The organism is Asaia sp. SF2.1 (assembly GCF_000505765.1).
Classification (GTDB): domain Bacteria; phylum Pseudomonadota; class Alphaproteobacteria; order Acetobacterales; family Acetobacteraceae; genus Asaia; species Asaia bogorensis.
Map to the genome: position 1 here is coordinate 249,524 of NZ_AYXS01000001.1, position 113,907 is coordinate 363,430.

At 59.8% G+C, this 113,907-nt stretch carries 100 protein-coding genes, 5 tRNA genes and 2 pseudogenes; 36 read left to right on the forward strand and 71 right to left on the reverse strand.

Annotated features, from left to right (window positions below; genetic code table 11):
• From P792_RS38135 to P792_RS21830, 16 genes are all read right to left on the reverse strand, one after another.
• On the reverse strand, nucleotides 1–990 hold a 990-nt coding region (locus tag P792_RS38135; protein ID WP_023977363.1), incomplete at its 3' end, for an ATP-dependent DNA helicase RecQ.
• 17 nt (nucleotides 991–1,007) lie between these two features.
• Nucleotides 1,008–1,403: an OmpA family protein gene (locus tag P792_RS21760; RefSeq protein WP_023977364.1), complete on the reverse strand. Its 396-nt coding sequence runs from the start codon at nucleotides 1,401–1,403 to the stop codon at nucleotides 1,008–1,010.
• 99 nt (nucleotides 1,404–1,502) lie between these two features.
• Complete coding sequence (cydC, locus tag P792_RS21765) at nucleotides 1,503–3,188, reverse strand: thiol reductant ABC exporter subunit CydC (protein ID WP_023977365.1); 1,686 nt, start codon at nucleotides 3,186–3,188, stop codon at nucleotides 1,503–1,505.
• Nucleotides 3,185–4,936: a thiol reductant ABC exporter subunit CydD gene (gene cydD, locus P792_RS21770; protein ID WP_023977366.1), complete on the reverse strand. Its 1,752-nt coding sequence runs from the start codon at nucleotides 4,934–4,936 to the stop codon at nucleotides 3,185–3,187. Before cydD ends, cydC begins: the two co-directional genes overlap by 4 nt.
• A gap of 302 nt (nucleotides 4,937–5,238) precedes the next feature.
• Complete coding sequence (locus P792_RS21775; protein WP_023977367.1) at nucleotides 5,239–5,553, reverse strand: hypothetical protein; 315 nt, start codon at nucleotides 5,551–5,553, stop codon at nucleotides 5,239–5,241.
• A gap of 131 nt (nucleotides 5,554–5,684) precedes the next feature.
• Nucleotides 5,685–6,146, reverse strand: a complete 462-nt coding sequence (locus tag P792_RS21780; RefSeq protein ID WP_023977368.1) for a type II toxin-antitoxin system RatA family toxin — start codon at nucleotides 6,144–6,146, stop codon at nucleotides 5,685–5,687.
• Entirely contained in the window at nucleotides 6,146–7,129 is a 984-nt protein-coding gene (lipA, locus tag P792_RS21785) for a lipoyl synthase (RefSeq protein WP_369794189.1), read from the reverse strand. The genes P792_RS21780 and lipA overlap by 1 nt, the downstream gene beginning before the upstream one ends.
• Nucleotides 7,130–7,137: 8 nt before the next feature.
• Nucleotides 7,138–8,541, reverse strand: coding sequence for a dihydrolipoyl dehydrogenase (lpdA, locus tag P792_RS21790; protein WP_023977370.1), 1,404 nt, complete (start codon nucleotides 8,539–8,541; stop codon nucleotides 7,138–7,140).
• A gap of 3 nt (nucleotides 8,542–8,544) precedes the next feature.
• Nucleotides 8,545–9,810, reverse strand: a complete 1,266-nt coding sequence (locus P792_RS21795; RefSeq protein WP_023977371.1) for a pyruvate dehydrogenase complex dihydrolipoamide acetyltransferase — start codon at nucleotides 9,808–9,810, stop codon at nucleotides 8,545–8,547.
• Between the two features lie 12 nt (nucleotides 9,811–9,822).
• Nucleotides 9,823–11,169: a pyruvate dehydrogenase complex E1 component subunit beta gene (locus P792_RS21800; protein ID WP_023977372.1), complete on the reverse strand. Its 1,347-nt coding sequence runs from the start codon at nucleotides 11,167–11,169 to the stop codon at nucleotides 9,823–9,825.
• A 3-nt stretch (nucleotides 11,170–11,172) separates the two neighbouring features.
• On the reverse strand, nucleotides 11,173–12,195 hold the full coding sequence (gene pdhA, locus P792_RS21805; protein ID WP_023977373.1) for a pyruvate dehydrogenase (acetyl-transferring) E1 component subunit alpha: 1,023 nt from the start codon (nucleotides 12,193–12,195) through the stop codon (nucleotides 11,173–11,175).
• A gap of 104 nt (nucleotides 12,196–12,299) precedes the next feature.
• The gene (trpC, locus tag P792_RS21810; protein WP_031239899.1) at nucleotides 12,300–13,211 is read right to left on the reverse strand and encodes an indole-3-glycerol phosphate synthase TrpC; all 912 of its coding nucleotides are present in this window, start codon (nucleotides 13,209–13,211) and stop codon (nucleotides 12,300–12,302) included.
• Nucleotides 13,208–14,326, reverse strand: coding sequence for an anthranilate phosphoribosyltransferase (gene trpD / locus P792_RS21815; RefSeq protein ID WP_023977375.1), 1,119 nt, complete (start codon nucleotides 14,324–14,326; stop codon nucleotides 13,208–13,210). Before trpD ends, trpC begins: the two co-directional genes overlap by 4 nt.
• Nucleotides 14,327–14,923: an aminodeoxychorismate/anthranilate synthase component II gene (locus P792_RS21820; protein WP_023977376.1), complete on the reverse strand. Its 597-nt coding sequence runs from the start codon at nucleotides 14,921–14,923 to the stop codon at nucleotides 14,327–14,329.
• A 74-nt stretch (nucleotides 14,924–14,997) separates the two neighbouring features.
• Entirely contained in the window at nucleotides 14,998–16,476 is a 1,479-nt protein-coding gene (locus P792_RS21825; protein WP_023977377.1) for an anthranilate synthase component I family protein, read from the reverse strand.
• Complete coding sequence (locus P792_RS21830; RefSeq protein ID WP_023977378.1) at nucleotides 16,473–18,392, reverse strand: peptidylprolyl isomerase; 1,920 nt, start codon at nucleotides 18,390–18,392, stop codon at nucleotides 16,473–16,475. Before P792_RS21830 ends, P792_RS21825 begins: the two co-directional genes overlap by 4 nt.
• Before the next feature lie 254 nt (nucleotides 18,393–18,646).
• Between P792_RS21830 and tpiA the strand changes: the two genes are divergently transcribed.
• The 5 genes from tpiA (at nucleotide 18,647) to P792_RS21855 (ending at nucleotide 22,797) form a co-directional block, all read left to right on the forward strand.
• Nucleotides 18,647–19,396 carry a triose-phosphate isomerase gene (gene tpiA, locus P792_RS21835; RefSeq protein WP_023977379.1) on the forward strand — a complete coding sequence of 250 codons (750 nt, stop codon included), beginning with the start codon at nucleotides 18,647–18,649 and terminating at the stop codon, nucleotides 19,394–19,396.
• Between the two features lie 34 nt (nucleotides 19,397–19,430).
• Nucleotides 19,431–19,787, forward strand: coding sequence for a preprotein translocase subunit SecG (gene secG, locus P792_RS21840; protein ID WP_023977380.1), 357 nt, complete (start codon nucleotides 19,431–19,433; stop codon nucleotides 19,785–19,787).
• 91 nt (nucleotides 19,788–19,878) lie between these two features.
• A complete protein-coding gene (locus tag P792_RS21845) occupies nucleotides 19,879–21,510 on the forward strand; it encodes a CTP synthase (protein WP_023977381.1) in 1,632 nt (543 codons plus the stop codon).
• Nucleotides 21,507–22,334 carry a 3-deoxy-8-phosphooctulonate synthase gene (gene kdsA, locus P792_RS21850; RefSeq protein ID WP_031239902.1) on the forward strand — a complete coding sequence of 276 codons (828 nt, stop codon included), beginning with the start codon at nucleotides 21,507–21,509 and terminating at the stop codon, nucleotides 22,332–22,334. The genes P792_RS21845 and kdsA overlap by 4 nt, the downstream gene beginning before the upstream one ends.
• Nucleotides 22,324–22,797: an OsmC family protein gene (locus P792_RS21855; protein WP_023977383.1), complete on the forward strand. Its 474-nt coding sequence runs from the start codon at nucleotides 22,324–22,326 to the stop codon at nucleotides 22,795–22,797. The genes kdsA and P792_RS21855 overlap by 11 nt, the downstream gene beginning before the upstream one ends.
• On the opposite strand, the gene P792_RS21860 is transcribed toward P792_RS21855, so the two are convergent.
• A complete protein-coding gene (locus P792_RS21860; RefSeq protein WP_023977384.1) occupies nucleotides 22,785–23,273 on the reverse strand; it encodes a DUF3429 domain-containing protein in 489 nt (162 codons plus the stop codon). The two genes, P792_RS21855 and P792_RS21860, sit on opposite strands and share 13 nt — an antisense overlap.
• Before the next feature lie 100 nt (nucleotides 23,274–23,373).
• Here P792_RS21860 and eno point away from each other — a divergent pair, with 100 nt between their 5' ends.
• Both eno and P792_RS21870 read left to right on the forward strand, forming a co-directional pair.
• Complete coding sequence (eno, locus tag P792_RS21865; RefSeq protein WP_023977385.1) at nucleotides 23,374–24,654, forward strand: phosphopyruvate hydratase; 1,281 nt, start codon at nucleotides 23,374–23,376, stop codon at nucleotides 24,652–24,654.
• 130 nt (nucleotides 24,655–24,784) lie between these two features.
• Nucleotides 24,785–25,114, forward strand: a complete 330-nt coding sequence (locus P792_RS21870) for a septum formation initiator family protein (protein ID WP_023977386.1) — start codon at nucleotides 24,785–24,787, stop codon at nucleotides 25,112–25,114.
• A gap of 394 nt (nucleotides 25,115–25,508) precedes the next feature.
• Here the strand turns inward: P792_RS21870 and rpmG are convergent, their stop codons facing one another.
• A complete protein-coding gene (rpmG, locus tag P792_RS21875) occupies nucleotides 25,509–25,676 on the reverse strand; it encodes a 50S ribosomal protein L33 (RefSeq protein WP_023977387.1) in 168 nt (55 codons plus the stop codon).
• A 236-nt stretch (nucleotides 25,677–25,912) separates the two neighbouring features.
• On the opposite strand from rpmG, the gene lexA reads away from it, so the two are divergent.
• The gene (gene lexA / locus P792_RS0117635) at nucleotides 25,913–26,632 is read left to right on the forward strand and encodes a transcriptional repressor LexA (RefSeq protein WP_031239903.1); all 720 of its coding nucleotides are present in this window, start codon (nucleotides 25,913–25,915) and stop codon (nucleotides 26,630–26,632) included.
• A 959-nt stretch (nucleotides 26,633–27,591) separates the two neighbouring features.
• Here lexA and P792_RS21880 read toward each other — a convergent pair.
• The 4 genes from P792_RS21880 to P792_RS0117640 all read right to left on the reverse strand — a co-directional run bounded on the left by P792_RS21880 (nucleotide 27,592) and on the right by P792_RS0117640 (nucleotide 32,138).
• Nucleotides 27,592–28,116 carry a hypothetical protein gene (locus tag P792_RS21880; protein ID WP_235075364.1) on the reverse strand — a complete coding sequence of 175 codons (525 nt, stop codon included), beginning with the start codon at nucleotides 28,114–28,116 and terminating at the stop codon, nucleotides 27,592–27,594.
• Between the two features lie 120 nt (nucleotides 28,117–28,236).
• Nucleotides 28,237–28,842, reverse strand: coding sequence for a CDP-diacylglycerol--glycerol-3-phosphate 3-phosphatidyltransferase (gene pgsA / locus P792_RS21885; RefSeq protein ID WP_023977390.1), 606 nt, complete (start codon nucleotides 28,840–28,842; stop codon nucleotides 28,237–28,239).
• 100 nt (nucleotides 28,843–28,942) lie between these two features.
• Complete coding sequence (gene uvrC, locus P792_RS21890; protein WP_023977391.1) at nucleotides 28,943–30,850, reverse strand: excinuclease ABC subunit UvrC; 1,908 nt, start codon at nucleotides 30,848–30,850, stop codon at nucleotides 28,943–28,945.
• A gap of 298 nt (nucleotides 30,851–31,148) precedes the next feature.
• Nucleotides 31,149–32,138 carry a dipeptidase gene (locus P792_RS0117640; protein WP_031239906.1) on the reverse strand — a complete coding sequence of 330 codons (990 nt, stop codon included), beginning with the start codon at nucleotides 32,136–32,138 and terminating at the stop codon, nucleotides 31,149–31,151.
• A 78-nt stretch (nucleotides 32,139–32,216) separates the two neighbouring features.
• On the opposite strand from P792_RS0117640, the gene P792_RS21895 reads away from it, so the two are divergent.
• Nucleotides 32,217–33,020: an exodeoxyribonuclease III gene (locus P792_RS21895; protein ID WP_023977392.1), complete on the forward strand. Its 804-nt coding sequence runs from the start codon at nucleotides 32,217–32,219 to the stop codon at nucleotides 33,018–33,020.
• Nucleotides 33,021–33,161: 141 nt separating this feature from the next.
• On the opposite strand, the gene P792_RS21900 is transcribed toward P792_RS21895, so the two are convergent.
• Nucleotides 33,162–33,881: a response regulator transcription factor gene (locus P792_RS21900; protein WP_023977393.1), complete on the reverse strand. Its 720-nt coding sequence runs from the start codon at nucleotides 33,879–33,881 to the stop codon at nucleotides 33,162–33,164.
• Nucleotides 33,882–34,082: 201 nt separating this feature from the next.
• Between P792_RS21900 and P792_RS21905 the strand changes: the two genes are divergently transcribed.
• Complete coding sequence (locus P792_RS21905) at nucleotides 34,083–34,586, forward strand: L,D-transpeptidase (RefSeq protein WP_023977394.1); 504 nt, start codon at nucleotides 34,083–34,085, stop codon at nucleotides 34,584–34,586.
• Nucleotides 34,587–34,623: 37 nt separating this feature from the next.
• Here the strand turns inward: P792_RS21905 and P792_RS21910 are convergent, their stop codons facing one another.
• The 9 genes from P792_RS21910 to mutM all read right to left on the reverse strand — a co-directional run bounded on the left by P792_RS21910 (nucleotide 34,624) and on the right by mutM (nucleotide 46,469).
• Nucleotides 34,624–36,477, reverse strand: a complete 1,854-nt coding sequence (locus tag P792_RS21910; RefSeq protein ID WP_023977395.1) for a sodium:proton antiporter — start codon at nucleotides 36,475–36,477, stop codon at nucleotides 34,624–34,626.
• A 51-nt stretch (nucleotides 36,478–36,528) separates the two neighbouring features.
• Entirely contained in the window at nucleotides 36,529–37,821 is a 1,293-nt protein-coding gene (locus P792_RS21915; protein WP_023977396.1) for an RsmB/NOP family class I SAM-dependent RNA methyltransferase, read from the reverse strand.
• A gap of 23 nt (nucleotides 37,822–37,844) precedes the next feature.
• Entirely contained in the window at nucleotides 37,845–39,353 is a 1,509-nt protein-coding gene (gene guaB / locus P792_RS21920) for an IMP dehydrogenase (protein WP_051395765.1), read from the reverse strand.
• A 252-nt stretch (nucleotides 39,354–39,605) separates the two neighbouring features.
• A complete protein-coding gene (locus P792_RS21925; protein WP_023977398.1) occupies nucleotides 39,606–40,754 on the reverse strand; it encodes a hypothetical protein in 1,149 nt (382 codons plus the stop codon).
• A 423-nt stretch (nucleotides 40,755–41,177) separates the two neighbouring features.
• A complete protein-coding gene (recF, locus tag P792_RS21930; protein ID WP_023977399.1) occupies nucleotides 41,178–42,284 on the reverse strand; it encodes a DNA replication/repair protein RecF in 1,107 nt (368 codons plus the stop codon).
• 20 nt (nucleotides 42,285–42,304) lie between these two features.
• Nucleotides 42,305–43,429 (reverse strand): DNA polymerase III subunit beta, encoded by a 1,125-nt coding sequence (gene dnaN, locus P792_RS21935; RefSeq protein ID WP_023977400.1) that lies wholly within the window; start codon nucleotides 43,427–43,429, stop codon nucleotides 42,305–42,307.
• Nucleotides 43,430–43,499: 70 nt separating this feature from the next.
• Entirely contained in the window at nucleotides 43,500–44,945 is a 1,446-nt protein-coding gene (gene dnaA, locus P792_RS21940) for a chromosomal replication initiator protein DnaA (protein WP_081866777.1), read from the reverse strand.
• A gap of 249 nt (nucleotides 44,946–45,194) precedes the next feature.
• Complete coding sequence (gene rpsT / locus P792_RS21945; protein WP_023977402.1) at nucleotides 45,195–45,464, reverse strand: 30S ribosomal protein S20; 270 nt, start codon at nucleotides 45,462–45,464, stop codon at nucleotides 45,195–45,197.
• Nucleotides 45,465–45,599: 135 nt separating this feature from the next.
• A complete protein-coding gene (mutM, locus tag P792_RS21950; protein ID WP_023977403.1) occupies nucleotides 45,600–46,469 on the reverse strand; it encodes a bifunctional DNA-formamidopyrimidine glycosylase/DNA-(apurinic or apyrimidinic site) lyase in 870 nt (289 codons plus the stop codon).
• A gap of 30 nt (nucleotides 46,470–46,499) precedes the next feature.
• Here mutM and P792_RS21955 point away from each other — a divergent pair, with 30 nt between their 5' ends.
• From P792_RS21955 to P792_RS21975, 5 genes are read left to right on the forward strand one after another with little or no spacing between them, the layout of a single operon-like run.
• Entirely contained in the window at nucleotides 46,500–47,285 is a 786-nt protein-coding gene (locus tag P792_RS21955; protein ID WP_023977404.1) for a class I SAM-dependent methyltransferase, read from the forward strand.
• Between the two features lie 6 nt (nucleotides 47,286–47,291).
• The gene (gene coaBC / locus P792_RS21960; RefSeq protein WP_023977405.1) at nucleotides 47,292–48,494 is read left to right on the forward strand and encodes a bifunctional phosphopantothenoylcysteine decarboxylase/phosphopantothenate--cysteine ligase CoaBC; all 1,203 of its coding nucleotides are present in this window, start codon (nucleotides 47,292–47,294) and stop codon (nucleotides 48,492–48,494) included.
• Nucleotides 48,495–48,500: 6 nt separating this feature from the next.
• The gene (gene dut, locus P792_RS21965) at nucleotides 48,501–48,962 is read left to right on the forward strand and encodes a dUTP diphosphatase (protein ID WP_023977406.1); all 462 of its coding nucleotides are present in this window, start codon (nucleotides 48,501–48,503) and stop codon (nucleotides 48,960–48,962) included.
• A 36-nt stretch (nucleotides 48,963–48,998) separates the two neighbouring features.
• Nucleotides 48,999–50,714 (forward strand): ABC transporter permease subunit, encoded by a 1,716-nt coding sequence (locus P792_RS21970; protein WP_023977407.1) that lies wholly within the window; start codon nucleotides 48,999–49,001, stop codon nucleotides 50,712–50,714.
• Nucleotides 50,711–52,048, forward strand: a complete 1,338-nt coding sequence (locus P792_RS21975; protein WP_369794190.1) for a nitrate/sulfonate/bicarbonate ABC transporter ATP-binding protein — start codon at nucleotides 50,711–50,713, stop codon at nucleotides 52,046–52,048. The genes P792_RS21970 and P792_RS21975 overlap by 4 nt, the downstream gene beginning before the upstream one ends.
• 124 nt (nucleotides 52,049–52,172) lie before the next feature.
• On the opposite strand, the gene msrA is transcribed toward P792_RS21975, so the two are convergent.
• Nucleotides 52,173–52,718 (reverse strand): peptide-methionine (S)-S-oxide reductase MsrA, encoded by a 546-nt coding sequence (gene msrA / locus P792_RS21980; RefSeq protein WP_023977409.1) that lies wholly within the window; start codon nucleotides 52,716–52,718, stop codon nucleotides 52,173–52,175.
• 7 nt (nucleotides 52,719–52,725) lie between these two features.
• Complete coding sequence (locus P792_RS21985) at nucleotides 52,726–54,651, reverse strand: CocE/NonD family hydrolase (RefSeq protein ID WP_031239910.1); 1,926 nt, start codon at nucleotides 54,649–54,651, stop codon at nucleotides 52,726–52,728.
• Between the two features lie 203 nt (nucleotides 54,652–54,854).
• Between P792_RS21985 and ilvD the strand changes: the two genes are divergently transcribed.
• From ilvD to P792_RS22000, 4 genes are all read left to right on the forward strand, one after another.
• The gene (gene ilvD / locus P792_RS21990; protein WP_023977411.1) at nucleotides 54,855–56,705 is read left to right on the forward strand and encodes a dihydroxy-acid dehydratase; all 1,851 of its coding nucleotides are present in this window, start codon (nucleotides 54,855–54,857) and stop codon (nucleotides 56,703–56,705) included.
• Nucleotides 56,706–57,458: 753 nt separating this feature from the next.
• Complete coding sequence (locus P792_RS35730) at nucleotides 57,459–57,701, forward strand: hypothetical protein (protein WP_023977412.1); 243 nt, start codon at nucleotides 57,459–57,461, stop codon at nucleotides 57,699–57,701.
• A gap of 15 nt (nucleotides 57,702–57,716) precedes the next feature.
• Nucleotides 57,717–58,499 (forward strand): hypothetical protein, encoded by a 783-nt coding sequence (locus tag P792_RS35735; RefSeq protein WP_023977413.1) that lies wholly within the window; start codon nucleotides 57,717–57,719, stop codon nucleotides 58,497–58,499.
• Between the two features lie 169 nt (nucleotides 58,500–58,668).
• Nucleotides 58,669–59,484, forward strand: coding sequence for a DUF1868 domain-containing protein (locus tag P792_RS22000; RefSeq protein WP_161630797.1), 816 nt, complete (start codon nucleotides 58,669–58,671; stop codon nucleotides 59,482–59,484).
• An 81-nt stretch (nucleotides 59,485–59,565) separates the two neighbouring features.
• Here the strand turns inward: P792_RS22000 and P792_RS22005 are convergent, their stop codons facing one another.
• The 4 genes from P792_RS22005 to P792_RS22020 all read right to left on the reverse strand — a co-directional run bounded on the left by P792_RS22005 (nucleotide 59,566) and on the right by P792_RS22020 (nucleotide 67,555).
• Complete coding sequence (locus P792_RS22005; protein WP_081866803.1) at nucleotides 59,566–61,968, reverse strand: TonB-dependent receptor domain-containing protein; 2,403 nt, start codon at nucleotides 61,966–61,968, stop codon at nucleotides 59,566–59,568.
• A gap of 192 nt (nucleotides 61,969–62,160) precedes the next feature.
• Nucleotides 62,161–62,856, reverse strand: coding sequence for a tetratricopeptide repeat protein (locus P792_RS22010; protein WP_023977416.1), 696 nt, complete (start codon nucleotides 62,854–62,856; stop codon nucleotides 62,161–62,163).
• 335 nt (nucleotides 62,857–63,191) lie between these two features.
• Entirely contained in the window at nucleotides 63,192–65,879 is a 2,688-nt protein-coding gene (locus P792_RS22015) for a valine--tRNA ligase (RefSeq protein ID WP_023977417.1), read from the reverse strand.
• A 206-nt stretch (nucleotides 65,880–66,085) separates the two neighbouring features.
• Entirely contained in the window at nucleotides 66,086–67,555 is a 1,470-nt protein-coding gene (locus P792_RS22020; protein ID WP_023977418.1) for a TolC family outer membrane protein, read from the reverse strand.
• A 192-nt stretch (nucleotides 67,556–67,747) separates the two neighbouring features.
• Here P792_RS22020 and P792_RS22025 point away from each other — a divergent pair.
• Nucleotides 67,748–67,821 (forward strand) — tRNA-Cys (locus P792_RS22025).
• Between the two features lie 257 nt (nucleotides 67,822–68,078).
• Here P792_RS22025 and P792_RS22030 read toward each other — a convergent pair.
• The 6 genes and pseudogenes from P792_RS22030 to gatC form a co-directional block, all read right to left on the reverse strand.
• On the reverse strand, nucleotides 68,079–68,273 hold the full coding sequence (locus tag P792_RS22030; protein ID WP_023977419.1) for a hypothetical protein: 195 nt from the start codon (nucleotides 68,271–68,273) through the stop codon (nucleotides 68,079–68,081).
• A 298-nt stretch (nucleotides 68,274–68,571) separates the two neighbouring features.
• Nucleotides 68,572–69,321: pseudogene (locus tag P792_RS36350) on the reverse strand (IS5 family transposase); the annotation flags it as partial.
• Between the two features lie 583 nt (nucleotides 69,322–69,904).
• Nucleotides 69,905–69,997, reverse strand: a tRNA-Ser gene (locus P792_RS22045).
• A gap of 88 nt (nucleotides 69,998–70,085) precedes the next feature.
• Nucleotides 70,086–71,543, reverse strand: a complete 1,458-nt coding sequence (gene gatB, locus P792_RS22050; RefSeq protein ID WP_023977420.1) for an Asp-tRNA(Asn)/Glu-tRNA(Gln) amidotransferase subunit GatB — start codon at nucleotides 71,541–71,543, stop codon at nucleotides 70,086–70,088.
• Nucleotides 71,540–73,018, reverse strand: a complete 1,479-nt coding sequence (gene gatA / locus P792_RS22055) for an Asp-tRNA(Asn)/Glu-tRNA(Gln) amidotransferase subunit GatA (protein ID WP_031239913.1) — start codon at nucleotides 73,016–73,018, stop codon at nucleotides 71,540–71,542. The genes gatB and gatA overlap by 4 nt, the downstream gene beginning before the upstream one ends.
• Complete coding sequence (gene gatC / locus P792_RS22060; RefSeq protein ID WP_023977422.1) at nucleotides 73,018–73,305, reverse strand: Asp-tRNA(Asn)/Glu-tRNA(Gln) amidotransferase subunit GatC; 288 nt, start codon at nucleotides 73,303–73,305, stop codon at nucleotides 73,018–73,020. The genes gatA and gatC overlap by 1 nt, the downstream gene beginning before the upstream one ends.
• Before the next feature lie 74 nt (nucleotides 73,306–73,379).
• Between gatC and ruvX the strand changes: the two genes are divergently transcribed.
• The gene (gene ruvX, locus P792_RS22065) at nucleotides 73,380–73,859 is read left to right on the forward strand and encodes a Holliday junction resolvase RuvX (protein ID WP_023977423.1); all 480 of its coding nucleotides are present in this window, start codon (nucleotides 73,380–73,382) and stop codon (nucleotides 73,857–73,859) included.
• A gap of 53 nt (nucleotides 73,860–73,912) precedes the next feature.
• Here the strand turns inward: ruvX and mqo are convergent, their stop codons facing one another.
• Both mqo and P792_RS22070 read right to left on the reverse strand, forming a co-directional pair.
• A complete protein-coding gene (mqo, locus tag P792_RS0117655; RefSeq protein ID WP_031239914.1) occupies nucleotides 73,913–75,406 on the reverse strand; it encodes a malate dehydrogenase (quinone) in 1,494 nt (497 codons plus the stop codon).
• A gap of 140 nt (nucleotides 75,407–75,546) precedes the next feature.
• The gene (locus tag P792_RS22070; protein WP_023977424.1) at nucleotides 75,547–76,449 is read right to left on the reverse strand and encodes an N-formylglutamate amidohydrolase; all 903 of its coding nucleotides are present in this window, start codon (nucleotides 76,447–76,449) and stop codon (nucleotides 75,547–75,549) included.
• Nucleotides 76,450–76,534: 85 nt separating this feature from the next.
• Between P792_RS22070 and P792_RS22075 the strand changes: the two genes are divergently transcribed.
• From P792_RS22075 to P792_RS22085, 3 genes are all read left to right on the forward strand, one after another.
• Nucleotides 76,535–76,609: transfer RNA gene (locus P792_RS22075), tRNA-Val, on the forward strand.
• Between the two features lie 1,074 nt (nucleotides 76,610–77,683).
• Nucleotides 77,684–77,914 carry a hypothetical protein gene (locus P792_RS22080; protein WP_023977426.1) on the forward strand — a complete coding sequence of 77 codons (231 nt, stop codon included), beginning with the start codon at nucleotides 77,684–77,686 and terminating at the stop codon, nucleotides 77,912–77,914.
• A gap of 383 nt (nucleotides 77,915–78,297) precedes the next feature.
• Nucleotides 78,298–79,290, forward strand: a complete 993-nt coding sequence (locus P792_RS22085) for a bifunctional enoyl-CoA hydratase/phosphate acetyltransferase (protein ID WP_081866775.1) — start codon at nucleotides 78,298–78,300, stop codon at nucleotides 79,288–79,290.
• 52 nt (nucleotides 79,291–79,342) lie between these two features.
• On the opposite strand, the gene P792_RS22090 is transcribed toward P792_RS22085, so the two are convergent.
• The gene (locus P792_RS22090; protein ID WP_023977428.1) at nucleotides 79,343–79,630 is read right to left on the reverse strand and encodes a hypothetical protein; all 288 of its coding nucleotides are present in this window, start codon (nucleotides 79,628–79,630) and stop codon (nucleotides 79,343–79,345) included.
• Nucleotides 79,631–79,847: 217 nt separating this feature from the next.
• The gene (locus tag P792_RS22095) at nucleotides 79,848–81,059 is read right to left on the reverse strand and encodes a mechanosensitive ion channel family protein (protein WP_023977429.1); all 1,212 of its coding nucleotides are present in this window, start codon (nucleotides 81,057–81,059) and stop codon (nucleotides 79,848–79,850) included.
• A gap of 189 nt (nucleotides 81,060–81,248) precedes the next feature.
• Between P792_RS22095 and P792_RS22100 the strand changes: the two genes are divergently transcribed.
• Together P792_RS22100 and P792_RS22105 are read left to right on the forward strand one after the other, a co-directional pair.
• Nucleotides 81,249–81,323 (forward strand) — tRNA-Met (locus P792_RS22100).
• Nucleotides 81,324–81,406: 83 nt separating this feature from the next.
• The gene (locus tag P792_RS22105) at nucleotides 81,407–82,243 is read left to right on the forward strand and encodes a glycosyltransferase family 2 protein (RefSeq protein WP_023977430.1); all 837 of its coding nucleotides are present in this window, start codon (nucleotides 81,407–81,409) and stop codon (nucleotides 82,241–82,243) included.
• Nucleotides 82,244–82,259: 16 nt separating this feature from the next.
• Here P792_RS22105 and P792_RS22110 read toward each other — a convergent pair whose 3' ends face one another.
• Together P792_RS22110 and prmC are read right to left on the reverse strand one after the other, a co-directional pair.
• Nucleotides 82,260–82,661, reverse strand: coding sequence for a DUF4167 domain-containing protein (locus tag P792_RS22110; RefSeq protein ID WP_235075365.1), 402 nt, complete (start codon nucleotides 82,659–82,661; stop codon nucleotides 82,260–82,262).
• A 285-nt stretch (nucleotides 82,662–82,946) separates the two neighbouring features.
• The gene (gene prmC, locus P792_RS22115; RefSeq protein WP_023977432.1) at nucleotides 82,947–83,801 is read right to left on the reverse strand and encodes a peptide chain release factor N(5)-glutamine methyltransferase; all 855 of its coding nucleotides are present in this window, start codon (nucleotides 83,799–83,801) and stop codon (nucleotides 82,947–82,949) included.
• A gap of 32 nt (nucleotides 83,802–83,833) precedes the next feature.
• Here prmC and P792_RS22120 point away from each other — a divergent pair, with 32 nt between their 5' ends.
• Nucleotides 83,834–84,274, forward strand: coding sequence for a hypothetical protein (locus P792_RS22120; RefSeq protein WP_023977433.1), 441 nt, complete (start codon nucleotides 83,834–83,836; stop codon nucleotides 84,272–84,274).
• A gap of 25 nt (nucleotides 84,275–84,299) precedes the next feature.
• On the opposite strand, the gene prfA is transcribed toward P792_RS22120, so the two are convergent.
• The 6 genes from prfA to P792_RS22150 all read right to left on the reverse strand — a co-directional run bounded on the left by prfA (nucleotide 84,300) and on the right by P792_RS22150 (nucleotide 91,752).
• On the reverse strand, nucleotides 84,300–85,364 hold the full coding sequence (prfA, locus tag P792_RS22125; protein ID WP_023977434.1) for a peptide chain release factor 1: 1,065 nt from the start codon (nucleotides 85,362–85,364) through the stop codon (nucleotides 84,300–84,302).
• Nucleotides 85,365–85,366: 2 nt separating this feature from the next.
• Nucleotides 85,367–86,611, reverse strand: coding sequence for a histidine--tRNA ligase (gene hisS, locus P792_RS22130; RefSeq protein ID WP_023977435.1), 1,245 nt, complete (start codon nucleotides 86,609–86,611; stop codon nucleotides 85,367–85,369).
• 4 nt (nucleotides 86,612–86,615) lie between these two features.
• Nucleotides 86,616–87,770 (reverse strand): flavodoxin-dependent (E)-4-hydroxy-3-methylbut-2-enyl-diphosphate synthase, encoded by a 1,155-nt coding sequence (ispG, locus tag P792_RS22135; protein WP_023977436.1) that lies wholly within the window; start codon nucleotides 87,768–87,770, stop codon nucleotides 86,616–86,618.
• A gap of 264 nt (nucleotides 87,771–88,034) precedes the next feature.
• Nucleotides 88,035–89,417, reverse strand: a complete 1,383-nt coding sequence (locus tag P792_RS22140; RefSeq protein ID WP_023977437.1) for a helix-turn-helix domain-containing protein — start codon at nucleotides 89,415–89,417, stop codon at nucleotides 88,035–88,037.
• Between the two features lie 2 nt (nucleotides 89,418–89,419).
• Nucleotides 89,420–90,502, reverse strand: a complete 1,083-nt coding sequence (locus P792_RS22145; RefSeq protein ID WP_369794191.1) for an NAD(P)H-dependent flavin oxidoreductase — start codon at nucleotides 90,500–90,502, stop codon at nucleotides 89,420–89,422.
• Between the two features lie 2 nt (nucleotides 90,503–90,504).
• Nucleotides 90,505–91,752, reverse strand: a complete 1,248-nt coding sequence (locus tag P792_RS22150; protein ID WP_081866774.1) for an aspartate kinase — start codon at nucleotides 91,750–91,752, stop codon at nucleotides 90,505–90,507.
• 157 nt (nucleotides 91,753–91,909) lie between these two features.
• Between P792_RS22150 and ubiG the strand changes: the two genes are divergently transcribed.
• The gene (gene ubiG, locus P792_RS22155; RefSeq protein ID WP_023977440.1) at nucleotides 91,910–92,659 is read left to right on the forward strand and encodes a bifunctional 2-polyprenyl-6-hydroxyphenol methylase/3-demethylubiquinol 3-O-methyltransferase UbiG; all 750 of its coding nucleotides are present in this window, start codon (nucleotides 91,910–91,912) and stop codon (nucleotides 92,657–92,659) included.
• A gap of 212 nt (nucleotides 92,660–92,871) precedes the next feature.
• Here ubiG and P792_RS22160 read toward each other — a convergent pair whose 3' ends face one another.
• Genes P792_RS22160 through P792_RS38140 form a run of 5 tightly spaced genes read right to left on the reverse strand, consistent with a single transcriptional unit; the run spans nucleotide 92,872 to nucleotide 95,668 of the window.
• Complete coding sequence (locus P792_RS22160; RefSeq protein ID WP_023977441.1) at nucleotides 92,872–94,134, reverse strand: lactonase family protein; 1,263 nt, start codon at nucleotides 94,132–94,134, stop codon at nucleotides 92,872–92,874.
• Nucleotides 94,135–94,169: 35 nt separating this feature from the next.
• Nucleotides 94,170–94,730, reverse strand: coding sequence for a DUF2147 domain-containing protein (locus tag P792_RS22165; RefSeq protein ID WP_081866773.1), 561 nt, complete (start codon nucleotides 94,728–94,730; stop codon nucleotides 94,170–94,172).
• Nucleotides 94,678–95,133 (reverse strand): DUF1178 family protein, encoded by a 456-nt coding sequence (locus P792_RS22170; RefSeq protein WP_023977443.1) that lies wholly within the window; start codon nucleotides 95,131–95,133, stop codon nucleotides 94,678–94,680. Before P792_RS22170 ends, P792_RS22165 begins: the two co-directional genes overlap by 53 nt.
• On the reverse strand, nucleotides 95,130–95,390 hold the full coding sequence (gene grxC / locus P792_RS22175) for a glutaredoxin 3 (RefSeq protein WP_023977444.1): 261 nt from the start codon (nucleotides 95,388–95,390) through the stop codon (nucleotides 95,130–95,132). The genes P792_RS22170 and grxC overlap by 4 nt, the downstream gene beginning before the upstream one ends.
• 2 nt (nucleotides 95,391–95,392) lie before the next feature.
• On the reverse strand, nucleotides 95,393–95,668 hold the full coding sequence (locus tag P792_RS38140; RefSeq protein WP_235075366.1) for a ComF family protein: 276 nt from the start codon (nucleotides 95,666–95,668) through the stop codon (nucleotides 95,393–95,395).
• 45 nt (nucleotides 95,669–95,713) lie between these two features.
• On the opposite strand from P792_RS38140, the gene P792_RS38145 reads away from it, so the two are divergent.
• Entirely contained in the window at nucleotides 95,714–95,980 is a 267-nt protein-coding gene (locus P792_RS38145) for a hypothetical protein (RefSeq protein ID WP_235075367.1), read from the forward strand.
• Nucleotides 95,981–96,016: 36 nt separating this feature from the next.
• Here P792_RS38145 and P792_RS39565 read toward each other — a convergent pair.
• The 5 genes and pseudogenes from P792_RS39565 to P792_RS22195 all read right to left on the reverse strand — a co-directional run.
• A pseudogene (locus P792_RS39565) lies at nucleotides 96,017–96,085 on the reverse strand (hypothetical protein); the annotation flags it as partial.
• A gap of 118 nt (nucleotides 96,086–96,203) precedes the next feature.
• On the reverse strand, nucleotides 96,204–96,380 hold the full coding sequence (locus P792_RS36355) for a DUF3553 domain-containing protein (protein ID WP_023977446.1): 177 nt from the start codon (nucleotides 96,378–96,380) through the stop codon (nucleotides 96,204–96,206).
• Nucleotides 96,377–97,828, reverse strand: coding sequence for a phosphomannomutase/phosphoglucomutase (locus tag P792_RS22185; protein WP_023977447.1), 1,452 nt, complete (start codon nucleotides 97,826–97,828; stop codon nucleotides 96,377–96,379). Before P792_RS22185 ends, P792_RS36355 begins: the two co-directional genes overlap by 4 nt.
• Nucleotides 97,828–98,703 (reverse strand): UTP--glucose-1-phosphate uridylyltransferase GalU, encoded by an 876-nt coding sequence (gene galU / locus P792_RS22190; RefSeq protein WP_023977448.1) that lies wholly within the window; start codon nucleotides 98,701–98,703, stop codon nucleotides 97,828–97,830. The genes P792_RS22185 and galU overlap by 1 nt, the downstream gene beginning before the upstream one ends.
• Nucleotides 98,704–98,995: 292 nt before the next feature.
• Nucleotides 98,996–99,081 (reverse strand) — tRNA-Leu (locus P792_RS22195).
• Between the two features lie 57 nt (nucleotides 99,082–99,138).
• Between P792_RS22195 and lipB the strand changes: the two genes are divergently transcribed.
• Entirely contained in the window at nucleotides 99,139–99,843 is a 705-nt protein-coding gene (lipB, locus tag P792_RS22200; RefSeq protein ID WP_023977449.1) for a lipoyl(octanoyl) transferase LipB, read from the forward strand.
• Here lipB and P792_RS22205 read toward each other — a convergent pair.
• Nucleotides 99,807–100,424: an outer-membrane lipoprotein carrier protein LolA gene (locus P792_RS22205; RefSeq protein ID WP_146926591.1), complete on the reverse strand. Its 618-nt coding sequence runs from the start codon at nucleotides 100,422–100,424 to the stop codon at nucleotides 99,807–99,809. The two genes, lipB and P792_RS22205, sit on opposite strands and share 37 nt — an antisense overlap.
• Nucleotides 100,421–100,708 carry a BolA family transcriptional regulator gene (locus P792_RS22210; RefSeq protein ID WP_023977451.1) on the reverse strand — a complete coding sequence of 96 codons (288 nt, stop codon included), beginning with the start codon at nucleotides 100,706–100,708 and terminating at the stop codon, nucleotides 100,421–100,423. Before P792_RS22210 ends, P792_RS22205 begins: the two co-directional genes overlap by 4 nt.
• 51 nt (nucleotides 100,709–100,759) lie before the next feature.
• Here P792_RS22210 and P792_RS22215 point away from each other — a divergent pair, with 51 nt between their 5' ends.
• From P792_RS22215 to P792_RS22225, 3 genes are all read left to right on the forward strand, one after another.
• Nucleotides 100,760–101,347 (forward strand): DnaJ domain-containing protein, encoded by a 588-nt coding sequence (locus tag P792_RS22215; RefSeq protein WP_035439208.1) that lies wholly within the window; start codon nucleotides 100,760–100,762, stop codon nucleotides 101,345–101,347.
• A 97-nt stretch (nucleotides 101,348–101,444) separates the two neighbouring features.
• Entirely contained in the window at nucleotides 101,445–102,461 is a 1,017-nt protein-coding gene (locus P792_RS22220; RefSeq protein ID WP_023977453.1) for an AAA family ATPase, read from the forward strand.
• A 13-nt stretch (nucleotides 102,462–102,474) separates the two neighbouring features.
• Nucleotides 102,475–104,337, forward strand: a complete 1,863-nt coding sequence (locus P792_RS22225) for a cobaltochelatase CobT-related protein (protein WP_023977454.1) — start codon at nucleotides 102,475–102,477, stop codon at nucleotides 104,335–104,337.
• A gap of 81 nt (nucleotides 104,338–104,418) precedes the next feature.
• On the opposite strand, the gene P792_RS0117660 is transcribed toward P792_RS22225, so the two are convergent.
• On the reverse strand, nucleotides 104,419–105,822 hold the full coding sequence (locus P792_RS0117660) for a pyridoxal-dependent decarboxylase (protein WP_031239924.1): 1,404 nt from the start codon (nucleotides 105,820–105,822) through the stop codon (nucleotides 104,419–104,421).
• Between the two features lie 109 nt (nucleotides 105,823–105,931).
• Between P792_RS0117660 and P792_RS35740 the strand changes: the two genes are divergently transcribed.
• Nucleotides 105,932–106,843 carry a hypothetical protein gene (locus P792_RS35740; protein WP_152530109.1) on the forward strand — a complete coding sequence of 304 codons (912 nt, stop codon included), beginning with the start codon at nucleotides 105,932–105,934 and terminating at the stop codon, nucleotides 106,841–106,843.
• A gap of 466 nt (nucleotides 106,844–107,309) precedes the next feature.
• Nucleotides 107,310–107,861 carry a hypothetical protein gene (locus tag P792_RS22230; RefSeq protein WP_023977456.1) on the forward strand — a complete coding sequence of 184 codons (552 nt, stop codon included), beginning with the start codon at nucleotides 107,310–107,312 and terminating at the stop codon, nucleotides 107,859–107,861.
• An 85-nt stretch (nucleotides 107,862–107,946) separates the two neighbouring features.
• Here the strand turns inward: P792_RS22230 and P792_RS22235 are convergent, their stop codons facing one another.
• Nucleotides 107,947–108,744, reverse strand: a complete 798-nt coding sequence (locus P792_RS22235; RefSeq protein ID WP_023977457.1) for an SDR family NAD(P)-dependent oxidoreductase — start codon at nucleotides 108,742–108,744, stop codon at nucleotides 107,947–107,949.
• Nucleotides 108,745–108,907: 163 nt separating this feature from the next.
• Nucleotides 108,908–112,363, reverse strand: a complete 3,456-nt coding sequence (gene mfd, locus P792_RS22240) for a transcription-repair coupling factor (protein WP_023977458.1) — start codon at nucleotides 112,361–112,363, stop codon at nucleotides 108,908–108,910.
• Nucleotides 112,364–112,481: 118 nt separating this feature from the next.
• On the opposite strand from mfd, the gene P792_RS22245 reads away from it, so the two are divergent.
• The coding region (locus tag P792_RS22245) for an ATP-dependent DNA helicase RecG (RefSeq protein WP_035439209.1) at nucleotides 112,482–113,907 on the forward strand (1,426 nt) is incomplete at its 3' end.

Below are 113,907 nucleotides of genomic sequence, written 5' to 3' on the forward strand. Positions count from 1 at the left end.
CCGACCAATCTGCTGATAATAGGCCTCGGGCGACGCAGGCATGTCCAGATGGACCACACAGCGGACATCCGGGCGGTCGATGCCCATACCGAAGGCTACTGTCGCGACGATGACCATTGGCTCGCCACTGCGAAACCGCAGAAGCGTTGCGTGTTTTTCCTGTGGCGACAGGCCAGCGTGAAACGGCAAGGCGTTGAAGCCTCTCTCACGCAGGCTTTTCGCCATGCGCTCCGTGCGATTGCGGCTGCCACAATAGACAATCGAGGCATCGTCGCGATGCCGGGTGAGTGCGTCCTGCACCTGCTTCGTCTCGGAGCCCTTTGGAGAGGCTGCAAGGAACAGATTGGGACGATGGAAACTCGATGTGAGACGACGCGCCTGCGGCATGCCCAGCGCCAGCAGGATATCATCCTGCGTTCGTGAGTCGGCTGTGGCCGTCAGGGCGATACGGGGAACGCCGGGGAAGATCTCTGGCAGATCCGCCAGGGCCCGATATTCGGGACGAAATTCATGGCCCCATGCCGAGACGCAATGGGCCTCGTCGATCGCAAGGACCGATACCGGGTTACGTGCGAGCCAGCGCGCTGTACCGGGTGATACCAGCCTCTCGGGCGAGATATAGAGGATATCGAGCCGACCATCGCGCAGATCGCTGCGTATGCGCTCAAGCCGGTCCGGATCGAGCTCGGAGTGCAAAGCTGCTGCATTGACGCCGAGCTGCCGCAATGCCGCCACCTGATCGTCCATCAACGCAATCAGGGGTGAGATCACGATACCCATACCGGGTCGGCACAGGGCGGGAACCTGATAGCAAAGGCTCTTGCCCCCGCCTGTGGGCATGATGACGAGCACATCCTCGCCATTCATGACCGCTTCGATGACCTCTGCCTGCTGCCCCCGGAAACTCGAGAAGCCGAAAACGCGGTTCAGTACCGCGTCGGGCGTTTCGCGTTCGTCGGAGACGATTGATGAGAGGTCAGTTAAATCCAAGGTTCAGATGGAGCTTCTCAATGCGTGGAAGGATCGACTTCAATCGTCACCACGCGCGAGGCCACAGCGGCATCCTCGTTATTCTTGGGCGGACGCGCCATCTGGGTAATCTGGGCGGCGCCGACACCGGCCTTTGTCAGAGCTGCTGCGACAACCTTCGCACGCTCGACGGACAGCATTTCATCGGCGGAGAGGTTGCCGTGGGCACCGGCGTGACCGATCACTTCAATCGTCTTGGCCTGCGTGTCGCGCGCGTCGGCAGCAGCCTGATCGATGATGTTCTGGGCACTGGCCGAAACAGTGGTCGAGGCGGGTTCGAAGAAAACAGGGTAACGGTCGCGATCTGCACCGCCATTACAGGCAGAGAGACCCGTCAGGGCGAACACCGACAACATCACAGGCAGACGACGCATCTTTATTTCCTTCTCGAATCGCCGTGACATCCACGGGGCCGTGACGATGTCACTGCCTTGTGGCTTACCGCCCGTCAAGCAGACGCCCCAACTTGCTTCCTAGAGCGGCAATGGCGCGAGGGTCCCGGTCTCGATACGCCAGGCCCGGTCGAGGTTTTCAAGCCCCGTCAGACGATGCACAATGAGGATGACAGTGCGCCCCTGCATCGTGCGACCCAGCGTTCGCAGAAAGGCGCGCTCGGTCACGCTGTCGAGCCCCGTCGCAGGCTCATCAAGAATGACAATCGGTGTGTCGCGCAGGAGTGTTCGGGCCAGAGCGATGCGACGCCCCTGCCCGCCTGACAGCCGTGTTCCGCCCTCGCCCACCCAGGAATCAAGCCCATCGGGCAGGGCTTGCACAGTCTCGGCCATTTCGGCGCGCTCCAGGGCCGCCCAAAGGGCCTCATCGCTCACACCCTCACGACCGAGAAGCAGGTTGTTCCGTATGGTATCGGCAAACAGATGGGTCGATTGGGACAGCCATCCGATCTGTCCGCGCAGGCTCGTTGTATCGATCGTTGAAAGATCATGACCGCCAAACAGGATTTGTCCGGATTGCGGACGTGCCACCTTGAGCAGCAGCGCTGCAAGGCTGGATTTTCCTGCGCCTGACGGCCCGACCAGAGCGATATGCTCGCCTGCTCTTATGGTGAAATCGACGCCTTTTAAGACAGGCGCACGTGCCGGATCCCACCCGAAGGTCACATCGCGCAGCACAAGGTCGCCAGCCTCAGGCGCCGGGCAGTGAGTGCCTGCCGCGCTCGGTTTCGCCTCGGAAACCTCGACAACACGCTGGGCCGCCTGCCCAACCTGCGTCGCCAGCACACTGGTGCGCGCCAACGTGCCGATGCTCTCGAAAATCATTCCGGTAAGGAATATGAGCGCTATGCCGGAAACGTAATCGAGGGTCAGCTTTCCGAACCCGGCAAGACCTATAAGGATCAGTACAAGCGCTGCCTGACCGCATAGATAGGACACGGCCCCTGCACCAGCCATGGCGCGCGCCTGATCCAGCTGGGCATCATGAAGCCGCGCCTCCTCGGCCGTCAGGCGCTCCGCAAGACGGCTCTCACCGCCAAATGCCCGTGCCTCGCGCAGGCCAGTTGCCAGATCGACCGCAGCGACGCGCAAGGACGATTCTGCATGGAGAATGACTGCACTGCGTGATGCAGCGCGCCGAGCGGATACGACCGGTACGACACAGGCCGCGACAAGAAAAAGACCGGACAACGCCAGCCCGAAACGCCAGTTTGCATAGCCTGCAACAAGTGCAATGACCGGCAGGGACAGCGCGATACCCAGCATGGGCATGGCGATACGCAGATAAAGATTATCGAGCAGTTCGACATCGCCGACGAGACGATTCAGCAGATCACCCGCGCGCCGAAAGCCAAGACCTGCCGCAGCGCCGGAAGCGAGAGTGCGGAAGAACCACACCCGGAGCGCCGCAAGGGCGCGGAACATGGCATCATGGGCAAACAGGCGCTCGGCATAGCGCAGCACGATACGCGCACCACCGAACGCCCTCAGCAAACCGAGCCCAGCGCCCATTCCGAGCGCAAGCGAGGTCACTCTGGCCCCTGCATTCCACATCAGCGCCATGCCGCTCAGCAGGGCGAGTGCGGAGAGGATCAGGCCAAGTAGCAAACGGCCGCCGTAGGGCCGCCAAACCCGAAGAATGATCCCGAGAGCCTGCCCGACACTTGGCGTAGCAGAGGGCGAAGGATGAGACGCTCTCATGGTCATGCGGGAATCTCCGATCTCACACGGACCGTGGACGTACTCGGTTTCATGGCTGAAGGTGATGGACCGAGGCGCAGCTTGATGGTTGCGAAAGCCTGCATGGCAGCAGAATGACTGCTCAGAATAACCGTCCGGCCTTTTGCCAGATCATGAAGGGCCGCAATGATACTGCGCTCTGTATCCGGATCGAGATGCGCCGTTGGCTCGTCCAGCAACAGGAGCGGCGCATCCTTCAGATAGGCTCGCGCAATGGCCACACGCTGGGCCTGCCCTCCGGAAAGGCCGAAACCTCCCTCGCCAATCTCGGTATCCAGCCCCATCGGCAGGTCCTGCAGAAAAGTGTCGACCGCTGAAGCTTTGATGGCCACATCTAGGGCCGCCTGATTTGCGTCTGGTCGGGCGAAAAGCAGATTGTCGCGCAGGGTACCGGCGAAGATGACAGGCTTCTGCCCAATCCAGGCAAGATGGCGGGCGATATCTGCCCCCCGCATCGTCGCGATATCCTCCCCGTTGAAAAGGATCGCTCCATGATCGGGCCGGATGAAACCAAGGATCAGTTCGATAAGGGTCGATTTACCCGCGCCTGAAGGCCCGTCGAGCAGCAGTGTTTCTCCCGGCTGCACCGTGAAGGAAATATCGTCGAACACCGCGGGCCGATCGTCGGCCCAGCGGTAGCCCAGACGCTGCGCCTCTACCGTAAGAGGCCCCGGCACAACGGCGTTGGCAGCGCCCTGAGCCGCTTCAGAGCTTTCCCCATCCAGTCCATGCATCGCCTCAGCCGCGCCAGCAGCCTGGGCCCGATCCTGATAGGCCAGAGCCAATCCACGGAAAGGCGCAAAGAATTCCGGGACCAAAAAAAGCGCGAAAAGGGTCTGAGCGAAATGTGGTGAAGGTCGAACATGACCCGTCGAAGGCTGGTCCTGAACGCCGGTAACGAGATGGATGAAATGACCCTGTGTCAAAACGATCAGAATGATCGCCACGACCATCGCCACATCAATGGCTGCCGAGGAAAAGAACGCCACGCGCAGAATCCTGACGGTGCGTCGGCGCAACTCATCGGCTGAGTGTGCCAGAGATGCGGCTTCGGCGTCCGTTGCGTTTGAGAGAACTATGGTCGCGATACCGCGAACCCGATCGAGAAACCGTGCCTGAAGACGCACCATGGCCAGAAACTGGTTGCGTGACGCCAGTGCGGCACCGATGCCGAACACAGCCTGCGCTACCGGAACGAAGGCCCCGCATATTGCCAGAATCAGTGCTGCGCGGGCGTCGACCGCCAGCACTGCCACGAGAACAATGGCGGGAAAGACCATCCATGTCATCGAGGCGGGCAGCCAACGGGCAAAATAGCCATCCAGCGCTTCGATACGATCCACCAGCAGGGCTGCAATCTCGGCGGAGTGCTGACGGCGCAGCAGGGCTGGCCCGACATTGAAAACCGAACTCAGCGCCGTTCGGCGCAACCGTTCGCGCGACTTAACGCCTGCGCGGGCCGCATAATGCTCCTGCGCAAACAGGCAGATTGCCCGCAGCAGGGAAAGCACGGCGAAGGCCCCGATAAGACCGGGAACCGACGGGTCGTAACCGACCAATAGACGACCGATTGTCGATGCAAGGAACCAGGCCTGACCGATGCCGACCAATGTCGAGAAGCAACCGATCGCTACGACGGGCAGGGCCGCACGTTTGGCTGGCCCCGCATATTGCCGCACCCAGGCCCGCACCAGTTTTTTATCAACACCGCTCATGATGGGGGCATATAGGCAATGCAAACGACGAAACATAGGGTTTCGAGAGGCAGATTGCAGAACATTTAGGCTGCGGCCTTGGCTGCGACAGATGCCCCCCAATCGTCGGGGCTGATCGCAATGCGCGCAAACGCGGCAATAAAAAACCCTGCCTCATTCGAGACAGGGTTTGAGAGCCTCCGCACCAGAAAGGGCAGATGTATCAGCAGAGATGCATCACGCCGAGAAGGGTGGAAAGCCGCTGTTCCTTCCCATGACAATCAGACTTCACACCTGAACCACGGGAAGGAACGCTGGATCAATTACTGACCTGAAGACGCCGGCATCGTTGAAGCAGGCATCTTCATGTTGTTGTCCATCGGCATGGGGGCCGGAGACGGTGCAGTGGCATTGGCCATCGGCGCGGCTGCCGGAGCGGTTGCCGGGACGGGGGTCTGGGCCTGCTGTAGGCTGCGCGCATTCAGGTCTTCGGTCGATGCCGAACCCTTGTCAGCCTTCTGGTGGTGCATGGCAGTCTTGCTGGCATGAGCCTTGTGGCCCGTATGCTTGGCGAATGCCGGGGTTGCAACAGCAAAGGTAGCGGCCATCAGCGTGGCGCCCAGAGCAGAAATCTTCATCGTTCATCCTTCCTTGATACACAGATATCGGGGCCGGATTTGCGTATTGCGACGCAAACCACACCCGTCTCTAAGCAGGAAACGTAACGAAGGCGTTGCAGTTGCGGTGTAATCGAAAAACGTCCGCGTGATTACTGGCGGATCACAGCACCGGGCTGCGACGATACCCCGTAAGTATCACGCGCGCGTTTAATGAAGGCTGAGACCATCAACCGGACGCCCTCATTGAACACCACCCCGATCGCATTCTGCAGGAGGCGCGACCGGAACTCGAAATCGACGAAAAAATCGACAAGGCAGCCCCGTGGGTCAGGGGTGAATGTCCAGACATTATTGAGATATCTGAACGGGCCTTTCTCATACCGCACGCGTATGCGGTGTGGTCTTTCCAGCGAGACACGGCTCGTGAAAGTCTCGCGAAACGGGCCAAAGCCAACAGTGAGATCCGCGACCAGTTCGTGTTCGGTGCGTGATTTGATGACTGCCTTGACGCACCACGGCAGGAACTGGGGATAGGCACCCACATCGGCCACGAGATCGAAAAGCTGCTCAGGACTGTAAGCGATCAATCGTTGCTCGGCATGGGTGGGCATTACTGTCTCTCCGGCTGGAGCGCTTCCTGCTTCAGCCTGTTCTGTCGCGCCTCACGAAGCGCTGCGAAATCGGAATCGGCATGATAGGACGAGCGTGTCAGCGGACTTGAGCTGACCTGCAGGAAGCCCTTGGCGCGAGCCATGCGGGCAAATTCCTCGAACTCGTCAGGCGGCACGAATTTTGCCACGGCAGCGTGTTTGGGCGTTGGCTGCAGATACTGGCCCATCGTGATGAAATCGACATCGGCGATACGGAAATCGTCCATCACCTGTGCCACCTCCATCTTCTCCTCACCAAGACCCAGCATTAGCCCAGATTTGGTAAAGATCGAGGCATCGAGCCACTTCACGTCATCCAGCAGACGCACGGACTGGAAATAACGCGCGCCCGGGCGGATAGACGGGTAAAGCCGGGGGACGGTTTCGATATTATGATTAAAAACATCAGGCCGAGCCCGGACGACGACCTCAAGCGCGCCGGGCTTGCGCAGGAAGTCTGGCGTCAGGATCTCGATCGTCGTTTCCGGCGATGCTTCGCGTACCCTTGCAATCGTCTGGGCGAAATGCAGCGCGCCACCATCGGCCAGATCATCGCGATCTACAGAGGTGATGACCACATGACGCAGCCCGAGCTTGGCCACCGCTTCTGCCACGCGCTGTGGCTCGTCGGCATCCAGCACTTTAGGCATGCCTGTCGTGACGTTGCAGAACGAACAGGCGCGTGTGCAGATCTCCCCCATGATCATCATGGTGGCGTGGCGCTGTGACCAGCATTCACCGATATTCGGGCAGGCTGCTTCCTCACAGACTGTCACCAGCCTGTTATCGCGCATGAGCTTGCGCGTTTCCTGATAGACGGGGCTGTTGGGCGCCCTCACCCTTATCCAGTCCGGCTTGCGCTGGATCGGGTTGTCCGGCCGGTTGGCCTTTTCAGGATGGCGAAGCGAGCCTGGCTTGCGATGATCGATGGTAATGCGCTGCATGGTCATGACTAGAAGTGGAGTGCTCCACCCCAGGCTGCAAGGAGCGACTCATGCATCGTTTCCGAGATTGTCGGGTGCGGGAAAACCGTCTCCTTCAGCTCGGCCTCGGTGAGTTCGGACGTCCGTGCGATCACATAGCCCTGAATCATCTCCGTCACTTCAGCACCGATCATGTGAGCACCCAGCAATTCGCCGGTTTCAGCATCGAAGATGGTTTTGGTCAGGCCATCCGGCTCGCCCATGGCCAGCGCCTTGCCATTGGCGAGGAACGGGAACCGGCCGATCTTGAGCTTGCGTCCTGTTGCCTTGGCTTTTTCTTCGGTCAAACCCACCGACGCCACCTGGGGACGGCTATAGGTGCAACCCGGAATATTGAGCGGATGGAGCGGCTCGGGATCGTGGCCTGCTATCTTCTCGACGCAGATCACACCCTCATGGCTGGCCTTGTGTGCCAGCCATGGCGCACCCGCCACGTCGCCAATGGCCCACAGGCCCGGCTCGCCGGTGCGGCAGAACTCATCGACAATGATATGGGTCTTGTCGACCTTGACCGTGGTCTGCTCGAGGCCGAGGTCTTCCACATTCCCGACAATACCAACCGCCAGAATGACCTTGTCGACAACAAGATCGGTCGTGCCCGATGCTGTCGTGATCCGGGTCAAGACGGTGCCATCCTTCTTGTCGAGCGGGCCAACCTTGGCGCCGGTCAGTACCTTGATGCCCTGTTTCTCGAAGGCCTTCTGCGCCATGGCGCTGATTTCGGCATCTTCGGCAATCATGATGCGATCGGCCACTTCGGCAATGGTCACCTCCGCGCCCATATTGCGATAGAACGACGCGAACTCGACGCCAATCGCCCCGGATCCGATGACCAGAAGACGCTTTGGCAGTTCCTTGGGCACCATCGCCTCGCGATAGGTCCAGACCAGTTCCCCATCGGGCTCGAGCCCGGGGAAATGGCGGGCGCGGGCGCCTGTTGCCAAAATCACGTCGGGCGCAGCAATACGACCGGTTTCCTTGCCATCCTTGCTGATGGCCACGACATGCGCCTTGCCATCGCGACCGGCGAGCTTGGCGCGGCCATCGTAAACCTTGACCTTGGCCTTTTTCAGCAATCCGGCCACACCGCGCGACAGCTGACGCGACACGGCGCGCGAGCGCGCCACCACTTTCTCGATGTCGAAGCTCACCTTTTCGGCGCTAAAGCCGAACTCGGAAAGATTGTGCAACTGATGATTGAGCTCGGACGCCCGCAGCAATGCCTTGGTCGGGATGCAGCCCCAGTTAAGGCAGATGCCCCCCAGATGGGTGCTTTCGACCACAGCGACATTCTTGCCAAGCTGCGCGGCGCGCAGGGCAGCGACATAGCCGCCCGGCCCGCCGCCCACGACGATCAGATCGAATTTGTCCATGGGTCAGATCACCAGTCGATAGGGGTTTTGCACGACGTCACGCAGGGCATTGAGCCATTTCGCACCGAGTGCTCCATCGACCGCACGATGGTCAACAGAGAGGGTGGCTGTCATGACAGTGGCAACCGCAAGCTGATCGCCACGCACGACGGCGCGCTTCTCACCAGCGGCAATGGCCAGAATACCGGCCTGGGGCGGGTTGATGATGGCGGCGAATTCACGCACGCCAAACATGCCCATATTGGAAATCGAGAACGTGCCGCCCTGGAATTCTTCCGGCTTGAGCTTGCCGTCACGGGCACGCTTGGCCAGATCACGCGCCTGCTCACTAATTTCACGCAGGGTCTTGCGATCCGCCTGACGGATGATCGGTGTGATCAGGCCATCAGGAATCGAGACCGCCATCGAGATATCGATGTCGGGGAAATGCAGCGTCTCGGCTTCGGTGAACTGGACGTTCAGGCCGGGGCAATCGCGCAACGCCAGGGCCACAGCCTTGATCATCATGTCATTGACAGAGATCTTGAACTGCCCCTCACCCTCGCTGGGTGATGCTGCATTGAGCTGGCTACGCAGGGCAAGCAACGCATCAAGCTCGATATCGACCGAGACATAGAAATGCGGGACGTTCTGCTTGGACTCACTGAGACGACGCGCAATGACCTTGCGCATGGACGAGTTCGGCACGCGCCTGGCTTCAGCCGGAGCGGAACCCGCAGCCGTCACCGTTGCCAAAGCCTCAGCAGGCTTCGCGTTCTCGACGTCGCGGCGCAGGATACGGCCGTTAGGGCCTGTTCCCTTCAGCGCAGCGAGATCGATACCCTTCTGTGCGGCAATGCGACGTGCCAGCGGTGAGGCGAAAACGCGCTTGCCGTGGGATGCAGCCACCGGCGCGGCCTGAGACTGTGCGGGCGCAGCAGCCGGGGCTTGGGCGGGAGCCGATTGCACGGCGGTCTGTGAGGCCGTATCGGGGGCAGGTGCGGCTTTCTGCGCCGGCGCCGACTCAACGACGTCAGGCACAGCCTCGCCTTCCTCAACGAGAATAGCGATGGGCGAATTGACCTTCACCCCCTCGCTGCCTTCCGGCACGACAATACGGCCGAGGATTCCCTCATCGACCGCCTCGACTTCCATCGTGGCCTTGTCGGTCTCGATCTCGGCAATCAGATCGCCTGACTTGACTGTATCGCCTTCCTTCTTCAGCCAGCGCGAGAGCGTACCCTCGGTCATGGTCGGAGAAAGAGCGGGCATCAGGATATTGGTAGCCATGGTCGCAGCCCCTCAGAACAGTTTGCGAACCGCGTCCACCACCCAGTCAGGCTGCGGAAGCGCATGTTTTTCGAGATTGGCGGCGTATGGCAGCGGAATATCCAGACCACAGACGCGCGCAGGCGGGGCATCGAGATAATCAAACGCCTGCTCACAGGCCACCGTACAGATTTCGGCGCCAATGCCAGCGACCGGCCAGCCTTCCTCAACTGATACGATACGGCTTGTCTTCTTGACGCTGTTGATGATCGTCTCGGTATCGAGCGGACGGATGGTGCGCAGGTTGATCACCTCCGCCTCAATACCCTGCTCGGCCAGCTTGGCAGCGGCTTCGAGCGCCACACCGACCATGATCGAGAACGCCACAAGGGTCACGTCCTTGCCCTCGCGTTCGATCTTTGCCTTGCCGATGGGCAGGATGAACTCCTCATCCACCGGGCAGGGGAATTTCTGCCCGTACAGGATCTCGTTTTCGAGCACGATCACCGGGTTCGGGTCACGAATGGCCGCACGCAAAAGGCCCTTGGCATCCTCTGATGACCAGGGGGCAACGACCTTCAGACCGGGCACATGGGCGTACCAGCTGGCATAGCACTGCGAATGCTGCGCACCCACGCGCGCTGCTGCGCCGTTCGGGCCGCGGAACACGATGGGACAGCCCATCTGTCCGCCCGACATATAGAGCGTCTTGGCGGCGGAATTGATGATGTGGTCGATCGCCTGCATGGCGAAGTTCATGGTCATGAACTCCACGATCGGCTTAAGGCCTGTCAGAGCGGCACCGACGGCCATACCGGTGAAGCCATGCTCGGTGATCGGTGTATCGATGATGCGACGCTCACCGAATTCGTCGAGCAGACCCTGACTGATCTTGTAGGCGCCCTGATACTGGGCGACTTCCTCGCCGAGCAGGAACACATCGTCATCACGACGCAGCTCTGCGGCCATCGCATCACGCAGGGCTTCACGCACGGTGATAACCGAGGTCTCGCCCCATTCACGGTCCGGTGTCGCCACCAGTTCCTGCGGCTTCTGAGGAGCCTTTTCCTCAACCGCGGTCTGAACCGGGGTCGTCTGGGCAGGGGCCGGGCCGTTTTCCAGCGCCGAGATATCCTCGCCCTCTTCCGCGATGATCGCGATCTGCGTGTTCACGGCGACGTTCTCGGTGCCTTCCGGCACGAGGATCTTTGCCAGGATACCGCTATCGACCGCCTCGACTTCCATCGTAGCCTTATCGGTTTCGATCTCGGCGATGACGTCGCCGGAATTGATCTTGTCACCCGCCTTGCGGGTCCATTTCGAAATCGTGCCTTCGGTCATGGTAGGCGAAAGAGCCGGCATGAGAACAGGAGCGGCCATAACTTACGCCTCCACCAGAATATCGGTCCAAAGTTCAGAGAGATCAGGCTCGGGGCTGTTCTGCGCGAACTCGGCAGCGTCATTGACGATCTGCTTCACCTCGGCATCGATCTCTTTGAACGCCTCGTCTGTCGTACCCTTCTCGGATAGCAGCTTGTGGAGCGCCTCGATGGGATCACGCGTGCGGCGCATTTCCTCGACTTCCGAGCGGTCGCGATAACGCGCCGGGTCAGACATGGAGTGGCCGCGATAGCGATAGGTTTCCATCTCGAGTAGGAACGGCCCCTTGCCTGCACGGCAATGCGCTACAGCTTCCTGAGCCGCCTCATGCACGGCAAACAGATCCATGCCATCCACCTTGCGGCCCGGAATCTTCCAAGGCGCTCCGATTTCGGACAGGTTGTGAGCCGCAGCACTGGAGCGCTCGACGCTCGTGCCCATACCATAGCGGTTGTTTTCGATCACATAGATGCAAGGCAGCTTGTGCAGGGCGGCGAGATTGAAGCTCTCATAGACCTGCCCCTGCTGAGCGGCACCTTCGCCGAAATAGGCAACGCCCACTTCATCGGTCCCGCGATACTTGTTGGCAAAGGCCAGACCGGTGCCGATGGCCACCTGCGCGCCCACGATGCCATGACCGCCATAGAAATTCTTCTCGCGCGAGAACATGTGCATCGAGCCGCCCTTGCCATGCGAATAACCGTCCTTGCGTCCGGTCAGCTCGGCCATCACACCGCCGGGGCTCATGCCCATCATAAGCATATGCGCGTGATCACGGTAGGAGGTCACGATCTTGTCACCCGGCTTCATCGCCAGCGACATACCGACGATAACCGCTTCCTGACCGATATAGAGATGGCAGAAACCGCCAATCAGACCCATGCCGTAAAGCTGTCCGGCCTTTTCCTCGAAGCGGCGCAGCAGAAGCATATCGCGATATGCCGTGCGCACGGTCTCCAGTGGCAGGATCGGTCCGTTGTGATCGGCGAGCGGCTGAGCCGCTCCCTTATGGGCTTTGCCGGACATGCTGAGTATCTCCTGGGCCAGATCGTTGTGTCATGCACAACTCAGGGACCGGTATTTACCAGTCCCGTTGAGCAAGTCCACAACCCGGGCTGTTAATATGTGCGTTAGAGCGTGCCGAGCAGACGGCGGGCGGCGATGCCAGGATCCTGTTCGCGCAGGAGACTTTCGCCAACGAGCACGCCGCTGGCCCCTACCTCACCCACACGCGTCACATCTTCGAGTGTGCGGATACCACTCTCGGAAACGAGGATACGATCGGGCGGCACCAGCGGGGCAAGCTTGGCTGTGGTGTCCAGATCGGTCACGAGCGTACGCAGGTTACGGTTGTTGATCCCGATAAGCGAGGTGTCGAGCGCAAGGGCACGATTGAGTTCGGCTTCGTCATGCACCTCGCACAGCACGTCCATATCGAGACCACGGGCAAGAGCGATGAGTTCGGCAGCCTCGGCATCGGTCAGGGCCGAGAGAATGATCAGGATGCAATCCGCACCGATCAGGCGGCTTTCATGCACCTGCCAGGGCTCAAGGATGAAATCCTTGCGCAGGATCGGCAACGGGCAGATTTCCTTGACTGCCTTGAGATCCTCGATCGACCCATGAAAACACGAGCCTTCGGTCAGGATCGAAAGGCAGATCGCGCCCGCCGCCTCGTAAGCCTTCGCAATGCCGACCGGATCAAAATCCGGCCGTAGAATCCCGGCCGAAGGCGAGGCTTTCTTGATTTCAGCAATCAGCCCGACACGACGATCGGCCGCCATCTGCTTGAGCGCCTGGCCGAAACCGCGCGTAGGCACACTCACCTCGCGGGCGCGTGCCGTGATTTCCTTGAGCGGCATGATCTGTGAGCGCTGTTCGACATCGATGCGCGTCCGGGCACAGATACGCGCCAGCACATCCGGCATGTCCACGCCGGAAACGGGCAATGCGGTCTCTTCCTGCACAATGGTTCCAGGCACCTGGACATCAGGAAAGCCGGCGGGCGTGTCATGCGTGGGAGTGGACGAATGATCGGTCATTTCAAGCCTGACGTCTGGATCAAATGGGAGGGGTGCACCGCAACGGCAGAATCGGGCGCCTGCTTCTGCGCCTGAACGAGGGCCGACAGGGCCAACCCTGTATCGATGGCATGTGCGGCGACCTCGACATTCCTGCGAAGGAGAGTGGGGACGATCGACGCGTTTTCAAGAATGGGGAAACGGCCAGAGACATGCAGGGCGACAGCCGTGTTGAGGAGCACGGTGTCACGATACGCGCCCTCCTGGCCGGAGAGCATGTCGAGCAGTTTGCTGGCATTAAGGGCGGGGTCACCGCCTGCGATAGCTGCGATGGGGCGGTGCGGCAGTCCCGCCATATCCGGTGTCAGGACAAGATCGAGAAAGCGCCCATCATCCCAGGCATGGATATGCGACAGGCCCGCGAGGGTGATTTCGTCGCTTCCGCCAAGATCGGTCTCGCCATGTACGGCCCACACGCACTCCGCACCGAGCGATGCCAGTGTCTCGATCACGGGGCGCAGCCAACGCTGATCGTAGATACCGATCATCTGTCGGCGGACTTCAGCCGGATTGCAGAGCGGCCCGATCAAATTGAAGATCGTGCGAAAACCGAGTGCTCCTCGGACCGGCGCGGCATGGCGCATGGCCGGATGATGCAGAGGGGCCGCGAGAAAAGCCAGACAGCCCTCACGCAAGCGGCGCGCCTGCTCGTCCAGATCCTCGCACGGGGCGATCCCCAGTGCCATGAGCGTGTCTGTTGCTCCCGCCCGGGACGACAGGGCGCGGTTGCCGTGTTTGGCCACCGGCACACCGAGACCTGCAAGCACGAAAGCAACGGCGGTGGAAACATTGAGCGTGCCGAGCCCGTCCCCCCCTGTGCCGCAGACATCCATTGCCCCTTCCGGAGCATTGGGCAGGGCTGTCATGCAGGCCCGGACGGCACGCACCGCACCGCTCAGCTCGTCGACAGTCTCGCCACGCAAGCGAAGCGCCATGAGAATGGCTGCAAGCTGCTCGCCGGGCACTTCGCCCCGCATGATGAGGGTAAAGAGTGCTTCGGTCTCTTCCCCCGAGAGACGCCGCCCCTCGGCGAGCCGACCCATGACCTGTTTGAGACGACCAGACTGCATTGTCATTCAGGCTGCTTGGGACTTCTGGCGTGCAGCACGGGCAATGTTGAGAAAATTGGCCAGCATCATCTGGCCATCTTCTGAAGCGATGCTCTCGGGATGGAACTGCACGCCATGGACTGGCAGGGTCCTATGACGCACGCCCATGATCACACCATCCTGCGACCGGGCATTGACAACAAGGGTGTCGGGTATCGTCTCGGGCGCCAGGGTAAGACTGTGATAGCGTGTCGCCTGTGTCGGGCTGGCTAGACCATGAAACAGGCCGGTGCCGTCATGACGTATGCCGTCGACCTTTCCGTGCATCGGCACAGGCGCACGGACGACCGTCGCGCCAAAAACCTGCCCGATCGCCTGATGTCCAAGGCAGACTCCCAGCACGGGCACATGCGGCGCCGCCGCTGCGATCAGGTCACAACAGATACCGGCCTCGTTGGGCGAGCATGGGCCGGGAGAAATCACGATGACTTCCGGGCGGAGGGCAAGGGCCTCCTCAACACTCAGGGCATCGTTGCGACGGACGTCACAGGCCTCTCCCAGTGCCCCGAAATGGTGGACAAGGTTGAAGGTGAAACTGTCGTAGTTGTCGATCAGCAATATCATGGCACTAAGATGGCGATGTCTCGAGTGAAGGTCAAATTCCGTTACAATGCCTGACTTTCCGGCGGTTCTGCCCGTCAGCCACCACCCCCGCTGGCCTGGATCACGGCCAGCTCCGCCGCACGGAAAATGGCGCGTGACTTGTGTCGCGTCTCCATCTCCTCACTCGCGGGATCGCTGTCGGCCACGACACCACACCCGGCCTGCACATACATCCGCCCCTTGTGCAGGATCGCCATGCGAAGGCCGATACAGGTATCCATATCGCCGTCAACGCCGACATAGCCGATGCAGCCCGAATAGGGACCACGCCGGGTCACTTCCAGCTCGTCGATGATTTCCATGGCGCGGATCTTGGGAGCACCCGTCAATGTTCCCGCCGGGAAAGCGGCGGACAGCGCATCCAGCGCGTCACATTCGGGACGAATCGTGCCCTGCACCGTGGAAGAGATATGCATGACATGGCTATAGCGCTCGACCACGAAGGACGACGGCACCGTGACCGACCCCATGCGTGCCACACGACCCACGTCATTACGCCCCAAATCGATGAGCATCAGATGTTCGGCACGTTCCTTGGCATCGGCCAGCAACTCGGCTTCGAGGCGTTCATCCTCTTCGCGATCCGCACCCCGCGGACGGGTTCCGGCAAGGGGACGCACGGTCACGACCTGATCACGCAGCCGCACGAGAATTTCAGGAGATGAACCGACGAGCGAGAAGCCATCCATCTCGACAAGGAACAGGAACGGCGCAGGATTGACACGCCGCAGGGAACGATAGAGTGCCAGTGCAGGCAGAGGAAACGCCGCCTCGAAACGCTGGCTCGGCACGATCTGGAACGCATCGCCCGCTGCAATATAATCCTGAGCCTTGCGCACCTTGTCCATGAACGCATCTGCCGTCATGGTCGAAACCGGAGCGTCGAGAACGCTGCCTTCCGGCAGCTCAGGCGCCGTGTCGAGAGGGGCTGCAATGAGCGCCCTGCTTGCACGCTCAAGCAGGGCCTGACCTGCCTCGCGGCTCATCCCGCCCTCGCGCAGGGGCACGGCAAGGTGCAGCTCGTCCCGCACCGAATCGAACACGGCAAACAGTCCCGGGCGCATCATCACGCCATCGGGCAGATGCAGATCATCCTGCGGCGCATTCGGCAGGATTTCCATCTGCCGGACCATGTCATAGCCCAGATAGCCGAAAATGCCCCCGATCATGGTGGGCAGTGAATCCGGCAACTCGGCGCGGCTTTCATCGATGAGACGACGCAGGGAGACCAGCGGTGCCTCGTTAATTTCGGTAAATACCGACCCTGCGTCGTGCGGCGCCGTGTTGATTGAGGCAACGCCATGAGCACAACGCCAGACGAGATCCGGCAGCAGGGCAATGACCGAATATCGCCCACGCGCGGCGCCGCCTTCGACACTTTCGAACAGCAGACGATATGGACGCCCCTCACCGCCACCCGCCTGAGCGGGCACCAGCGAGGAAAGCTTCATGAAAGCCGCGACCGGCGTCAGAAGGTCGGCAGCCTCGATACGCGTGAGAAATTCGGTCGTCATTCCTGTCCGGTTCCCGCCTTGAGCGCCTGCTGGAGCACCGGCATGTTCGGCACTGGCTTGATCTGCCCTTCCAGCGAATGGACAAACACCACCGGCACATCAGCGCGCAATGTGTCCTGCAATTGGGACTGCATGGAGGCGCGAAGCGCCTTGGTGCTCTCAGGGCTTGCGGGCTTGGTCGCCTTGACCGTGAACACATACAGCGCGTCACCATCGGCCATCATGCCAGTCTTGCCAACCGGGGTCGAAAAAATCTGCGAAAGAAGAGCGGATGGCAGGTTACCATTCTGCATGCGCGAGATCATCAGATCCTTCTGCATCTGAGCTTCATCGGTCGTGCCCGCCACGGCCTTATCGAGACCACCCGATTTGCGGGCGGCCTGCATGAGCGTGGTGGCACGCTCGTCTGCCATATGCATCTGACGCTCGCGAAGCCAGTCATGCCCCACCTGCTCACGCACGGTGTCATAGGGCTTCACATGACCGGGCTCGATCTCGTCCACGAGCACAGCAAAGGCGCTACCGTCCGGGCCGTTGACCAGCGAGGGCTTCTCGCCCTCCTTCTGACTGAAGATGCGCGCGATGATGGCCTTGCGGATGGCATCGCTCCCCGGCAGAGGCGCAACCTCACCATCTTTCGTCAGGCCCTGGGCATCGAGCGACCCCTGAGCCGGCACGGCGCCGATATCGTTCGGTATCTGCTCGAGGTCCGCGCTGCCCGCTATGGCATCCTGCAACGAAGCCACGCGTCCACCGAGAATTTGCGGGGCCTGCGAGCGGGCCACTTCATCACGGATATCGGCTTTCGCATGGTCGAAATCGGTCTTGTGCGGTGTATTGATTGCCGTGACGCGGAAAACGATCCAGCCTGCGGGGCTCTCGATCGGCCCTTCGATCACGCCGGAAGGCGCTTCAAAGGCAGCCTTCGCCAGTTCAGGGCTCGGGATATCGGCCTTGCGCGCATTGGGGAAGGCGACAGCTGCTGCGGCCGGATTCTGCTTTTGAAGAGCGGCGTAATCGCCACTGGCTTTCCAGGCTGCCAGAACGGCCTCGGCAGCCGCCCGGCTCTGAAGAGTCAGCACCTCGAGACTACGCGTTTCCGGCACGTCGTATTTCTGGATCTCGAATTCGTAGAAACGCTTGAGATCGGCATCAGGAATGGTGAGCGTGCGGGCAATCGTCTCTGCCGAAAGCAGGACAAGCTTGGCATGACGATATTCTGCCGAACGATAAAGCCAAGGATGCAGATCATAGAAGCGGCGAAGGTGTGCCTCCTCGGGGGCGACCGGCACGGCGACAGAGGCGCTGTCGAGACGCAGAAGGTCCACCTGATGCGCAAACGTATTGTAGGATAGCAGCTGATCAAGCACCGAGCCCGGTACCTTCATGCCGTTGCCAAGACCTTCGAGCAGGTTACGCGCACCGATATCATCACGCACCTTCGCCAGAAGATCACGCTCCGTGATATGAATCTGGCTCAGCTTGCTATTGAAGAGCTTGCGGTCGAACTGCCCGTCCGTGCCATGAAACACGCTCATGCCGAAGATCTCGTTACGAACGAGAGCATCGGGCACTTTCATGCCGTTGCGGTCCGCCAGGGCCAGAACCTCGTTCTGGGCCAGCATGCGCTGAAGCACACCCTGGGCAACCTGCTCACGCACAGCCGGGGTCAGTTGGGACGGATTGCTCAGCCCCATCTGCTGCGCAACACGCGGCATTTCGTTCTGAATGGCATTGGCGAGATCCTGGGCCCCGATCTGTCGGGTCCCGATCTTCACGGCAATATTGGCCTGATCACCGTTATAGCTGCCGACCATATCGCCGACGCCCCAGCCAACGAAGGCCAGAAAAATGAGAAGCGCAATGATGCGCCCAAGCCAGGAATCGACAACAAGATGCCGCAAAGTCGAAATCATACGCGTCCAGGATCCGCAATTCGCCAGGGATTGATTGGCAGGACCATAGTCTGACACGCTTCACTTGACCAGACGGCGCCCTTGCCCGGGAGACATCAAGCGCCCATGCCCGATGCAACGCTTGTCACTCATCTGACGATAAGATGATGCAAAGATGGCGAACAATCGCCGTTCCCCTCTGTCTCCGGTCGGAAAACATCCGCTAAGCAGGAACATCGCTCGCCGGTTAATGCAGGATCGTTGAAGGATACATGATGCGCCAGATGATCATGGGTAACTGGAAGATGCATGGCCTTCGCGGTCGGGGTTCGGAACTTGCTACCGAAATTGCAGACTCAATCAGTCCCGTTGTGGCGCAGCGCGACGTCGTGCTTGCCCCTCCCTTTACCCTGACAGCTCTCATTGCCCCCATCCTGCAATCGACTGGCATCGGGCTTGGAGCGCAGGACTGCCATGCCGAAGCCGAAGGAGCCTTTACGGGCGATATCTCTGCCCCCATGCTGGCAGATCTTGGCGTCAGACACGTGCTGCTTGGTCATTCCGAGCGACGAGAACATCATCACGAAGACAACACCCTCATCCGACGCAAGGCCGTGACCGCACAGAGATTCGGTCTCTGCCCGGTCATCTGCGTGGGAGAGAGCGCAACCCAGAAACGCGATGGACGGGCCGAGGCCTGGCTGACACGTCAGATCGTGGAATGTCTGCCCAGAACGTTCCAGGGCATCGTGGCCTATGAGCCGATCTGGGCCATCGGCACGGGCAAGGCGGCAACCGAACAGGATATCAAATCCCGCATGACGCTGATTCATGAGGTGCTGCGTCGTCATCTGGAAACGGATGACAAAACACCACGGGTCCTGTATGGCGGCTCAGTTAAGCCCGAAGATGCCGCGTCCATCCTCGCTGTTTCCGGTGTGGGGGGCGTGCTCGTCGGCGGAGCCAGCCTGTCTGCCGAATCCTTTCTCGGCATCGCAAAGGCAGGTCTCTCGTCGGCGTCCTGACGGCATATATATTGCGTTTACATGAAAGCCGGACATGACCACGCTGCTGCTCGTTCTCAATTTCCTTGTGACTATCGCCCTGATCGGCGTGATCCTTATCCAGCGTAGCGAGGGCGGTGGTCTTGGCATTGGCAGCAGCCAGGGCATGGGATCGTTCATGACAGGGCGCGGCACGGCCAATCTGCTTACACGCACCACATCAGTGCTCGCAGGCGTTTTCATGGTGCTGTGCCTTCTGCTCGCGGTACTGAACCGCGGCGCCTCGACGAACGCAGGCAACGACATTCTGGCGCAGCCCCCTGCGCCGACGGCACCTGCCGCACCGGCCACAAGCGCGACCACTCAGACGCCCGCCACGACACCTGCTCCGGCGGCGCCTGCGAAGCAGTAACGCAACAGAACGAAAAATTTCTTCCGCCCGGGTCCTCGGGCGGCATTCTTCTCGTTCCCTCGGAACACGATCCGGTGTAGGAGAGCCTTCCATGACTCGGTTCGTATTCATCACCGGTGGCGTGGTTTCCTCTCTCGGCAAGGGCATCGCTTCTGCGGCTCTTGCGGCTCTCCTCCAGGCGCGCGGCTACAAGGTCCGCATGCGCAAGCTCGACCCCTATCTCAATGTGGATCCGGGGACCATGAGTCCCTATCAACATGGCGAAGTGTTCGTAACCGATGACGGGGCCGAGACCGATCTCGACCTCGGCCATTACGAACGTTTCACCGGGGTTCATGCCCGAAAGGCCGATAACGCCACGACGGGACGCATCTATTCTGAAGTGATTGCCCGCGAACGACGTGGCGATTATCTCGGCGCGACCGTGCAGGTCATTCCCCATATCACAGACGCCATCAAGGAAGCCGTCGTGGCTGGCACGGATGGCTATGATTTCGTGCTGGTCGAAATCGGCGGCACTGTGGGCGATATCGAGAGCCTGCCTTTCCTCGAATCGATCCGTCAGCTGCGCAACGATCTGGGCCCGGCGCACACCATGTGCGTGCATCTCACCCTCCTGCCCTACATCCCCGCAGCCGGTGAACTGAAAACGAAGCCGACCCAGCATTCGGTCAAGGAACTGCAGAATGTCGGTATCCAGCCGCAGATGCTCATCTGCCGCTCGGACCGAGCAATTCCAACCAATGAACGTCGCAAGATCGCCAGCTTCTGTAATGTGCGTCCCGAGGCCGTGATTGCCGCGCTGGACGTCGACACCATCTATGCCTGCCCGATTTCCTACCACAAGGAAGGCATGGACAATGAGGTGCTGCGCTATTTCGGCCTACCTGTGGATGGCGAGCCCGATCTGAGCCGCTGGACCAAAATTGTCGAAACGCTGCGTCATCCCGATGGCGAGGTCCGTATTGCCGTGGTTGGCAAGTACACTGCGCTTCTCGACAGCTACAAATCGCTCATCGAAGCACTCCTGCATGGTGGCATTGCCAACAGCGTCAAGGTCCGCCTCGAATGGGTCGAATCCGAGACGTTCGAAAAGAATCCCGAATCGATCGCAGCGCTCGGTCGGGTCGACGGCATTCTTGTGCCGGGCGGATTTGGCGAGCGTGGCTCCGAAGGCAAGATCGAGGCTGTGCGCTATGCCCGTGAAAACGGCGTGCCCTTCCTTGGTATCTGCTTCGGTATGCAGATGGCCGTTATCGAGTGCGCCCGCTCTCTGGCTGGTCTCGACAAGGCCTCCTCCACGGAATTCGGCCCGACCGATGAGCCGCTGGTGGGTCTCATGACCGAATGGGCACGTGGCAACGAGATGCTGCGCCGCCGTGAGCATGGTGAAATGGGTGGCACGATGCGCCTTGGCGCCTACCCGGCCAAGCTCAAGCCCGGTTCACGCGCTGCCGAAATCTATGGCACGACCGAAGTGCGTGAACGGCATCGTCACCGCTACGAGGTGAACGTGCACTATCGTCAGCAGCTCGAAGCCACTGGCCTCGTGTTCTCGGGTATGTCACCCGATGATGTTCTGCCGGAGGTGGTCGAATATCCGGATCACCCGTGGTTCGTGGGCGTGCAGTATCACCCGGAATACATGTCCAAGCCTTTCGCTCCGCATCCGCTCTTCGCCGGCTTCATCGAGGCTGCCGTCAAGAAGGCTCGCCTCGCATGAATGATATCACCCTTGGCTCGCTCACCATTGGCAACAAGCACCCCTTCACGCTGATTGCCGGTCCCTGCCAGATTGAATCCCGCGCTCATGCACGCGACATGGCGGCCGGTCTTGCCGAGATCTGTGGCGATCTTGGCATCGGCTGGATCTACAAGAGCTCGTTCGACAAGGCTAACCGGACGTCTCTCAAGGCGCAAAGAGGGATCGGCCTTGCCGAAGGGCTCGATATTCTGGCGGGTATCCGTGAGAAATTCGGCTGTCCGGTACTGACCGACGTGCATGGCGCGGAACAGTGCAAGCCTGCTGCCGAAGCTGTCGATGTGCTGCAGATCCCTGCCTTTCTGTGCCGTCAGACCGATCTGCTGCTTGCGGCTGGCGAGACGGGTCGGGCCATCAATGTCAAGAAGGGGCAGTTTCTCGCCCCTTGGGACATGGCCAACGTTGCTGCCAAGATCGCGTCGACTGGCAATGAGAAGATTATGCTATGCGATCGCGGCACGAGCTTTGGCTATAATACGCTGGTAAGCGATATGCGCGGCCTGCCGATCATGGCCTCCACCGGCTATCCGGTTGTTTTCGATGCCACCCACTCTGTTCAGCAGCCGGGCGGCCTTGGTGGTGCGTCAGGCGGGCAACGTGAATTCGTGCCTCCCCTCGCCCGTGCCGCTGTGGCTATCGGTGTTGCCGCCGTGTTTATTGAAACGCACGAAAACCCCGACCAGGCACCAAGTGACGGCCCGAACATGGTGCCGCTTTCAGAGATGCGCGAACTCCTGAAGACGCTTCAGGCTTTCGACAGACTTGCCAAGTCCAATGGGTTCTAAGCGACACGTCTATTCGGTTCAGACCGAATGGACCGGCAATCACGGACTCGGGACGCGCTCATGGCATGTCTATAGCCGCAACCATGACATTGCGGCGGAAGGCAAACCCGTGATTCACGGCTCGGCAGATCCCAGCTTTCATGGTGATCCGACGGGCTGGAATCCCGGTGAACTGCTCCTTGCCTCGCTAAGTGCCTGCCACAAGCTCTGGTATCTCGGTCTTGCTGCAGGTGCCGGCCTTGTCGTGACGGCCTATCGCGACGCCGCCGAAGCCGTGATGATGGAGAACGCGCAAGGGGATGGTGAATTCGAGAGCGCTGTTCTGCGCCCCGTCATCACTCTGGCGAGCGGAAGTTCGGTCGAGCAGGCACAAAGCCTGCACGATCAGGCTCATGCCCATTGCTTCATTGCCCGCTCGGTAAATTTCCCCGTGATCTGCGAGCCTGTCTTTCAGATCGTGTAAGGCTGGAGCGGTGCGCTGAGGCAGGCGGCCAGACAAAGCACCACGACAGCCGTCAGCAGGGCGCGGAACGGGAAGTATCCAGCAGGCAGGGCGCCCTTGCGATACGCAGCACGCTCGGCCATCAACACCAGAACAAAGCCGATCATTTCCATCAGGATACCGCCGCGCGGTGCCCAGACGACGCCTGCATAAATGGCGATCCAGCTCCAGAGCGACGGCATGACACCGAGGAACAGCCTGCGTCGGTTAATCGCTCCCATGCCCTGTGCTGGCATGATGGCAGGCTGCTCAAGCGCCAGCCCCCAGTGAACCGCCCCCAGAAACGACAGGATGCAGCCGCCATAGGCTAGCATCGCCACGCCAATATGGGTGACTGGTCCCAGACTACCCCAGAACAAAGCCGCCATGGCGAGGGTGATAAATGGCACCAGACCGGCGATACCAAGGAAAATGACAAGCGGTGACAGGGGTCTCACGGAATATCCATCCTCATTTCACATAACGCCAGTTGACAGCGCCGGTGTCTCGACGCCTTGTGATGCCCGAAGTTCGAACGTTCAAACAGGGAGCCCCCAAATGAGCGCCATTATTGATATCATTGCTCGCGAGATTCTGGATAGCCGTGGCAATCCGACTGTAGAAGTCGAGGTTGAACTGTCCTCGGGTGCCAAGGGCCGCGCTGCTGTTCCGTCCGGTGCCTCCACCGGTGCCCATGAGGCTGTCGAGCTGCGTGACGGCGACAAGTCGCGTTATGGTGGCAAGGGCGTTCTCAAAGCTGCTGCCTTCGCTGAAGGCGAGATCCTTGACGCCCTGCAGGGCGCCGAATCGTCGGATCAGATCGCCATCGACGAAGCCATGATCGAGCTGGACGGCACGCCGAACAAGGCGCGTCTGGGTGCCAACTCGATCCTCGCCGTCTCGCTAGCGACCGCCAAGGCGACCGCGCTTGAGCTGGATATCCCGCTCTATCGCTATGTCGGTGGCGTTTTCGCGCACACCCTGCCCGTGCCGATGATGAACATCGTCAATGGTGGTCAGCATGCCGATAACCCCATCGACATCCAGGAATTCATGATCCAGCCGGTCGGCGCACCGACGATCATGGACGCCGTGCGTATGGGATCGGAAATCTTCGCGCACCTGAAGAAGAACCTGCATGCAGCGGGCCACAACACCAATGTCGGTGATGAAGGCGGCTTTGCTCCGGGTCTGAAGTCGGCAGACGAAGCGCTTGGCTTCATCTCGAAGTCGGTCGAAGGTGCTGGTTACCGCCTCGGTGAAGACGTTACCTTCGCGCTTGATTGTGCTGCCACCGAATTCTATCGCGATGGCCGCTACAAGATGGACGGTGAAGGCCGCGATCTCGACTCTTCGGGCATGATCGACTACCTGGCCGATCTCGCAGCACGTTACCCGATCGTCTCGATCGAAGACGGCCTTGCAGAAGACGACTGGGAAGGCTGGGCAGAGCTGACCGCCAAGCTTGGCCACAAGCTGCAGCTCGTCGGGGACGACCTGTTCGTGACCAACACCGAGCGTCTGGTGCGTGGCATCGAGAGCAACACGGCCAATGCCCTGTTGGTTAAGGTCAACCAGATCGGCACGCTGACCGAAACGCTCCGCGCCATGGAAACCGCGCATCGCGCCGGCTACAAGTGCGTCATGAGCCATCGCTCGGGTGAGACTGAAGATTCGATCATCGCTGATCTCGCCGTGGCGACTAATTGCGGTCAGATCAAGACGGGCTCGCTGTCCCGCTCGGATCGCACGGCAAAGTACAATCAGCTGATCCGCATTGAAAACGAGCTGGCAACCGCCGCCCGTTACGCAGGCCGCTCGATCCTCCCACGCGCCTGAGCCTTTTTGCACTACGCAAGCATGGGGGAGAGAGTCATTCTCTCCCTCATTGCGTTTACACGATTGTCAGCGATCGCAAGCTGAGGCTAGTCTAGCTCAGGCTGGTTGTGACTGGATTGATGGAGTTCCCGTGCAGATCGTTCGTGCTATCCGTCGTTTTGTACGTGCCGTTGTCCCTCCGGCTCTGTTTCTCGGTCTCACAGCCTATTTCGGCTGGAACGCGCTTCAGGGCGACCACGGAATCAAGGCCTATCACCAGCAGCTCAATCTGATGGATCAGGCGCTTCAGGCCCAGAAAGATGCGGACGCTGAACAAGCCGTCTGGAAGCGTCGTATCGGCAGCCTGAACGAGCGCGCCCTGGACGCCGATATGCTGGATGAGCGCTCACGCGCCATGCTGAATCTGGCCCGCAATGGCGATACGGTCATTCCGTATGGCCCGCACGAAAAGCTTTACTGAAAGCCACCACATACGGGTTTCTTCTGCCGGGTCGTTCGTGACAACACGCCGAACAGCGCAGGTCCTGTCATGCTCTCGCCCTCGGGCTGGAATGACCGTGCATCTCGGCTCAACGAACGCCCACGTGCCCGTATCAAACACGGCGGCCTTACCCAACGACCTGCATGCACTTCTACCGTATCGTTGCCGAAATATGCATCGGCAACCTTGCTCGTAAAAGGGTGCTCCCCAACTTCCCTTTTTGGATACCGGTCATCAAGCCGGAACAGGCGTCGACTGGGTGAGTCACGGCCTCGCATGAAACCTGCACCGCCCCTCTCCCCGATCGACAGCGAGCAGGCACAAAAAAAGCGGCCCGAAGGCCGCTTTTCTTTTCCGTGAGCGTCAGCCGATCTTACTTGATCTTGGCTTCGCGGAACGCAACATGCTTGCGGACGACGGGGTCGTACTTGCGCACTTCCATCTTGCCGGTCGCCGAGCGGGCGTTCTTCTTGGTGACGTAGAAATATCCGGTATCCGCGGTCGAAACGAGACGGATCTGGATGACGTTGGTCTTGGCCATTGGGTCCTCGCAAACTGATCTGTCGCTGCGCGCGACATGAACGGCAGCGTTTTCAAGCTGGGCGCATAAATGCTTCTATTACGCCTGCGGGTCAAGTGTTTCCGCTCGAACGGTGGATAATTTTTGATGTTCCGGGGAAAAAATCTTGAAGTGATCGAACCAAGAACTTAATAAGAACATTGTGATTCCGGGCAGTTACGGTCGAGTGCCGCCCCCGCCACGGAGAGAGGGACCCCATGCTGACACGCAAGCAACACCAGCTCCTGCTTTATATCGACGGCTATCTGAAGCGGACAGGATTTTCGCCTTCTTTTGACGAAATGAAGGAGGCGCTCGAACTCCGATCCAAATCCGGCATTCACCGGCTGATTTCAGCACTTGAGGAGCGTGGATTCCTGCGGCGCCATCATCACCGGGCCCGTGCGCTTGAAATACTGCGTCTGCCTGTCACTGAGGCGCAGCCTGTGACGGCCGTGACGAGTGATACTCTCGTAGAATCTGGTCCTTTTCCCCGCCTTGCTCACAGTCAGGCGAAGCCGCTGGCCTCCAGCTTGGCTGACTCGCAGAGTTCTGTCGTGGGTGTGCCGCTCTATGGCCGTATCGCCGCCGGCTTGCCAATCGAGGCATTCCGCGATCAGGGAGAGCAGATTGATATCCCCGCGGCGCAACTCACTAACGGGCAGCATTACGCCCTGCATGTGTCAGGTGATTCGATGATCGAGGCTGGCATCCTCGACGGTGATATCGTCATCATTCGCCAGGCCGAGACGGCGGAGAACGGCAAGATCGTTGTGGCGCTGGTGGATAGTCAGGAGGTGACACTCAAACGCCTGCGCCAGAAGGGCCAGTCGATTGCTCTGGAGCCTGCCAATTCCGCCTATGAGACGCAGATATTCCCGCAAAGCCGTGTCCGCATCCAGGGCGTACTGATCGGGCTTTACCGTCAGTACAACTGACCGTTCTCATAACCGCCCGGCCCCTTAGCGATGTCTGCCTTCCGACCCTGACAAGAAAGGGCTTCGGTCCAGGATAAGTGTACATCGCTCCAGACTTCGAACAGAGATATGGCGGGTAATCATGAAGTCTTGCGGGCTCAGGAGGCGTGCATTTGCTGAAGGGCCAGGGTCGCGTCAGGCCTCGTGGGGCAACGCGGGGCGCGCACCGGTGTCGGGGTGGAGGAACTTCGATGCAGAGATCTCTGCCCTCCTGCTGAAGTAAAGCTTTGAGCGTGGCCAGGTGCGCGGAAACTAAGCAGGATATGGCGGCAAGGCCTCTCGCAATAACGTAGGTGCGGCAACTTAACGGGTTCGTCGCAATCTTTCGCTGCGCCATGGAGCGCTTTGTTAGCACCAAGCGCCAGCGCAGCCTTTCGCCACAGTGGATGAAGTTCAGTGTGTCACCGTCAGGCGGAGGCGTACTTCTTTTGATAGTCAGTAGCCTTAGCCCATCAGGGTCCGAGTATTTTACCAGACGTTACCCAGCAAAAAAACAACGTCTCACCCATCTATTCCGCCGAATTACTTCTGATCGCAGGAAGGGACTCTCGCGAGGAGCTTCCGAGCTTATTGGGCCGAACCATCCGTCTGGCACCCCTACCGCATGCCGCCGCGAAGACTCGGCCCTTCCCAGCATCATGGCCAACCCGAAGTAATACTGAATGGAGAGGCAATTTCTGATCTTTGCGAGTGGTCCGATGTCGCCGTATCGCCCTGTGATTGACGCAGCAGGTTTATGGCCCGCCCCAGTCGTTGAGTTGTCTGATCACTCTCTGAGCCGCGCTGAACTATGCCGGGAGTTCGCAATTGTTGCCGACCGGGGCGCACTCTACAGGCCATAAATCCAGCATGTGGCAACCCTCACTCGACCTGCCCTGTTTCTTACCTGGAGATCACCCAGGGTCAGGCCGATTGTCCGGTCAGTGAGCCGCCTTATCCTTAGTGACGCGCACAGAGCCATCCGGCGATATTAGCGTGCTTGTTCCGTCACCATTCGGGATCACGATGGTGCCGCTATGGCTCGGAGCAAGATATTTGTGAGCATTATCCTCAACCGAGGAAGAGAGCGACGGGCGAGACGCAGAGCGAACGCCATTCACGACGCCATCATGTTCACCCATCTCGATGGTGCCTCCGTCACCGAGCTGGATGCTGCTCCCATTACTCGCACCATGGCTTTTCGTCATGGAGCCGAAGTAGCTGTTGGTGTCTGCCAGAGCATCCCGCAGGCCGTTAGGCGAGGCCTCGACGTCGCGCAAGGTAGGCAAGGGTTGCGGAGCACCGGGCCAGACATTTCCGTTTTCGGGCAGTAGCGGCATCGCCATGTAGGCGTGCCCGCGCACCTTCTCCATATTCTCCGAAATGCCCTCCGGCATGTTTGGATTGGCACCCGGCAAGGTGGCCGTGTCATGGAGGGATTTCCCGAGACCGGAACAGCCACTCAACAAAACTGGGATCGCTAAAAGAGCGGCCTTTCTCATCATCTACTCCAGGGATGTCTTTGCGCCCCTTTTAAGACGCCCCTGACGACAATGCCAGATACAGAACATGTATAGCGCACAATACTAGTGCGTGAGTTTGGCTGAAGAACCGTTTGTGCCGGTTCCAAGCATTTTTGCGAGACCGGTTACCAGATAGCCCCACCCACTCATCACCGTCGGTACCACCGAAACCCAGAGCATCACTGCACCAAGATGAGTAAAGGAAATCGCACCGAGCCCGATCTGTCGAGGCATGACGTCCCCAGCCAGCAGGCAGCCGATCGCGACCATCTGGATGCCTGTTTTCCACTTCGCGAGGCGGGTCGAAGGGAGTGTTGCGCGCTGACTGGCCATGAATTCGCGCAGACCACTTACCATGATCTCCCGCACTAGAATGATAATCGCTGCAAACAAGGCACCGTCCACCAGCCTGCCATACCCCGCCAGAGCGAGCAGCAGGGCCCCCACGAGCAGCTTGTCCGCAATCGGGTCCATCATGCGACCCAGTTCCGACCCCTGTTTCCAGCGACGCGCCAGCATCCCGTCCAAGTAGTCGGTGATGCAAGCCGCGATATACAGCACGCAGGCAATCCCGTCCGTCCAAGCATTATTGAACGCAATCAGGGCGATCAGCACCGGGATCGACGCGATACGCAGCAGGGTCAGGATATTGGGCAGATCTGTCAGCATGAATCTTTCCCGGAGCTGCCTTCAAGTCAGAAAACACATGGAGATGAAATTACGCACCATGATAGGACGCTCATGGTGGTTCTTCATAGCTTCTCGCGCATCATTGCGGGTGAAAAAACTCGTAAATCGTGCGGGCAGTCTCTGAATTGATTCCCGATACCGACACGAGCTCTTCCAGACTGGCGCTACGGACGCCACGCACCGAGCCGAACCGCGTCAGAAGGGCGCGTTTGCGCACGGCACCAACACCCGGCACGCTATCGAGCTCCGACACCTTGATGGCCTTGCTACGCCCTGCCCTGTGCGTTGTGATGGCGAAGCGGTGCGCTTCATCCCGCAGGCGCTGAAGGTAGTAAAGAACCGGATCATTCGGCGGCAACTGGAATGGCGCGCGCCTCTCCTGAAAGAACCACTCACGCCCCGCATCGCGGTCCGGCCCTTTGGCAATGGCCACGATAGGAATATCGCGCACATTCAGATCTTCCAGAACGGCCCGGACAGCATTGAACTGCCCCAGCCCACCATCGATCAGCAGGAGATCAGGCCAGTCTTCCGGGCGGGCCTCCGGTGATTCGGGATCACGTCGGCCAAAGCGCCGCTCCATCACCTCACGCATCATGCCAAAATCGTCACCCGGCGTGACTGGCCCCTTGATGGCAAACTTGCGGTAGGCGCGCTTGACGAACCCTTCCGGCCCGCCCACGACCATAACACCATAAGCATGCTGCCCCATGATGTGTGAGTTATCATAGGTCTCGATCCGCTTCGGCGGCTCTGCCAGCCCGAAGACGCCCGCCACACCGTTGAGCAGCTTGCTGACACCAGCGCTCTCTGCCAGTCGCCGCTCGAGTGCTTCGCGGGCATTGGTTTCGGCGTGACGAACCACGTCGCGCCTCTCGCCACGCTGTGGCTGAAGCAATTCCACCTTGCGCCCGCGCTTGAGACTCAGTGCCTCTGAGACAAGGTCGAGCTCCGAAGGGTCGCTGTTGAGCAGGATCTGGGGTGGCGGGGGTTTGTCGTCATAGAACTGCAGCAGGAAGGCTGCGAGAATATCTGCCGCACTCTCCTCCTCCGCATGATCAGGGAAGAATGCCCGATTTCCATTGTTACGGGAATTACGGATGAAGAAAACTTGGATACAGGTCCGTCCCGCCTCCTGCCAGAGCGCGATGATATCAGCATCGCCAATCGAGGCCGGGTTGATAATCCCCGATTCCTGCATGCTGGAGAACCCACGGATACGATCGCGTATGGCCGCTGCACGCTCAAATTCGAGCGCTTCAGAGGCTCTCTCCATCTCCTCGACAAGCGTCCTGTGCACATCCGTGCTCTTGCCTGAGAGGAACTGTTTCGTCTCATCCACCAGCTCGGCATATTGCCCCGGTGTCACCCTGTCCACGCAGGGTGCGGAACACCGACGGATCTGGAACAGCAGGCAAGGTCGTGTGCGTGACGATAAGACGGCATCGCTGCAGGAACGCAGCAGAAAACTGCGCTGGATCAGGTTCAGCGTCTGGTTGACGGCCCAGGCTGAGGCAAACGGGCCCCAATAGGTGGCATTCTTGACCGGGCGGCCACGCTGCTTGGTAATCTGCGGAAATTCATGCCCCTCGGTCAGCATGATCCAGGGATAGGATTTGTCATCGCGCAGGAGGATGTTGAAGCGTGGCTTCATCTTCTTGATGTAGTTGGCCTCAAGAAGCAGCGCCTCGGCCTCGGTGCGCGTCGTCACGATCTCCATCGATCGTGTAAGGCTCACCATACGACGTAGCCGCTCCGGCAACTGATTGAGCCGGAGATAGGACGACACACGTTTCTTGAGGCTTAGCGCCTTGCCAACATACAGCACCTCGCCCTTCTCTCCCAGCATGCGATAGACGCCGGGCGTGAACGGAATGGTTTTCAGTGCTTCTCTTATAGCCTCTGCACCCTCCTTCCGCGCTGGCCGGTCAGCAGTACCGACAGCCTGATCGTCGTGGACAGAGGGGTCAGTTTGCGTGGTCTTCATGACAGGATACCATTGCCACGGCTGAGCACAAGTTCATCCACGGAACATGTGGATAAGTCTGTGGGGCATCGCGTGACAAATTGATGACGGGCGCAGTTTGGCGCGCTTTGCGACGCTTTGCCTAATTTTTGGGCATTTAATGCTAAGGTGTTGAAAATCAACAATTTTGCCTATCCGGATCGAAGAAACAGCGCCAAGACGTTGGAAATACAGGGAGTCAATCCCGGAACTGCCCTGAAAGTGGACAAATTTCCGGGCTGCTTCGGCTAGAACGATCCTGTTTTGTTCGAAGTTGCCTTCAGACCCGCTCAGCCTGCGCAAGAACGCGCAGGAAATTGCCGCCCCATATCTTCGCCAGTTCGGCGTCGCTGAACCCCTGTTCGACCAGCGCCTCGGTCACCGCCGGGGATTGTCCAGCATCGGCCCAGCCCTGAATGCGTCCGCCACCATCAAAATCGGAGGACACCCCCACATGCTCCACGCCAATCAGGTCCGCAACATAGCGCACGTGACGCGCCAGTTCGGCAACACCCGCCTTGCCGGTGGCAGCGGGAACGAGAAACGAGGACATGGCCGTGATCTGGATCACACCACCCGTGTCACGCAACCGCAGAAGCTGCTCGTCATCCAGGTTGCGTGGATGGTCGCAAAGGGCGCGGGCACAGGAATGGCTCGCCACGATCGGCACAGCCGAAATTTCAGTCGCCTGCATCATGGTCGTCTTTGCCGCATGGGAGACATCCACCACGATCCCATGTGCGTTCATCAAGGCAACCGCTTCGCGTCCCAGGGGGGAAAGTCCGTGATGAAGGCTTTTGTCGTTCCCCAGAGGAGGCAGGGGAATGGCAGCATCCGCCAGATCGTTATGTCCGTTATGGGTGAGCGTCATATACCGCACGCCCAGTGCCGCCAACGCACTGATGCGGGAGAGGTCACCACCCACCGCATGACCGTTCTCTACTGCGGGCACGATGGCGACATTGCCCCCTGAGACCGCTTCTTTGATCGCGGATGCCGTCCGGCAAACCACAACGCCGGGTCCTGAAAGGCCGTTGATCACAGTGAGCATGGCGTGGGCCCGCTCCCAGGCAGCCTGCCGCTCTGCCGGCTCGAGCACAGTCTGTGGGATATAGGCGGCCAGACAGACAGCCTTGAGACCGCCCTCACGCAGCTTTGGCAGATCGACCTGGCGATCAGGTGACCCGGTGGCGAAATCGCCCCGGTCGGGCCACGGAATATCAATGTGAGAGTCGAGCGTCAGGAGAGACTTGTGAATCGCAGGTGTCATGCCTGTTTAAATGGTTTATTGCAGCCGCACAGCAAGAGGCTTTGCTGCACTTCCTGCCAAATTGAAGGACACTGCGCCATGCGGCTGATGACGTGGAATATCAATTCGTTGCGCTTGAGGCTGCCCCTGCTTCAGCGCCTTGGCGAGGAACAGGCACCCGATATCATCTGCCTTCAGGAGACAAAGGTCCCAGACGCGTTGTTTCCGGCGGCCCCCTTGCGTGAGCTCGGCTACGCTCATCAGCATTTTCTGGGCATGAAGGGATATAACGGGGTCGCGATTCTCTCGCGCCATCCCATCAGGCCGGTCGAAGCGACGCCCGACTGGTGCGGCAAGAGCGATACACGACATATCGGTGTCGTCATCGACACCACAACCGGCCCTGTCATGCTCCATGATTTCTATGTCCCAGCGGGTGGCGACATTCCCGATCCGGCGGTCAACGACAAATTTGCCCATAAACTGGCTTTTCTCGATGAGGTGACAGCCTGGTTTCGTGAAAACCCGCCGATACGGTCCATCGTGGTTGGTGACCTGAATATTGCCCCGCTCGAACATGACGTATGGAGCCACAAACAGCTTTCGACCGTGGTGAGTCATACGCCACCCGAGATCGAACGGCTCAATGCCTGGGCGGCGACCGGGTTTGTTGACGCCATGAGGCTGGTCGTCCCGCCCCAGGAGAAACTCTATACGTGGTGGTCCTATCGCAATCGCGACTGGAAGCTTTCAAACCGGGGGCGGCGCCTCGACCATGTATGGATGACGCCAGATCTGCAGCCAGCACTCAAGAACCTCAACGTGTTGAGAGACGTCAGAGACTGGGACAGCCCATCGGATCATGTCCCGGTAGTGTTCGATCTCGATCTGTCTGCCGCATGACCCCAGGATAACCGGTCGGGCCTCCCTCGCGACGGGGAGGCCCCTCGCATGGCACAGCCCGCGCCCCACCAGAGCGTTAAACAAAAACCCCGGCCTTTGCAGGACCGGGGTTTTGAATCGCGTGTTATGCAGACAGGACTCTCAGCCCATCAGCACATCACTGCCTTCCGGGTTGAGGCGATAACCACCGCCCTCGGTCAGCAGCAGCGATGCGTTTGCCGGATCAGGCTCGATTTTCTGACGCAGACGATAGATATGCGTCTCAAGCGTATGGGTCGTGACAGCTGCGTTATAGCCCCAGACCTCGTTGAGGAGCACCTGACGGGCAATCGGACGATGCCCGGCACGATACAGATATTTCAGGATCGCGGCTTCCTTCTCCGTCAGGCGAATACGGCGGTTCTTGGCCGGTTCCTGAAGAATCTTGGAGGAAGGACGAAACAGATACGGCCCGATCGGGAAAACGGCATCCTCGCTGTTTTCAAACAGACGAAGCTGGGCACGCAGGCGAGCCAGCAACTCGGCAATACGGAACGGCTTGGCCACGTAGTCATTCGCGCCCGCATCCAGACCACGCACCACATCGGCTTCGTCGTCCGAGCCAGTCAGAATGATGATCGGCATGCGAATACCCTGACGGCGAAGCTCGGCGCAGAAATCGCGGCCATCGCCATCGGGAAGCGTCACATCGAGCAGGATCGCATCGACACGGACATCGGGAACGCCGAGTTTTTCCTTGGCATCGGCAACAGATACTGCCTGGATCGGTTCGAACTCGCCTTCGAGCTTGAGCTGTTCGACCAGGAGTTGGCGAAGCGTATCGTCATCGTCAACAATAAGGACAGGACGCGGACCAGGCATGTATAACCTTCTCTCTCCAGCTGGGGACGACACCCCTGAGCCAAGACCTGACTTCTCAAGGAAGAAAGACCCTTGTTTTGACTGTGAGCCTTACACGGATATCGTGATAACGCCAATCCGATCAGACGCCTCCCCTGGCGTGATACCGGCCTTTAGACGGTAATTACTCATAAATTAATGTTCAGACGTGAGGTTTGTGACATGACTGTCATCCTGCGACACGCAAACGGGTCTCGCGCGACCCTTTTCCTTGAAGGAGAGCCCCTCCCCGCCATGATCGGCGGGGCTGGCACAAGACAGGAGAAGAGCGAAGGCGACATGGCAACGCCAATCGGCTTCCTTCCATTCAGGCACGTCTTCTATCGGGCTGATCGCGTTGAGAGACCTGTCACCGCGTTACGCATCGAGGCACTCGCGCCGAATGATGGCTGGTGCGATGACCCAACTCACCCTGACTACAACCGGCAGATCACGCTGCCTCACCCGGCGCGACATGAGAAGCTGTGGCGCGAGGATCATTGCTACGATCTATGCGTCGTACTGGGATGGAATGACAGCCCGGCTGTTCCGGGCCGCGGCTCGGCCATCTTCCTGCACCTGCCCCCCACCAGCGGCGCGACGGAGGGCTGTATCGCCCTCGAGGAACGCCTGCTGCGCCGGATTATTGCCTCTGGTCATGCTGGCATCGAAGTCCGACCGGACTAGGGCGTGTTACGGCGCTGCTTATCACAGGGCCGAAACGTCATGCAGGTAGCGGCGTCCGTTCGACTGGTACGGCAACGGGCTCCGCCTCGGCTGGCGGCGCAGGGGGTGTCATGAAGACCAGCATGTCGCCAATGGCGGGACTGACGGGGAACTCATCTTCCGCCGAGCGTATCGTGATGGACTGGCCGCGACGTATCGACAGGAAATCGAGACGGTTCGACACGGCGCCGAAGCTTGCCGCGCTCGCCTCGTCGGCCATCGCCGTTGCGAACCGCCACCCCTTGTCAAACAGCATGTCGATCAGGGTGAAGTTCCATGAGGGATCACCCAGCAGTTTGCCTCGGGCATCGCGTGAGAGGCCGTGATAGAAATCGAGGCGCGCCACGCCGGGGCTGATCTGGAACACGCGCTGACGTCCCATATGGGGCGCCATATGGGCACAGACCAGCCCGTTATAAATGGCATCCGCCGTGGTGGAGATCAGATAATCCGCCGGACGCTCCTCTAGGGCTTCTTCGCCGTACTGTGACAGCAGTTCAGCCCTCAGGACCGGCACGCCCTGACGCATGGCGGAGATAAGCGTGTTGGAGCGGTTATCGACCAGAAGGGTCGGAATACCGTTCTTGCTCAGGCATTTCGCGAGATCGATCGACCAGGGTGAGGCCCCGACAATGGCAAGGGCCGGTTCGTTGGACAGGGTGAGCTTGAGATAGCGGGCGATCGGCCGGAGGGAGAAGCCGTGAAAGATCATGGTTCCGCCGATAATGGCGAACACGGCGGGCATGATCAGATCGGCGCTGTGATACCCGGCATCGGTCATACGATACCCCGCGGCGCCAGCCACAGCGGCGGCCACAATACCGCGCGGCGCGATCCAGGCGACGAACAGCCTCTCCTGCCATTTGAGCCCCGTCCCGATGGTGGAGAGGAAAATGGCAAGCGGCCGCACGCCGAACATGACAGCGGCGGTCAGCAGGCAGATTGGCAGGGATAGATGCGCCAGCACCTCGCGATGCAGATCGGCGGTCAGCATGATGAACAGCACGGCCACCACCAGAACCACCAGAGATTCCTTCATGCGTCGCAGTTCAGACAGGCCGGGAACATGCAGATTGGTGAGCGCCATCCCGAAGACGGTCGCACCCACAAGGCCTGCGCCTTCCATGCTCATGTTGCAGATGCTGAAAATCAGCAGCGCCAGCGTGAGCAGCAGAGGCGTCTTGAGCGGCTCTGGCATGAGGTCGCGCACAAACAGATACCGCACCAGATAAGCCGGCAGGATACCGACAGCGAGGGATTCCGCCGTCGAAGCCAGAAGATCGGGCAGAACCGTGGTGAGAAAGACATCCGTGCCAATCGGCACGCGTGTCGCCACCACCTGCAACACGACGGCCGCCAAAATGGCGCCAATCGGGTCATTGATGATGGCTTCCCAGCGCAGAAAGGCGGCGACACGGGGTTGCAGCTTGTTATGTCGCAGCAATGGCAGCACAACTGTCGGGCCGGTAACGGTAATGATGGCACCAAACAGCGCCGCCACTCCCCATTCCATATGCGCGATGTAATGCGCTGCCGACCAGCCCAGAACCCAGGAAATAGGCAGAGCCAGCATGGTCAGGCGCGTCACCCCCTCGCCTGCCTCGCGCAGCTGGCGGAAGTCGAGGAGCAAGCCGCCCTCGAACACGATGATGGCAACCAGAAGGGACACAAGCGGGCGGAAAATCCATCCGAGAGCCGCCGAGGGATGAAGTATCCCGAGCCCCGGCCCGAAAATGAGGCCAAGGGCAAAAAGGAGCACAATGGCGGGAAGGCGGAACTTCCACGCCACCCATTGCGCCCCGATCCCGGCCCCCAGTGTCAGAAGCAGCCCGACAAACATTGCTAGCGCCATGATAACCCGTTCACCCCTGCCCGGTCGTATGATGAGACGATCTGGAAAACCTTAGCCGGCCCTGCGCTGGAGCACGGCAGCAAAGAAGCCGTCCGTCTCATCGCGCAAGGGGGTCAGGGCAAAACCGGATTCACCGCGCAGCTTTTCGGGAAGCATGTCACCCCCCGCAGCGACACGCTCAAACTGGTCATTGCGCGCCAGGAACGCAGCAACCTGCGCTTCGTTTTCCTCGGCCAGCAGCGAGCAGGTTGCATAGACCAGACGCCCGCCGGGTTTGACCAGTGTCGAGGCGCGATCAAGAATATCGGCCTGCTTGGCCTGCAATTCGATGATATCCTGCTCCACGAGCCGGATACGGGCATCAGGGTTACGGCGCCAAGTCCCTGTGCCTGAACAGGGGGCATCCACCAGCACACGATCAAAGGCGCCGGCACGGCGCTTGACCCACTTATCGCCGCTGGTCAGCAGATGACGTTCAACATTATGGACGCCCGCACGACGCAGACGCTTGACCGCGCCCTCAAGCCGGGGTGCCGATACGTCACAGGCTACGATCTGGCCCTTGTTCTCCATGCCCATGGCGATAGCAAGCGTCTTGCCACCCGCGCCTGCACAGAAATCGACAACGCGCTCGCCCGGCTTCGCATCGAGCGTTCCGACGATGAGCTGGCTTCCCTCATCCTGTATCTCGATGATGCCTTCACGGAAGCTCTGCGTGGCAGTCACGTTCTGGCGCCCCGGCAGGCGGAGGCCCCAGGGAGAAAGCGGTGTGGGTGACGCTTGGATCTGCTCGTTTCTGAGCGCGCGGATGGCTTCGTCGCGATGTCCCTTGAGCAGGTTCACGCGCAAATCGAGCGGGGCCGCGTTGTCGAGCGCAGCCATCTCCGCCTCCAGCGTCTCGCCGAAAGCGCGCTTGAGATAGGGCTGAAGCCAGTCAGGATATTCCAGACGCACCGGCTGGGGCATGTCGGGGTGATTGAGCTCCCGCCCGCCGAGGGCAGCCAGGGCGGCATCCTCACGTGATGTCAGATGTGACTGGGCAAAGCGCTCGCCGTTGAACAGATTGCGCACAGTGCCGATTTCCTCACCGCCCAGAATGAGCGACGCCGCACAGAGCGTGCGGGGTGACGGGCCACCGGGGATGTCGCGTAGATGCCAGTGCAGGCGGCGCCACTGCCGCAGCACATCCCATATGCGAGCGGAGATGACCCGACGATCACCACCACCGATGTAGCGGCGCTCGCGGAAATAGTTATTGGCCGTTGCATCGGCGGGACGGCGGGGAGCAGCCTCGATGGCGCAAAGCAGATCGATGGCAGCAGAAAGTCTGGCGGCGGGAGTCATGCTCCCGCGCTTACAAGTTTTTGTCAGTCCTGGCGATAGTTAGGTGCTTCGCGCGTGATGGTCACGTCATGGACGTGGCTTTCGCGCAGACCAGCATTGGTGATGCGCCGGAACCGCGTACGCACCTGCAGATCGGCCACTGTGGCCGAGCCGGTATAGCCCATGCCCGCCTTCAGGCCACCCACGAGCTGATGCACCACGGCCGCCATGCTGCCCTTGTAAGGCACCTGACCCTCGATCCCTTCCGGCACGAGCTTGAGCGAGTCCTTGACCTCGGCCTGGAAATAGCGATCGGCCGACCCACGCGCCATGGCCCCCAGCGAGCCCATGCCACGATACGCCTTGTAGGAGCGTCCCTGATGCAGGAACACCTCGCCCGGGCTTTCCTCACAACCGGCCAGCAGCGAACCGATCATGACCACATCCGCCCCGGCACCAATGGCCTTGACGATATCGCCCGAGGTGCGGATGCCACCATCGGCAATAGCGAAGATACCGGCTTCGTGGCAGGCGGCTGACGTTTCCATGACGGCTGAGAACTGCGGCACACCTACACCAGCCACAACGCGCGTGGTGCAGATCGAGCCAGGACCGATACCGACCTTGACGCAATCGGCGCCAACATTGGCCAGAGCAAGGGCAGCCTCCGGAGTGGCGACATTGCCAGCAATAACCTGAATACCGGCATGGCGGGATTTCAGGGTGGCCACCGTGTCGAGCACACCGCGCGAATGACCATGCGCGGTATCAACAATCACGATATCCACGCCAGCCGAGACCAGTGCTTCGGCACGGGCCAGCCCGTCGGCACCAACACCGATAGCGGCGGCGCAACGCAGGCGGCCAAACTGATCCTTGATTGCGAGGGGATGAGCCTCGGCCTTGTCCATATCCTTGACCGTGATCAGACCGATGCAGCGGTTCTGGTCATCCACCACCAGCAGCTTCTCGATGCGATGGCGGTGCAGCAGATCCTGAGCCACAGCCGCATCAGCCCCGTGACGGACGGTCACGAGGTTTTCGCGCGTCATCATGTCGCGCACGGGCGTGTTCAGATCACTCGTGAAACGCATGTCGCGATTGGTGAGAATACCAACCAGTTCACCGCTGCCCGGCAGCACAACCGGCAGACCGCTGATGCCATGCTGGGCCATGATGGCATGCACATCGCGCAGGGTCTGCTCAGGCCCGACCGTGACAGGGTTTACAACCATGCCGGATTCGAAGCGCTTGACGCGGCGCACATGCTCCGCCTGTTCCTCGACGGACAGGTTCTTGTGGATCACGCCCATGCCGCCCTGCTGCGCCATGGCAATGGCCATCGCATCCTCGGTCACGGTATCCATGGCCGAGGACAAAAGCGGAATATTCAGTTCGATCGACCGCGTAAGGCGGGTGCGCGTGGAAGCCTGGGCAGGCAGCACGTCCGATGCGGCAGGCTCAACCAGCACGTCATCGAAAGCCAGGGCTTCGCGGATGCGGTCATGAGACACGCTGCGCGAGGCAAAGTCACCAACCCGTTCGCCAGCCATTCCGGTTGGTGTTTCATTGGTCGTGGTCATGTGCCGCAGCCTCCCCGCATATCAATCAGGAAAGCCCGCGGCTTTCCCACCGTTGGCGCGTCCTCTTAGACCAAAGCGGTCCGTGTTGAAAACAGGAGAATGCGCGAGCCTTTGCAAATTTAACCTGTTTGCCATCCACGACACAGCATGCCGACAGCACTATCGACGGCGCACCAGCCTCGATTCAACGTTGATGATTTATTGTCGTGAGCCGGGCCAGGTTCAGGCTGCTGCGATGGCACCGACCGGCGAAGCCTCGCCACGAAGAAAGTCCCGGATCGTCTGTGCGGCTCGGAATGAGGCGCCGCGTCGGGGCTGCGAGCCGAAAGTCTCCTGTATGACGCGTTCCTGACGCGCCCTGTAAAGCACGTGACGCGATTCCGCCTGCGCCAGTGCCTGATAGATGTCCTCCGGGCGCTCCACCACGTCCCCTAATGTCCAGTGACGAAAATGCGGATTGTTCCGCCACGCCACCCCATGGGGGTTGAGAAAAACACAGGGTCGCGGGGTGATCAGGAACTCGTAAACCTGGGAGCTGACATCACCGATATAGAGTGACGCCCGCGCGGTGTGGGTCATATCGAGCATTGAGGAAGAAGCTGTATCGAGCCGCACCCTTCCTCCCACAACTTTCTCAAACTGCCGGCGCCGCCGCCCAAAGTCCTTGTGAAAAATCTTCACATGGGGTGCAACAAGCAGGTCGTATCGGTCGAGACGATTAACGGCCTCCGCAAGCGGCGCGAGATAATCCCGATAGGACGAAAGTCCCTTTTTGTAATGGGGATTGTAGAGGGCCAGTGGTCTAGCGCTGCTTTCCGAGCCACGAACGATCCGATCACCATTGACCGCATCGAATTTCGGGTAGCCGATGATGCGGGTCTGTGCTGCCGTCGCAAGCTTTTTGGCGAGAAACGCCTCAGCGATTTTAGGTCCGGAAACAAGAGAGAGATCAAACTGGCGGATAAGGTGCTCGTCATTGACCTCACGATCGCCCGCACCATGCTGGATCAGGATCAGAGCGGGTCGTCTAAGCCCCATTTCACGCAGTAACCCGGCCGAGTATTCTGTCGCGACAACGGCATCGAAGGCCTCCAGCTGAGCGACGTTGGCGCGCATGACGACTTCACGCTCAGAGTCCAGACGGCGAAGACGGCGTAGCAGCGAGGCTCGTGCGGGCACCCTAAGGGTGCCGCGAACAATATGACCACCCAGCTGGTTCGTCTCACGTATACGATCGAGATGCTGCGCGGTCTCGGGGAAGCTGACGAATTCCGTCACCTCGACATTGGGAAGCTGCGACAGGGCAGAGGAAACAGCGGCTACGTGATAGCATTGATAGGGCTCAGCCACGTAAAGGAACGCTATTTTCATCCGGGGCCTCAACTCCTGCAGCTTGGACAATACAGGCCCGTCATACGCGAGAATTTCATAACAATGAGTAACAATGTAATTCTCGAATTGTCCAGATTGTGGCGCTTAAAGGCGAACTGAGGCAGGACGCCCAAGATCGAACGTGAATTCTCCGGATAAATCGCACGTTACGCTGCATTATATGAAAGTTATCGGCGCTTTATCTCACCCACATGAAGTATCATGTTCTATTTTACATAGTCGGCTCATATTGTGCTTCATAATGACATCAAAAACCGGCATCTGGATTATGTCATGAAGCGACGCGACAATGACATCCGCTTTTATTGTTACAATTGCCGGATTGCGCATTTGTCGGAAACGACAATTATGAAACGAAGCCTCACTCACCTGTTACAATTCAGTGACAAAATAACCACCTCATCAGGCGGAGAACCGACCGGCGGTCACGCAACGATAGTCCACCCCGTCCCCCAGCGCCGCGAACTGCTCGCGATCCGTCCCGGTAAGGAACACCTCAAAGGCCTGATCACGCAGATAACCGAGTAAGCCCTCCCGTCGCCGGGAATCGAGATGAACTAGAGGTTCATCAAGCAGAATAAATGGGGCTCGGCCTGTCCGAGATGCTGTCAAACCGGCATGGTTGAGAATGACATGAACCAGCATGGCCTTTTGCTGACCACTGCTGGACAGGGCTGCCGATCGACCACTGGCGGCGTCCTGAAGGCCAAAATCGGTCCTGTGCGCGCCGACACTCGTGGTACTGCGCTGCGCGTCTTCGCTGCGCGCTGCAGCCAGTTTCCCCCGCAGGCCATCCTCAACCAGAAGCGCTGGCCTGCGATGCAGTTCAGCCGCAATCTCGCACTCCAGCGCCACCCGTGCGATGGGAAACCCCGTGTCATCTGTAAGCGCAGTCGCGTTCATCGCATCGACAAGAGCCATGCGCGATGCGGTCAGCGCCACCGCATGGCGCGCGATACTGTCCTCGAGGGCATCGAGCCAGCTTTTCTGATCCGGACGAGTCGCGAGAAGCCGGTTGCGTTGGGTTACGGCACGCTCATGCGCTGCGCTCTCGCGCGCATGATTGGGATCGAGGGCCAGTACAAGGCGGTCGAAGAACCGTCGTCTCCCGGAAGCCGGGTCGCTGAACAGGCGGTCCATCTGTGGGGTCAACCATGTGACTGCGCAGTAGGGTGCAATCTGCCCCTGATTGCGGATCACCTCGTTATTAAGACGGAAAACACGTCTGACCGGATTAGCCGGGTCGGTACCGGTGGCGAGGTCCATGCCCTCACCCGCCACATCATTCAGGCGGGCCACAACGCCCCATGGGCCACCATCCTGGCGCTGGATCTGGGCGTTGGAAGCTGCCCTCAATCCACGCCCTGGGGCAAGAAGCGAGAGCGCCTCAAGCAGATTGGTCTTGCCCGCCCCGTTCTCACCCGTGAGCACAACGAGGCGGCTTTGCGGCGTCCAGACCAGACGCTCGTAATTGCGAAAATTCGTGAGAACGAGCCTGTTGATACGCAAGAAGGCGGCCCGCTCCCTGATCAGACGCGCATGGGCATCAGCACGTAAAGTGCTGTCGGCAGATTGGTATCACGCACAAGGGTCGGCGCCGCACTGTCAGCGAAGGCAAACTCGGCCTCGACGTCGATCTGGTCTGTGATGTCATTGAGATAACGCGCCTGAAAGCCGATTTCCAGCGTCGGGCCATCATAGGATACGCTTGTCTCGTCCAGTTCTTCCTTGGCCATGCCCTGATCCGGACTGATGGCGGAAAGGGTCAGCAGGTTTGTCTGCACCGCAAGCTTGACCGGGCGCGAGCGCTCCTGACTGATCGCCGCGACACGGGCTACAGCGTCTGCGAACGCCTGCTTGTTCACCTTCAGGAAACGGTCATTGTTTTTGGGAATGACGCGCTCATATTCCGGGAACGTTCCGTCAATCAGCTTCGAGGTCAGCATCACAGCGCCAACGCGAAACTGGATGCGGGTATCGGACAGGCTGACCTGCACCGTGCCAGCGCCCTCATCGAGAAGCTTGCGGAGTTCGGCCACGGTCTTGCGCGGAATAATGACGCCCGGCATATCGGCGGCCCCGGCGGGCAGATCAGTCTCGACGCGGGCCAGACGATGGCCATCCGTTGCGACGGCACGCAGCTTGCTCGTCTCGCCATCCTTCGCGACATGGAAATAGATGCCGTTGAGGTAGTAGCGCGTTTCTTCGGTCGAGATAGCGAAGCGGGTACGATCGACCAGCCCACGCAGCACCGCAGCCGGGATGGAGAATTCGCAGGGCAGATCACCGGCGACCATTGAGGGAAAATCTTCAACGGGAAGCACATTCAGGCTGGTAGCATAACGTCCGGCGCGCAGCGCCAGCGGGGCATCACCGCCACCGTGATCAAGCTCGACCACCGAGCCGTCCGGCAGCTTGCGCACGATCTCGTAAAGCACACTGGCCGGAGCCGTCACTGCACCGTCACGGGCGCCTTCGGCAGCTACTTCCTCGACGACCGCAATTTCCATGTCGGTAGCGGTCAGACGCAGAAGGTTGCCCTCGATGGAGAGCATGACATTGGCCAGGATGGGGATCGTGTTGCGCTTTTCCGCAACGCTCTGGATATGGGCAAGGGCACGGATCAGCGTTGTGCGGTCAGCCTGGAATTTCATATGATCGTAGACCCTCGAACACCCGAAAAACAAAAAAACAGTCTAGCAGAGCCGCTTGCCGCGGCAAAGATCAGCCCTCGAGCATACGACGCAGCAATTCCACGTCTTCTGCAAAGGCCACATCACGCTCCATCAGTTCCTGCACGCGCGAAACAGCATGCATGACCGTTGTATGGTCACGGTTGCCGAATTTACGGCCGATTTCCGGCAGGGAGCGGCTGGTAAGCTGCTTGGCAAGGAACATGGCGACCTGACGCGGTCTTGCCACAGCGCGTGCGCGACGCGCCGACGACATATCGGTCAGGCGGATATTCCAGTGCTCCGACACCTTGCGCTGGATCTCCTCAATGGTCACACGACGATCATGCGCCTTGAGAATGTCATGGAGCACGTCCTGCGTGCTTTCCAGCGTGACAGGGCGGCCAAAAAGATTGGCGTGGGCAATCAAGCGATTGAGGGCCCCCTCAAGCTCACGCACATTCGAGGTGATCTTGTGGGCCAGGAATTCGAGCACCTTGGCAGGGACCGCAACACCCGAGGCAAGCGCTTTTGCTTCCAGAATGGAGATACGCAGCTCGAACGTTGTCGCGTGGATATCGGCCACCATACCGCAACCCAGGCGGGTACGCAGGCGATCCTCCAGCCCCGAAAGGTCGGAGGGCGACTTGTCGGCGCTGACCACAATCTGACGTCCTGCATCGACCAGGGCATTGAACGTATGGAAGAACTCTTCCTGCGTATTGTCCTTGCCGATCAGGAACTGCAAATCGTCAATCATGAGCACATCGACCGAGCGTAGCTGCTCCTTGAATTCCATCGTCGATTGCGAGCGAATGGCCGCAATGAAGCGGTACATGAATTTCTCGGCCGACATATAGGCGACCGAGACACGCCCGCCACTTGTCAGTTCCGAACCAATGGCGTGCATCAGGTGCGTCTTGCCCAGACCGACACCGCCATAGAGAAAAAGCGGGTTGAACCCTGGGCTGGACGGCTTTTCAGCCACACGGCGGGCACAGGCATAGGCAAACTCGTTGGGCTTGCCCACAACGAAGCTGTCGAAGGTAAAGCGCGGATCGAGTGGCGCTGCCAGATCGTGTCGCGCGTCCTGCACAGCGACAGCCGGAGCCGCAGGGGCCTCGATCTCGACCACTGGAGCCGCAGCCTCGACGGCAACCGGCGTTGCAAGCCCATCGCCAACGCGCTGGACCTGAAGCTCAACGCGGTGAACGGCGCGGCTCTCGTTACGCCATAGCTCTTGCAGGCGGTCGCCATACTGGCCACGCACCCAGTCACGCAGAAAGCGCGTTGGCAGAAAGAGGGTTATTTCATCCTCTTCCAGCGGGCCAAGCACAATCTGCTGCAGCCAGGTGCGGTACTCAACGTCACCGACCTCGACACGCAGTCTTTCGCGTACCTTGACCCATTGGGAAGCAAGGACAGGATCGGTTCCACTGGTGCAGGAAACCGTTTCCGTCACTGTAGGAAGATCCGTATGAGACCCTTCGTCTGCCATCACTCCCCCGAGTTGTAACAAAAGACACGACAGGAGCCATCACGTGCAATGAGGCATGACCTTCCTGATCCCCGGCTAAAGGGCGGACAGAATAGGGCAAACAGCGCGCGACAGGCAAGCTTAACCGGATGTCATAAAGCGGGACGACCGGCGAAAAAAAAGAACGGATATGGTCGCGTGACCACACCCGTTCTTTCTGTAGGCTCAGACCGGGGAGTGCCTCGGAAGAGGTACCACCCTGTTATCTGATCAGGCCGAAGCCAGAGCCTTGATGCGAGCCGAGAGGCGCGACAGCTTGCGGCTGACGGTGTTGGCAGCGAGAACGCCCTTGCCAACAGCGCGCTGCATTTCCGGCTGGGCAGCACGCAGAGCGTCGTTTGCAGCAGCCTTGTCACCCGAAAGGATGGCGCTCTCGACCTTCTTCACGAAGGTACGGACGCGGGACATGCGGGAAACGTTACGCTCACGGCGACGCTCGTTCTGACGGATGCGCTTGCGCGCAGAGGCGGTGTTAGCCATTTCTACTCTTCAGCCCTGTTCTGTTCGGCTTGTTAGGTCGTCTTGCAACGACAATAAAGCATACCGGCCAATCATCTCTAAAAGAGACGCAGAGCCAGCGGAGGGCTCGCCTTTAGTCTAGTTTCACGCTGCCAGTCAAGCGTCCTCTAAAGAAAGTGGCAGCTGACGCCGCGGACAATAGAAGCTTGACCGCCCTGCCTGCACCAGACGACGGATTCCCCCGCACGCCGGAAAGCCCGGACATTCGGGACAGGGCTCCCCTTCGCGGCCATAAACCTGATGCAGATCCTGAAACGCCCCCTTTTTCCCTTCGGCATCCACATAGTCGCGCAAGGTGGATCCCCCCGCATCGATTGCCTCGCGCAGCACGGCGGGGATGATCTCTGCAATACGGGCAATCTGCGTTTCATCCAGAGACGAGGCCAGACGTTCGGGATGAATCCCGGCGCGATACAGGATCTCGCATACATATATATTGCCAAGCCCGGCGACGACATGCTGGTCGAGCAAGGCTGTCTTGATGGGCGCGCGCTTGCGATGAAGCTTTTCATGAAGATAGGCAGCATCAAAGCCAGGTTGAAGCGGATCAGCGCCAAGCTGTCGCAGCAGGGGGTGCCCTCGCTCCCGCCCTGCATCGGCCAGCAGAAAGCAACCGAAACGCCTTGGGTCGACAAGGCCGATATGTGTCCCATTATCGAGCCTGAGGGTGACATGCTCGTGGCGCTGAGGCTGATAGGCTCTACCCTTTGCTGAGCCGGGCGTGATTCTTATCCGTCCGCTCATACCAAGGTGTATCAATATGGTCGGGCCACGCATGAGGGCAATCAGCATGTATTTGCCCAGGCGCGTTGCATCACGGATCTTCTTGCCATCCGCCCTGATCGAAAGATCATCGGGCACCGGCCAGCGCAGATCGTGACGCACCTCGGTGCTGATGATACGGCGACCGGCAAGCGCCGATCTTAATCCATTCAGGATGGTTTCAACTTCTGGTAGCTCTGGCATCTTGGGTGCCGACACTATATCCAGAGAGACATGACCGACAACGCATCATTTCCCCCTCCCGAATCAGCGTACGCCGACAGGGACGAAACCACCGATTTCGGCTACCGCTCTGTCCCGCGGGCTGAAAAGAAACCTCTGGTGCGCGCCGTGTTCGACAGCGTGGCGGGTCGCTATGACGTCATGAACGATGTGATGTCGCTTGGTATCCACCGCGTATGGAAGCGCATTTTCATCAACACGCTCGCACCGCGCCGCGACCTGAAGCTGCTCGATCTGGCCGGAGGCACCGGCGATATCAGCTTTGGCTGGCTGCGCAGCAATGGCGGCCCTGTCCTGCTGACGGACATCAACGCCTCAATGCTCGAGGTTGGCCGGTCACGCGCTGCCAGCAAGGGTTATCTGACAGACATCGAGTTCTCGGTTGTCGATGCCGAGGCCATTCCCCTGCCCGATCGCAGCGTCGACCGTGTTTCGATCGCTTTCGGGCTGCGCAACTGCACCGACAAGGATGCTGTCCTGCGCGAGGCCCGCCGCGTCCTGCGTCCGGGTGGCAAGTTCTGCTGCCTCGAATTCTCCCATGTGCAGGTGGCGGCTCTGGCCCCGATCTATGATGCCTGGTCGTTTGGCGTTCTGCCCAAGATGGGCCAGATCATCGCCAAGGACTCCGAGAGCTATCAGTATCTGGCGGAAAGCATCCGCACCTTCCCCGAGCAGGAGGTGCTTGCCGAGATGATGCGCAATGCCGGTCTTGAAAAGGTCAGCTATCAGAATCTCTCTGGCGGTATCGCAGCCATCCATTCCGGCTGGAAGCTCTGATTTTCCATGCGCGCCCGGGTCATCCTGATCATTGGCGGTGGTATTGCTGCCTATAAATCACTGGAACTGATCCGGCTGCTGCGCCGGAGCGACATCGCGGTCAAGTGCGTATTGACGCAATCGGCCACGCATTTCGTGACGCCGCTCGCCGTGCAGGCTCTCTCGGGGGCGCCGGTGCATACCGAATTGCTTTCCTTGGCCGAGGACAGCCAGATGGATCATATCGCGCTATCCCGCAGCGCCGATCTGATTGTCGTCTGTCCTGCAACCGCCAATATGCTGGCCCGCATGGCGAACGGTCTGGCGGATGATCTCGCCACGACACTACTGCTTGCGACCGATACCCCGGTGCTGGTCGCCCCGGCGATGAATGTGCGCATGTGGCAACATCCGGCCACACAATCCAATCTGGCCACCCTGCATCAGCATGGTTGTTTCTTTGTCGGGCCGGATGACGGCGAAATGGCCTGTGGCGAGTTTGGTCCTGGTCGCCTGAGCACGCCGGAGACCATTCATGCGGCGATCGAGGCCGCATTGTTTCCCCATACGCCGCTCGCCAGCCGTCATGTGCTCGTCACGGCGGGGCCGACCCATGAGCCGATCGATCCCGTACGGTTCATCGCCAATCACTCATCGGGCAAGCAGGGCTACGCCGTGGCAGAGGCCTGTGCGCGGCTTGGTGCGCGGGTCACGCTCGTCAGTGGGCCGACAAACCTGCCCTGCCCCGAATCTGTGACACGCATCGATGTGCAGACAGCACGCGAAATGCTGGCGGCGTGCGAAGCGGCCCTGCCAGCCGATATCGCAATCTGCGCGGCTGCGGTGGGTGACTGGCGCATGGAAGACATCGCCACGCAAAAGCGCAAGAAAACACCCGGCCAGCCTCAGAAACTTGCCCTTGTCGAAAACCCGGACATACTGGCGACACTCTCGGCGACCAGACCGCAACGCCCGGAACTCGTGATCGGCTTTGCCGCCGAAACAGAGCACCTCGAACACAATGCCCTTAGCAAACGGGCGCGCAAGAACTGCGACTGGCTGCTGGCCAATGATGTCGGTGCGGATCACCGCATTTTCGGAGGGGATCGCAACAGGATCCTGTTTCTGTCCGATGCCGCGCCCGATTACTGGCCCGAAATGACCAAGCGCGATGTCGCAGCGAAACTCGCCGCTCTGATCGCCGACCATTTTTCCTCTGCCTCAAGGTAAGGTTTCATGTCTCCGCTTCCCGTTGAACTCGTCAGGCTTCCTCATGCCGAGGGGCTCGACCTTCCCCATTATGCCAGCAGCGGGGCTGCGGGCATGGATCTGCTGGCCGCCATCGATTCGGATATGATTATCCGCGCCGGGGAACGCGCCCTCGTGCCGACAGGTCTCAAAATCGGCCTGCCCGCTGGCTATGAGCTGCAGATACGCCCGCGATCAGGTCTTGCGCTCAAGCATGGCATTACCCTGCCCAACACACCCGGTACGATCGACGAGGATTATCGTGGCGAGATCGGGGTGATCATCCTGAACACTGGCCGCGAGGATTTCGTCGTGACACGTGGCATGCGCATTGCCCAGGCTGTTCTCGCTCCCGTCATTCGTTTGACATGGGTCGAGGTTTCCGAGTTGGATGAGACGGCACGTGGCACCGGGGGTTTTGGCAGCACAGGTATCCTGCGCACACCCTGACATCACCAATACGCCTCTGACGCGAGGAAGGAGAGCATGTCGCCATTTCAGGCGCGACGCGGCACACGCGGGCCGGATCGTAAGGCAGGACTGACAGCATCGCTTGTCGGTATCCTCGTCGTGGTGGCGGCGCTGGCTCTCGTCTCGCGCCTGGTTCCCGCGCAGCTGGCGGCCTTCCAGCATCACAGCGTGACAACGCCCCATTTCCGCTCTCTGGCCGGGCTCGGGGTATTGCTGGGCGATCTGGGTCATACGACGCTGCGGATGATAGCGGCTACCGTGGCCGGCGCCCTGCTGGGTGCATGCCTCGCCCTTGCCGCAGCAAAGACACCGCCTGTGCGCGGTGCAGTGCTCACCGCCCTGGGCGGTATGCATATGGTTCCGCTTCTCTGCCTCCTGCCCTTTCTGCATCTTCTCGGCTTCGAGGTTTCCGCGATCGGGATCACCGCGCTTTGCCTTGCTGCCCCCATTGCCAGTGCAGCCCTGGGTGCCTGGAGCACAATTCCCCGCGCGCTCGATGAAGCGGCCAGAGGGCTTGGTCTGACAAGCTGGCAGCGTCTTTGGCGGCTTGAAGCCCCTTATGCCATCCCGGATTGTGTGACGGCCCTTGCCCGCACCATGCCGCTGGCCTGGTCGCTTCTGATGGCTGCCGAGATGCTGCCGGTAAACGGCACATTGCCGACACGCCCCGGGCTTGGAACCCACGCGGCGCAGGCCGCGGCTCTGGGGTCGTTCTGGGAGTGCCTGCTGGCGGCCGGGCTTATCGGTGTTCTTGCCTTCCTTTACGATAGCTGCCTTGTCTTTCCCTGGCAGATCTGGGCGGATCGATATCGCCTGCGCCCGGTTTTTGAGCATGTGGCCGATCCCTGGATGCTCAAACTCTGGCGCCGTACCCGCCTGCTCAAGATCGCCGGTGAGCATATGCGGCGCTGTCTTGCATGGCTGGGCGATATGCCGATCGGCCGTCGTGGCTTCCGCCCTTCTGGCGCGACACATCCGGCCTCACCGCTGATCGGGCTCTCATCGCTCGCTTTTGCCCTGCTGATCGTGATGGGCTTTTTCTACCGCCATCATGCGCTAGGGCTGCATGATCTCGTCGTCGTGGCCGAGCAGAGCCTTGTCTCGGCCCTGCGTATGACGCTCGCCCTCCTCCTTGCTCTTGCGCTGTGGCTGCCGCTGGGTGTCTGGCTCGGCCTGACGGCACGGCGCGCCGAGATCGCGCGCATGGTGACGCGCTTTCTGGCGCTCTATCCAAAAAACATCCTGTTCCCGCTGCTGTGCCTCGGCCTGACATTGCTCGGGTTGTCTCGGTTCGTCTGGCCGCTTGTTCTGTGCTTTTTCTTCATCCAGTGGCTTTTGTTGGCCCAGATCCTGCGCGGTATGAGGAGCTTCCCGGTGGATCTGCTGCAAGCCGCCCAGAACATGCAGATTCGCGGCTGGCTGTGGTGGCGCAAGATCATTCTGCCCGGCATCGCCCCCATCCTGCTTGAGGCCGTCAGCGCGGCTTCGATGACGGGATGGACCATTCTGATCCTTGCCGAACGTTCGTCCTGGGCCCTTCACGGTGAGGATGGCGGCGGCATTGGGGCTTATGTGGCCAGAGCCATCGAGAATGGTGATCTGCCACGCGTCGTGCTTGGGGCTGCTGTTATCACCCTGTGCATTGCGCTGGGCGAATTCATGGTCTGGCATCCCATCCGCCTGCAGATCCGCCGCCGTATCCCGTCATCCCTGAGCCCACCCGCCAAATGAGCATGGAGCCCGTCATGCAGGAAAGCCTGCTCTCGATCCGCAATTGCCTGCAGGTTTATCAGAAGGAGAGCAGCACCGACCTCCCCGTGCTTGAGGATGTCAGCTTTGACCTCCACGCGGGTGAAATCGTCGGGCTCGTCGGGCGTTCAGGCTCCGGCAAATCCACGCTTTTGCGTATCGCCTCAGGACTGATCCCGCCCAGCGCTGGAGAGATTCTCTGGAAAAACCAGAAGCTGACCGGGCCGACACCCGACATCGCCATGGTCTTTCAGTCCTTTGCGCTGTTTCCCTGGCTTACGGTCCGGCAGAATATCGCGCTTGGACTCGAAGCCAAGCGTCTGCCGCGCCTCGAATGTGAACAGCGCTGCGATGACATGATCGATCTCATCGGCCTCAATGGCTATGAGAACGCGTTGCCAAAGGAGCTTTCCGGGGCCATGCAGCAGCGCGTGGGGTTGGCCAGGGCTCTGGTCATGCAGCCAGACCTTCTGCTGATGGATGAGCCTTTTGCCTCGCTCGACATGCTCACCGCGGAAAACTTACGGACGGACCTGATCGAGCTCTGGTCGGAGAAAAGACTGCCGACACGCGCCATGATGCTCGTGACCCATAACGTGGAAGAGGCCGTGTTGATGTGTGACCGCATCCTGCTTTTTTCATCCAACCCGGGACGAGTCTCGCATGAGCTGACGGTACCGTTTCCCCATCCGCGCAACCGTGACGACGCCGCATTCCGGCACTTCGTCGATCATATCTATACCCTCATGACACGCAGGGCGCCCCTCATCTCGGAAGCCAGTCTTGAAAGTGGCACCGCTGCGCCGCCCCCCCATCCCATGGCGCTGGTCCTTCCGCCCATCCCCATCAATGTCCTTGTCGGCCTGCTCGAATCGCTGGCAGCCGCCCCGCTCAACGGACGAGCCGATCTGCCCCACCTTGCCGAGCGCCTTCAGATGGCGCTCGATGATCTGTTTCCGCTCGGTGAGTCCCTGCAGCTTCTCGAACTGGCCGAGCTCGAGGATGGTGACATTCTCATCACCGAAGCGGGCGCCCGTTTCGTCTTGGCCGATCAGGATGAGCGTCGGGAAATCATGCGCACGGCGCTGCTTCATCATATCCCGCTCATCCGTTCAATACGCGCCGTGCTCGATGAACGCTCCGGGCATCGCACCGGGGCGGATCGCTTCCGGGAAGAGCTGGAAACCACCATGTCGCCGGGCTACGCCGAGCAAACGCTCATGACGGCGACCAACTGGGCACGCTACACCGAGTTATTCGATTTCGACGAGGAAGCCGATCAGTTCATGCTCGATCGGGAGGCCACCGGGTACTGAACGATCAGCCTCAGATTGGTTCCGGCGACACCCGGCGCCGTGACGATACCGCTTGAGGCCCGCACTGCGAGACATCAAGCCGGCCCGCCATGATATGCGAGCCGGTTGGGTCAGATGACTCTGATCAGGCCTTCAGACGATCGCGATACATCTTGCGGGCTTTCGCGACCTTCGGGGCAACCACAGCGCTGCAATAAGCTGTCTCGGGATTACGCGCGAAGTAGTCGTGATGCTTTTCCTCGGCTTCCCAGAACACGGCGGGGCCGGCAATTTCGGTCACGATCGGATCTGGCCAGATTCCTGAAGCCTCAATTTCCTGCGTAACCTCGCGGGCGATGGCGTCCTGTGCCTCATCCAGCGCAAAAATGACCGAGCGATACTGCGTCCCGATGTCATTGCCCTGACGGTTGAGCTGGGTCGGATCGTGGGTGGTATAGAATACGCGAAGGATATCGCCGTAGCTGATTTCCTGCGGATCAAACACGACTTCCACCACTTCCGCATGGCCCGTCGCGCCTGAGCACACCTGCTCGTAACTCGGGTTCTCGCGTCGGCCGCCAGCATAGCCGGGCTGAGCGGATTTGACCCCGCGCAATCCGGTGAAGATCGCTTCGGTGCACCAGAAGCACCCGCCCCCGATCAGGGCTTTTTCCACAACTGCCTCGCTCATGCGCGCCTCACTGGTTTACAACTGGAAGATAGATGCTGCTGGCCTGAGCCCCACCGTGAGAGATGGTCTGCGTTGCAGTTTTGTAGTCTGCCGCCTTGGCATCGAAGATGTTCGAGACATAGGTTTGGGGGTTGCGATCGTAAAGGGGGAACCAGCTCGACTGGATCTGCACCATGATACGATGTCCCGGCAGAAAGACATGGTTCACCGCTGGCAGGGTGAACTTGTATTCCTCGACCTTGTTCGCAGGGATCGCCTCGGGATGCGCGAAATCATGACGGTAGCGACCACGGAAGATATCCATGGAGACTGCCAGCTCGTAGCCGCCCATTTCGGGACGATCCGCCGTGACGCCGGGATAGACATCGATCACCTTTACCACCCAGTCGGCATCCGTCCCTGTTGTTGCAGCGAACAGATCCGCCGTCGGCACGCCTGATACACGCACCGGATGATCCAGAACCGGCGTCTGATAGGTCAGCACATCGGGGCGGGATTCTGCAAAACGCTGATCGCTGACCAGCCAAGGCTTCCAGCGCGCGCCATCGGCGAAGCTATACGGCCGCGTCATGAATGGCACCGGGTGGGACGGATCGGAAACATAGCTGTCGGTACCAGGCTTGGCACGCTCGAAGCTCAAGCCGTTTGCTTCACCCAGATAGAGGCGCTCACCTGTACCAACACAGCTCTCACCGCAATTTCCCAGCCAGCCACGCAGGTGATCCCAGCGGTTATCGCCCGTATTGTAGATGATCGCGTCGTCTAGATTGACCTTGGCACTGCCGGGCTTGAGATACTGGTCAAAGAACGGACGCATCACATGGCTGCGATACCAGAGCGCCGTATCGCCGTTGAAATGCAGCGGGCCGAGTGTCGAGCCATCGTAATTCACACCGCTATGGCGCCACGGCCCCATGACGAGGATATTCGGCACCTTGGGGTGGTCCTTGCGTAGCATCATCCAGCTATGGATGGCGCCCCACATATCTTCCTGGTCCCAAAGCCCCTGCTCCCAGATGGTCGGTACGGTGAGAGGGTGCTTTGCCAGAAGCTTGTCGAGCGCCTGGTCCTGCCAGAAGGCGTCATAGGCCGGATGAGCCTTGGTACGCTGCCACCACGGAAACTGGTCGAGCCCCGCCTTGGTCGCAAAAGCGCCTGCCGATCCGGCTTCGAGGAAGTTCGTGTAGTCATCGACGTTCTGGCGGGGGATGCCGTCGCCCTCGCCCTTCTTCGTCATCTGCATGGTGAAGTAGTCGAAGCTACCCTGACGGAAGGCACCGTAATGGAACCAGTCATCGCCCATCCAGCCATCGACCATGGGGCTTTCAGGGGCAGCCACCTTGAGCGCCGGATGGGGGTTGAGAAGCGCCATTACCACAGTCCATCCTTCATAGGATGACCCGGTCATGCCCACACGGCCATTGCTCTGCTTCACGTTCTTGATCAGCCAGTCGATCGTGTCCCACGCATCGGTGGTGTCGTCGGTCTTGCTGGGGTTGAGCGGGCCGATGGGCGGGCGCGTCATGACATAATCGCCCTCCGATCCATATTTGCCGCGCACGTCCTGAAAGACGCGGATATAGCCGCCATCGACAAAGACGCCGTCACCCTGTGGCAGCACGTTGCGCATCTCGGCAGCGCCCGAGACACGATCAGCGCGCTCGGAAGCATGATAGGGCGTGCGCGTCAGCAGGATCGGGGCTTCATGGTCCCTGGCTGCTTTTGGAATGACGATAACCGTGTGAAGTTTCACACCGTCACGCATCGGGATCATGACATCCTGCTTGATATAGTCGCGCGCCGTCTCTGGCATCTGGACATGAGCAGGAATATCGGAGCCGCGCTGCACCATATCAGGCGTGACAGAAAGACCGTTTCCTCCCTGGGCCAGGGCCTGCGAGGCCCCTAGCAGACAGGAGGTCACAAGAAGCATGGATCGGGTCAAATGGCCAACGCGCACGCGGTTTTTCCTCTGGTTCAATGACAAGCGGCGCGATGATTGAACAGACTTCCCCTTGCGGCAAGCGATTGGCCACGTTATTTCGCACAGGGTAATAAAAATACTCGTGCGGGCTCGTTGCTATTGCATTTCATGCGCAACACGCCCCCCCACTCCAGCTCTCCCGGATCAGTCTCATGCCTGCCTATCGTTCCCGCACCACCACCCACGGCCGCAACATGGCCGGTGCCCGCGCGCTCTGGCGTGCGACGGGCATGACGGACAAGGATTTCGGCAAGCCCATCATCGCGGTCGCCAACTCCTTTACGCAGTTCGTGCCCGGTCATGTGCATCTCAAGGATATGGGGTCGCTGGTCGGTGGGGCGATAGCTGAAGCCGGTGGCATTGCGCGCGAGTTCAACACCATCGCGGTGGATGACGGGATCGCCATGGGCCATGGCGGCATGTTGTACAGCCTGCCCTCGCGCGAGCTGATCGCCGATTCAATCGAATACATGGTCAATGCCCATTGCGCCGATGCGCTGGTGTGCATCAGCAATTGCGACAAGATCACGCCAGGCATGCTCATGGCCTCGCTGCGTCTGAACATCCCTGTCGTGTTCGTCTCGGGCGGGCCTATGGAAGCCGGCAAGCTGGACGGCCCGGGTATCAACCGCAAGCTCGATCTCGTGGATTCCATGGTTGCCGCCGCCAATCCGAAGGTGTCGGATGCAGAATCGGAAGCCATCGAGCGCTCTGCCTGCCCGACCTGCGGGTCGTGCTCGGGCATGTTCACCGCCAATTCCATGAACTGCCTGACCGAGGCGCTGGGTCTTTCCCTGCCGGGCAATGGCAGCCTGCTGGCCACTCATGCTGATCGGCGCGAACTCTTCCTTGAGGCCGGGCGTCTGGTCGTTTCGCTTGCCCGTCGCTGGTACGAGCAGGATGACGCAACCGCCCTGCCGCGCAGCATTGCCACCAAGGCAGCTTTCGAGAACGCTATGACGCTCGATATCGCCATGGGCGGTTCGACAAATACGGTTCTGCATCTGCTGGCTGCCGCGCGTGAGGCCGGGGTGGATTTCCACATGGCCGACATAGACCGTCTGTCGCGCAAGGTGCCCAATCTGTGCAAGGTCGCGCCTGCGAAGAACGACGTGCATATGGAAGACGTGCATCGTGCAGGCGGCATCCCGGCCATTCTGGCCGAACTCGCCCGCTGCGACCTCATCGATACAACCGCCCATACCGTCCATGCGCCGACCCTCCAGGACGCGTTGAAGAAATGGGATATTCTTGAAGGCGATGACGACGCCTGCACGCGCTTTCTGGCCGCACCGGGCGGCGTACGTACCACCCAGGCCTTCTCGCAATCCAGCCGCTATCATGCGCTCGACACCGACCGTCAGCACGGCGTGCTGCGCGATCGCACCCATGCTTTCTCGCAGGATGGCGGACTGGCTGTGCTCTACGGCAACCTCGCCGAAGCGGGCGCCATCGTGAAAACGGCGGGCGTTGTGGATAGCCTCCTGACCTTCACCGGGCGGGCCCGCGTATTCGAAAGTCAGGAAGACGCCGTGTCAGGCATTCTCGCAAACAGGATCGTCGATGGCGATGTGGTGGTCATCCGCTATGAGGGCCCCAAGGGCGGCCCCGGCATGCAGGAAATGCTCTACCCGACCAGCTATCTAAAATCCAAGGGTCTGGCCGAGACCTGTGCGCTGATCACGGATGGTCGCTTCTCGGGCGGCAGTTCGGGGCTCTCGATCGGTCATATCTCACCCGAAGCAGCCGAAGGGGGATTGATCGGCCTGATCGAGGATGGCGACCAGATCGAAATCGATATCCCGAACCGCGTGCTGCGTGCCGTGGTGGCGGCTGATGTGCTGGAAGCCCGTCGCGCTGCCATGGAAGCAAAGGGGGATGCCGCCTGGACCCCGGATCGCGTGCGCGAGGTCTCCCCGGCGCTGCGAGCTTATGGCCTTCTCACCACCAGCGCCGCCAATGGTGCCGTGCGCGATCTGAGCCAGATCTCGCGCAAGGGCTGACCGACTGGCCATGATTCCGGCTTACCCGAGGATCATGGCCTGCTCTACCGTAGAGACGTGCCTGGAAACGCTTGCAACAGAAGGCATCAATACGGCAGGAGTGCAGGGGCTGACCTGTGTCGTTGAGATCTGAGGATAAACCTGTGCCCTGTAAGAGAACGCTAGGCGAGCCTCCCGCCCCGGTAGGCAACCGCCAACAGGCGGCCTCTCGCAAAAGAACATCCTGAAACAGACCGTTCATCCCTTCCCTAACCGGAATGATAGGCTGTCCTCTCCGCGTCCAAGAGCGTTCACGCACCTGTTCCGGGCTGCCACAGATCACGGGTCATCGCGACACCGAAAGACAATCATGGTGGGGCCATGACAAAGCACCGGAGACTCACCCATACCCCGCGCGTGTTGCTGGCGGCCCTGCCGGGACATCGCCACCTGCGGCAGAGAAGATTTCCGCAATCGAGGCGGAAAACACTTGGCGCTCCTGACAGCCCGAAGAGGCCTTTTGCCCTTTTCGAATCCTTGGTGGCTTTGCGATACGGTATTGCCACGCCGAAAACATTTCGAATTGATATCATTCTCTCCCCGATTATAGACTTTCCGTCAGACCGGAAGGGTCCTGTCTTCGTTCAGTAAGGTCCTGATTGCTCCGAGCGCGATTGAACCTGGGACTTCACCCAACGTCTGCGTGATCCGAACCGGCAATCGCCCATCGGGGAGATTCGTGCGATGCTAATTGCCAGGACGATACAAGCGCTCATGATCCTCATTGCGCTCGCTGGCACCGGCGTTGCCAGAGCCCAGACAACCGATCGTATCGTGAACGCGGCAATCGTCGCGCAGAACTGCGTCGAAGGTGCCACGATCCTTCCTTTGCTCGGCGGTCCGGATGACGCCCCCATCATACCTGTGCGGGTCGAAGGGCACGATGCAGCCATGTATGTGAGCCCCTTATTCGGCCATCTGTTTGTCAGAAATGCGGGGGCAATCTGGTTCATCTAGGGACCGAGCCACCCGATGATCGCCCAGGCCCAAACTGACGCACCGACTGAGACAACAAGGGTCGATACACTTGAGATCGGGCCGATCGTGCTCCACGACCTCGTCGCAGAGCGCTATGATGATGGCCCGCTCAAATCTCTGGCTGGCAGACCAATCATTGGTATCATCGGGCGTCCAATTCTACGGCATTTGCGGCTCATGCTGGATGTTCCCCATGAGAAGCTGGGCCTGCTGGCCTGGCGAGGCGGGCCGCAATGTGCCGCAGGGCCGGAGGGGCTTTTCACACGCAAGCCAGAGATCATCGATCTCGATCAGGAGGACCGCATAACAGCCTTCATCGACAATCACCCTGTCCATATCAGGCTCGACCCCGATCTGGTCCGTAGCGCCCTGCCAAGGGAGACGGTTACTGAAACACTGGCTTCGGCTGCCGATCTGGAGAAGGACCAGCCTGTCGTCACGAAGTTCGGGACAACGCAACGAGGCGTTCGCCATCGCTTCAATGACCTGCGCCTTGGCACGCGCGACTTCGGACCGACGGAATTCCTCGTGCTGGAAAACCTTTTCGACGGCGCCTTGGGCGCAAGCTTTTTCAAGCACGAGGTTGCCTTGATTGACTTTCACCATGGCAAGTTTCTCTTCGCACCGAGCACATCTCAGGTAAGTCAGCCGGATCTCGGCCTCCATTTCGATGCCTCGCATGAGGGGATCGCAACCGTACATGATACGCCACGCGAGGGCATAAATGGCCGACCCGTAGCCTTGGGAGGGCAACTGGCGCACGACGCGACGCCCTGAACCAGGGACTCCATCGCCGTTCCAACCCAATGCCGGATCGTACCGCAGGAAAACGCGTCAGTGCCATTTAGCGAACATGTCATGCACAAATGCGACATTTCGTGCCATTGAGATGCCTCGTCGTTACTTGCCCTGCGCAGACATGCTCAAGGCTTCCGGAATGTCTCTCATGCAACGCTTTTCCGCACTGCCCGTCTCAGACCGGCGTACTCTCCTGCTGGGCCTGGGCGCGCTCTTTCTGACAGGGGCGGCGCCCGCCTCTACCGCAGACAGAGAACCGGGCTGTGACGGGCCGCCCCTTCCAGTAGGTGGAGGCGATCGTCAGGGCAAGTTCGATGCGCAGGGCAAGCCTCTGTATTGGCCCGGCAACACGACGATCTGCCCTTTTGCCGAGACCCATCCCCTGTCGGTGGCCATGCTGGACATGAACGCCCTTATCCGCCGCGACTGGTCTGACCATATCGTGCCGACCCCGCCATCGAGCTACCATATGACAATTCTTGGTGGGGTCGACCCAGAGCAGAAGGCAAAGAACAACTGGCCATCAGGCATTTCCCCCTCGGTCACGATCGAGCAGACAACCGCGATCCTGCGCGATCGTCTCGCATCGAAAGCCTTCGAGTTTCCCGAGAAGATAGAGGTAGAAATCGACGCAGACCGGTTCCATGCGCCGCTGGTTGGTGTGCCCCTGCGCCCAGCGAATGCCGCGATGGCTACAGCCCTGTACGATTTACGCCGTCAACTTGCCGAGGCGATCGGATTTCATCCGGACAACCTGATGAGCTTCATGTTTCACGCGACCTATGGCTACAAGATCCGCCATATCCCACATACGCAGAAAGCACCTCTGCGCAAGGCTGTCCATGAATGGCGCCGCGTGACAGCCGAGAAGCTGGGAACCATCGAAATTCCGCCCCCAGTGTTCTGTCGTTTCGAGACGATGTTCGCCTTCACGCCGCTTCTTGCCCTGTCTCGCAAGGGCTGAATACCCAAACACCCTCACACCCGGAGGTGGAGGATCCCGCAGGTCTTGCCTGCCTGCGGGACCCGGGTCGAGCAGCCGCCTTCAATAGGTGAAGGACAGGCTACCCAGGAAGGTGCGACCGACCGACGGGGTTGCGCGATCGCTGAAGAGGTTGGAGTAGTTCAGACGATTGGCAAGGTTGTAACCGTTGAGCGCAAGGCGCCAACGATGGCCGACCATGTGTGACACCATCGCATCCCATTCTGTTGTATGCGGCACGCGCGCCGTGTTGGCTGCATCAAGCCAGACAGAATCACGCCATGTCAGCCCGCCACCAAAAGTGAGGTTCCATGGCTTGTTTGGCGCAATCGTATAGGTGCTCCAGATCGTCGCCATGTTCTTGGGCGCATACTGGATGCGCTTGCCGATATCGGCCGGTGTCAGCGAGCCCGTCGTCGTGGCATCGTAATAGGCATAAGTGCCGATCAGGCTCCAGTTGCGGGTGATCTGGCCCGAAAGGCTGAGTTCCACGCCCTGATTGCGCTGGCTGTCGCTCGACGACGACACACTTCCGGTAGAGGGATCGGTCATCAGCGCGTTGCCCTTCTCCAGGCGGAACAGCGAGGCCGTCGCGCCCAGTCGGCCATGCAGGAACTGCTGTTTGACCCCGATTTCATACAGGCTCGCCTTTTCCGGCTTGAATCCCTGTGTAGAGCTTTTGAGGGGCTCGGCACTATTGGTCACGTAGAGCCCGAGCGGTGTGGTTGAGCGCGCCCAGTTGAAATAGACCATCGTGTTGTCGCTGGGCGTATACATCAGACTGACAGTCGGATTGATGGTGTTCTGCTGCTGAGACAGGCGCGTATCGGCAGCTGTCGCCCCTCCGGTTGCAGAATAATGACTGTTCCAGTGATCCCAGCGGAAGCCTCCGCGAATGGAGAACCACGGCGCGAGCCACATCTGCTCCGAGAAAAATGCCCCGACGTCGGTGGCATCGCCGGTCTTGTAAAGCTTGCGTCCGGCCCCGCCGGAGAGATTGACAAGGTCGTACTGGTACTGCCCGAAGCCACCCAGCAACAGCCCCGGCTGAACATGCGAGGGATCGACCAGACTTGTGGTGTCGGTGCGCGTGCCGTTCTGCCCGTTGAAGTTATAGGCGTAGTTCTTGCGGCGATCGTAGATATGCTCAACATCCCAGCCAGCAATGATCTGGTGCCGGATGGAGCCCGTTCGGAAGTTGGCACGCGCCGAGAAGACGTTCTGAACGGACCAGTCATTCTGCTGATAGGGCTCGGGCCCGCCAAGATGACCGCGCCTGTTGACCTGAGCGGCTAAGGGATTTGTGAAAAACAGCTTCTGGCAAGTAGCGTCGCAGCCGGGCTGCGACGCCGAGAAGTAACGGTCGTACAGCCCGCCACGCAAATCGTCGGAAATCGTCAAGTGCTGGCTGATTTCAGAATTGAGGCGCGCGGTCAGCATATTCACATTGGATACGTCCTGATCGTAATTCGTGCCGTACCAGTTGTGACGGTTCAGCCCGTATTCCGTAGCCGGGCGCCCGACCGTGCTTCCGGGTTTCGTGACAATCGGCACGCCATAATCCGGGATGCGGTTATCGGATTGATGAAAATACTCAAGGGTAAAGCTCGTGCGGCGTCCGAGGCCAAAGCCGATTGACGGCGCGAGTCCCCAGCGATGCGAATAGATGTTATCGCGCCCAACAACATTGTTTTCGTTGCCCATGCCGGTGATCCGGATCGCCGACGCGTCGCCAAGCTGTTTGTTAACGTCCAGCGTGCCGCGGTAATACTCGCCCGAACCGCCGGAAAACTGCGCGTTATAGCTGTCACCCAGATGGGCGACCTTGGTCACGATATTGATGGCACCGCCTGTGGTACCATTGCCGAAGACCTCGGAAGATGGGCCCTTGATGACCGAGATATGGTCGTAATCGAAGCTGTCACGTGTATAGACGCCGAAATCGCGCAGGCCGTTTTCGTAGATGTCGTTCTGAGCCGCAAAACCGCGTATCAGGAACTGATCACCCGCCATACCGCCCTCACCCTCGCCGACCGACGCTGTAATGCCCGGCACGTTTCGCAGCGCCTCGTCGAGGGATTTGACGTTCTGCTGCTGCATCAGGATCTGGGGCACCGCATTGACCGTCTGCGGTGTGTGCATGATGTCCTCGGGCATACGACCCAGACCGATAGGCTGATGCAGGATGTTCATGCCTGTGCCACGCACCAGCAGATTCTCCTCGCCTCCCTTACCGGGAACGGCATCCGCTGAATCGGGCTGCCTCGCCCTCGTGTCCGGTCGATCCGACTTGTCCGCCCTGCTTTGCAGAGCTCCATCATGAAGAGCCTTGTCACGTCGGGCCGCACTGCGGTGAGCCCCCTCACGATTCCCGTTCTTGTGACGTGCTGTATCATGGGGCGCCGCCTCGTCATCCGACTGCACAGACTGCGCCTGAGCCTGCGCCGAGGTGCAGGCGAGCGTCATGCCGACAATGAGCGTCAGGGGATGTGAGGGACGTACCCGTTTAGCCGACACGATCATTCTCCTTGTCTGTAGCGGGATTCGCTCCCGGCAATTGAGAATGGTTCCTATCTTTCGGCTTTATCGCCTGCAATCGTCTCGCAATTGCATCATGCGTGTTTATGTCTTTGTGTTGCTTATCTGCGACACATCATGTCATCCGCCGCCGGGTGACGTCGTCACACCGAGAAGCGCCAGTCTGGTGTGGACTCGAGGCAGAAGGTCGCGCGCACGCGGGTCATCCAGTGCGCGAAGCCTCTTTTGCATGGCGAGCAGCACATCCGTTGTCGCATCAGCCAGCGCTTTCTCCCACCAGTCCAGCGCCTCCATCTGCTTTCCGAGGGCGAGAAGTGCCGTCGCGTAATTATGCTGCCCTCGATAATCTCCTGCTTCTGCTGCTCGGCGATACCAGACAAGCGCTGTGGCGGGGTCCCGCGGTGTGTGCCACCCCTCCTCGATGAAACGGGCGAGAAGATTCATCGATTTGGGATGCCCGGCTTCCGCCCCGGTGCGGAACAGGGCGAGCGCGCGCGGCAGATCGGCCGTCATCCCGATGCCACGCATGGTCATGATTGCAAGATTATAGTTGCCCCAGAGATCGCCCTTTGCGGCGGCGATTCCGTAATGCGTCGCAGCCGCGGGCAAATCGACCGGGCCACCCCAGCCGAAATGATGGCAGCGCCCGAGCATATTATGAGCCGGGCCATAGCCTGAGGAGGCGGCGATACCGTACCATTGTCTCGCCCGGACCGGGTCTGACGGAAGGTAGATACTCTCAAGCAGGATATCGCCCCACTGAACCTGAGCAGCAACATGCCCCTGATGAGCCGCCTCACGAATAGCGCAGATCATTTCTGGCAACTCGGGGCGGTCATCACGAGGTGATGTCCCCCTTTTTATCCGCCGCGATATGAGGCGTTTGAGATGAGACAGCACGGGTACGCCCCCAGAGTAGTCAGGCCGCCGCAAAGGCGGAGCCATCTCGCTCTATGCGCTGAAGTATCCTCACGCAACTGCGAATCTCTCGCATAACGTGCTCGATTCTGGAGGGAACGGGCTTGGGCGAAACCCAATTGGGCCCTTGCCCCAACATGGTATCACCCTCCCTGCCTGTCATGAACGGTACGTTGGACAGGCGGGGGTCATCGCGCAGAGCGCGTCGGCCACTCTGCGTGACGCTTGAGGGATCAGGCCCCGGCAAGCCGTGCCAGCGCAGCCTGGAGGCGCTCGCGATCATGGGTGAAACTCGCCAGACGCTCGCGATTCTCCTCGACCACCTCCGGCTTGGCACGCGCCACGAAATCGGCATTGCCCAGCTTGCGTTCGACCTTGTCGATTTCCTTGGCCAGACGATCGATTTCCTTTTCCAGACGCTGGATTTCAGCCCCGATATCGATAAGTCCTTCCAGCGGAAGGACGAGTGTTGCCTCATCGATTACCGTCAGCGCGGCTGCCTTGGGGGGCTCGCCCGCCAGAGCGGAGACCGATGTTACGCGCGCCATGCGCCCGATCACCGTGGCCCAGCGCTCGGCACGTTCCAGCGTTTCTGGGGTGGCATCACGCAGCAACACAGGCACCATCTGCGCCGGCGGGATGTTCATCTCCGAACGCAGGGTACGAATCTCACTGATAAGACGGATCACCCAGTCCATCTCATGAGACGCGATTTCGGCTCCCTGCGGCGGAACGAGGGTCGGCCAGGCGGACTGTGCCACACTCCCGCCAAACCCGAAGGATTGCCAGAGCTCTTCCGTCACGAACGGGATGACGGGATGCATCATCTGCAGGATAGCGCCGAGAACATGGGCGGCGACCGCACGGATTTCATCCTGCTCCGGCGTGTTCTCCGCGGCAAAGGCAGGCTTTGCGAGTTCAAGGAACCAGTCGCAGAACACGTTCCAGACAAAGCGGTAGCATGTGCCCGCGAACTCGTCGAAACGATAGGCGTCGAGCGCTGCCTTGGCACTCGCAACGGCTTTCGATGCTTCATCGAGGATCCAGCGTCCGAGCACGCTCTGCACGCTGGCCGGGTCGAAGCCGCTCACAGGCTTGACGCCGTTCATCTCGCAAAAGCGCGCTGCATTCCAGATCTTGGTGATGAAGGTGCGGTAATCTTCCACGCGCTTGCGGCCGAACTTGATATCGCGCCCCGGACCCGTCAGGGCACAGATTGCCATACGTGTCGCATCTGCGCCGAACTCGGCCACGAGGTCGAGCGGATCGAGGCCATTGCCCTTGCTCTTGGACATCTTCTGGCCGCGCTCGTCACGCACCAACCCATGAATCAGGACCGTGCGGAATGGCACGTCATCCATGAAGTGCAGGCCCATCATCATCATCCGGGCGACCCAGAAGAAGATGATGTCAAATCCGGTGACGAGCACACTCGTCGGATAATAACGCGCGAGTTCCGCCGTCTTGTCTGGCCAGCCGAGCGTTGTGAAAGGCCAGAGCGCCGAGCTGAACCAGGTGTCCAGCACGTCCTCGTCACGTGTCAGGCTGACATCATCGCCGAACTGCGCACGTGCCTGAGCAAGGGCCTCTTCCTCGCTGCGTGCCACAAACACGCTTCCCTCCGGGCCGTACCACGCCGGGATACGATGCCCCCACCAGAGCTGACGGCTGATGCACCAGGGCTGGATGTCACGCATCCAGGCGAAATAGGTGTTCTCCCATTGCTGGGGCTCGAAGCGGATGCGCCCCTCCTCAACCGCCTTGATGGCAGGCTGAGCAAGGGTTGCCGCGTCGCAATACCACTGTTCGGTCAGGCGCGGCTCGACAATGGCGCCGCCGCGTTCGGCGTAGGGCACCTGAAGCGTATGCGGTTCGATTTTCTCGATATGCTCGAGACGTTCCAGTTCCTCCACGATACGCTTGCGCGCTTCAAGACGGTCCATCCCTTCGAGCGACCGCACGAAGTCGATAGAGGAAAGCCCCTCGATCTCCTGCAACTCGGACGCGATTTCATCCAGCCAGATTGCTGCTGCCTCGTCCAGGATGCTCGGCATGGGCAGATCATGCCGCTTGCCGACCTCGAAATCGTTGAAGTCATGTCCGGGTGTGATCTTGACCGCGCCGCTCCCTTTCTCCGGATCGGAGTAAGTATCGGCCACGATAGGAATGCGACGGCCCGTGAGCGGCAACGTCACGAACTTGCCAATCAGCGCGGTATAACGCTCGTCTTCCGGATGGACGGCCACGGCGGTATCGCCAAGCATGGTCTCGGGGCGCGTGGTACCCACGACAATGGTCCCGCCACCCTCGACCGGGTAGCGCAGATACCACATGGAGCCCTTGGTCTCCTTGTTCTCGACCTCGAGATCGGAAATGGCGGAGCGGAACGCCGGGTCCCAGTTAACCAGACGCTTGGCACGGAAGATCAGGCCCTGCTGATGCAGGGTGACAAAGACGTCGCGCACGGCGCGTGACAGGCCCTCATCCATGGTAAAGCGCTCGCGCTCCCAGTCGGCCGAAGCACCGAGCGTACGCAATTGCTTGATGATCTGGCCGCCGGATTGCTCTTTCCAGGCCCAGACGCGTTCAAGGAATTTTTCGCGCCCCATCTCCTTGCGGCTGACGCCTTCCTTGTCGAGCACGCGTTCGACAACCATCTGCGTGGCAATGCCGGCGTGATCTGTGCCGGGCTGCCAGAGGACATTACAGCCTTCGAGGCGCTTCCAGCGGATCAGGATATCCTGAAGGACGAAATCGAGCGCATGACCGAAATGCAGCGTGCCGGTGACATTCGGCGGCGGAAACATGATCGAAAAAGCGTCGCCCCCTTTTTCAGGATGCGCTGCAAAAAGACCTTCTGCCTCCCACTGGGCATAGAGGCGGGCTTCACATGCCGCTGGGTCAAAGGTCTTTTCGAGCATTGTCTTCCTGTCACCTGTCTTGCCATATCCGCGGACCTGACGGGCCGGATATGAATCGAACGTCCAATGACAGCACTTTACAGTTTACACTGCGCCTCGCCAAACCCCTCGTTTCAATCAGCGTACCCGGATTCTGGAAATGACAGGGATTCTCGGCCTGAGCAGGACATGAAGCCTCGCCCGATTATCACCCCATGATTCCCAGATTATCGTCCAGGTTGGCTAACGGCATAGTCATTGATGCCCCACAAGCGATCCTTGACGGCTTTGTAGTAGGCTTTTTCATCGTAGAGCGGCACGTCGAGTTTGAGATCGACAGCTGTCAGGCGCCCCATCGCCGCAGCCACAGCATAGGACGACTGCACGAGCCCCGCCAGATTCTGCACGAGAGCCGTCTGAGCCTGAAGAAGGGTCTGCTGCTGCTGAAGCACTTCCAGCGTAGAGCTGGTGCCAACGATGGCCTGACGCTCGACACCATCGAGCGCGATGACGTTGGCTGCAATGGCCGTACGGTTGCTCGTGATCGAATCGTTGTATGCGCGGAATTGCTGCCAGTTGGAGGAGGCATCCTGGGCTGCTGAACGCCGGGCAATCTCGGTCGCTCTGCGCGCCGCCAGATATTGCTGTCGTGCCTGTCGCACTGCAGCGTATTCCGATCCGCCCTGATAGATAGGTACGTTGAAATTGATCATACCGTACTTATTGTCGGTGACCATTTTTCCGTAGCCTTGGTTTTTGATATATGAGTATCCAAGCGTTGCAGAGATCTTCGGGAGGATCTGGGCCAGCTGTACAGAGAAATTATCTTTCTGCTGCGCTTCAATGAACAGAGCATTGATGATTTGAGGGTTGTTGCGGGTCGCCTCGGCAACAACGTCCTTCTCCGCTTTAACCGGCAGCGCCAAAGGCTGGGGTGCGACCAGATTCGGCGCAGGAGGAACGCCGACGATCTGAAGATATGTCGCCTGCGCTGCTCGTAACGTTCCCTCACTTTGCTGGCGTGTTGCCTTAGCCGTTGCCAAAGCAGCCTGTGCCTGAGCGACATCGGTACGCGTGATCTCGCCCTGCTGGAAACGGTCCTGCGTCGCCTTCAGCTGCTCCTCAAGGACGTGCTCGTTATTGATATTGATCTGGAGGATCTGCTCGCTGCGGATTACGCCCAGATAGACATTCACCACGTCGTTGAAGACTTGCTGCTCGGTTTCTATCAGCTGCGCACGCTCTGCAAGAACAGTGTTGACGGCTTGGTGTGTCTGCGCCGTTGTCTTGCCACCCGTATAAATATTTTCGGTGATCGTCACACCACCCTGATATCCAGGGGTCGAGTATGACCTACTATAAGCAGGCGTGCCAAAGCTTGAACCTGGCTGTGGACCCTGAGCACCATAGATATTCGCGCCTTGATAGTAAGTGAGAGCCGCCTGACCCTGTATCTGCGGCCTCCACCCTGCGAGTGCTGAAGGTACCTGCTCGTCGGTGGCGCGCAATCTGGCGCGCTCCTGCCGCAGTGTCGGATTAGTCAGATAAGCCGTCGCCAGCGCTTCTTGCAGCGTATGCGGGATAAATTCAGGCGAGCCTTTGCCGTCATAGGTTTGCGCAAGTGCCGTCGTACTGTTCAGGAGCGCGATCAGACCGACACTGAGCGAAGTATAGGCTTTTAATTGATCCGTTTTCATGGATGGCCTTTCGATTGACGACAACGCTGCAACGGCGTGATGACATTATTCATGCGCTGATACTGAGGCGCGCTTGAGGCCTCATATGCCATATCCAGAGGCATTCGGAAATTTCTTCTTATTTCTCGATTACGATGCGCATACCCCCTTGACCGGAAGAGCTCTTGAAGAGATATAGCTCACACACCAGCCGGTCCGGTGGCAGAATGGTGATGCAGCGGACTGCAAATCCGCGTACGTGGGTTCGATTCCCGCCCGGACCTCCATATTTTCCGAAAAATCCCAGAAATCAGGCATTCTTGGAGAGTTGTAGAAGCCTCCCCTCGTGCGTTTTATAATTCCCATACGCTTCACTACTTCTGCATCCAGCTTTTTCTCGGCAACGACGCGGGTGTAGCGCTCGATTTCTGACGGGGTTTTATGACGCGTGATGCGGCTATCTGGTGTAGTGTACAGCCTGCTTCAGCAAGTCTCCGGGCCGCCGCTTTTTGCAAGCCATGACCCGAAATCCCCCCACATCCGCTCACGTCCAGAACTGGTTGCCAAGACCGTTTGACGATGCCTCATGCCCGGCCTGATTTTGCAGGTATGTGCCGCTCGTGAATGGCCCTATTGCGATGATATCGGCCAAGGTTGGATGGATCGCGACCGAACGCCGCGCACCGGTCTTTTGCTGGATCACGTCCAGGAAGCTATCGCGGATATCGTTCGGTCCCATTTTTACCGCATCCGATCGGCGCTGCCCAGTATAGAGCATTAGCGCGAACGCAAGCCGTTGTTGGGAGCCAACCGGCCAGAATGCCTCGTATTGGGCAATCTCTTGCTAGGACCAGGTGCGCGAGCCCTCCCCTCTCTCCTCCACTCGGCGAATGCCCGACGTTGGATCGACCGATGGCTGTTTATTTTCCAGCGCGTATCGAAAGAAAATGCCAAGCAAAGAGAGCCAGCAATTAAACATTGCGGCTGATCCGTAAGCAGACGCAATATTGCGCGAGTATGTATGGGCTCAGGACACGTAGCCGGAACATGACGATTGCGGCGGGGCAGATGGCTGAGAAGACAACGGTCGGGCATCTATCGTAGCGGGTTGCGACCTGCCGCCAGTCCTTAAGTCTTCCGAACATAACCTCGATGCGATTGTAGCGTTTATATTTTCTCTTATCGTACTTAGCCGGTCTTCCGCGAGATTTTCGTCCTAGAATACAGGGCTTTAGACCTTTCTCTTCCAAGCCGCTCTGAACCAGTCGACGTCATACCCGCGATCTCTCAAAATCCAGTGCTCTGCAGTAAGACTGCCCAGCGAGGCAGCGGTACCGGTATAGTCGCTGACCTGTCCCTCCGTCATAAAGAAGCTCAGCGGTCGTCCATTCTGATCCGTAATCGCATGCAGCTTCGTATTCTTGCCACCTTTTGTCCGTCCAATGAGAGGGCTTGGACCCTTTTTTAGCCCCACTTGAGGCCGTACGGTGTGCCTTGAGATAGGTCGCGTCAATCATAATGGTCCGAGGCTAGGCTTTCGCAGCAGACAGGCCATCCGTCATCCGCATAAAAATGCCCATATCGCCCCAGCGCTGCCAGCGGCTGTACAGCGTTTTGTATGGACCGTACTCCCGGGGCGCATCACGCCAGCGTAAGCCATTACGGTTCACAAAAATGATGCCGCTCGGCACACGGCGGTCATTGACACGAGGCTTGCCGTGGCTCTTGGGGAAGAAAGGTCGCAGACGCTCCATCTGTTCTTCTGTCAGCCAAAGCAGATCGCTCATCTTCAGTCCCCTTACAAAGCCTGAATGAGATTTCCGCATTCAAATCATTGGGTACTGAGCCCAAGACCAAAAATAAGACTTAATTCAGTTTCATTAGTATGCGCATAGATGAGACTTGCGACCGGTTACTCCGCCCCATTGAAGCAGGCCACCCCTTTTCTGCTTGAAATGAACCCATTGATACCGTCACCAAGCGAAAAATCGTTGGGCGCATCCCGAAGCACAGAGCGACGATGCCACCCGATACCGGAAAACTCTCTCCATCTTCGCTCTAACCTGAACCGTTACCGCAGCAAATCACATGAAAGCTCGACGTGCGCGATACCAAAGACGGACTAGCACAGCCTTGATATCGGCCAATATATATCTTTCAATTATCGAATTTATTTACTGTTTACTGAAAATACCAAAAAAATCTTCAAATCCGCCGGTCAAACGATCGGCAGTTTTGAAAACCAGTATGATTCGGACATGCGTATATTCCTCACTCCCCACACAGAACATCTTTGTTTAAATATGCGCGATGTTGCCAAGCATAGGCCAAGCAATAACGCGATATCGGATTTGAGAACTTAGGAAAAAGTGGCGGAGGGGATGGGATTCGAACCCACGGTACGGCTTGACACCGTACAACGGTTTAGCAAACCGCCGCCTTCAGCCTCTCGGCCACCCCTCCGCCTAGAGGGACGCAGTTTTCACGGCGTTTGCAGAACTGCTTCTAGGGGGATTTGCTCTTCACGTCAAACCCCCCTTCGGCAGATTTTTTACTCTGCGAGCAGCTTGACCAGCAGCTCGTTCACCATGGCCGGATTGGCCTTGCCCTTCATGGCTTTCATGGTCTGCCCGACAAAGAATCCGAACAGCTTGTCCTTGCCGCTCTTGTATTCTGCGAGCTTGTCGGCATGGGTCTGAAGGATGCCGCGAATCTCGGCTTCGATAGCCCCGGTGTCGGTAACCTGACGCAGCCCCTTGCGCTCGACGATGACCGAAGCCGAATCACCGGTCTCGAACATGTCCTCAAGCACTTCCTTCGCGATCTTGCCGTTGATCGTCGAATCCGTGATCAGCGCCAGAAGCTCCATGAGCCCCTCAGCCTTGACCGGGCTTGTTTCGATCGTCGCACCCGTCCGGTTTAGTGCTGCGAAGAAATCACCCAGCATCCAGGTGACCGCCAGGCGCGGGTCACTGCCCTTGGCCACGGTCTCGTAAAAATCGGCAATCCCCTGCTCTACCGTCAGAACACCCGACTCATAGCGTGAAATGCCATAGGTTTTTTCCAGGCGCTCGCGCTTGGCCTCGGGCAGTTCCGGAAGAGCGGCGCGCAGGCTTTCAACCCAGTCACGCTCGATAAGAAGCGGCAGAAGATCCGGATCGGGGAAGTAGCGATAATCATGCGCGTCTTCCTTGGAACGAAGCGAGCGCGTCTCGCTGCGAACGTGATCGAACAGTCGTGTTTCCTGATCGACTGTGCCACCGGCTTCCCAGATCTCGACCTGTCGTGCCGCCTCGACTTCGATCGCCTGCATGACATAGCGGATCGAGTTCACGTTCTTGATCTCGCAACGCGTGCGATATTCCTCGCCCGCTTTGCGTACCGAGACGTTCACATCGGCACGCATCGAGCCTTCTTCCATGTTGCCGTCACAAGTGCCCAGATAACGCAGAATCTGGCGCAGCTTGCGCAGATACGCCCCTGCCTCTTCCGGCGAACGGATATCGGGCTCGCTCACAATTTCCATGAGCGCCACGCCGGCACGGTTCAGGTCAATGAAAGAGCGCGTAGGGTCCTGATCGTGCATCGACTTGCCGGCGTCCTGCTCGAGATGCAGGCGCGTGACACCGATATGGCGCACAGAGCCATCGGCGAGTTCGATCTCGACCTTCCCCTCACCTACAATCGGATGAGCAAACTGGCTAATCTGGTAACCCTGCGGCAGATCAGCATAGAAATAGTTCTTGCGATCAAACCGGCTCATCAGATGGATCTGCGCATTCAGCCCCAGCCCTGTCCGTACGGCCTGAGCCACACATTCCTGGTTGATGACCGGCAGCATGCCAGGAAAGCCTGCGTCGATCAGGCTGACATGGGTGTTGGGCTCGCCGCCATATTCGGCCGAGGCACCAGAGAACAGCTTGGCATGGCTGATGACCTGAGCATGGACTTCGAGCCCGACCACGATCTCCCAGGGGCCTGTTGTGCCTTCAATGATATAGCCGCTCATGCGATTGCTCCCGCATGCAAAGCAGGCCTGTGCGTGAAGCCCGCTGCCTTTTCCATGACACGCCCGGCGGCGAACAATGTCTCTTCCTCGAAATAGCGGCCGATCAGCTGCAAGCCGAGCGGCAGACCGTCATGGTCCAGTCCGGCCGGCAGAGACAGCGCAGGCACGCCCGCCATGCTGGCTGGCACGGTGAAGATGTCGTTCAGATAAATCTGCACCGGATCGGTCGGACGCTCAGAATGAGCAAAAGCTGCCGAAGGCGCGGTTGGTGTCAACAGCACATCGACGTTCTCGAACGCCTTGAGGAAGTCGCGCTGAATGAGCGTACGTACCTTCTGCGCACGCAGGTAATACGCGTCGTAATAGCCAGAAGAGAGCACATAGGTGCCCATGAGGATACGACGGCGGACCTCCTCACCAAAACCAGCATGACGCGTGGCTTCGTAAAGTTCATCGAGTGTACCAGCGTCAACGCGCTCGCCGAAACGGACACCGTCATAGCGTGCCAGGTTCGAGGACGCTTCGGCCAGCGCCACGATATAATAGGTCGGCAGGCCGTATTTCGTGTGAGGAAGCGAGACATCGACAATCTCGGCGCCTGCATCACGCAGCCATGCGATACCCTGATCCCACAGGGCCTGGATGTCCGCTGGCAGCGTATCCGGGCGATACTCGCGCGGAATACCAACCTTAAGGCCCTTTACACCACGCTCGAGCGCATCCTCGTAACGCGGCACAGGGCGATCGACAGAGGTGCTGTCCTTCGCATCGAACCCGGCCATGGATTCCAGCATGATGGCGCAATCTTCCATCGTGCGTGCCATAGGCCCGGCCTGATCAAGCGAGCTGGCAAAGGCAATCGTGCCAAAGCGCGAGCAGCGCCCATAGGTCGGCTTGATGCCCGTAATACCGCAATAGGCTGCGGGCTGACGAATGGAACCACCCGTATCCGTGCCCGTCGTGCCGAGCACAAGGCCAGCGGCAACGGCAGCAGCAGACCCGCCGGAAGACCCACCGGGAACCAGCTTGTCATCAGAGCCCTTGCGGCGCCACGGATTGACCACCGGGCCAAAAGCCGACGTCATGTTGGTCGACCCCATCGCGAACTCGTCGAGATTGGTCTTGCCAACGAAGATCGCCCCGTCGGCCAGCAGGTTTGATGTGACCGTGCTTTCATAGGGTGGCACGAAATTGCGTAGGATATCGCTCGAAGCCGTGGTGCGCACACCATTGGTGCAGAACAGATCCTTGATACCTAGAGGCAAGCCACAAAGTGAGGGCGCATTGCCCGTGGCCAGCAGGGCATCGGCCGCACGAGCCGACGCGCGGGCTTGATCTGCTGTAACGGTAACAAAGCTGTTGATTTCACCGTCAAGCTTGTCGATCGCGTTCAGAAAGTGATCGGTCAGTTCGACGGCAGACAGGCGACGCTCCCTGAGAGCCTTTCGCGCAGAGGCGAGGGTCAGATCATGCATCACTCAACAACCTTGGGTACAGTAAAATAGGGACCGACAGAGTCGGGCGCGTTGGACAGCACAGCGTCGCGCTTGTCGCCATCGGTCACAGCGTCTTCACGCAGGCGCGGCATGGCCAGACCGGTGCCGATCATTGGGGGCACATCGGTAATGTCGACTTCGTTCAGTTGCTCGACCCAGCCCAGGATGCCACTCAGCTCCTGGCGCATGGCTTCACATTCCTGATCACTCAGGCCAATTCTGGCCAGTTTTGCTATGCGCCTGACTGTGCGCGTTTCCAACGACATAAAGGATCGACTTTCCTGAAAGTGAGCGGATAATCCCGACGGTCCAGAATTTTGCGAGATCATAACGCCTTCCCATGAGTCTGTTCAATCCATACGCCCTGCGCGATGCCCTCCCCCCCGGCTCCCGGCTACTCGGGCTCGATCCCGGCCAGAAGACAATCGGGCTGGCCCTGAGCGATGTGACGCTCATGCTCGCCTCGCCCTATCTGAGCCTGAAGCGCCGCAAATTCGGCGAGACCGCCGAAGAGATCGGTCGTATTGTGCGCAAGGAAGGCATCGGGGGGCTGATATGCGGGCTACCGCTCTCGCTTGATGGGTCGTTCGGCCCAGCGGCCCGCTCCGCACAGGACTGGATGACGGAGCTCTCAACCCGGCTCGATTTGCCGGGCTGCTGCTGGGATGAGCGGCTTTCCTCCAGCGCGGTCAATCGTTTCCTTATCCAGGAAGCCGACATGACACGAAAACGCCGGGCGGAAGTGGTGGATAAAATGGCCGCAGCCTACACGCTGCAATCCTGGCTGGATGCTACGTCGCCACAACCTGAGTTCGACTGACTGGGGGCAGAGGCGTGCCTTGTGCAAAGGCACGCCCGGGGCACGTTTCTGTTTCAGATCCCCAGTACGCGTCCCGTCTGTTCGCGTATCCGGCGGCAGGCGGATTCATCCTTGCGCAAATCAAGACCGTAGCTCGGTATGATGGCCTCCAGGCGCGTGCGCCATTCCGGCAGGCGGGAAGCGAAATTCTGCTGGACCACCTTCAGGGCTACAGAAGCTGCAATGGAAGCGCCGGGAGAGGCCCCAAGAACCGCGGCGAGGCTGTGGTCCTGCGTGCTCAACACTTCCGTGCCGAATTTGAGTGTCCCACGCCCGTTCTCGCGCTTGATGATCTGTACACGCTGCCCAGCCACGGCGACGCGCCAGTCATGTTGTCGGGCTGACGGGTAGAAATCCTGCAGTGCTGCGAAGCGCGAAGAGGGTTTTTGGAGAACCTGCCCGATGAGATACCGCACGAGGTCGCGGTTATCGACCATCACGTCGAACATGGCGCGCGCATTGTCAGTCGTGATCGAGCGTGGCAGATCCGTCCAGCGGCCGGATTTGAGGAATTTGGTCGTGAACCCGGCATAGGGGCCAAACAGCAGATAGGGCCGCCCGTTGATAATGCGCGTATCCAGATGCGGCACAGACATGGGGGGAGAGCCCACGGCGGCCTTGCCATAAACCTTCGCCGTGTGACGCTGGCACAGGTCAAGATTATCAGCGTGCAGGAACAGACCACTTACCGGGAAGCCCGCATAACCATGCGCCTCGGGCAGATCGGCACCCTTGAGCAGTTCGAGCGCAGCTCCCCCTGCCCCGACAAAGACGAATCCGGCCGAGACCGTGCGCGTCTCACCCGTCTCGGTATTCTGCACACTGACGCGCCAGCGCGGGTTGCTGCCTGTCTCACGCCCCTCGCGGTCAAGCGCGGTCACCTTGTGGCGGTAATGAACATCGATGCCGGGCTCGTTGCGCAAATTATCGAAGAGGGTGCGCGTCAGTGTGCCAAAATCGACATCGGTACCCTGTTCGACGCGTGTGGCTGCCAGCGTCTCGCCGGGACGGCGGCGCGCCATCATCAACGGCGCCCACTCCGCTATCTGGGCCGCATCCTCGCTATAGGCCATGGTGTCGAAGCAGTGATGGCGCACCATGGTCTCGTACCGCGCGCGCAGAAAGGCAACATTCTCTTCACCGCGCACAAAGCTCATATGCGGACAACGCCGGATGAACGACGACGGATCAGCGATCCAGCCTTTCTCAACCAGATGCGTCCAGAGCTGGCGGGACAGATCGAACTCCGTGTTCACGTCCAGCGCCTTGGCCATGTCAATGCTGCCATCGGGGCGACGCGTGGTGTAGTTCAGCTCGCAATACGCAGCATGGCCCGTTCCGGCATTATTCCATGCTTCGGAACTTTCCTTGGCGCATAAATCGAGCGCCTCGAAAACACTGATCGTCAGGCTTGGGTCAAGCGACCGGATGAGGGCTGCGAAACTCGCGCTCATGACACCGGCACCGATCAGGACGATATCGGGGCGCTCTTGGCAGGTCTGGGACATGAGGCAGCTCTTCCAGTCTTGTGAGGACGTATCGGGCGCATCCAAGCGAGCCCGCGAGGCCAGCAAGGAGTGCGAACGCTCTTCAAACACAGCTTGATAGCATCAATCGAGCCCCCAGGGGCCGGATCAGCCGGAGTTGATCATCCGATACAACGATTATCACATGGTTTGCGATACGTCCTGAACGCGCCGGCAAGCTCAATGATCCCCGAGAGTGCATTTTCCAACCGAGCTCTGAGCGACGCGAAGTCCGGGGATGGACGTATGGTGGGCTCATCAAGATAGAGCCGACGGCTGATTTCGACCTGGATCACATGGACCTGCCAATCAGGCGTGCCATAGCGCTCTGTAATGTACCCTCCGGCATAAGGCCGGTTCCGGCCAACCGAAAACCCCTGCGCACCCAACCGATGCGCGACCCCCTCGACAATTTCAGGTGCACAACTCGTGCCATGCAGGTCGCCGAGAATAATGTCCGGCAGACGGAGGTGGGGAATGGTCGGCATCGAGTGGAGGTCCAGCAGGACGCAGGTCCCGAACCGGCTTTTGCATCGTTCGATCATGCCCTCCAGCGCCTCGTGGTAGGGCAACCAGCACGACGCGATTCGCTGCGACGCCTCGGACACCGGCAACTGATAACGGTAGATCCCCCGCCCTGGCCCCGCGATACGCGCCATCATACCGAGCCCACTGCGCACCTTGGCTGTGTTTGTCAGGCTTCCCTCGGGCAGACGCTCGCGAAACATGCCGGGATCGAGCTCCCAAGCGTAGCGGTTTGCATCGCAATAGGCCCGGGGAAACTGGGCACAGAGCAGCGGTATCCCCCATGAGGGGGAGGCCTCGAACAGCAGATCGACATACGCATCTTCACTGCGGCGCAGGGAGATAAGATCCAGGCGGGACTGCCCGAGAAAGCTCTGAGGATAAGCACGACCGGAATGGGGCGACGCCAGAATGAGTGGCGCCACGGGTTCGGCCACATCATGAAGCAAAAAACTGTTGGAAAGACAGAGCTCTGGCTCCCACGACGCGCTCTGGATCATTTTTTTTCCGCTACGGTGATTTTTTTAGAAAACCCATCTTGCCAGCCCCGTCAACGCCCGCTAAAACGCCGCTCACGGACCGGATGGGCGCATAGCTCAGCGGTAGAGCACTACCTTGACATGGTAGGGGTCACAGGTTCAATCCCTGTTGCGCCCACCATCCGGTCCGTCGACAAACCCCGAAAATTTGTGATTTTGGCTGTCAGGCGTGAGCGATCAGCATCTTGGCTGTCGGGAGCTCTCGATGCAGCGCGCAGGCTGCACTCGCACCATCCTGCCCATGCTGCGTCCTGATCATAAGCGTATGATTCGGCACGTCTGCCTGTGTCTGACACGCCGCCCGGCCATCTCCACAGGCGAACTGACCGCGGCCTCAGCTCGCGCCGCGGCTTAGAGGGGGACGCTTATTCACCGAGGCACGAAAGAAAGATGTATTGGGGAAAGCGCTTGGACAGACCCACGACGATCAATCGCGACAAGCACAACTGAACCGGGCATCCCCCAAAGATGGGATATCAGCGTTCAAGCGCTACACGCCGATATTTCTCAACATCAATAGAATCATCGGATACCTCTGTCTTCTGATTCTCGTGTCGAAACACCGCGCATAGCTACGCTCGGTCTGGTCGCCAATGTCAGGTCTGTTGCAAAGCCGCCCGGAGCGAGCGCGCTTGGTTCTGAAATCCCACAACAGATCAGCGCCCTCCTTCGCGCCACCCGATCAAGCCCATCGACAATGGAAAGCGTCTAGTTCCAAGCGAGCAACAGCTCGCTGGTGCGTTGAACGTGACGGCAGTATGGCGCCATCATGACCCAACATTAATCATGTTTTGCGAGCCAGAGACTGAACGGGTTTCGCATAAACTCGTTCTACTCACCATCATGTGATCATCGCTCCGACCGCGTCACGGCAGTAAAGATGCGCAATCGAGGCACTCTGTATTGGCTGCTCGATCGCTGGCGGCACCCGAACGTCTGCGGTCGTCAATCTTAGGTTAACATTGCAAAATCGCAAAGACCCATTCGTTGAAGACGTTCGCGCAACTCGTCACGAAACTTGGATGGGTGACAGAGAATTCTGGCGCGGGAAGCGTTCGAGGTCTGGGATTTCGGCCATATGACGTAAAGATTTAATCTTTGCCGTGATGAAAAGGCTTGCAGATTCATCGTCAAACTTCGTTAAATAGTGGAGACGTCCTTTGTTAAAAATAATAACATCTCATAAGCAGGTCCCATGCTGAAAAGTTCACTCGTTGTTTTGGCCGCACTCATCACATGGGCTGCATCATCCCTGCTCGCGCCATTGGGGATGCCCAACTTCTCGTCATTGACTGATAGTCTGGACCTGTTTGGCGAAGTGCTGTTTGCGGCGGGCATACTGATGATGTTCGTGCGCCTTGCCTTGAATTCATATCGCAGCAATCTCAGCGCAGGCAGCCCTATTGGCCAAACCAGACGCAGTTGAAGCGTCTGGCCCAGAGTGGCCATTCAAGCGTCTGAGCGCAGGCGCTGGCTCAAGCGCACTGGGATAAGCAAGCAGGATTTTCAAATCAGGCAACGCCCCCTGCTCTCTGTAGAGCGCCGGATCGTTCGATCACTCAAGAAAACCTGATCGCGATTGCCCAGACGATAACGCTATGTCTCGAGCCAGACCGTATGACATGCGCTAGACCGTTGTCTTACCTCGCAAGACGACGGGGAATCTGAGGCGGGGGACCCATTTCTCGCGGTTTGCTCGCAATCCTGTCGATCAGACGAGGCCACACCGCCGCAGCGCGATGACGCAACTCAATTGTGTCATGGACGCTGCTAAGGCGGATCTGATTGGCTACGGAGTTTGAACGGCCCATGTCCAGCTACGCCCCTTACAGTGAAACCAGAACTCCCGACATAACGCTAGAGAGTGTTTTCCCGGCGCAGCACGCTTTGATGCGCGCGCTTGTAGCCAAGGCGTCAGCACTTGGCCCCGTGCCTTATGCCATCGTCTGGCCCTGCAGCAGCCACGCGCTGGGGGGTGCCGTCGAAGCCGCCCGCCACGGAATCATCATCCCGCTTCTGGTGGGCGATCGGGCACAGATCGAAAAGACGGCCAGGGAGGCCGGGCTTGATATCGCCGGGATGCGCATCGAACAGGCTGATGATGAGGCCGCCGCAGTCAAGCACGCCATCGCCCTTGTTCATGCAGGAGAGGCGCAAGGTCTCACCAAAGGCAGCCTTCATACCGACACGTTCATGGCGGGCGTCATCAAACAGGAAAGCGGCCTTCGCACAAAGCGCCGCATGAGCCACGTCTTTTGCATCAATGTGCCCGATTACCCCGAACTGCTGCTTGTTTCAGACGCGGCCATCAACATTGCGCCAGATCTGGTGACCAAGCGTGACATCGTTCAGAACGCCATTGATCTGCACCATGCGCTTGGCCTCGGCACACCGCGCGTTGCGCTGCTCTCCGCCGTCGAAACCATCAACACCAAGATTCAGGGCACGCTGGATGCCGCAAGCCTGTGCAAGATGGCGGACCGCAAGGAAATCACTGGAGGCATACTCGATGGCCCGCTGGCCATGGATGTCGCGGTCAGCGGCGATTCGGCCAGAATCAAGGGAATTGCCTCGGACGTGGCAGGCCGCGCCCAGATCCTGATAGCCCCCGATCTGGAATCGGGAAATATCCTTGTGAAAAGCCTTGCTTTCCTTGGCAAGTCCGCAACCTCGGGAATTGTCATGGGGGCCAAGGTGCCCGTTCTGCTGACAAGCCGCGCCGACGATGCAACGGCACGACTTGCCTCTGCGGCCATTGGCGCGCTCTACGCCCGCTATCTGGACGCTGCCACCCGCCAGTAACTCCGCGGCACTCCAGCTCCCCCGGCCCTGCTTTCTGGGCCGGGAGGTATCCTCACAGGTTCTGAGCCAGCCAGCCTTCCTGCGTGAGAGAGAAGCCGTGCCATGCGGCGGCACCCATCTCCATGCTGTCATGGGGCACGTATTTCATGACCATCAATTTGGCCCCCTCAGGCAATAGCTTTGCCAGTACATCGCGCAGATCGGCGATGATCAGGTTTGACCCGATAAGCCAGAAATTATCGATTTCGTGAAATCCCTCGCTGAAGCTCGCCAGCTTCTGTTCAAGCGCTGCGTAGTCCTGACCCGGCAAACGCTCATAGGCGACGATATAGGTAGTCAATCTGCTGGTGTCCTTGCCTTGGGGACCGGGCGAAATCCGGTCTCAACGTCACTTTTTGCGGGACGGTAACGTTTCCCTCACAAAAACATGACAGTTACGTGAAACATTTGCCACAACCCTGCCGTGTTCAACGTATGTGTGCAGCATCGAGGAGTGAGTTCAATGACGATTTTCGAGTATTACTGGCAGAGCGTTAAAGCCTGGCCGCGGGTCCTTTTCATGACAGGTCTGCACCTCCCCGGGGCGTGACGCTGCCAGGCCCCATATATGAGCCCGGTGGTGGGCGGTCGATGGGTGGCGATATGGCATCGGCGCTGGGCCAGGCCTCCTCACCCGGACGCGGCGGCACCATCGCAAAGCGCGAGCGAGGCAGCGCCTCGGGGCACTCCGCTCTCATGCGCAGAATGATCTTCTCGCGGATATCACAGCGCAGATCCCAGCTTTGCAGCGCATTGCGCGCACTGGCGATGATACGGATCTTCAGTGTCTGCGCATCGCAGTCCGCGACCTGACAATCAAACACCTTCCCGTCCCAAAGCGGACAGGTCTTGATGATCTCCGCTAGAAAGCCCCGGATCGTCTCGATGGGTGCTTCGTAATCCACGTACAGAAAAACCACCCCAATGATGGCAGCAGAGTTGTGGGTCCAGTTCTCGAAGCGGTTCTCGAGAAAATAGGAGATGGGCACGATATGTCGCCGCCAATCCCAAACGCGCAGCACAACATAGGTCGAGGTAATCTCCTCCACCCATGCCCAGTCACCATTGATGATGATCAGGTCTTCCATTCGAATGGGCTGGGTGATGGCAATCTGCACACCGGCAAGCAGATTCGTCAGAAGGCCACGCGCTGACAGGCCAACGATCAGCGAAGCTGCACCGGCCGAGGCAAACAGAGAGACGCCATACTGACGGACCGAATCGAAAGTCATCAGCGCTGTGGCGACCGTTACAATACCCACCAGAATTTCTGTCAGGCGCCGCAAGACCCTGATCTGCGTCTGGTGGGTACGGATCATGATGTCATCGACGTGATCCCGCGCCGTGATTTTCTGAAGATAGGCCTCAGTCATGATGCGGAAGGCGACAATGGCCGCGTAACCCACCATCAGGATGCCAATGAAGAGAAGCAGCTTTTGCAGAAGCTGTGTCGTCTCCCAGGTGAATCCCGAGGCAGCAGGCAGAGCCGAGAGCAGAACCGCCAGCACAACCATCACACGCACCGGGCGACGCATGGCCAGGATGATCTTGCGGAGCACCGCCTCTTCACGGTGGCCAAAGATACGCAGGATAATGACCGAAACGAGCTTGCTGGCATAAAACGCCACGGTAGCCAGCACGACAAGCATGAGAATGGAGACAAGCTGCGCAGGCAGCCAGTCGAAGTAAGCGCGCAGGGCGAAAAGAGAGCTTAGAAACTGCTGCTTCAAAGTGGATATCCAGATCCTTGAGAGGGATGAGGAGCGCCGAGCCAGCTGCCCCGGCACCGTGGGGCAACCCGTTGGCATACCATGCCACAGACTGCCCATCGGGTAAAAACACGATCGGCGCAAAAACCTCTCGGCAGAGTGTTGACACATCCACCCAACCCTTTTAATTCCACGCCCACCGGTCGCGATGGCGGCGTAGCTCAGCGGTAGAGCAGGGGAATCATAATCCCTTGGTCGGCGGTTCAAATCCGTCCGCCGCTACCATCCGACCGGTAATTCCCCACATGGACATCCATCCGCTTCCTGCCTAAATGACGCTTATGAAAGCGCCACTCGCAGCGGTTACGATGGTTTATAACGAACCGGTTTTTCTGCCGGTCTGGCTGCGCCATTATGGCACTATGGTCGGCCCTCAGTGCTGCTACGTGATCGATCATGGGTCAGATGACGGCTCTACAACATCGATCGGTGCCAATCGCCTGCAAATCCCGCGTTCTGCGCAAGATGATGCCAGACGTGCGCGCGCAATCAGCGCTATCTGCGCCGGACTGCTCGAATGGTATGATGCGGTTCTGTATTGCGATGTCGACGAGATGATCGTGGCAGATCCTGCCTGTTTTGGCTCTCTCGTGTCCTTGTCAGAAGCCCGTCAGGCCCCGTGTCTGACTGCAACAGGGTTCGATGTCCTGCACAAGGCCGACAGTGAGCCCGCGGCCGACTTCACACGCCCCCTTTCGGAGCAACGCCATCTGCTGCGCTTCTCAGCCGCGATGTGCAAACCGTGCCTGATCAGATCCCCCGTGACATGGTCCCCAGGCTTTCACAGCATAGAGGAGAGCCTCCCCAGCCCCGATCCGGCTCTGATGCTGTTTCATCTGCGCTACAGTGATCTGGATGCCGGACTGGACCGACTGCGTCGCACCCGTGCCCAACCCTGGTGCAGCGACAATGCGGGGAGCCATCAACGTATGGGAGATGACGCCTGGAAGGCCATGCTGACCTCCATGGCGGGCTTGCCGGAAGAAGCGGCAACACTCGAAAGCGATGACGCCGCCTTGCGTGCATGGCGGGAGCGGATCAACCGCGAGGCACTGGAACGGGCCCATGACCCCTACCCTATAGACCTGAGTCTGTCGGGCGATCGTTTATGGCCCCTGCCCGAAAGGTTCAGGGGCCTGTTCTAGACGGATCGAGCCGGGATTACTCGGCCGTTTCCTCAACCACTTCTTCAGTCTCGCCCTCGGCACCCGAATCATCGCCCTGACGACGGTCGTCATGATCCTGCTGGGCGCGAGCACGCTGCTGGTGACGCTCCTGGCGCTCCATCTGGCTTTGCTGCGCTGCCTGGGTCATGGCGTTGAGAATACGGAAATAATGCTCGGCATGCTGGAAATAGGCTTCTGCGAGAATACGGTCACCCGTGCCAGTCGCGTCGCGACCAAGCTGCAGATACTTCTCGAAAAGCTGCTGGGCCGTACCGCGCACACGCATATCGGGGCCATTGCTGTCGAACACGTGGTTACGGTTCAGGGGCGTCTGGCCATTTGAATGACGCGACCCGCCACCGCTCGGACGGTGGTGACGGCTTCTCATACGTTTCATATTCATGGGTCCGCGTAGCACTTTCGTATTCGCAATCCCGACCCGGCAGAGCTCGGATACGGCGCGATTGCAGGGAATGAATGACCCTTGGTTTGTCTCTTGCAGGCCGGATTACAGGATCAGGCCCCTACTCCGCACAGCCTGATCACAAGGATCATTGCGAAATCGCGGAAAACGGTATGTTCTGCCGATGAATACACCGGTGAGCTTAACAGACCGATCAGCGTAAGCTAGCAAGTTTGGCGCACACTGCCAATGGTTTTTCCTGCAAGCCCGCGAGAGTAATCAGACATGCTCGAAGCAAAGAGCACGAATGATCCCGCCGAGGTCTCGCCTTGCCTCACGCAGCAATAGTCCCTGCTCTGCCCCAAGCGCCGCGACATCGTCCTCTTGTCCTTGCCCGATCTCCAGAACGAGCACCCCACCCGGTGAGAGATGGCGCGACATCTGAAGCATGATCGCCCGATAGGCCTCGAGCCCGTCATCGCCGCCTACCAAAGCGCGCACAGGCTCATGATCGCGCACCTCTGGCATCAATCCGGCAATATCGGCCGCTGGAATATAAGGCGGGTTGCTAAGGATGATATCGAAACGACCCGTCAGTGCATCGGTCCAGCTGCCAGCCAGAAAGGCGCTACGTTGCACCAACCCGTTCCTGCTGGCGTTGCGCTGTGCCAAGGCGGCAGCGTCCGGTGATAGATCCACCCCGATGCCAAAAGAGGCCGTGTATTCACTCAGTGCCGCCAGAAGCAGACATCCGGTACCTGTGCCTAGGTCCAGCAAGTGCTGCGGCTTGTCCCGGTCGGGTCTCAGATCGAGCAAGGCCTCGATCAACGTCTCGCTGTCACCGCGCGGGATGAGCGTGTGGGACGACACCTCCAACGTCAGGTTCCAGAACCCGGTCCCTCCCTCGATCAGCGCCATCGGCACCCGCGCGCAACGGCGCGTGACGCCCGATTCCAGTCTGGCCATTGCAGAAGCTGGTATGAGGTCTCGTGTTAGGAGTGCAGAGGCGTCACAGCCAAGCGCCCAGCATACTAGCCGACGCGCCTCCATCCGTGCCGCCTCGATCCCGGCGCTGTCCAGTCGCCTGGCGGTCTCATCAAGAACTTGTTTGAGAGGGGATGGATTACCGCTCACTGCCTACTCCTGAAACGGCTTATGATACGGGGATGAAAAAGATCATGCCCCTGCTGACCGTCTTCGTCATGCTAAGCCCGACCATCGCACTGGCCGAGAGCTTCACTGTTACCGATGACCGCGCGCCCATAGAGGTGTCTGAAGTTTCACGCCTCTATATCGACGGGTCACTCGCCGCGACCTTCCGCCTCGATGACAAGACGCCCAGCCTGACAAAAAAGATCGAAATTCCTCTTGGCCGCGTCAATCACGACTATGCCCTTTGCGGTCAGATCACGGTCATCAATGCCGAAGGACGATCGGAAACCCATCAGGTCAGCAGTCAGGGAACGCTTCATCACCCAGAGGGGCATCACCTGCTCGCTCTGGGCGATGAAAACTTCACCGATTTTTTCCTGCGCGAGCCGAATGATCCCGAGATTGCCAAACATCACCCCGGTCACGCCGATATCTGCGCTTCGCCTGTAAGCTGACGCTGCTACCAGCGTCTCTCTTGCTTCAGTTGAGCCCTTCCGCCGCCAGAAGGGCTGTCTGCTCTTCCTGCGTCAAGGCATCAACAATCTCGTCAAACTCGCCCAGCATGACCCGATCAATCTTATGCAGGGTGAGGTTGATGCGATGATCCGTCACCCGGCCCTGGGGGAAATTATAGGTCCGGATGCGCTCCGAGCGATCTCCGGTGCCAACCTGGGATTTGCGATCGGCCGCACGGCTGGCATGCGCCTGGGCGCGCTGCATTTCATAAAGGCGCGCCCGAAGGATCTTCATGGCTTTGGCCTTGTTCTTGTGCTGGCTCTTCTCTTCCTGCATGGCCACCACAATGCCGCTGGGCATGTGGGTGATACGCACCGCACTCTCGGTCTTGTTGACGTGCTGCCCACCCGCACCTGAAGCGCGATAGACGTCGATACGCAGATCACCTTCATCAATGGCCACATCCACCTCTTCCGCCTCGGGCATGATCGCCACAGTGACGGTGGAGGTATGGATACGGCCCTGACTTTCGGTGGCCGGAACGCGCTGCACACGATGCACGCCGGACTCGTATTTCAGGCGGGCAAATACCGATCGCCCCGAAATGGTCGCAACGCCTTCACGAAGGCCCGACAGGTCGCTCTCGTCATATTCCATGACCTCGAAGCGCCAGCCATGCAGATCCGAAAACCGTTTATAGGCTCCGAAAAGCTCGGCCGCGAAAAGCGCTGCCTCGTCTCCACCCGCCGCCGGGCGAATTTCGAGAATGGCACTGCGTTCATCAGCCTCGTCACGCGGCAGCAGCGCAAGCCGTACCTGCTGGTGCAGCCCCTCCAGCTGCCCCTCGATCTCCATGATCTCGCCTTGCGCGAGTTCACGCATCTCAGGATCGTCCAGCATGGCCTGAGCGTCCTTATGGGCGCTTTCCGCACGACGATAGGCAAGGATGGATGACACGACGGGTTCGAGTTCGGCAAACTCGCGCGAGGCCCGCACGAATTCCTCACCCTGTATCTCGCCACTCGACATGAGGGCTTGCAGTTCATCCGACCGGGCGACAATACGCTCCAGCCTGTCGTCCAATGCCACGATTACTGTGCTTTCAGGAAATGATCCGCGAGGGCGTCAAGCGCAATCTCGGTCTGTTCACGCTTGCCCAGATCACGCACGGTCACTGCACCACGTGCAAGCTCGTCCTCGCCCACCAATACCATATGAGCCGCGCCAGACTTGACCACGCGTTCCATACGCTTTTTCAGCGAGGAACGGGTCTCGATCTCGGCAGCCAAACCTGCATTGCGGAGGGTTTGTGCGGCTGTGATAGCGGCAGCAAGCGTTGCCTCACCGGTGGGGAGCACCACCACAGGACGCGGCTGAACTGGAGCAGCCTCGATAAGCAGCGCCAGACGTTCGATTCCGCCTGCCCAGCCGATAGCAGGCGTGGCAGGACCGCCCATCTGCGCGACCAGCCCCTCATAGCGCCCGCCAGCCAGAACAGTGCCTTGCGCGCCCAGACGATCAGTGACGAACTCGAAGGCCGTATGGCTGTAATAATCGAGCCCGCGCACGATATGCGGGTTCTCGACAAAACCGACGCCAAACAGATCGAGCTTGCGACGCAGATCATCCCAGAAAACCCGCGATACCTCGTTCAGATAGGCGCCGAATTTCGGAGCGTTTTCAAGAAGCGCCCGATCCTGCGGCGATTTGCTGTCGAGAATACGCAGCGGATTGGCTTCAAGGCGGGCGCGGCTCTCATCCGAAAGCGCGCCCTCATGAGCCTTGAAATAGGCCACAAGGGCCTCTCGCCAGGCCTGCCGACTATCAAGATCACCCAGCGTATTGATTTCGAGCGTAACGGCATCGCCCAGACCCAGCGCCTTGAGTATGGCGTGCGCCATAGCGATGGTTTCGGCATCCATCAGCGGATCAGTGGCGCCGAGAAGCTCGGCCCCTATCTGATGGAACTGGCGGAAGCGCCCCTTCTGCGGGCGCTCATAGCGAAACATCGGCCCGTTATAGAAGACGCGCTGCGGCAGGGCCTGCGTCAGACCGTTGGTCACGAAGGCGCGGCAGATTGCCGCTGTACCCTCGGGGCGCAGGGTCAGGCTGTCGCCGCCGCGATCCTCGAAAGTGTACATTTCCTTGGTCACGACATCCGAGGTATCGCCAAGCGTGCGGGAAAACACGCGCGTATCCTCGAAAATCGGCGTCGACCACTCTTCGTAGCCATAGCGACGTGTGATCTCACGCGCCGTATCCACCACATGGGCGTGGCGGCGCGCGGTATCACCAATCAGGTCATGCGTGCCGCGAACCGGCTGCAACTGGCTCATGATCTCAGGCGCCCGCCAGCGCGGCCTCGGCCTTTTCGGCCTCTTCCTGCGCGGCCTTTTCAGCTTCGATCTTGGCCACGCGTTCTTCCACGAGGTCGACGATATGCTCGATCATGTCCTGACCCTCGTTCAGGCGATGATCCTGCTTGCCCGCCGAATAGACCATGTGACGGCCAGCGCCACCACCGGTCACGCCCAGATCGGTCATCAGCGCCTCACCGGGGCCGTTCACGACACAGCCGATGATGGAGAGCGTCAGAGGCGTCTTGATGTGCTGCAAGCGGTCTTCGAGGGTCTGCACCGTCTCGACCACGTTGAAACCCTGACGCGCACAGGACGGGCAGGAAATGATCTTCACACCACGATGACGCAGGCCGAGCGACTTGAGAATATCCCAGCCAACGAGCACTTCCTCTTCCGGAGGCGCAGAAAGCGAGACGCGCATCGTGTCACCCACGCCTGCCCAGAGCAGATTGCCCAGACCGATGGAGGATTTTACAGTACCCGCGCGCTTTGATCCGGCTTCCGTGATGCCGATATGCAGCGGGTGATCGCAGACTTCGGCCAGCTGCTGATAGGCCGCAACCGCCATGAACACATCAGACGCCTTAACGCTGATCTTGAACTCATGGAAGTCATGATCCTGAAGGATCTTGGCGTGCTCAAGCGCACTCTCAACCAGTGCGTCGGGGTTGGGCTCACCGTATTTCTCGAGAAGGTGCTTTTCAAGCGACCCGGCATTGACGCCGATACGGATGGAACAGCCATAGTCGCGTGCCGCATTCACGACTTCACGCACACGCTCGGCGCTACCAATATTACCCGGATTGATGCGCAGGCAGGCCGCTCCGGCCTTGGCTGCCTCAATCGCACGCTTATAATGGAAGTGAATATCCGCCACGATCGGCACGTTCACCTCACGCACGATCTCGGCCAGGGCTGCGGTGCTCTCCTCATCGGGGCACGACACACGAACAATGTCCACGCCTGCAATTTCCGACAGACGGATCTGCTCGATCGTCGCCTTGGCGTCCGACGTGAGCGTGTTGGTCATTGTCTGGACCGATATCGGCGCATCACCGCCGACAGCGACCTTGCCAACATGAATCTGACGGGACTTGCGACGTTCGATATACTGGTAAGGGCGATATCCGCTCATAATCTCGTCTCCGTATCGGTTGATGGACCCCAGTGGGCCGCGTCAACCGGGGGCTTCGCCGGAATCCTGTTCCAGAACGCCGCCCCGTGTCTGTGTCATGTTGGCCAGAACAAGACGCCCTGAGGCATCGGCTTCTGCCCGTCTCCTGTGAGCACCATCCGCCTTTTGCGGCGTCAGGCCTCGTTAGTCGTCCATAGTCTTCTGCAGCAATGCGCGTCGGGAAAGAAGCGAACCTCACGCCCGACAGGCATTGGTGGTGGTGCTTTAACGCGGCTGAGCCGTCTGTTCCAGTTGTCGTGCGTTGAGACGGTCAGTTTCCGACTCATGCGACGTGCTGGCGGGCGGGCTCGCGCGATGCACCGGTGCCGTAACCTTTGGGGTCGCGACAGTGTTTTTCAAGTCTGTCGGTGCACTGCCGGCATCGTTGCCGTCAACGTGCGTTGCCGGGGCCACAGGCGCAGTGCTCGCAGCTGAACCACTGCCGTCCTGACCCAGTTGCCCATTACGGATCGCGTCGGCCGTCACGACAAGATTACGCCGTACTGCCCCAACACGCCCAAGGGCCGACGTTGTGACATCACCAGCCGAAAGCGTAAGGCCACCCGCATTGCCAAGTGTCATGTGATAAGGCCCGGCATCAGCGGGGCCCTGCCAGGTTTCACCGGATTTGAGAACCCGGCTGAACACGCTCGCGCCATTCCTGTCACGTATCGATACCCAGGCGTCCGCAGCGGCATGAAGCCCGATCATGTTGGCAGCCACACCGGAATTGGGCGCCGGAGCAGCACTCGGCAAAGGGACTGCGGTCGATGTAGCGTTCTGCGACAGGCTGCCCTGCCCTGTCGTGCCCTGATCGGGCACCGTCTGGGCATTTGCGTTCGACCCAGGACCGATCTGGCCCGGCACGGGAACAGAACCAGCCGAAGCAGGCTGCGTATTGGCGCCCGGGGCAGACGGCATTTGCCCTGTCACGGTTGCGTTGGAAACAGGGGGCTGGCCGTTCACCCCCTGCTGCACGCTATTACCGACGGGCGGTTGCGCCATGGTGGCTGAGGGTGCTGTTGGCTCAGCGCCGGTCATCCGGGATGACGAAGTCTGGGGCGACGGCGCGAGCCCCTGCTCGGGCATGACCGCCGCAATCTGCGGAGACGTCGTACCATGCTGCGTCACACCGGGCATGATCTCTGCCACAGGTGGCATCTGATGCGTGGGCGCGGGTTCGGAGCCGAAGAAATGGTAATAGCCGATATAGGTGCCAACCAGAACGGCCAGTCCTGCCCCCACCCAGAGACCCACAGGCACCCCGCGCTCCGAGACGGGCTCGGGGAAACTCAGTTCGGTCTTGCGGTCAAAGGCACCGCGGGTGTCATGGCGAAACCGTGCGACGGCCTGATCGGGGTCCATGCCCATGGCCTGGGCGTAGGTCCTCAGGAAGCCCAGGGCGTAGGCGCTGCCAGGGAATACCGCCATGTTCCCTTCTTCGAGGGCGAGCAGGTAACTCTCACGGATGCGCAACCACCCGGCCACGTCAGGCAGAGCCCATCCGAGCTCCTCACGCCGGGCGCGCAGATCGACCCCGACGCCGCGTGCCCCCTCACCCGCGCTGCCCTGCCATCCGGGAATACGGTCTGTGGTCTTATCTGGCATGATTACCCGACTGCAAACTCTGAGGGCGCAGGATGCCCTGTACGGGCGTCTCTTGCAACCAGCGCGTCAACCGCCTGCTCAACCAGATCATGCAGAATCTCGGCAACCGGGCGAATGGCCTTGACCATGCCAACGGACTGCCCGGCCATCACCGAGCCTTCCTCCACATCGCCTTCGATCACGGCGCGGCGCAGCGCACCGGCCCAGAAGTGCTCGATTTCAAGCTGGGCTTCTTCCTTGGTCAGTTCGCCCGAGGTGAACCGGCCCAGCGTCGCCGCCTGATGGGCCATGAAACGGCGCGTGCCAGCATTATTCAGCCCGCGCACCGGAATGACCGGAAAGCGTTCATCGATCTGGTTGGATGTTACGGCATCACGTGCCGCCGCTCGCACAAAGGCCTTCTTGAAGGCCTCATGCGCGATGCTCTCGCTGCTGGCGGCAAAAAGGGTGCCCAGCTGCGCACCGGATGCGCCCTGCTCCAGATAACCCAGAACGGCATCCCCGCGCGCCAGGCCACCTGCCACGAAAACCGGCACGGCATGGATATGGGGCAGGATTTCCTGAGCCAGAACATTCAGGGACACCGGCCCGACATGACCGCCCGCCTCTGAACCCTCAATGACCAGCGCCTCGATCCCCTGCTTGACCAGACGCTTGCCCAGCGCCAGAGCCGGCGCAAAACCGATTGCCCGCGCACCACTATCACGCACCTGCTTGATGGTGGCCCCGCTCGGCACACCACCAGCCAGCACGACATGCCCGACCTTCGCTGCGATACAGACATCGACCAGCTTGTCGAGCTCAGGGTGCATCGTGATGAGGTTCACACCAAACGGCTTGTCTGTCAGAGCCTGCGTGGCCGCAATTTCTTCGGCCAGACGGTCGGGCGTCATGGCCCCGCAGGCAATCACGCCAAACCCGCCAGCATTGGAAATGGCCGAAACGAGATTGCGCTCACTCACCCAGGACATCGCACCGCCCAGAATGGCGGTTGGCGTGCCGAGGAACTGGCAACCCGGGGCCCAGAGCCGGTCAAGCGTGGCGCGGGCCTTCTGGCGGGCTGGATCGATGCTGTTGCCGGTCATGCTCATTCCCCGTCCAGACCATAAGCCGTGTGCAGGGCGCGCATGGCGAGTTCCATATATTCGGCGTCGATCAGCACAGAGATCTTGATTTCGCTGGTGGAGATGACCTGTACGTTGATCCCGCGATCCGCGAGGGTCTGGAACATGGTGCTGGCCATGCCCGAATGTGAGCGCATGCCGATGCCGACGACGCTGATCTTGACGACGTCATTGGCCGTATGGATCTCGCCATACTGGATGTCGGCCCGTGCGGCCTCAAGCGCGGCGAGCGCGCGCGCCTGATCGCCCTTGGGCACGGTGAAGGTCATGTTGGTCGAGCCGTCGGAGCCGACGCTCTGCACGATCATGTCCACATTCACCCGCGCCTCGGTCAGCGGGCTGAAAATGGCAGCGGCGATACCCGGACGGTCCGGGATTCGGCTCACCGAGATCTTTGCCTCGTCCAGAGAATAGGCGATCCCCGTGACCAGTTCCTTTTCCATCATCTCGTCCTCATCCACCACCAGCGATCCCGAAAGCTCTGTTTCAGGTTCAAAACTCGACAACACGCGCACGCGCACTTTTTCTTTCATGGCCAGCCCGACAGAGCGGGTCTGGAGTACCTTGGCCCCGACCGAAGCGAGCTCAAGCATCTCCTCAAAGGTGATGCGATCCAGCTTCTTGGCCTTTTTCACGATACGCGGATCGGTGGTGTAGATACCATCGACATCGGTATAGATATCACAGCGATCGGCCTTGATGGCAGCCGCCACAGCCACCGCCGAGGTGTCAGAGCCACCACGACCCAGCGTGCTGATCCGCTCTCCCGGCGCGACGCCCTGGAACCCGGCAATGACCGGCACTTCACCCTGCTCCATGCAGGCAATCAGCGCAGCGCCTTCAACATCGCCGATACGTGCCTTGCCGTGGGCATCATCAGTGCGGAACGGAATCTGCCAGCCCTGCCACGACCGTGCGGGCACACCGAGCGCCTGTAGCGCGATGGCTGTCAGGCCACTCGTGACCTGCTCGCCACTGGCCACCACAGCATCATATTCGCGTGCGTCGGCCATGGGATCGAGCGCACTGACATACCCGACCATCTGGTTGGTCACGCCAGCCATGGCCGAAACCACGACGGCAACCTGATGGCCTTTTTCCCGTTCCTTACGCACACGCTCGGCCACCGCGCGAATACGATCGAGATCGGCCACTGAGGTTCCGCCGAACTTCATGACGATCCGGGTTGGGCACTGGTCTGAAGACGTCATAATTGTGCACCTGGCTCCGTACGTAGCAGAAAGCGTTCAATCACAGCGTGCCGGGAACGGATTTTCCAGCCTGCGATGTTGCGCAAGGAAAGGCGGGTCACATACTAAGTCCAGATCGCGCCGTCCAGATACTCTGGAACAACGGACCCATTTCTGTATGCCTGGAAACAACATGCCGGATCACGCAGCCTCTTCCGTATCAGATCGCGAGATCGCCCATTTCGACCAGCTTGCCGCGACCTGGTGGGACCCGAAGGGCCCCATGAAGCCCCTGCACGACATGAACCCCATGCGCACCGAATGGGTCAATGCGCATCTCAAGCGCCTGCAAGGATCGCGTGGCGGCAGGCTCTCGCTTCTCGATATTGGCTGCGGAGCCGGACTTGCGAGCGAGGCCTATGCCCGTATGGGCCATGACGTTCTGGGCCTCGACGCCTCGCCCGAGGGCATACGGGCGGCGCAGGCCCATCTGGCAGATCATCCCTTGCCGGACAATGCGGGTCCTCTGGTCTATCGCAATGGCAGCGCTGAAACGCTCGTCCGCGAAGGGCAGAGCTTCGATGCCATCTCTGCATTAGAGGTGATCGAGCACGTCAATGACCCAAAGGAATTCCTTGCGCTGCTCCATTCGCTGACCAAGCCGGGTGGCCTTGTTGCGGTATCAACACTCAACCGCACGCTGCTGTCGCTGGCTGTCGCGAAGATCGGTGCCGAATATATTGCCCGCCTGCTGCCTGTCGGTACGCATGACTGGCAGAAATTCATCAAGCCCGAGGAACTGCACAGAATGGGTCGCGCCGTTGGCCTGCGCATGATCGATGTTGCCGGAATGAGCTACCGGCCGATGCACTGGCGCATCACGCGCGACACGAGCATCAATTACATCACGATGTTTGTACGAGACTGAGAACAACGACCTGACAGACTATAGGCTGTCAGGCTTTTCGCCCTGTTAAGTGGGCGTGTCGTGGCCCGGTCCTGATCCGGGAACATGGCGCCTGAACGAGGCCTTATCAGCCTTGGTCCGGCCAAAGTCGCTTTGCCCGCGACTGCCCCCTCATCTCCGCCCCGGCCCCTCTCGGGTCCGAGGGCAGAGAGAGTTTTCACCCGCCGGTTGGATCAGACTTCCGTATCCATGAAGGCAAAAGTGGTTGGGCTTCCGACCGGGGTAAAGTTTTCAGTAAAGCCGAGCTGGCCGCTCGCCTTGTCGATCCTGAATGACGTCACGGCATCACTGCGCTGGTTGGCACAGAACAGGAAGCTGCCCGACGGGTCAAACATCATGGCGCGACCGTAATCGGCATGCATCCAGGCCTCATCCTGCAGGGTCAGGGTGCCGTCATCACCCACCTTGAACACGGCAAGGGAATCACCCAGACGGTTCGAGGCATAGACAAAGCGGTCATCTGCCGAAATCAGGATTTCAGCTGCAAGCGTGCTGCCACGGAAATGCGATGTGACAGTGCTGACCGATTGCAGATTGTTGATCGCCCCTGTTTGCGGGTCGAAAGCGCTGACGACAATTTTCGAGTCCTGCTCACACAGATTGTACATGAGCTTGCCGGAGCGATTGAACTGGAAATGACGTGGCGCGCTGCCCGGCGTCATGTCGTAATAAGGCGTCTTGGCCGGAACCAGCTTGCCCGTCTGCAAATTAAGCGTCCAGACATAGACGCGATCGAGGCCAGCATCATCCGCAATCACGAACTTGCCGCTCGGATCGCTCTGGATCATGTGCGGATGCGACCCCGAGTGATCGGATACCGCGAAATTCCCCTGGGGATTGTCTGCCGCACGCTCGGGCTGGCGTGGCCCGGTATTGTGCACGACATCCGTCGCCGGACCGAGCGACCCGTCTGGGCGGATGGGCAGCACAGCCACAGAGCCCCCCATGTAGTTGGCTACGAGGACATAACGCCCTGAGTGGTGCACACTCAGATGCGCAGGCACAGCCCCGCCGGAGCTGACCGCGTTGAGCTTCTTGAGCGAGCCGGTCTTGCGATCCACCGCAAAGGCGGTCACCGAGCCGTCGCCATCCTTGTTGAAATCATCGATCTCGCTCAGCGCATACAGAAAGCGCTTGTCATGCGACAGCGTGATGAAAGACGGGCTGGCGATATCAGTAAAGGTCGTGACAGGCGTTAGGACGCCGCTCTGACGATCCATTTCGAAAACGGCAATACCCTCACCATTACCGGCACCACCCGGAGGCGCATGCTTGGTGTACCCCCCGACAAAACAGATGGTCTTGGAAACCGCCTTGGGCGGGGGTGGCGGTGCAGCCGGGGCCTGATCAGCAGCATCCTGCGCCATGGCCGTGCCGCAACCCAGCAGGCCAAGGGTACCCAACGCAAAGCTGCGGCGGGAAATCGTCGTTTTCATGTTATGCTCTCAAGCTCCTCAAGCGACCATTCGGCTCAAGGCAGTTTGCATTCAGGACCGATCTTGCCGCGATAACGGGTCCATGTCTGCGTCTTGCCGAAAAGGGGGATACCCAGAATGAAACCGCGCAGCTTCAGCACCTCAGGTGATTCGGCATGGATGCGGGCGTCGTAGGTACGCCCTGTCTCCGGGTCGAGGATATGCCCCCGCCACACGTTCTCATCACTGATTAATCGGAAATCGGTCAGCATGACCAGCCCACATTGTGAACGTCCCCACACATCCTTGGGAACAGGGCCATCATACTGCATACCAATCAGCCTGCCGCAGAGCGTATCGCTACAATGGCCGATCAGGAACACGCCATCGTGATCCTGTGCAAGCCACAATCCCTCCTCGGGCGCAGGCGGATTGCCTCGTGTTTGAGCCTGTCCGGGGAGGCTTGTCGTGAGCAGGAGCACACCTGTCGCGACAATCGCAGCAATGTGCCTGAAGGAAAAACCCCCTCGCCTAAGCCCGGCGGCACGCCGCACCCCGGCATGCTCAGGATTCTGTGCGGTCGAGCCAGGGTATCGGGGAGAAATCCACGCCTTCATCTTCAAGCCTTTCCCTGTCAGAGTCGCTCATCGTGCCGTAAATGCCACGACCGGTCTGGCTGTCCTCATTATGGCGTTCATCATGACGCCTCAGCGCCTCTTCGGCAAACCGGTCACCCACATCGTCACATTGCATCTCTACCTGACGCCTCAGCGAATGGAGCACCGTTCTCAGCTGGTCGTGCTGCGTCATGTGGATAGAGGAAGCAGGCGTCGCCGATTGACCTTTGCTCGTGCTCTGACGCGCGATAGCCGGGGCCATCAGGCTTTTCTCAACCGAACTCACACCACATTGCGGACAGGAGACAAGATTATGAGATTTCTGGCGCTCGAACTCCGCACCGTCGGGGAACCAGCCCTCGAATTCATGCCCCGCCTTGCAATGCAAACGAAAGCAGATCATGCCTGCGTGAGCAACGCGTCCAGCTTGCCAGAAGCATCAAGCTGCATGAGGTCGGTGCAGCCGCCCAGACACTGCTCCCCAACAAAGATCTGAGGCACGGTCCGTCCACCGCCCGAGCGCCTGATCGCATCTTCGCGCGCCTGCGTGCCGTGAGGGGCATTGATCTCTTGAAACGGTACGTTCTTCGATTGCAGGATCTGCACGGCGCGCACGCAGTAAGGGCAGCCAGGCTGGGTATAGATTTCTATGTTGGACATATTCACTCCTGAATGCCGCCTTGGTGATCATGATCGCCGGCAAGTTTGACGGTACGCGTGGCCACCAGGAGGTCGACACACCGCGCGCCTGCGCCGAGCAGTTGTTTTGCGCAGATGGAGGCGGTTGCGCCGGTGGTCAAGATGTCATCAACCAGAACGACATGCTGACCCTCGATTAATCGCTTTATCCGGTCCCGCACATGAAAGGCCGCATCCAGCGCTTGCTCGCGCAGCTCGGGAGCTAACCGAGCCAGCGTGGCTGTGGAGCGATGACGCACGAGCGCATCAGGCAGAAGGCGCCAGTGTGGGGACGAGCGGACGAGATGACCCGCCAGCAGGGCCGCCTGATTGAATCGCCTCTCCCAGAAACGCTGTCGGTGCAAGGGGACAGGAACAAGCAACCGGCGTTCAGCGCTTTCATCCCCCATCATGTCTGCCATGACGCGGGCCAGAAAGGGCGCGATATCCAGCCGATCCCCATATTTGCATTGAAGGACCAGCCGGCGCGCCGTGCCGTCGTAAAGATAAGCGGCGCGTGCTGCCGTCCAGGGGTATGGAGCAACGGCGCATTGGGCACAGCGGCCATCTGATCCCAGATAGGCTGCCGATGGTACCGGAAGCGCGCAATGCCTGCAGGCGAGCCCGATTGGTGTCAGTGAGCAGAAACATGCAGTGCAGAGGAGACCGCTTGTCATGGTCTCGGCGCCGCATGAGAGACATGTCGGCGGCAATACGAGATCGAGTGCCCGAGGGAGGAAAGCTGCGATCTTCAGCGCAACACCATCGTGCTGGAACCATCATTCCACAAGGCATTCACTCGATAACAACCAGTTCGATGAGTGCCGTGTTCACCAGAACTTTTCCCTGATGCTCGAAATTGATCGTCACGCGCTGACCGACCACACTCTGTATCTGCCCGACGCCCCACTCCGGACATTGGGGATGAGTGACAAACTGACCCGGCTCGTAAAAGCTGAAGTTCTGGGTCACGCCTTCCCTCCGCCTCTTCCGTGATCAGCATTACCCCCGATATCCTGTTTTAACGCTCCAGGGGTTGCGACAGCTGAGTGCAGAAGCAGATCTGCCAAGGTCTCTATCATGGCCTGACATGCCGCCTCATCGTCCCCTTCCGCGCGCGCAACGAGGGCTGGCTGAGTGTTCGAGGCGCGCAGAAGCCACCAGCCTCTGGCCTCATCCACCCTGACCCCATCGATGAGCGTCAGGCGCATACCCCTCTCGCGGGCCTGGGCGATAACGGCGTTGATTACGTTGAATTTTTGCTCATCTGAACAATCGAATCTTATCTCGGGCGTCGAGACGGCGTGAGGGAGCGACGCAACAAGTGCTGACAAAGGGGCCGTCTGCTGCGACAGAAAGTCGATCATGCGTATCGCGGCGTAAAGCCCATCATCAAAACCGGGCCAATGGTCGGCGAAAAAGAAATGTCCGGACATTTCACCAGCGAATACGGCGCCCGTCTCACGCAACGCATTCTTGACGTGGGAGTGCCCGCTTGGACACATAAGGCCCTTACCTCCTGCCCTTTCGATGCCTTCGAAAAAGACGCGGGACATTTTGACGTCGCCGAGGACCGTCGCTCCGGGCGTGTCACGCAGGATGGATTGCGCCAGAAGCAAGCTTAAATGATCAGCATCGATTAACGTACCCTGCTCATCCACCACACCGAGCCGGTCCGCATCGCCATCAAAGGCAACGCCTAGATCAGCACCATGCTGGCACACGGCAGTCTGTAGCTGCACCATGGCCTCCGGCAGGGTCGGGTCCGGATGATGAGCCGGGAAGCGCCCGTCGATTTCGCCGTTCAGAACGATGTGCTGCCCCGGTAGAGCCCGAATGAGCGCTACGAGAATATCTCCCGCTGAGGAATGGCTGTTATCCCACACTACCTTGAGAGGACGCCCGCCGCTACGCAGGCCAGAACGCAGCGCATCGACATAAGCTGTCGCTGATTCCAGCCTGGCCTGTCCTCCCTCGGCACTGTCATTCAGCATGATGCCCGCTCGAAGCAAATGCGTGAGGTCAACAAGACCCTGTCCGAAAACGGGGCGGTTGTGCTGGACAATCTTGAAGCCATTATACTCCAGCGGATTATGGCTGCCAGTGACCATGATCGCCCCGTCCGCCTCTTGACGGTATGAAGCGTGATAGAGCTGAGGGGTGGGGCAACAGCCAATGCGACGTACCGTCGCACCCCCCATGATCAATCCTTCGACCAGCGCCTTCTCCAGTGTGGAAGAGGTGAGCCGCCCATCATGGCCGACCAGGATTGTGGCCGCGTGCCCCTTACACAGGCCAGACGCAAAAACGACGCCCAAAGCCCGGGCGTCGTCCTCACCAAGCATTTTTTCCACGACCCCACGTATGTCATACTCACGCAGAATCGAGGGATGGAACTCATGTCGAAACAGAGTGTCCATCAGGCATCGGCGTATTTCTTGATGAAGCCACGCATGGCATCACGCAGGTCCGGACGCTCAAGAGCGAAAGCAATCTGCGCCTCAAGGTAGCCAGCCTTGTCACCACAGTCGTAACGCGTGCCTTCATAGCGCAGGCCGTGGAACGGGGCATGGCCAATCATCTTGGCCATTGCGTCGGTCAGCTGGACTTCACCACCGGCTCCACGCTCGAGCTTGGACAGATGCGTCATGATTTCCGGAAGGAGCACGTAGCGACCGATGATCGACAGGTTCGACGGCGCATCTTCAGGCTTCGGCTTCTCGACGAGGCCCTTGACCTCGACCAGCTTGCCATCATCCTTGCCAACATCGAGGATGCCATAACGGTTGGTATGCTCCTTGGGCACTTCCGAGACCGCAACGACGTTCCCGCCGGTCTGGTTGTAAACCTCAACCAGCTGGGCGACGCAGCCCTTTTCACCCTGAACGATATCGTCGGGCAGCAGGATCGCAAACGGGTCGTCACCGATAAAGGAGCGCGCACACCAGATGGCGTGACCAAGGCCCATCGGCTCCTGCTGACGCACGGCGGCGAGCGATCCGGCCTCGATCGAGCTCGGCTGCAGGGTTTTGAGGAGGTCGTTCTTGCCGCGCTCGCGCAGCGTCGTCTCGAGTTCGAAAGCCACATCGAAATAATCGATCAGACTGTCCTTGCCGCGTCCTGTAATCAGGCAGAACTGATCGATCCCTGCCTTGCGCGCTTCATCGATGGCGTATTGGATCAGCGGACGATCAACGACCGGGAGCATCTCCTTCGGCATTGCCTTAGTGGCAGGAAGAAAGCGTGTTCCCATACCAGCGACGGGCAGTACAGCTTTTCTGAGCGGCTTGATCACGTTATCCGACCTTTAGATCTATTTGAGTACGCAGCGTGTCCTGAGGGTATTCGTACAATTTATGACCTCAGAACTGCCATGCAGCCTACACGATGACTGGCTGCCTGGAACCGGGTTATACAGGCAAGTTCGGCAAAGTGATGGCGCGCGTACAAAATTTCACAAATGACACTTTGGGGTTAATTCGGATCATTAATGAAAGTTCATTTCGTTACCGAAGATTTTTTGACATTTTTGGCAAGGAAATTTTTGTGGAACTGGCATCCCCCGAAGGGGATGCTACCAGTTCATCTGGTGCGGTCGAGAAGACTCGAACTTCCACGGGGTTGCCCCCACAAGCACCTCAAGCTTGCGCGTCTACCATTCCGCCACGACCGCATCGTGACAAGCGGGCCGCTCTGGGCGATACCGCTCGTGTGAAGGGGGCTATAGCCGATGACTGATGACCAGGCAATCGTCCATGAGACGATTTTTGAGAAAATCTCGACGAAATTCGAGAAAGAGCTGGTTTCGTATGAAACCGCGCTCGGGACCATGCAGCAGAGAGCCGCTGCCATAAGAGCCGGAGAGAAAAGCGAGTTGCTGTGGTTTCTCGAGCATCCACGCCTTTACACGGCAGGCACCTCAGCCAAGGCGACCGACCTGATCAACCCCGAGGGTCTGCCAACCTTTGAGGCCGGTCGCGGCGGACAATGGACTTATCATGGCCCGGGCCAGCGAATCATCTACACCATGCTGGATCTGCAACAGCCACACGACCCCACCCCGCCGCGCGATCTTCGCGCATTCGTCCAGAGCCTCGAGCGCTGGATTATCGCAAGCCTCGCCCAGCTCGGCATAAAGAGCCGAACCGAGTGCGGTCGAATCGGGGTATGGACCAATGACCCCATCACAGGTGAGGAAACGAAAATCGCAGCACTCGGCATCAGGGTGAGCCGCTGGGTATCGTGGCACGGGGTCGCCATCAACTTCGACCCTGACCTCGAAGATTTCTCGGGTATCGTGCCATGCGGCATTCGTGAGTTTGGCGTCACGAGCATCAGGCGATTTGATAGTGACCTGACCATGGGGGATCTCGATCAGGCCCTGCTCACCTGCTGGCCTCAGTTCTTCGGCGCGATTCCGACGCTGGCCGATTGACCCGTGACATTGCTACCCTGAGAAATGTCGGAAAGCTGGATCAGGATCCGGTTGCCGCGCGCATCGACACCATCAAGCGATGAGAGCTGCAGCCGGTTGTTCTGATCGAGAAAGCGCAGGGTCAGCAGCCCTTGAGAGGGATTATCCGCCTGGGCGAGCGAAATCTGGCTTGCCCCCGGCGCAGTCCGGATGTCCGTGACACGTATCTTACCATCGAAACGCACGGGAACATGGAGCAGCAGACCGAGCGGGTTGCGTGAAAGGTTGAGACGCGTCACCGCACCCGTCTGCGAGTCGTCAAGAACGAGATGGGCGCCACTTGCACGCAGCGTCATGGCGTGAGGAACAGTATAGTCCAGCCCAAGCGACCCTGGTGCGTAGCGAAAATGCCCCGCCCCGCCATTCTGCTGTGGTCCGCGCTGAATAAAGCTGCCCTCAACCGGGGTGGGATCGTTCAGACAGACCTCGACACGCTTCACCTGCGCCTTTTGCTGCGCCGTCAGGCCATCAGTCCCGCTGACAGCGCATCCGGCCAGAGCAATCGCTAGGCCTGTCGCCGCAAGGCCGCGCCGCACCGTCATACCTCCTCCGGCGCGTGCAGCTTGAGCGAGAGTGCGTGCAAGCCGCTCTCGAATTCCGGCTTGAGCATCTCATTGATGAGACGATGCCGTGCCACGCGGTTCATTCCCGCAAAGCGGGGGCTGACAATCGTCATGGTGAAATGGGTCTCGTCACCCTCGACTCCATTGCGTCCGGCGTGATGGGCGTGGCGCTTGCTGTCGTCACGAATGGTCAACTCAGCGGGTGCCAAAGCATCCTGCAGCTGCCGGCTCATGCGGGCTGCGCGTTCCTTCAACTCGGTCATCTCCACTCCCTCCTTGCATCAATGTGCCTTACAACGCACATAAACCCGATCATGCAGCGCAAATCCACACGACACAGGGCCTTCGACCCGGATCCCGACGCGCCCGAGCGTTACTGCGACATGCCCGGCTGCACCGAGCATGCGGGATATCGTGCGCCCAAGGACCGCACGCAACTCAGGCAATATTTCTGGTTCTGCCTCGAGCATGTCCGTCAGTACAATGCGCGCTGGGACTTCTATAAGGGTATGACACCGGGCCAGATCGAGGCGCAGCTTCGAGCTGACATCTCATGGCAGCGCCCCTCATGGAAACTGGGCACACGCGGTGGACAGAATTTCGATGAGGAAGAGGTTCTCGATCCGCTGGATATTCTTTCCTCCACGCGCGCGCGGCGCGCTCAGGCTGCCCGCCAGCGGCACAATGCCGCCCGCGAGGCCGCGCCCCCGCCCCTGCGCGACCATCTCCGTGCATTGGCGCTGGACTGGCCCGTAACGATCGAGGCTCTCAAGGCACGTTACAAGGAACTGGCCCGCAAGCATCATCCCGATGCCAATGCCGGAGACCCCGCCGCAGAGGACAGATTCAAGACGGTAAGCGTGGCCTATAGTACGATTCGCGCCCATCTCATCAGCCTGTAGGCCCGATTATTGCGCGTTTCCCTCTGGCCTTGTGAGGAAACATGACCATATCCTTGGCCGGAACCTGACATGACAGAGTGAAAGACGGATTGAAACCATGAGCGATCTCGCCTCCATCGATGCACCGGAAACGGTTGTCACTGCCGAACAGAACGCGGTGCCGACTCATGTTCTTGGCGCGCCGGACCGGATCGTCTCAGCGCGTGACGTGTTCAAGATCGAATGCGACATGGAAGTCCCTGCTTTCTCGATCCGGACCGAGCATGTGCCCGATATCGATCCGAGCTACCAGTTCGACTGCGACACGACGCGGGCCATTCTGGCAGGCTTTGCCAATAACCGCCGCGTCATGGTGCAGGGCTTTCATGGTACGGGGAAATCATCCCATATCGAGCAGATTGCGGCACGGCTGAACTGGCCCACCGTCCGCATCAATCTCGACAGCCATATCTCGCGCATCGACCTGATCGGCAAGGACGCCATCGTTCTGCGTGATGGCAAGCAGATCACCGAGTTCCGCGAGGGTCTCCTGCCGTGGTGTCTTCAGCACCCCGTCGCCCTGATTTTTGACGAATACGATGCCGGTCGCCCGGATGTCATGTTCGTCATCCAGCGTGTTCTTGAAGCCGAAGGCCACCTGACCCTGCTCGACCAGAATCGCGTGATACGCCCCCATGCCGGTTTCCGGCTTTTTGCCACGGCGAACACGGTGGGTCTTGGCGACACGACCGGGTTGTATCATGGCACGCAGCAGATCAATCAGGGGCAGATGGATCGCTGGAATATCGTCGCATCGCTCAACTACCTGCCGCTCGAGCAGGAAGTGGGAATCGTGCGGGCCAAACTGGGCCTCGGCAACGAGCCCGCCATCACGACGCGTCTCGAAAGCATGGTCGCCCTCGCGAACCTGACCCGCGCCGGTTTCATGGCGGGTGATATCTCTACAGTCATGTCACCCCGTGCTGTCATCACCTGGGCCGAGAACGAGCGTATTTTTGGCGATCTGGCTTTTGCATTCCGCCTGACCTTCCTCAATAAATGCGATGAGGCTGAGCGCGGCATTGTCGCAGAATACTATCAGCGCTGCTTCAACCAGTCTCCGCTGAACGCCTGACGGGGGCGAGCGCATGGCCACCTCCAGAGCCAAGGCACCGGACAGGAACCAGAACGACCTTGCCCTGCCGGGCAGTGAGCGCACGGACGCCTTCCGCCGCGCCACGAGCGCTGCGCTGCGGGCAATGTCAGGCGAGCCCGAGACCGAAATCAGCTTTGCGGCGTCGGCCAGTGCCAAACCGGGTACGGGCGTCCAGCTTCCCTATGTTTCCCGGGCGCTCACGCCTCAGGAAATGACACGCGTTCGTGGCGCTGCCGACGCAGCTGCCTTGCGACTGAAGCACCACAATTCAGAACTGTCTCCCCTGCCCCAGCAGGCCGACAGCGCCGAGACCCGCCCCTTGTACGACGCGCTGGAGCAGGTGCGTTGCGAGGTCTATGGCTCGCGTCACATGGCGGGCGTGCGGGCCAATCTGGACCAGAAACTGGCCCTCGACTGCAGCGAGAACGGCTACGCCCGCATGAGCGCGCGCGACGACATGCCTGCCAATGTCGCCCTGCCCCTTCTCGTGCGCGAGGTCCTGTCAGGGCTGCCCTCTCCCTCGCAGGCGGGTCCGGCGCTCAAGGCATGGCGCGACACGCTTTCGCCCGAAGCCAAGCGTGCGCTCTCGGGCCTTGCCTCGACACAGATGGACCAGCAACGCTTTGCCGAGGCCTGCTCCGGCCTTTTCAAGGCATTCGACCTGACTGAGGAGCCCGAGCCGGACGATCAGAGTCAGGCAGATGACCCGGATCAGGATGATGACAGTCAGACCGAATCCGATCAGCCCGATGATGATCCTTCACCCCAGGATCAGGATGACAGCGAGACGCACGGTTTTCAGCCGGAGCCGACCGAGCAGCCCGACAGCCGCGATGCCAGTGATTCCGAGCTTCAGGACGAAGGTGCAGAACAGCCCGCCGGTGCTCTGGAAGACGATAATGGCAAGGAGGCCGAGGCCAGCGCCGCGCCCCCGGCCTATAAGGTCTTTACCAACGCCTTCGACGAGGAAGCCGATGCTGCCGATCTGTGCGACCCGGATGAGCTGGCCCGGCTGAGGCAGCAGCTCGACCAGCAGCTCAGCAGCCTGCAAGGCGTCGTGTCACGACTGGCACACCGACTGCAGCGCAAGCTGATGGCGCAGCAGCAACGTTCCTGGGCGTTCGATCAGGAGGAGGGCATACTGGACGCGGCACGGCTGGCACGTGTCGTGGCCAATCCGACACTGTCGCTGTCCTACAAGACGGAACGTCAGGCGGAGTTTCGCGACACGGTTGTTACCCTGCTGATCGATAATTCCGGGTCGATGCGTGGTCGTCCGATCTCGGTTGCCGCCATGTGCGGTGACATTCTCGCCCGCACGCTCGAACGTTGCGGCGTCAAGACGGAAGTACTCGGCTTCACCACGCGTGCGTGGAAAGGCGGCCAGAGCCGGGAGCGCTGGGTGGCAGCGGGTCGTCCACCTGATCCGGGTCGTCTGAATGACCTGCGCCACATCATCTACAAGGATGCCGACACGCCCTTGCGCCGGGCCCGCAACAATCTTGGGCTTATGCTGCGCGAAGGGTTACTCAAGGAGAATATCGATGGCGAGGCGTTGCTCTGGGCATGGAAGCGCCTGCGCCGCCGCCCTGAGCACAGGCGTATCCTGATGGTGATTTCAGACGGCGCGCCTGTTGATGACAGCACGTTCTCGACCAATCCAAGCTCTTATCTGGAAGACCATCTGCGCTCGGTCATTGCGCGTATCGAAGCCTCTCCCGAGACGGAGCTTCTCGCCATCGGGATCGGCCATGACGTAACCCGCTATTACCGTAACTCGGTTACGCTCACCAATGCGGAAGAGCTTGGCGGAACCATGATCAAGCAGCTTTCCGACCTGTTCGTGGCGCGATAACCCGATCATCCGTCCCGCCGTGGACCGCCCTTCATGGGCGGCCTCGCTCAGGACGGCAGGGCCGATGCCTCATATCCGCGGTCATCGCTCCGCCAGCTCGAGGATCTTGGCGAGCATTGCGTCGATTGTGGCGCGTGTTGTGCGATGGTTGACGATTGCCGCGCGTATGACAAGCTGTTCGCCGATACGCGTTGTCGAGGGCGCAGCCACGCCGCTCTCGTGCAGGTCTTTCACCAGCGTATCGATCGCCTCATCATCGAGACCATCCATCGTAAAGCAGACGATGTTCAGGGCTACCGGGGCCATGAGCAAAAAGCGGTCATCTGCCTCCACGGCCTCGGCCAGATAACGGGCAACGGTGCAACACTCCTCCACCATTTCCCCCAGGCGGTCGGCGCCATAATGAGCGATCGTCATCCACACCTTGAGCGCCCGAAACCCGCGTGACAGATCAGGCCCGAAATCGCAGGGCCAGGGGGCATTACCCGCCAGCCCGCGATCCGCCCGGGTGAGATAGCTCAGTGACTGGGCGAATGCCTGCGCATGCACGGCAGGATTCCGCACCAGAATACAGCCCGCGTCGTAGGGAACCTGGCCCCATTTATGGAAATCGAGGGCAAGGCTGTCGGCTCTTTCGATGCCATCAAGCATGATAGCGTGCTCAGGGGAGAGCCGGGCAAACGCCCCGAAAGCACCATCGACGTGAAACCAGCATTGTTCTCTAGCGGCGATATCGGCAAGGACCTCCAACGGATCGACAGCGCCGCAATCCACACTGCCCGCTGTGCCGATAATGACGAAGGGATGATACCCTGCCGCACGATCCTCGGCGATACGTTGTGAGAGTGCCAGATCATCCATGCGGTACAGCTCATCAACCGGGATGAGGCGCAGGGCGTCACTTCCAAGCCCCGCCATGTCGAAAGCGCGGCTCACACAGCCATGAGCGGTTTCGGCGGCATAGCCAACGAGCTTTGCGCCCGATACTCCGGTCTGACGTAGCCCTGGTATTGCAGCGCGGCCGGCGGTGATGATTCCGATGAAGTTCGCGAGCGATGACCCTGTGACGAGACAACCAGACGAAGCGGTCGGCATACCCACCATCTCGGCGGCCCAGCGTATCACCTGACGCTCCACTTCGATGGCAGCATGATCGCGGCCGCCACAATTATCGTTCAGGCTGGCAGCGAGCATCTCGGCAAGAATACCGATTGGCGTACCCGCGCCCTGAACCCATCCCATGAAACCGGGATGCGGATTGCCATTTGAATAAGGGCGGATTTCCCTCAGGAAACGGTCATAAAGCGCCTGCGCCTCCTGCCCCTCGCGCGGCAACGCGTCCCGGAACCCGGCGCGCAGCGCAGCCGGCATCGGCTGCCAGACAGGCCCCTCCCCCATCTGCTCGGCCCGATCGAAAACATCATCGAGCATACGATGGGCAAGGGCACGCAGCCCGGTCCAGTCCTGCGGATCCAGTCCACTCATCGCCATTCCTCATCCATGTTTGCATTGCGCCTGTCAGGCAGGTGATCTCTTCTAGCGGGCTACGAGCCTGCGCCCAACTCCTGCCGTAAAATTCGGGTTGTAAGAGGGCATGAACAGCCCCATCCTCCCCCCCATGAAACATGCCGCAGCCTCTCTTCTCGCCCTCCTCGCTCTGGGAGGGGCCGCCCGTCACGCGCATGCTGATGCCATCCCGGCATCCTGCATGGCCTCGCAGGCGGCATCGCGCACGATAGGCGCGGCGAGCCTCACAATGTCTGGCTACAGCGCCGCGCTTTCAGGCGGAGGCGCCACACTCGGCGTTGGTCAGGTAATGGCGCAGGACCGGCAAGGCCATTTGACCCTGCCCAACCTACGTGATGCCAATGCCCTGATCTCCTTTGGTCTACTCAAGGTGGTCCATAACGGATCTCCCGCCGGGTGCCGTGGCGTCGATGGCAGGCCAGCCCTTAAGAGCCTGCGCGACGCCTTGCATCAGGGAGCCGTGGCCGAACTCGTCTGGACGGGCATCGCGTTATCTGATGGCAAGAACCGCTATACGGCTGATCGGGTGAATATCACGTTGAGGTCAGGCCAGACACCGGGAAGTGTGGATATCAACTTTGCAGCCGCCGGTGTCAGTGCGCCGGGCGGCTCCGCTCTCCCGGGAAAACTGAGCACGACCCTGACCATTCCTGAGCAGATGCTCGACAGCACAAAATCTCCCGAAGGGAGGATCACGATCTCCTCCCTACAGGCCTTGTGGGAGAAAGGACTTCTGGATGGTCATGGCTGGGTCACCCCCGGTCGCACTACGGCCACAAGTGCAGGCGAACTACATGTCGCCATCACCGACCTGAGCGATCTGTTGGCGACCATCCGGCCCGTCCTGCCAAGTGGCGTATCAACCGCGCTCGCTGTGGCCCAGTTCATGGGGCATCGCGATGGCAATCAGGTTCTGTGGGACCTGACGCTGGGCGGCGGCGTGCTCAAGGTTAACTCTATCCCTATCCCGGTGAACTGAGCGGCATGGCCCGGACAATTATCCCTTATCCATGCTTGTCCAGGCAGTTGGCTCGCGGATCAGGGACAATTGGCCCGAGACCTGCTCGGATATCTCGCGCCGACGGGGATTTTGGATCCCTCAAGCGCTTTCACTGACGCCACGCAACTGAACCGTGACGCCCGCGCAGGAGGAAACACGCTGGTGTCACAATTCCGGTTTCATTTGTGTCTTTCAAATAAGACGACGGCTCGCAAGCTGTTCTACGATGAATACCCTGCCGGATTATCATACATGAAATCTTGATCCTCAAAGCAGAGTTTCGCCATATACACGGAACTGGTGGACGATTATTGCAATACGGACGGTCATCGCTGGCAATCCGGGTCCTGTAGAACCAGTATCACGGGCTATGAACACATTGCACACCGGGAAATACGCCGACGCGATCAGTCACAGCACCAACACGCCACCCTGGATGCCAACAATGAGCGAATACCCCCCGTCATCGCCTGCACGGCAATGGCTGGCGACCGAGGCCGGGCGACCTTTCAAATGGCAGACTTTCCCACCCCTCGATACTGGGCGGGGAATTTTCGTAGGCGACCCGCTGAGTCAACCTGATACCCTGAACAAGATCACGCTTCCCGCAGGCGTCACGATTTTGACGCCATGGGTGTATGAGTCAGGTGAAGAGACTGAAGCATTTTACGCTCATACTAACAGTCTGATCTGGCTTGAAGTGTCAGGAACAAAACCAGCCTTCACCGTCCTCATGGCGGAGTTCAGCATCGATGCGGCTTGCATCGGTGTTTTCCCGGCGGCGGCCTATAATGCTTTGGGCACACTTGACTGCGCCGATGATGGGCCTTCCGCTTTTGACTGGGTGAGTGATAATATTCCGCAAATTGCCCATTTCGCTTGCACGCTTTCCATCCCGCAATCCGAGACTCCATGCTTCATGCCAGCACCGGCAGCGATGGAGGATATGCCGCTGCCGCACTACTCGACGCGGAAGGGTGTCTTTCGGGAGTCCTGATCGATATCGCGGGGCGAGCCAGTGATCGGTGTTTCATCGACAAGCTATTACCCGCCCCCCCACACGCCCCTTCCGGCGAGGTCGATCAGCCGGGGTGACGCAGCAGGCCACCCTCAACTCGCAGGGCCGCACCCGACGTTGCTGAGGCAAGCGGCGAGCAGATATAGGCCACCATATTTGCGACTTCCTGCGGATCGGCCAGGCGATTGATCAACGTGGTCGGCCGGTTCTCCTTCAGGAAAGACGCCTCGACTTCCTGCGCCGACCGCCCCGATTTTTCGGCAGCCTTGTCGATCATGCTCATCACCCCCTCCGTACGGGTGGGGCCCGGCAACACACTGTTGATTGTCACGCCGGTACCGGCCACGCTTTCGGCCAGGCCGCGCGCGATCGCAATCTGAGCCGCCTTACTGAATCCGTAATGGATCATCTCTGCCGGAATATTGAGGCCTGACTCACTCGAGATAAAGACAATCCGGCCATCCTTGCGCTCGACCATTTTCGGCAGATACGCACGGGAAAGCCGTACCCCGCTCATGACATTGATATCGAAAAACCGCTGCCATTCCGCATCGCTGATCTCGGCAAACGGGACTTCCTCGAAAATACCCAGATTGTTGACCAGCACATCGACTTCAGGATGCGCTGCAATCAACTGGGCGATAATTTCAGTCTGCGCCACGTCGCCCGCAAATCCGCTCACAGAGGCATCGTTGACCTCCTGACGGATCGCCTCTACGGCCGCAGTTGTGCGTGTCTCGCCACGCCCATTCACGATCACATGGGCTCCGGCTTCTGCCAGACGCTTTGCAATCGCAAGACCAATACCGCCGGTCGACCCGGTCACCAGCGCCTTTTTTCCCGAGAGATCGAGTGCAAGCATGATATGTCTCCATTCATTCGATACAAATCGAACAAACCAGAGCAAATTAAGTTGCCTCCACCCCGTTCAGCATCCCCCGGTCTGGGGGTGAGACGTAGGAGGAAGAGACAAGCCCTCCCTTCAGAACCCAATATTCTCTGCGGCTGTTAGCTCGCAACACGACTCAGGCGTCAGCCTTGTCAGCCAGCTTTTTCAGCGCCCCCATCACCTTACGGGCCATGGTGATTCTCTGCGCGTTGGTCATTTCGCGCACGACAGCAAGCTTCTGGTCGGGACGCAGCTTCACGCCCTGATCCTTGTGTCGTTCCACCCATTTCAGCAGACCCATCGGGTTGCGGAACTTCCGATTACGGAACTGGATGACCATGCCCTTGGGGCCGGCCTCAAGCCGATCCACGCCAGCCGCACTGCACAGACGCTTGATGACAACCACATCAAGCAGGTTCTCCACTTCCTGCGACAGCGAACCAAAACGATCGACCAGTTCGGCGCGCATTGCGTCGAGCTCCGCCTCGCCTTCCAGCCCGGCAATACGGCGATAAAGACCCAGCCGAACAGGAAGGTCGCGCACATAGGTTTCCGGGATAAGCACGGGCAGACCCAGAATGATGTTGGGGGTCCAGTCCTTGTCCTCAGCGCGCTTCTGATCCTTCTGCAGGCGCATGGTGGTAACGGCGTCTTCCAGCATCTGCTGGTAGAGCTCGATCCCGACCTCCTTGATATGACCCGACTGCTCATCACCCAGCAGGTTCCCCGCGCCGCGCAGATCCAGGTCATGTGACGCCAGGGTGAAGCCCGCCCCGAGCGTGTCGAGCGTCTGCATGATTTCAAGACGCTTTTCGGAAGCCGGCGAAAGCCGATGGCTCTGCGGCCAAGTGAGATAGGCATAGCCGCGCTGCTTGCCGCGCCCCACGCGCCCGCGAAGCTGGTAGAGCTGACCCAGGCCGAACATATCGGCACGATGGATGATCAGCGTATTCACCGCAGGCATGTCCAGACCGCTTTCCACAATATTGGTGGAAAGCAGGATATCGTAGCGCCCGTCGGAAAATTCCGTCATGACGCGCTCGAGTTCTGCCGGGGTCAGACGACCATGCGCCTGAACGGTTTTGGCATCGGGCACGATGTCACGCAGGCGGTCCGCCATGCGGTCCATATCCTCGATACGCGGCACGACGCAGAAAACCTGCCCGCCACGAAAACGCTCGCGCTGGATCGCCTCGCGGATCATCACACTGTCAAACGGTGTGATGAAGGTCCGTACGGCAAGCCGGTCCGTTGGCGGCGTGGCAATGAGGCTCATCTCGCGCACGCCTGTTAGCGAGAGCTGCAAGGTGCGCGGGAGGGGCGTGGCGGAGAGTGTAAGCACATGCACATCCTCGCGCATGGACTTGAGACGCTCCTTGTGCGCCACGCCAAAATGCTGCTCCTCATCAATGATCAGCAAGCCCAGATTGGCGAAATTGACCGATTTGGCGATCAGCGCGTGTGTGCCGACCACAATATCGACCTGCCCTTCTTCCAGCGCGCGTCGCGTCTCGGCAGCTTCCTTGGCTGTCACGAGGCGGGACAGCTGGGCAATACGGACAGGAAAGCCCTCGAACCGGGTCGAGAAACTACGAAAGTGCTGTCGTGCGAGCAACGTGGTGGGAACGACAACAGCCACCTGCACACCCGACAACGCCGCCACAAAGGCTGCGCGCAGGGCAACCTCCGTCTTGCCAAAGCCGACATCGCCACAAACCAGACGGTCCATGGGGCGCCCGGAGGTCAGGTCCTCCAGCACATCGGCAATGGCGCGTGACTGGTCCTCGGTCTCGACAAAGGGGAAGCGGGCGCAGAACTCGTCCCACATCCCTTCGGCAGGTATGAGCGACGGCGCTTCCTTCATGGCGCGACCGGCGGCGGTGCGTATCAGCTCGCCCGCCATGTCGCGAATGCGCTCCTTCATCTTGGCCTTGCGGGCTTGCCAGGCCTGACCGCCCAGCTTGTCCAGCGCCACACCGCCCTGCTCCGAACCAAAGCGGCTCAGAAGCTCGATGTTTTCAACCGGCAGGAAAAGCTTCTGCGCCCCGTCATAGAGCAGACGCAAGCAATCATGCGGGGCCACGCCATCACTGACCGTTTCCAGCCCCTCATAGCGCCCGATGCCGTAATCAGCGTGGACGACCAGATCACCTTCGGCAATTTCAGACGCCTCGGTAATAAACTGCTCAGCCCGGCGCTTGCGACGGGGCGGACGGGCGATCCGCTCACCCAGCAGGTCCTGCTCGGAGATGAACGCCATGCGGTCCGCCACAAAGCCACGTTCAAGCCCGAGCACAATGAGCCCGACTGTTCCCGGCGAGATCCCCGCCGCCGAAGCCCAGCTATCGTGGGACTCGGTGGTAAATTTGTGCTCCTTCAGCAGCGAGGCAATGCGCTCGCGCGAGCCCTTGGTCCATGCCGTCACGTAGCAGCGCCGTCCGGCTTTCTCCCATGCCTCAAGCTGTGTCCGCAGGGCATCGAAAGCCCCTTTACGCGTACCATCCTTGCCACGGACGAAAATGGGCCCCGGCCTGCCCCCGGCATCCATGCCCTGTACCGTATCGGGCTTGGCGAAAGGATTGAGGGCAATGCTCGGTACACGGGCCAGCATGGCGTCCCAGCCCGAGCGATTGAGATAAAGCAGGTGCGAAGGCAATGCCCGATAGATGGCCTCTCCCTCACGCGCGGGAGCCTTTCTGGCCTCGAAGTGATCGGCGATCATTTCCAGGCGGGCCGAGAGAATATCCGGCACCTGATGGTCCATGCTGATCGATGCATCGGGCAAATAATCGACCAGCGTATCCATATGCTCATGGAAAAGCGGAATGTAGTGTTCGAGGCCCGGAAAACGCCTTCCCTCGGAAACGTTTTCGTACAGCACATCCGAAGCTGAGGATGGCCCGAAAAGATCGCGCCAGGCGGAGCGGAAGCGGCTTATGGCCTCGGGGCTCAACGCATATTCGGAGACGGGGCGAAGGTTGAAAGCGTCCAGCGTATCGGTCGAGCGCTGGCTCGACACGTCAAAGCGCCTGATGTTGTCGACCTCATCGCCGAACAGATCGAGGCGTATTGGCTCGCTCTCGCCGGCGGGGAACAGATCGAAAATGCCCCCGCGTGTGGCAAACTCACCGGCCTCCATCACCGTATCGGTGCGCGTGTAGCCGCTCGCGACCAGAAGATCGATCAGCATGGCCTGATCGAGAGCCTCGCCCTTCTTCACGGAAATGGCCTGGTTGCGGAACGCATCGCGTGGCGGCACGCGCTGGACAAGGGCATGAACCGTGGTCAGCACGATGCGCCGCGTCGCCCCTGCGGGTTCCAGCAGACGCGTCAGCGTTGCGGCACGCTCCGCTGTCAGGGCCGGATTGGGCGAGACACGGTCATAGGGAAGGCAATCCCAGGCGGGGAAGCGTAATACGCTCACGCCGGGCTCGACATAGGCCAGCATGTCAGCCAGCGCGGCGACAGCGGCATCGTCGCGCTCCACATGGATGAGCGGGCCGTCATGCTCGCTCAGGCGGCGACGCAGGAGAAAGGCCGTATAGGCCTCCGGCACGCCCCAGAGGGTCGGCCGGTCGGGGGTATCGGTCATACAGAAATCCAAAGCACGCGCGCCACAATGCAGGCGTGCTGCCAGGCGATGGTTTCGTTTTGTTCCATGACGGTTCTATCCTATAGCCTGTGAAACTCCCGATGTCAGCCCATGTTCCATGAAGGTCATGTCTCCAGAGCTATCGACGATCACCCCGCTTCTGGCGCCCCTCGCCACCCTGCCCGGCATTGGCCCCCGTTATGACGGGTTGCTGCGCAAGGTTGCCGGTGGCAACAGGGTTATGGACCTTCTTTTCACCCTGCCAAGCAGCTACGTCGACCGACGCACGATCATGACCCTGCGTGAGGCCCGTGAGCAGCTTATGCCCGGCGCAACCCTGACCGCCCGGCTGCGTGTGCTCGACATCGTCCAGCCCAGTCGCGCCCGCCAGCCCTTTCGCATCCGTGCGACCGATGACACCGATGAGGTGGAGATTCTGTTCTTTCATCAGGCGTTCGTCCGCTCCGTTGCACCGGGTGATGAACTCGCCGTCTCGGGCAAGCTCGAGCGCTACGGTCTGTCGCTTACGATGCCGCATCCGGATTACATGGTGAACTGGCTGCGCCATGACACAATCCCCGCCATCGACCCGGTCTGGCCGCTGACCGCTGGCCTATTTCCGTCCGTCATGCGTCGCGCCATGCACAAGGCGCTCGATCTTCTGCCGCCTATGCCGGAATGGATACCCACGGAAGCATTGGCGCGCCATGACTGGCCGCCCTTTCACGAGGCGCTCGAAATTCTGCACCGCCCCAAAGTCGAGCCAGACCGTCACTGGTCTCGCCTGGCCCTGATGGCGCGCGAACGGCTGGCATTCGATGAATGTCTGGCCGATCAGCTTTCCCTCGCGCTCGCGCGTCAGGAGGCACGCATCCTGTCCGGTCGCGCTCTGAAAGGTGACGGTACCCTGCGCGAGGCTGCTCTGGACCGGTTCGGCCATGTCATGACCGGCGCGCAGAACCGGGCTCTGGCCGAAATCGACGCAGATATGGCCGCACCTGTGCCCATGATGCGCCTGCTGCAAGGCGACGTTGGCGCAGGCAAGACGCTCGTGGCGCTGATGGCCATGCTTCGTGCCGTGGAAGCTGGAGCGCAGGCCGCCCTCATGGCCCCAACCGAGATTCTGGCCAGCCAGCATTATGAGACCCTGTCGCGCCTTTCTGGCGTACCCTGCGTCTATCTGTCCGGCAGCGTGAAGGGAAAGGCGCGCGCTCTTGCGCTCAAGGCCATCGCCGACGGCACGGCACAGCTCGTCATCGGCACCCATGCCCTGTTTCAGGAAGCTGTGGTGTTTCACGATCTGGGTCTTGCCGTCATCGACGAGCAACATCGCTTTGGCGTGCAGCAGCGTGCCATGCTGGGTGGAAAGGGTTACTGCACCGATATTCTGGTCATGACGGCGACCCCCATCCCGCGTACATTGCTTCTTACTCAATGGGGGGATCTCAGCGTGAGCCGGCTGGATCAGAAACCGCCCGGTCGTAAACCCATCCAGACATCGCTGCATCCCCTCTCAACGCTTAATGAGGTCATTGGCGGGATCA

Excerpts from the sequence above, each read along its gene's own strand:
- P792_RS22005 (WP_081866803.1), bottom strand. The coding sequence starts at position 61,968 with ATGACGCTCGCCTGCACCTCGGCGCAGGCTCAGGCGCAGTCTGTGCAG.
- grxC (WP_023977444.1), bottom strand. The coding sequence starts at position 95,390 with ATGTCCAACATAGAAATCTATACCCAGCCTGGCTGCCCTTACTGCGTG.
- dnaN (WP_023977400.1), bottom strand. The coding sequence starts at position 43,429 with ATGAAATTCCAGGCTGACCGCACAACGCTGATCCGTGCCCTTGCCCAT.
- trpD (WP_023977375.1), bottom strand. The coding sequence starts at position 14,326 with ATGACAATGCAGTCTGGTCGTCTCAAACAGGTCATGGGTCGGCTCGCC.
- P792_RS0117660 (WP_031239924.1), bottom strand. The coding sequence starts at position 105,822 with ATGAGTGGACTGGATCCGCAGGACTGGACCGGGCTGCGTGCCCTTGCC.
- P792_RS22120 (WP_023977433.1), top strand. The coding sequence starts at position 83,834 with ATGAAAAAGATCATGCCCCTGCTGACCGTCTTCGTCATGCTAAGCCCG.
- lipB (WP_023977449.1), top strand. The coding sequence starts at position 99,139 with ATGACTGATGACCAGGCAATCGTCCATGAGACGATTTTTGAGAAAATC.
- P792_RS35740 (WP_152530109.1), top strand. The coding sequence starts at position 105,932 with ATGAACAGCCCCATCCTCCCCCCCATGAAACATGCCGCAGCCTCTCTT.
- pgsA (WP_023977390.1), bottom strand. The coding sequence starts at position 28,842 with ATGCTGACAGATCTGCCCAATATCCTGACCCTGCTGCGTATCGCGTCG.
- P792_RS22165 (WP_081866773.1), bottom strand. The coding sequence starts at position 94,730 with ATGAAGGCGTGGATTTCTCCCCGATACCCTGGCTCGACCGCACAGAAT.
- cydD (WP_023977366.1), bottom strand. The coding sequence starts at position 4,936 with ATGAGCGGTGTTGATAAAAAACTGGTGCGGGCCTGGGTGCGGCAATAT.
- P792_RS21915 (WP_023977396.1), bottom strand. The coding sequence starts at position 37,821 with ATGACTCCCGCCGCCAGACTTTCTGCTGCCATCGATCTGCTTTGCGCC.
- P792_RS22010 (WP_023977416.1), bottom strand. The coding sequence starts at position 62,856 with ATGATCTGCGCTATTCGTGAGGCGGCTCATCAGGGGCATGTTGCTGCT.
- P792_RS22080 (WP_023977426.1), top strand. The coding sequence starts at position 77,684 with ATGCTGAAAAGTTCACTCGTTGTTTTGGCCGCACTCATCACATGGGCT.
- gatB (WP_023977420.1), bottom strand. The coding sequence starts at position 71,543 with ATGAGCGGCTATATCATTGAAGGCACAACAGGCCCCTGGGAGATCGTG.
- P792_RS21780 (WP_023977368.1), bottom strand. The coding sequence starts at position 6,146 with ATGCCCACCCATGCCGAGCAACGATTGATCGCTTACAGTCCTGAGCAG.
- P792_RS21895 (WP_023977392.1), top strand. The coding sequence starts at position 32,217 with ATGCGGCTGATGACGTGGAATATCAATTCGTTGCGCTTGAGGCTGCCC.
- P792_RS22140 (WP_023977437.1), bottom strand. The coding sequence starts at position 89,417 with ATGCCAGATAAGACCACAGACCGTATTCCCGGATGGCAGGGCAGCGCG.
- P792_RS21985 (WP_031239910.1), bottom strand. The coding sequence starts at position 54,651 with ATGCTTCTTGTGACCTCCTGTCTGCTAGGGGCCTCGCAGGCCCTGGCC.
- P792_RS22110 (WP_235075365.1), bottom strand. The coding sequence starts at position 82,661 with ATGAAACGTATGAGAAGCCGTCACCACCGTCCGAGCGGTGGCGGGTCG.
- mutM (WP_023977403.1), bottom strand. The coding sequence starts at position 46,469 with ATGCCAGAGCTACCAGAAGTTGAAACCATCCTGAATGGATTAAGATCG.
- P792_RS22210 (WP_023977451.1), bottom strand. The coding sequence starts at position 100,708 with ATGACCGAGTTGAAGGAACGCGCAGCCCGCATGAGCCGGCAGCTGCAG.
- P792_RS21830 (WP_023977378.1), bottom strand. The coding sequence starts at position 18,392 with ATGATTTCGACTTTGCGGCATCTTGTTGTCGATTCCTGGCTTGGGCGC.
- kdsA (WP_031239902.1), top strand. The coding sequence starts at position 21,507 with ATGAATGATATCACCCTTGGCTCGCTCACCATTGGCAACAAGCACCCC.
- msrA (WP_023977409.1), bottom strand. The coding sequence starts at position 52,718 with ATGAGCGAGGCAGTTGTGGAAAAAGCCCTGATCGGGGGCGGGTGCTTC.
- P792_RS21795 (WP_023977371.1), bottom strand. The coding sequence starts at position 9,810 with ATGGCTACCAATATCCTGATGCCCGCTCTTTCTCCGACCATGACCGAG.
- P792_RS22215 (WP_035439208.1), top strand. The coding sequence starts at position 100,760 with ATGCAGCGCAAATCCACACGACACAGGGCCTTCGACCCGGATCCCGAC.
- P792_RS22185 (WP_023977447.1), bottom strand. The coding sequence starts at position 97,828 with ATGGACACTCTGTTTCGACATGAGTTCCATCCCTCGATTCTGCGTGAG.
- P792_RS35735 (WP_023977413.1), top strand. The coding sequence starts at position 57,717 with ATGATCGCCCAGGCCCAAACTGACGCACCGACTGAGACAACAAGGGTC.
- P792_RS21975 (WP_369794190.1), top strand. The coding sequence starts at position 50,711 with ATGAGCATGGAGCCCGTCATGCAGGAAAGCCTGCTCTCGATCCGCAAT.
- P792_RS21900 (WP_023977393.1), bottom strand. The coding sequence starts at position 33,881 with ATGCCTGGTCCGCGTCCTGTCCTTATTGTTGACGATGACGATACGCTT.
- guaB (WP_051395765.1), bottom strand. The coding sequence starts at position 39,353 with ATGGCTGGCGAACGGGTTGGTGACTTTGCCTCGCGCAGCGTGTCTCAT.
- P792_RS22160 (WP_023977441.1), bottom strand. The coding sequence starts at position 94,134 with ATGAAAACGACGATTTCCCGCCGCAGCTTTGCGTTGGGTACCCTTGGC.
- ispG (WP_023977436.1), bottom strand. The coding sequence starts at position 87,770 with ATGAGCGGATATCGCCCTTACCAGTATATCGAACGTCGCAAGTCCCGT.
- cydC (WP_023977365.1), bottom strand. The coding sequence starts at position 3,188 with ATGACCATGAGAGCGTCTCATCCTTCGCCCTCTGCTACGCCAAGTGTC.
- hisS (WP_023977435.1), bottom strand. The coding sequence starts at position 86,611 with ATGAGCCAGTTGCAGCCGGTTCGCGGCACGCATGACCTGATTGGTGAT.
- tpiA (WP_023977379.1), top strand. The coding sequence starts at position 18,647 with ATGCGCCAGATGATCATGGGTAACTGGAAGATGCATGGCCTTCGCGGT.
- pdhA (WP_023977373.1), bottom strand. The coding sequence starts at position 12,195 with ATGTCCGGCAAAGCCCATAAGGGAGCGGCTCAGCCGCTCGCCGATCAC.
- rpsT (WP_023977402.1), bottom strand. The coding sequence starts at position 45,464 with ATGGCTAACACCGCCTCTGCGCGCAAGCGCATCCGTCAGAACGAGCGT.
- P792_RS21910 (WP_023977395.1), bottom strand. The coding sequence starts at position 36,477 with ATGGCGCTAGCAATGTTTGTCGGGCTGCTTCTGACACTGGGGGCCGGG.
- P792_RS22205 (WP_146926591.1), bottom strand. The coding sequence starts at position 100,424 with ATGACGGTGCGGCGCGGCCTTGCGGCGACAGGCCTAGCGATTGCTCTG.
- secG (WP_023977380.1), top strand. The coding sequence starts at position 19,431 with ATGACCACGCTGCTGCTCGTTCTCAATTTCCTTGTGACTATCGCCCTG.
- P792_RS21825 (WP_023977377.1), bottom strand. The coding sequence starts at position 16,476 with ATGACGACCGAATTTCTCACGCGTATCGAGGCTGCCGACCTTCTGACG.
- P792_RS21760 (WP_023977364.1), bottom strand. The coding sequence starts at position 1,403 with ATGCGTCGTCTGCCTGTGATGTTGTCGGTGTTCGCCCTGACGGGTCTC.
- P792_RS22170 (WP_023977443.1), bottom strand. The coding sequence starts at position 95,133 with ATGATCTGCTTTCGTTTGCATTGCAAGGCGGGGCATGAATTCGAGGGC.
- P792_RS21905 (WP_023977394.1), top strand. The coding sequence starts at position 34,083 with ATGACTGTCATCCTGCGACACGCAAACGGGTCTCGCGCGACCCTTTTC.
- lexA (WP_031239903.1), top strand. The coding sequence starts at position 25,913 with ATGCTGACACGCAAGCAACACCAGCTCCTGCTTTATATCGACGGCTAT.
- P792_RS22015 (WP_023977417.1), bottom strand. The coding sequence starts at position 65,879 with ATGCTCGAAAAGACCTTTGACCCAGCGGCATGTGAAGCCCGCCTCTAT.
- mqo (WP_031239914.1), bottom strand. The coding sequence starts at position 75,406 with ATGTCCCAGACCTGCCAAGAGCGCCCCGATATCGTCCTGATCGGTGCC.
- P792_RS22145 (WP_369794191.1), bottom strand. The coding sequence starts at position 90,502 with ATGACCGGCAACAGCATCGATCCAGCCCGCCAGAAGGCCCGCGCCACG.
- P792_RS22070 (WP_023977424.1), bottom strand. The coding sequence starts at position 76,449 with ATGATCCAGAGCGCGTCGTGGGAGCCAGAGCTCTGTCTTTCCAACAGT.
- lpdA (WP_023977370.1), bottom strand. The coding sequence starts at position 8,541 with ATGGACAAATTCGATCTGATCGTCGTGGGCGGCGGGCCGGGCGGCTAT.
- eno (WP_023977385.1), top strand. The coding sequence starts at position 23,374 with ATGAGCGCCATTATTGATATCATTGCTCGCGAGATTCTGGATAGCCGT.
- ilvD (WP_023977411.1), top strand. The coding sequence starts at position 54,855 with ATGCCTGCCTATCGTTCCCGCACCACCACCCACGGCCGCAACATGGCC.
- dnaA (WP_081866777.1), bottom strand. The coding sequence starts at position 44,945 with ATGGCAGACGAAGGGTCTCATACGGATCTTCCTACAGTGACGGAAACG.
- dut (WP_023977406.1), top strand. The coding sequence starts at position 48,501 with ATGTCTCCGCTTCCCGTTGAACTCGTCAGGCTTCCTCATGCCGAGGGG.
- P792_RS22230 (WP_023977456.1), top strand. The coding sequence starts at position 107,310 with ATGAGCGAATACCCCCCGTCATCGCCTGCACGGCAATGGCTGGCGACC.
- lipA (WP_369794189.1), bottom strand. The coding sequence starts at position 7,129 with ATGCAGCGCATTACCATCGATCATCGCAAGCCAGGCTCGCTTCGCCAT.
- P792_RS22150 (WP_081866774.1), bottom strand. The coding sequence starts at position 91,752 with ATGACGTCTTCAGACCAGTGCCCAACCCGGATCGTCATGAAGTTCGGC.
- P792_RS21970 (WP_023977407.1), top strand. The coding sequence starts at position 48,999 with ATGTCGCCATTTCAGGCGCGACGCGGCACACGCGGGCCGGATCGTAAG.
- P792_RS21855 (WP_023977383.1), top strand. The coding sequence starts at position 22,324 with ATGGGTTCTAAGCGACACGTCTATTCGGTTCAGACCGAATGGACCGGC.
- P792_RS35730 (WP_023977412.1), top strand. The coding sequence starts at position 57,459 with ATGATCCTCATTGCGCTCGCTGGCACCGGCGTTGCCAGAGCCCAGACA.
- P792_RS22225 (WP_023977454.1), top strand. The coding sequence starts at position 102,475 with ATGGCCACCTCCAGAGCCAAGGCACCGGACAGGAACCAGAACGACCTT.
- P792_RS0117640 (WP_031239906.1), bottom strand. The coding sequence starts at position 32,138 with ATGACACCTGCGATTCACAAGTCTCTCCTGACGCTCGACTCTCACATT.
- gatC (WP_023977422.1), bottom strand. The coding sequence starts at position 73,305 with ATGTCGTTGGAAACGCGCACAGTCAGGCGCATAGCAAAACTGGCCAGA.
- P792_RS21775 (WP_023977367.1), bottom strand. The coding sequence starts at position 5,553 with ATGAAGATTTCTGCTCTGGGCGCCACGCTGATGGCCGCTACCTTTGCT.
- ruvX (WP_023977423.1), top strand. The coding sequence starts at position 73,380 with ATGAGTCTGTTCAATCCATACGCCCTGCGCGATGCCCTCCCCCCCGGC.
- rpmG (WP_023977387.1), bottom strand. The coding sequence starts at position 25,676 with ATGGCCAAGACCAACGTCATCCAGATCCGTCTCGTTTCGACCGCGGAT.
- P792_RS21820 (WP_023977376.1), bottom strand. The coding sequence starts at position 14,923 with ATGATATTGCTGATCGACAACTACGACAGTTTCACCTTCAACCTTGTC.
- mfd (WP_023977458.1), bottom strand. The coding sequence starts at position 112,363 with ATGACCGATACCCCCGACCGGCCGACCCTCTGGGGCGTGCCGGAGGCC.
- P792_RS22000 (WP_161630797.1), top strand. The coding sequence starts at position 58,669 with ATGCAACGCTTTTCCGCACTGCCCGTCTCAGACCGGCGTACTCTCCTG.
- trpC (WP_031239899.1), bottom strand. The coding sequence starts at position 13,211 with ATGACCGATCATTCGTCCACTCCCACGCATGACACGCCCGCCGGCTTT.
- P792_RS22220 (WP_023977453.1), top strand. The coding sequence starts at position 101,445 with ATGAGCGATCTCGCCTCCATCGATGCACCGGAAACGGTTGTCACTGCC.
- P792_RS22085 (WP_081866775.1), top strand. The coding sequence starts at position 78,298 with ATGTCCAGCTACGCCCCTTACAGTGAAACCAGAACTCCCGACATAACG.
- P792_RS21925 (WP_023977398.1), bottom strand. The coding sequence starts at position 40,754 with ATGAAAATAGCGTTCCTTTACGTGGCTGAGCCCTATCAATGCTATCAC.
- P792_RS21800 (WP_023977372.1), bottom strand. The coding sequence starts at position 11,169 with ATGGCCGCTCCTGTTCTCATGCCGGCTCTTTCGCCTACCATGACCGAA.
- coaBC (WP_023977405.1), top strand. The coding sequence starts at position 47,292 with ATGCGCGCCCGGGTCATCCTGATCATTGGCGGTGGTATTGCTGCCTAT.
- P792_RS21845 (WP_023977381.1), top strand. The coding sequence starts at position 19,879 with ATGACTCGGTTCGTATTCATCACCGGTGGCGTGGTTTCCTCTCTCGGC.
- ubiG (WP_023977440.1), top strand. The coding sequence starts at position 91,910 with ATGCCTGGAAACAACATGCCGGATCACGCAGCCTCTTCCGTATCAGAT.
- uvrC (WP_023977391.1), bottom strand. The coding sequence starts at position 30,850 with ATGAAGACCACGCAAACTGACCCCTCTGTCCACGACGATCAGGCTGTC.
- P792_RS22020 (WP_023977418.1), bottom strand. The coding sequence starts at position 67,555 with ATGAAAACGGATCAATTAAAAGCCTATACTTCGCTCAGTGTCGGTCTG.
- P792_RS22235 (WP_023977457.1), bottom strand. The coding sequence starts at position 108,744 with ATGCTTGCACTCGATCTCTCGGGAAAAAAGGCGCTGGTGACCGGGTCG.
- P792_RS22030 (WP_023977419.1), bottom strand. The coding sequence starts at position 68,273 with ATGGGACCGAACGATATCCGCGATAGCTTCCTGGACGTGATCCAGCAA.
- P792_RS22105 (WP_023977430.1), top strand. The coding sequence starts at position 81,407 with ATGGTTTATAACGAACCGGTTTTTCTGCCGGTCTGGCTGCGCCATTAT.
- P792_RS21955 (WP_023977404.1), top strand. The coding sequence starts at position 46,500 with ATGACCGACAACGCATCATTTCCCCCTCCCGAATCAGCGTACGCCGAC.
- P792_RS38145 (WP_235075367.1), top strand. The coding sequence starts at position 95,714 with ATGACCCGCCAGCAGGGCCGCCTGATTGAATCGCCTCTCCCAGAAACG.
- gatA (WP_031239913.1), bottom strand. The coding sequence starts at position 73,018 with ATGCATGATCTGACCCTCGCCTCTGCGCGAAAGGCTCTCAGGGAGCGT.